Here is a 114,128-nt window from a genome sequence, read left to right as displayed (position 1 = left end):
CCCATGCCGAGCATGCGGCGGAGGTGCCGAAGATCAGGGCCTTCGTGCAGTGGATTCGCGAACGGGTGGCCGAGGGGGATTGAGATTGCCTGCACTGGCCTCTTCGCGGGCAAGCCCGCTCCCACAGCCGACGGCTAGCAGTTAACCTGTGGGAGCGGGCTTGCCCGCGAAAAGGCCAGTGCGGTCAACACAAATTCAGTCAGATCACGAATCCAGGGAATGACCGCAATCGAATAATTCGTTTGCGGAATAACCCGCCGGCACGCTTCGATAATAAGAAACTCGAACAAGGTCCGCGTGCCCCATGAATCAGGAAAGTATCAGCCAGTCCATTGCCATCGTTCACCCAATCACACTTTCCCATGGCAAGAATGCGGAAGTCTGGGACACGGACGGCAAACGTTACATCGACTTCGTCGGCGGTATCGGCGTACTCAACCTGGGGCATTGCAACCCCGCCGTGGTAGAGGCCATACAGGCCCAGGCCGCCCGCCTGACCCACTATGCCTTCAACGCCGCGCCCCATGGCCCGTACCTTGAGCTGATGGAGCGCCTCAGCCAGTTCGTCCCGGTCAGCTACCCATTGGCCGGCATGCTGACCAACAGCGGCGCGGAAGCGGCGGAAAACGCCCTGAAGGTGGCCCGTGGCGCTACCGGCAAGCGCGCCATCATCGCCTTCGACGGCGGCTTCCATGGCCGTACCCTGGCTACCCTGAACCTCAACGGCAAGGTCGCTCCGTACAAGCAACGGGTCGGCGAGTTGCCTGGCCCGGTCTACCACCTGCCCTACCCCAGCGCCGATACCGGCGTTACCTGCGAACAGGCACTCAAGGCCATGGACCGGCTGTTCAGCGTCGAGCTGGCGGTTGAAGACGTGGCGGCGTTCATCCTCGAACCGGTCCAGGGCGAAGGTGGTTTCCTCGCCCTCGACCCGGAATTCGCCCAGGCGCTGCGCCGCTTCTGTGACGAACGTGGGATTCTGATCATCATCGACGAGATCCAGTCAGGCTTTGGCCGTACCGGTCAGCGCTTTGCCTTCCCTCGCCTGGGCATCGAGCCAGACCTGCTGCTGCTGGCCAAAAGCATCGCTGGCGGTATGCCACTGGGTGCAGTGGTCGGCCGCAAGGACTTGATGGCTGCACTGCCCAAGGGCGGCCTGGGCGGGACCTACTCGGGCAACCCGATTGCCTGCGCGGCGGCGCTGGCAAGCTTGGCGCAGATGACCGATGAGAACGTCGCCACCTGGGGTGAGCGCCAGGAGCAGGCCATCGTCAACCGTGTAGAACGCTGGAAAAAGCAGCATCCATTCATCGGGCGCCTGACCGGCGTGGGCGCAATGCGCGGCATCGAGTTCGTCAATGCCGACGGCAGCCCGGCACCGGCTCACTTGGCCAAGGTCATGGAAGCGGCGCGGGCCAAAGGTTTGCTGCTGATGCCCAGCGGCAAGGCGCGGCACATCATTCGCCTGCTGGCGCCGCTGACCATCGAAGCCGAGGTGCTCGAAGAAGGGCTGGATATCCTCGAGCAGTGCCTGGCTGAAGTGAACTGAGGCTTACAGGCCCAGTTCTTCGGGGGTGAGCATGTCGGACTCGAAGGCGATCCAACCACCTTCGAGTTCGGCGTGGCCGTTGACGATCGGGCCGTAGTAGGTCAGGCCGTTTTCCAGGGTGACGCAGATGTGCGTGGCCGGCTTTTCGGGAGCTGCGAGCGTACCGACGAAATGCACCTTTTTCAGGGTTTCGGTCACCGCTTCAAGGCCCACGCGCATGCTGGGGTTTTCCGAAGCCTCGATGTCGCCCCCACGGTCTTCAGCGCTGATGGTCACGGTGGCGGTGTACGGGAACTTGCTGCTCAAGCGGGGCTACCTCAATAGGATGTCTAGGCGTTTGGGCGCGTAGAGTACGGCAGCCTTTCGCTGTTGTCTCTACTGGCGCCATACCAGCCCGCATCGTCAGATCAAAATGGCCTCCCCCGCCCCGATCTGTTAGGGTGCCCGCCGATGCACGCCACACCACACGAGGATCCCGAGTGAGCGCCGAAGAACCCCTGATCGCCGACCTGTTCGAGGTCGACAAACGCCTGTCCCTCAAGCCCGTCGTGGACTTCAACAGCTACCTGCGCAACGCGTTCGCCGAAGGCCCGTGCCAGTGCCACCGCTGCCGTGACGGCGGCGACCAGAGCAGCTACAGCCACGCGCACAACTTCACCCTCGAAGGCCGCCAGCTCAACCGCCGCTTCGCCAACACAGCAGGCAGCGACGTGCTGCTGGTGCTGAAAAAAGCCTGGCTGTCGTACCACAAGGAAGAGCTTAACCTGGTCGGCGCGTTGGACATGACCAAGCTCAAGACCTTCACCGACAGCGCCCTGCACGAGCGCTTGCTGGCCCTGCTGCCCGCCAGCGGCCTGGCCCGTGAAGTGGACGGCCAATGGACGCTGCAGGCCCAGGCCGACTGACGGCCCGGCGGTAAAGCAGGATTCTTCCGGTCTGCTAACGTGGGGGAATCCGCCCATCCGCAGGTAGTCCGCCATGGCCCGTACAACGCCCATCGAGCTGTATCGCAATATCGGCATCGTCGCCCACGTGGATGCCGGCAAGACCACCACCACCGAGCGCATCCTGTTCTACACCGGTGTCAATCACAAGATGGGCGAGGTGCACGATGGCGCCGCGACCATGGACTGGATGGCCCAGGAACAGGAGCGCGGCATCACCATCACCTCGGCAGCCACCACGGCCTTCTGGCAAGGCTCGACCAAGCAGTTTGCCGACAAGTACCGCTTCAACATTATCGATACCCCTGGCCACGTCGATTTCACCATCGAGGTAGAACGTTCGCTGCGTGTGCTCGACGGCGCAGTGGTGGTGTTCAGCGGCGCCGACGGGGTCGAGCCGCAGTCCGAGACGGTGTGGCGCCAGGCCAACAAGTACCATGTGCCGCGCCTGGCCTATATCAACAAGATGGACCGCCAGGGCGCCGACTTTTTGCGCGTGGTCAAGCAGATCGACAAGCGCCTCGGGCATCACCCGGTGCCGATCCAGCTGGCCATCGGCAGCGAAGAGCATTTCATCGGCCAGATCGACCTGGTGAAAATGAAGGCCATCTACTGGAACGATGCCGACAACGGCACCACCTACCGCGAAGAAGAGATACCCGCCGAGCTCAAGGCGCTCGCCGACGAATGGCGCGCGCACATGATCGAAGCTGCGGCAGAGGCCAACGATGAACTGACCATGAAGTTTCTCGATGGCGAAGAGCTGAGCATCGACGAGATCAAGGCCGCCCTGCGCCAGCGCACCATTGCCAACGAAATCGTGCCGACCATCCTCGGCTCGTCGTTCAAGAACAAGGGCGTGCCGCTGATGCTCGATGCTGTCATCGACTACCTGCCCGCCCCCTCTGAAATCCCGGCGATCAGAGGCACCGATCCAGACGACGAAGAAAAACACCTGGAGCGCCACGCCGACGACAAAGAACCCTTCTCGGCCCTGGCCTTCAAGATCGCCACCGACCCCTTCGTCGGCACCCTCACGTTTGCCCGGGTGTATTCCGGCGTGCTCAGCTCCGGCAATGCCGTGCTCAATTCGGTCAAGGGCAAGAAAGAACGCATCGGCCGCATGGTGCAGATGCACGCCAACCAGCGCGCCGAAATCAAGGACGTGTGCGCCGGCGATATCGCTGCGCTGATCGGCATGAAGGACGTGACCACTGGCGATACCCTGTGCGACCTCAACCACCCCATCATTCTCGAACGCATGGACTTCCCCGACCCGGTGATCTCCGTGGCCGTGGAACCCAAGACCAAGGCCGACCAGGAAAAAATGGGCATCGCCCTGGGCAAGCTGGCCCAGGAAGACCCGTCGTTCCGCGTGCGCACCGACGAGGAAACGGGCCAGACGATCATCTCCGGCATGGGTGAGTTGCACCTGGACATCATCGTCGACCGCATGCGCCGCGAGTTCAACGTCGAGGCCAACATCGGCAAGCCGCAGGTGGCCTATCGCGAGAAAATCCGCAACACCTGCGAGATCGAAGGCCGCTTCGTTCGCCAATCCGGCGGGCGCGGCCAGTATGGCCACTGCTGGATTCGCTTCGCCCCGGGCGACGAAGGCAAGGAAGGCCTGGAGTTCATCAATGAGATTGTTGGTGGCGTGGTGCCCCGCGAGTACATCCCAGCCATCCAGAAGGGTATCGAAGAGCAGATGAAGAATGGCGTGCTCGCCGGCTACCCACTGATCAACCTGAAGGCAGCGGTGTTCGACGGCTCCTACCACGACGTTGATTCCAACGAAATGGCCTACAAGATTGCCGCGTCCATGGCCACCAAGCAGCTCTCGCAAAAAGGCGGGGCGGTGCTGCTGGAGCCGGTGATGAAGGTTGAGGTGGTGACCCCCGAGGAATATCAGGGCGATATCATGGGCGACCTGAGCCGACGCCGCGGGATGATCCAGGATGGCGACGAGACACCCGCTGGCAAGGTGATTCGTGCCGAAGTGCCGCTGGGCGAGATGTTCGGTTATGCCACCTCAATGCGCTCGATGACCCAGGGGCGCGCCAGCTATACGATGGAATTCATCCGCTATGCCGAGGCACCGGCCAGCATCGCTGACGGGATCGTGAAGAAGAACCGCGGCGAGTGATTTGTGTGACCTGGACTGCCCCCAAGAAGTTGGACATCAATCCAACCCTTGGGGGATCTATGGGCAAGCCCGCTCACACAGTGGATCGCGTCGCAAAACCTTAGTGCAGTTCACCGGCCCGCTTCAGCAGCTTCTTACAGCGCTCGGAAAGATGCACCACCCGCAGTTGCTTGCCCGCCTTCGCATAGCGATCGCGCAAGGTCTTGAGCGCCGCAATCGCCGAGTAATCGACAACGCTCAGGTGCTGGCAATCCAGGGTAACTTTGGCGGGGTCGCCCGCTGCATCGAACTGGTTAAGGAACGGCGTGACCGAGGCAAAGAACAACGTGCCATGGACCTGATAACGCTTGCCGCCGCCCGCCTCCTCGTGGCTGTCGGCATACAGCTCCCGGGCATGCTGCCAGGCGAAGTTCACCGCCGCGATGACGATACCGAACAACACCGCCACGGCCAGGTCGGTGAACACGGTGACGATGGTCACCGCAATGATCGCCAGCACATCGTTCACCGGCACCTTGTGCAACACGCGCAACGAGGCCCAGGCGAAGGTCTGCTGGGCCACCACGAACATTACCCCCACCAGGGCTGCCAGCGGAATGCGCTCGATCAGCGGCGACAAGAACAACACGAACAACAGGATCATCACCCCGGCAACCACGCCCGATAGCCGGCCACGGCCGTTGGAGCTGAGGTTGATCACCGTCTGCCCGATCATCGCGCAACCACCCATGCCCCCGCACAGGCCCGAGACCATGTTGGCGGCACCCAGGGCTACGCACTCACGGTCCGGGAAGCCACGGCTTTCGGTGACCTCGTCGGTGAGGTTGAGCGTCAGCAGGGTTTCCAGCAGGCCGACCATGGCCATCAGTACCGCGTACGGGGCAACGATCTTGAGCGTCTCAAGGTTCCAAGGCACATCTGGCAGCGCCAGTTGCGGCAGGCCACCGGCGATATTCGCCATGTCGCCGAGGGTGCGTGTCGGCAGGCCCAGCAGGTACACCAGCAGGCCCACCCCCAGAATAGCCACCAGCGCGGGCGGCACGGCGCGGGTCAGCTTGGGCAGCACGTACACCACCAGCATGGTCAGCGCCACCAGGCCGATCATCAGGTACAGCGGCGAACCGCTGAGCCACTGACCGCCCTGCTTGAAGTGCTCCAACTGGGCCAGGGCGATGACGATCGCCAGGCCGTTGACGAAGCCCAGCATCACCGGGTAAGGCACCAGGCGCACCAGCTTGCCCAGGCGCAGTGCGCCAAACAGGATCATTACCACCCCGCCCAGCAGCACCGTGGCCAGCAAGTACTGCACACCGTGCTGCACCACCAGCGCGACGATCACCACCGCCATCGATCCGGCAGCGCCAGAGATCATGCCCGGCCGGCCGCCGAACAGTGCGGTCAGGGTACAGATGATGAAGGCGCCATACAGGCCCATCAGCGGGTTGAGGTGTGCCACCAGGGCAAAGGCGATGCACTCGGGCACCAGGGCGAACGAAGTGGTCAGGCCGGCGAGCAGGTCGGCGCGCAGTCGTACGGGTTTCATGAAGTTCCTGTGAGGCGGTCCAGGCGGACGGGCTGGCAATCGAGGGGCGCGATGTTACGGAATTTGTCTGCCAGCGGCCACCGCTCAAAAGTGAAGGTTCAGCCGTTGCCTTCGTCGCCCCGTTCACGTGTTAACCATTCGGCCATCGACACGTCTTCCAGTGCGTATTCGCCTCGGTTGGCCTTCCACACCAGTTCCTTGTCGCGCAGGGCGTCCAAGGCTTTCTGCACGTTCGCAGTCGTGGCATTGGCATCAGCCTGAGCCTGAGCCTGAGCCTGAGCCTGAGCCTGCTCAAGCTTGCGATTCACCTCCACGAGGGTCTGGCCGGTGAAGGGTGAAAAAGGCTGATTGGCGAGCGTACGTTCGGCCATCACCGCCAGCACCCCCTGCTGCAAGGGCGAAAGCTCGTTCCAGGCGCTTTCGTAGTCACTCCAGACCCCGGCCTGGTGGTTCAGCGCGCCGGTGCGCAGCAACTCACCCAGGTTGCCCGCCTCGCCCAGCCCCACACTCACCTCGGTGAGCAGTTTGCCCAGCATTTCTGGCCGCCGCCCGACCCGCTCAAAGGCGTACTCCAAGTCGTGCGCCTTGAACTGGTTGTCAGCGGCCAGCCGCTGATTCCAAAGGCCGGTAACGAATTCGACAAAGTCCTTCCCCAGCAAGGGAAACGGGGTAATGCTGGCGCCATAGAACGGCTGCTTGCTCTTGAGCACCAGGTTGGCCAGCTTGTCGCGGCTGGACCCAGTGAACACTAGCCGCAGCCCGTCCGGGCGATCGCCGCGGTTCAGGTGGTCGCGCGCTGCCTTGAGGGCGAACATGGCGCTGAGCCCACCTGAGCTATTGAGGGCATGCTGGGCTTCATCGACGATCAGCACCACCATTTGCCCGGACACCTGATGCAGCACCGCAAGCGCCTGGGCCAAGGTGGTGCCGGCAGGCAACTGTGGGCGAGTGAAATCCCAGCTCAGCGTACGCAACAGGTTGATCTTGTCGATACCAGCCTTCTTCGCGGTCTTGGCCAAGGTGCTTTCAAAACCGGCCAGGGCGGTACCGATGGCACCACTGATCAACTCAGCCGGGTCGGCGTCCCGATCGGACCATAGGTCGACATAGACCGGTAGCCAGCCACGCTGCACGCATTCGGGGATCAAGTCATTGTTGAGGAATGTGCTTTTACCGGTGCGCCGGGGCGCGGCGAGAAACATGCCAGAGCTGTAATCGATGAACGACTCGCCAGCAAGGTCCCGCGCCAGCGCATTTGCCAGCTGCTCACGGCGGAAGATGGGGCGGGTTGGGCTCATGGCATTATCCTCAATTATCTTCGCTACTATAATTTATAGCCTATCAGATAAATCCAGGATAAATGCCGGCCGTTGATGCGTAACCTGCACAACAGGGGCAAATTTGCCATGATGTTGATTCCACCTGCGGAGATCATGGACATGCCGCCACGCCCCCTCATCGCCTCGCTGCTGCTGGCTGCCGCCCTGAGCGCTCACGCCGCCACCGAAGTCGTGCCCTTGCAGTACCGCAGCAGCGCCGAACTGCTGCCTGCCGCGCAATCGTTCATCGGCAAGGACGGCACCGTCAGCGCCTTCGAAAACAAGCTGATCGTCAACGCCAGCCCCGAACGCATCGACGACCTGCGCAGCCTGCTGCAACAGTTGGACACCGCGCCCAAGCGCCTGCTGATCAGCGTCGACAACAACGACAGCAACTTCCAGGACAACCGTGGCAACGCCCGCGTCATCCGTTACGGCACCAGCAACCGTGAAGGCGGCATGCAGCAGATCCAGGCCAGCGAAGGCAAGGCTGCGTTGATCCAGGTTGGCCAGAGCATACCGATTACCAGTACCAGCACCGACGGTTATGGGCGCATCCAAAGCAACACCGAATACCGCAATGTGACCCAAGGCTTTTACGTTACCCCAAGCCTGAGCGGCGACACGGTTCGTCTGCAAATAAGCACTAATAATGACCGTATCAGCCAGGAACGTGCCGATGTAGTGAAAGTGCAAAGCACCGACACGACCGTCACCGGCAAGCTCGGCGAGTGGATCACCTTGGCAGGGTTCAATCAGCAGAGTCAGGCCGAGCGCAGCGCGTCAAGCCACACGTACAGCACCCAGCGCGGTGAAAACATGACTTTGCGTGTCAAAGTCGACCTTCTGGACTGATCCCAAGCAATTCAAGGCTTCGACCAATGGCCTAGAAACTGACCGCCGAGTCTCATTAGACCAAAGATGTAGTAAGTGAAAAAAGTCACTACAAAACATTTGACAGGCACTTTTTCCCAAGGGCATGATGGCCTCGCTCCCGCTAATCAGGGGCCCTGGCAAGGGCCTTCGAGGCGTGCTCCTCCCACCCCTGGAGGCGCCTCGTGTCTATACGGCCCACAAGGCGGTTCGACGGGATTGCGACTGCAACGAAGAAGTTGTCCCGAGGGACGGAAGCGCATCACCGCAGTTCTGGCAATCGCGTCGCACCGCAGCAAGGCAACCACGAGCCGACCTGCAGGGCACACCTTCGCCTAGCCTGCACCTCCTTCCCCCTTCGAGCCTTCGCGTTCGCCGCCGCACTCCCCCGGACAGGACAGCCGTCAGGCCTCTGATCTGCACCTGAGCATCAGCACAATTACCCCAAGATCGATGCGACGAGGTTTATTTCCATGGCACTGACACGCGAACAGCAAATTGCAGCCCTCGAGAAAGACTGGGCCGAAAACCCGCGCTGGAAAGGCGTGACCCGTACCTATACCGCCGCTGATGTCGTTCGCCTGCGTGGCTCCCTGCAGCCGGAGCACACCCTGGCTCGCCAGGGCGCAGAAAAACTGTGGAAGCTGGTCACCCAAGGTGCCCACCCGTCCTTCCGCCCAGAAAAAGATTTCGTCAACTGCATGGGCGCCCTGACCGGCGGCCAGGCAGTGCAGCAGGTCAAGGCCGGCATCCAGGCCATCTACCTGTCCGGCTGGCAGGTTGCCGCCGACAACAACTCGGCCGAGTCCATGTACCCCGACCAATCGCTGTACCCGGTCGACTCGGTACCGACCGTGGTCAAGCGCATCAACAACTCGTTCCGCCGCGCCGACCAGATCCAGTGGAAAGCCGGCAAGAACCCAGGCGACGAAGGCTACATCGACTACTTCGCGCCCATCGTGGCTGACGCCGAAGCCGGTTTTGGCGGCGTACTGAACGCCTACGAGCTGATGAAGAACATGATCGAAGCGGGCGCCGCCGGCGTGCACTTCGAAGACCAGTTGGCCTCGGTGAAAAAATGCGGCCACATGGGCGGCAAGGTACTGGTACCGACCCAGGAAGCTGTACAGAAGCTGGTTGCCGCACGTCTGGCAGCTGACGTCTCGGGCGTGCCGACCATCATCCTGGCCCGTACCGACGCCAACGCCGCCGACCTGCTGACCAGTGACTGCGACCCGTACGACCAACCGTTCGTGATCGGCGAGCGCACCCGTGAAGGCTTCTACAAAGTGCGCGCCGGCCTCGACCAGGCGATCTCCCGCGGCCTGGCCTACGCCCCATATGCCGACCTGATCTGGTGCGAAACCGCCAAGCCGGACCTGGACGAAGCCCGTCGCTTCGCCGAAGCGATCAAGAAGGAATACCCAGACCAGATTCTGTCGTACAACTGCTCGCCTTCCTTCAACTGGAAGAAAAACCTGGACGACGCGACCATCGCCAAGTTCCAACGCGAGCTGTCGGCGATGGGCTACAAGCACCAGTTCATCACCCTGGCCGGCATCCACAACATGTGGCACGGCATGTTCAACCTGGCGCACGACTACGCCCGCAACGACATGACCGCCTACGTGAAGCTGCAGGAGCAGGAATTCGCTGATGCCAGCAAAGGCTACACCTTCGTTGCGCACCAGCAGGAAGTGGGCACTGGCTACTTCGATGACATGACCACCGTGATTCAAGGTGGGGCTTCGTCGGTGACTGCACTGACCGGTTCGACCGAGGAGGAGCAGTTCCACTGATAGCAGTGAGCTGTTGAAGGAAGGCCCGGGACTCGCAAGCGTCTCGGGCCTTCTTTTGTCTGCACTGGCCTCTTCGCGGGGCAAGCCCGCTCCCACAGGCTGGACTGCCCCCGAGAAGTTGGACATCATTCCAACCCCTGGGGGGCAGTCCAGGTACTGCACTAGCCTCCAAAGCTGTGGAGATCCTGTGGGAGCGGGCTTGTCCCGCGAAGAGGCCGGGACAGACAAAAGCAAAACCCAGAATTCGGTCTATGCTTGAGGCAGCACAGTAGCAAGGACCGCCCATGCCTCGTCCAAGCCATCTGATCACGATCGCCATCGCAGCCGCTGCTTTCTATCTCTATTCACTGGCCAGCAACAATGCCCTGCTCGGACTGCTGGTCAAACCCGTTCCGGTATTAGCACTGATCGCCTGGCTATACCAGGGGCCCGCCACCGTATACCGCCGCTGGATCGTCATCGGCCTGGGCTTCTCTTTACTGGGTGACGTACTCCTGGCCGTGCCCGCCGACCTGTTCGTGTTCGGCCTGGCGGCCTTTCTTTGCGCTCATCTGGCCTACCTGCGCGCCTATTGCAGCAAGACCTTAAACCCTGTCCTGCCAGCCCTGCTGCTGAGCGCGGCGACAGGCTCGACCCTACTGGCCGTGCTGGCCAGCCACGGCCTTGGCCCCCTGTTGATCCCGGTGGCGCTGTATGCCCTGGCAATCAGCGCCATGCTCTGGCGCGCACTGGCCTGCGGCGGCATTGCCGCTTTCGGCGCTGGTTTGTTCGTGTTCTCCGACAGCCTGATCGGCATCGACCGTTTCGTCAGCCCGTTTGCTGCCGCGCCTTACCTGATCATCGTCGCGTACTGGCTGGGGCAGTGGGCAATCGCTTCATCGGCCCGCCACGGCTTAACCGATAAAGTATTGACCCAGAGCGGTGCGCGAGGTGTTGGAAGCTGTTAGAACGAGCCTTTTTCGCATTTGCAAGTAGCCAGGTTGCCCAGGCAACTTTGCAAGGCTCACAAGAGGAGAATTTCAACGCATCAAGTTCAATGCGATTAATTATCATTACGGAATTAGGGATTCGTTACATCGCGCAAGAAACATAATTAACAAAAACGCGCGCAATGCCCGAAACTCAAGGCTTTCAGCCAGTTACAAAAGATTTTTGTTCTTAATCCTACGAATAAATTGCCACAGAAATTTTACTTGCACCGGGTTTACCCATAAAATCAGCGCGATTGATTCAGCTGCGACATTTGGTCACTGCATGTGCGACACCAAGTCGCCGCTCTACTTATTTCAGACTGCAGAGCTGGGTCTCTGTATAAGGATCTCTAGCATGTCCGATTCGGCAGGACTCATCGCCCACAACTGGGGCTTTGCCATCTTCCTTTTGGGTGTCGTCGGCCTGTGTGCCTTCATGCTCGGTCTGTCCAGCCTGCTCGGTAGCAAGGCCTGGGGCCGCGCCAAGAACGAACCCTTCGAATCCGGCATGCTGCCCGTCGGCAGCGCCCGCCTGCGCCTGTCCGCCAAATTCTATCTGGTCGCGATGCTGTTCGTGATCTTCGATATCGAAGCCCTCTTTCTCTTTGCATGGTCTGTGTCCGTCCGCGAAAGCGGCTGGACCGGGTTCGTCGAAGCGCTCGTTTTCATAGCAATTCTGTTGGCAGGTCTTGTCTACCTATGGCGCGTCGGTGCTCTTGATTGGGCTCCCGAAGGTCGCCGCAAGCGGCAAGCGAAGCTGAAACAATGAGGCTTTGGCAATGCAATACAATCTCACCAGAATCGATCCGGATGCGCCCAACGAGCAGTACCCGGTAGGTGAACGGGAAACCGTCACCGACCAACTGCTAGAGGACCAGGTCCACAAGAACATCTACATGGGGAAACTCGAAGATGTGCTGCGTGGCGCGGTCAACTGGGGTCGCAAGAACTCCCTCTGGCCGTACAACTTCGGCCTGTCCTGCTGCTACGTGGAAATGACCACGGCCTTCACGGCGCCCCACGACATCGCCCGCTTCGGCGCCGAAGTCATCCGGGCCTCGCCGCGTCAGGCCGACTTCATGGTCATCGCCGGTACCTGCTTCATCAAGATGGCGCCGATCATTCAGCGCCTCTACGAGCAGATGCTCGAGCCTAAGTGGGTTATCTCCATGGGTTCGTGCGCCAACTCCGGTGGCATGTACGACATTTACTCGGTCGTTCAGGGGGTCGACAAGTTCCTCCCTGTGGACGTCTATGTGCCTGGCTGCCCGCCACGCCCTGAGGCTTTCCTGCAAGGCTTGATGCTGCTGCAGGAGTCGATTGGCCAAGAACGACGCCCGCTTTCCTGGGTTGTTGGTGATCAAGGTATTTACCGTGCCGAGATGCCAGCCCAGAAAGATTTGCGTCGTGAGCAGCGCATTGCCGTAACCAACCTGCGCAGCCCCGACGAAGTCTGATCCAGCGACCTGCCGCCCGCTCCCATAGGAGCCGGCGGCCTGGCTTCATTCTTAACGTTGACCCAAAGCGACCGAGACCATGACAGCGGACAACGCTATTTATATTCCGCCTTACAAGGCTGACGACCAGGATGTGGTCGTCGAATTGCACAACCGTTTTGGTGCCGACGCATTCGTCGCCCAAGAAACCCGCACCGGCATGCCGGTTCTGTGGGTGAAACGTGCACAGCTCAAAGAAGTACTCAGCTTCCTGCGCAACGTCGCCAAGCCGTACAGCATGCTGTACGACCTGCATGGCGTCGACGAACGCCTGCGCACCCAGCGCCGTGGCCTGCCAGCTGCCGATTTCAGCGTGTTCTACCACCTGCTGTCGGTCGAGCGTAACAGCGACGTGATGATCAAGGTGTCGCTCAGCGAAGGCGACCTGAACCTGCCGACCGTGACCGGCATCTGGCCAAACGCCAACTGGTACGAGCGCGAAGTCTGGGACATGTTCGGCATCGACTTTGCCGGCCACCCACACCTGAGCCGCATCATGATGCCGCCCACCTGGGAAGGTCACCCGCTGCGCAAGGACTACCCTGCCCGTGCCACCGAGTTCGATCCCTACAGCCTGACCCTGGCCAAGCAGCAGCTTGAAGAGGAATCGGCACGCTTCAACCCGGAAGCCTGGGGCATGAAACGTCAGGGCGCCAACGAGGACTACATGTTCCTCAACCTCGGCCCCAACCACCCATCCGCCCACGGTGCGTTCCGTATCGTCCTGCAGCTGGACGGTGAAGAGATCGTCGACTGCGTGCCGGATATCGGCTACCACCACCGTGGCGCCGAGAAGATGGCCGAGCGCCAGTCCTGGCACAGCTTCATCCCCTACACCGACCGTATCGACTACCTCGGCGGGGTGATGAACAACCTGCCGTACGTACTGGCGGTGGAAAAGCTGGCGGGCATCAAGGTGCCGCAGAAGGTCGACGTGATTCGCATCATGCTCGCCGAATTCTTCCGCATCACCAGCCACCTGCTGTTCCTGGGTACCTACATCCAGGACGTCGGCGCCATGACCCCGGTGTTCTTCACCTTCACCGACCGTCAGCGCGCCTACACCGTGATCGAAGCGATCACCGGTTTCCGCCTGCACCCGGCCTGGTACCGCATCGGTGGCGTCGCTCACGACCTGCCGCGCGGCTGGGAAAAGCTGGTCAAGGACTTCGTCGACTGGCTGCCCAAGCGCCTGGACGAATACACCAAGGCCGCCCTGCAGAACAGCATCCTCAAGGGCCGTACCGTTGGCGTTGCCGCGTACAACACCAAGGAAGCGCTGGAATGGGGCACCACCGGTGCCGGCCTGCGTTCCACCGGTTGCGACTTCGACCTGCGTAAAGCGCGCCCCTACTCCGGCTACGAGAACTTCGAGTTCGAAGTACCGCTGGCCCACAACGGCGATGCCTACGATCGCTGCATGGTCCGTGTCGAGGAGATGCGCCAGAGTATCCGCATCATCGACCAGTGCCTGCGCAACATGCCGGAAGGCCCGTACAAGGCGGATCACCCGCTGACCACGCCGCCACCGAAAGAGCGCACCCTGCAGCACATCGAAACCTTGATCACGCACTTCCTGCAAGTCTCGTGGGGCCCGGTCATGCCGGCCAACGAGTCGTTCCAGATGATCGAAGCGACCAAGGGCATCAACAGTTACTACCTGACGAGCGATGGCGGCACCATGAGCTACCGCACCCGGATCCGTACCCCGAGCTACCCGCACCTGCAGCAGATCCCTTCGGTGATCAAAGGCAGCATGGTCGCCGACCTCATTGCGTACCTGGGCAGTATCGACTTCGTTATGGCTGACGTGGACCGCTAAGCATGAACAGCACGCTTATCCAGACAGACCGTTTCGCCCTGAGCGAAACCGAGCGCTCGGCCATCGAGCACGAGATGCATCACTACGAGGACCCGCGCGCGGCGTCCATCGAAGCCTTGAAGATCGTCCAGAAGGAACGTGGCTGGGTGCCGGACGGCGCCATCCATGCCATCGGCGAAGTGCTGGGCATCCCTGCCAGCGACGTCGAGGGCGTGGCCACCTTCTACAGCCAGATCTTCCGCCAGCCGGTTGGCCGCCACATCATCCGTGTGTGCGACAGCATGGTCTGCTACATCGGCGGCCACGAGTCGGTGGTCAGCCAGATCCAGAGCGAACTGGGCATCGGCCTCGGCCAGACCACCGCTGACGGGCGCTTCACCCTGCTGCCGGTGTGCTGCCTGGGCAACTGCGACAAGGCCCCGGCGCTGATGATCGACGACGACACCTTTGGCGACGTGCAGCCTGCTGGCGTTACCAAACTGCTGGAGGGTTACGTATGACCATTACTTCCTTCGGCCCGGCCAACCGCATCGCGCGCTCGGCCGAAACCCACCCGCTGACCTGGCGTCTGCGTGACGACGGCGAGCCGGTCTGGCTGGCCGAGTACCAGGCCAAGAACGGCTACGCCGCTGCCCGCAAGGCACTGAGCGAGATGTCGCAAGACGACATCGTGCAGAACGTCAAGGACTCCGGCCTCAAGGGCCGTGGCGGCGCGGGCTTCCCCACTGGCGTGAAGTGGGGCCTGATGCCCAAAGACGAATCCATGAACATCCGCTACCTGCTGTGCAATGCGGATGAAATGGAGCCGAACACCTGGAAGGACCGCATGCTGATGGAGCAACAGCCCCATCTGCTGGTCGAGGGCATGCTGATCAGCGCCCGCGCCCTCAAGGCCTACCGTGGCTACATCTTCCTGCGTGGCGAATACACCACCGCGGCGAAAAACCTCAACCGCGCCATCGACGAAGCCAAGGCCGCCGGCCTCTTGGGCAAGAACATCCTGGGCTCGGGTTTTGACTTCGAGCTGTTCGTGCACACCGGTGCCGGCCGCTACATCTGCGGTGAAGAAACCGCACTGATCAACTCGCTGGAAGGCCGCCGCGCCAACCCGCGCTCCAAGCCGCCCTTCCCTGCCGCCGTTGGCGTGTGGGGCAAGCCGACCTGCGTGAACAACGTCGAGACCCTGTGCAACGTCCCGGCCATCGTCGCCAACGGCAACGACTGGTACAAATCGCTGGCCCGCGAAGGCAGCGAGGACCACGGCACCAAGCTGATGGGCTTCTCCGGCAAGGTGAAGAACCCGGGCCTGTGGGAACTGCCGTTCGGCGTCACCGCCCGTGAGTTGTTCGAAGACTACGCCGGTGGCATGCGCGACGGCTTCAAGCTCAAGTGCTGGCAGCCAGGCGGCGCCGGTACCGGCTTCCTGCTGCCCGAGCACCTCGATGCGCAGATGTACGCCGGTGGCATCGCCAAGGTCGGCACCCGGATGGGTACTGGCCTGGCCATGGCGGTAGACGACAGCATCAACATGGTCTCGCTGCTGCGCAACATGGAAGAGTTCTTCGCCCGCGAATCGTGCGGCTGGTGCACCCCATGCCGTGACGGCCTGCCGTGGAGCGTGAAGATGCTGCGCGCACTGGAAAAAGGCCAGGGCCGCGCCGAAGACATCGAGACCCTGCTGGGTCTGGTCAACTTCCTCGGCCCAGGCCGCACCTTCTGTGCTCACGCACCGGGTGCCGTCGAGCCATTGGGCAGTGCCATCAAATACTTCCGCTCCGAATTCGAGGCCGGTGTCGCCCCAGCCAGTGCTGCCGACACCCTGCGCCCGAACCTGGCCAAGCCAGTGCCGAGCGGGCCGATCGTGGTCGGCGCATAACAAGATGAGCTGCGGGTGGTCCGTGCCACCCGCCAGCCTGCAGGCCGGCCCGAATGATTCGAGGCGGGCCGCGGGCATACAGATTTCCATTAGCCACGCCCGCTCACGCGGGCCAACGAAGAACTTTGAACAATGGCCACTATCCACGTAGACGGCAAAGCGCTCGAAGTCAACGGTGCAGACAACCTGTTACAGGCCTGTCTGTCGCTCGGCCTCGACATCCCTTATTTCTGCTGGCACCCGGCGCTTGGTAGCGTTGGCGCCTGCCGGCAGTGCGCGGTCAAGCAGTACACCGACGAGAACGACACCCGTGGTCGTATCGTCATGTCCTGCATGACCCCTGCCTCCGACGGCACCTGGATCTCCATCGAAGATGACGAGTCCAAGGCGTTTCGCGCCAGCGTCGTCGAATGGCTGATGACCAACCACCCGCACGACTGCCCGGTGTGCGAGGAAGGCGGTCACTGCCACCTGCAAGACATGACGGTAATGACCGGCCACAACGAGCGCCGCTACCGTTTCACCAAGCGTACCCACCAGAACCAGGACCTCGGCCCGTTCATCGCCCACGAGATGAACCGCTGCATCGCCTGCTACCGCTGCGTGCGCTACTACAAGGACTACGCAGGCGGCACCGACCTGGGTGTCTACGGCGCCCACGACAACGTGTACTTCGGCCGCGTTGAAGACGGCGTGCTGGAAAGCGAGTTCTCCGGCAACCTGACCGAGGTCTGCCCGACCGGCGTATTCACCGACAAGACCCACTCCGAGCGCTACAACCGCAAGTGGGACATGCAGTTCGCCCCGAGCATCTGCCACGGCTGCTCCAGTGGCTGCAACATCAGCCCGGGCGAGCGCTACGGTGAACTGCGCCGCATCGAAAACCGCTTCAACGGCTCGGTCAACCAGTACTTCCTGTGCGACCGCGGCCGCTTCGGTTACGGCTACGTCAACCGCACCGACCGCCCACGTCAGCCACGCCTGGCCGACGGCACCAAGCTGAGCCTGGACGCCGCCCTGGACAAGGCCGCCGACCTGCTGCGCGGCCGCACCATCGTCGGTATCGGCTCGCCACGCGCCAGCCTCGAAAGCAACTACGGCCTGCGTGAGCTGGTCGGCGTCGACTACTTCTATTCGGGTATGGAAGCGGGCGAGCTGGCCCGTGTGCGCCTGGCCCTGAACGTGCTGAACAACAGCCCGCTGCCGGTGCCGACCCTGCGCGACATCGAAGACCACGACGCTGTGTTCGTGCTCGGTGAAGACCTGACCCAGACCGCCGCCCGCGTTGCCCTGTCCGTACGCCAAGCCACCAAAGGCAAGGCCGAGGCCATGGCCGAAGCGATGAAAGTGCAGCCTTGGCTGGACGCCGCCGTGAAGAACATCGGCCAGCATGCGCTGTACCCGCTGTTCATCGCCAGCCTGGCTGAAACCAAGCTGGATGACGTCGCTGAAGAATGCGTACACGCAGCCCCGGCAGACCTTGCCCGTATCGGTTTCGCCGTGGCCCACGCCATCGACCCGAGCGCGCCAGCAGTAGCCGGCCTGGACGATGAAGCCCTGGCCCTGGCCAAGCGCATCGCCGACGCCCTGGTCGCGGCCAAGCGCCCACTGGTCATCGCCGGTACGTCGCTGGCTGACCCTGCGCTGATCGAAGCCGCGGCCAACATCGCCAAGGCACTGAAGCTGCGCGAGAAGAACGGTTCGCTGAGCCTGGTTGTGCCTGAAGCCAACAGCCTCGGCATGGCGATGCTGGGCGGTGAGTCCGTCGATGCTGCGCTGGACGCGGTCATCAGCGGCAAGGCCGATGCCATCGTCGTGCTGGAAAACGACCTGTACACCCGCGTACCGGCCGCCAAGGTCGATGCCGCCCTGGCTGCAGCCAAGGTCGTGATCGTCGCCGATCACTCCCACACCGCGACCCTCGAACGCGCCCACCTGGTGCTGCCGGCTGCTTCGTTCGCCGAAGGCGACGGCACCCTGGTCAGCCAGGAAGGCCGTGCCCAGCGCTTCTTCCAGGTATTCGACCCGCAGTACCTGGACAGCAGCATCCTGGTCCACGAAGGCTGGCGCTGGATGCATGCCCTGCGTGCCACCCTGCTGAACAAGCCGGTCGACTGGACCCAGCTGGACCACGTCACCAGCGCCTGCGCCGAAGCCGCCCCGCAACTGGCCGGCATCGTCAACGCCGCACCAAGCGCCGCGTTCCGCATCAAGGGCATGAAGCTGGCCCGTGAGCCGCTGCGCTACTCCGGCCGCACCGCCATGCGCGCCAATATCAGCGTGCACGAGCCACGGACCCCGCAAGACAAGGACACCGCGTTCGCCTTCTCGATGGAAGGCTACTCGGGCTCCGTCGAACCGCGCCAGCAGGTGCCGTTCGCCTGGTCGCCGGGCTGGAACTCGCCGCAAGCCTGGAACAAGTTCCAGGACGAAGTCGGTGGCCACCTGCGTGCCGGCGACCCAGGCGTGCGCCTGATCGAATCGCAAGGCGACCGCCTGAACTGGTTCAACGCCATTCCGGGCGCTTTCAACCCGGCCCGTGGAACCTGGACCGCAGTACCGTTCTTCCACCTGTTCGGCAGCGAAGAAAGCTCCTCGCGCGCCGCCCCGGTGCAAGAGCGCATTCAGCCTGCCTACGTGGCCCTGGCCAAGTCCGAAGCCGACCGCCTGGGCGTCAACGAAGGCGCACTGCTGAGCCTGAACGTCGCCGGTGTGGCCCTGCGCCTGCCGCTGCGCATCAATGAAGAGCTGGGCGCTGGCCTGGTCGCGCTGCCGAAAGGCCTGGCCGGCATTCCGCCTGCCATCTTCGGTGCATCCGTCGAAGGCCTGCAGGAGGCAGCACAATGAGCTGGTTCACCCCCGAAGTGATCGATGTGATCATCCAGGTCGTAAAGGCTATCGTGGTGCTGCTGGCCGTCGTCGTCTGCGGTGCGCTGCTCAGCTTTGTCGAGCGCCGCCTGCTGGGCTGGTGGCAGGACCGCTACGGTCCTAACCGTGTCGGCCCGTTCGGCATGTTCCAGATCGCCGCCGACATGCTGAAGATGTTCTTCAAGGAAGACTGGAACCCACCCTTCGTCGACCGCATGATCTTCACCCTGGCGCCGGTCGTGGCCATGAGCGCCCTGCTGATCGGCTTTTCGATCATCCCGATCACACCGGGCTGGGGCGTCGCCGACCTGAACATCGGCCTGCTGTTCTTCTTCGCCATGGCCGGCCTGTCGGTGTACGCCGTGCTGTTCGCCGGCTGGTCGTCGAACAACAAGTACGCCCTGCTGGGCAGCCTGCGGGCTTCGGCACAGACCGTGTCGTACGAAGTGTTCCTGGGCTTGGCGCTGATGGGTGTGGTGGTACAGGTGGGCTCGTTCAACATGCGCGACATCGTTGAATACCAGGCCCAGAACCTGTGGTTCATCATTCCGCAGTTCTTCGGCTTCTGCACCTTCTTCATTGCTGGCGTCGCCGTGACTCACCGTCACCCGTTCGACCAGCCGGAAGCGGAACAGGAACTGGCCGACGGCTACCACATCGAGTATGCCGGCATGAAATGGGGCATGTTCTTCGTCGGTGAGTACATCGGCATCATCCTCATCTCGGCGCTGCTGGTGACCCTGTTCTTCGGCGGCTGGCACGGTCCGTTCGGCATCCTGCCGCAAGTACCGTTCCTGTGGTTCGCGCTGAAGACCGCGTTCTTCATCATGCTGTTCATCCTGCTGCGCGCCTCGATCCCGCGCCCGCGCTATGACCAGGTGATGGACTTCAGCTGGAAGTTCTGCCTGCCGCTGACCCTGATCAATTTGCTGGTGACCGCTGCGATCGTGCTTTACAACACGCCAGCCGTCGCGGCCCAGTGAGGATTTGACCCATGTTCAAGTATATCGGCGACATCGTTAAGGGCACCGGCACACAGCTGCGCAGCCTGGCCATGGTGTTCTCCCACGGGTTCCGCAAGCGCGACACCCTGCAGTACCCCGAAGAAGCTGTGTACCTGCCGCCGCGCTACCGCGGCCGCATCGTCCTCACCCGCGACCCCGATGGCGAGGAGCGCTGCGTAGCGTGCAACCTCTGCGCGGTGGCCTGCCCGGTTGGCTGCATCTCGCTGCAGAAAGCCGAGACCGAGGACGGGCGTTGGTACCCTGAGTTCTTCCGCATCAACTTCTCGCGCTGCATCTTCTGCGGCCTGTGCGAAGAGGCGTGCCCGACCACCGCGATCCAGCTGACTCCGGATTTCGAAATGGCCGAGTTCAAGCGTCAGGACCTGGTGTACGAGAAAGAAGATCTGCTGATCTCCGGCCCCGGCAAGAACCCTGACTACAACTTCTACCGTGTTGCGGGTATGGCAATCGCTGGCAAGCCGAAAGGCTCTGCACAGAACGAAGCCGAGCCGATCAACGTGAAGAGCTTGCTCCCATAAGGACAGAAAGATGGAATTCGCTTTCTACTTCGCATCCGGGATCGCCGTGGTCTCCACCCTTCGTGTGGTGACCGGCACCAACCCCGTGCACGCCCTGCTCTACCTGATCATTTCGCTGATTTCCGTGGCAATGATCTTCTTCGCCCTGGGCGCGCCGTTCGCCGGCGCCCTGGAAGTGATCGCCTACGCCGGCGCCATCATGGTGCTGTTCGTGTTCGTGGTGATGATGCTCAACCTCGGGCCGGCTTCGGTCGCCCAGGAGCGCGGCTGGCTGAAGCCTGGCATCTGGGCCGGGCCGGTGATCCTCGCCGCCCTGCTGCTGCTGGAGCTGCTGTACGTGCTGTTCGTCACGCCAAGTGGCGCAGCCATCAGCGGTACCACCGTGGACGCCAAGGCCGTGGGCATCAGCCTGTTCGGCCCGTACCTGCTGGTGGTCGAACTGGCTTCGATGCTGCTGCTTGCTGCAGCCGTCACCGCCTTCCACCTGGGCCGCGTTGAGGCGAAGGAGTAAATCATGGGTGCTATCCCTCTCGAGCATGGTCTGGCGGTCGCCGGCATCCTGTTCTGCTTAGGTCTGGTTGGCCTGATGGTCCGCCGCAACATCCTCTTCGTACTCATGAGCCTGGAAGTCATGATGAACGCCTCTGCCCTGGCGTTCATCGTCGCCGGTGCCCGTTGGGTCCAACCCGACGGCCAGGTGATGTTCATTCTGGTGATCAGCCTGGCAGCCGCCGAGGCCAGTATTGGCCTGGCCATCCTGCTGCAGCTGTATCGCCGCTTCCACACTCTCGACATCGATGCTGCCAGTGAGATGCGCGGATGAACCTTATCTTCCTGACTTTCGTCTTCCCCCTGATCGGCTTTTTGCTGCTGTCGTTCTCGCGCGGGCGGTTCTCGGAGAACCTGTCCGCCCTGATCGGCGTCGGCTCGGTCGGCCTCTCGGCTGCGACAGCCGCCTACGTCATCTGGCAGTTCAACGTCGCCCCGCCTGAAGGCGGCGCGTACAGCCAGCTGCTGTGGCAGTGGATGTCGGTGGACGGCTTTGCGCCGAACTTCACCCTGTACGTGGATGGCCTTTCGGTCACCATGCTCGGCGTGGTCACCGGCGTAGGCTTCCTGATCCACCTGTTCGCGTCCTGGTACATGCGTGGCGAAGCCGGTTACTCGCGCTTCTTCTCGTACACCAACTTATTCATCGCCAGCATGCTGTTCCTGGTGCTGGGCGATAACCTGCTGTTCATCTACTTCGGCTGGGAAGGCGTGGGCCTGTGCTCGTACCTGTTGATCGGTTTCTATTACAGCAACCGCAACAACGGCAACGCGGCACTCAAGGCCTTCATCGTCACCCGTATCGGCGACGTGTTCATGGCCATCGGCCTGTTCATCCTGTTCGCCCAGCTGGGTACCCTGAACGTGCAGGAACTGCTGGTGCTGGCACCGCAGAAATTCCAGGCGGGTGACACCTGGATGGTCCTGGCGACCCTGATGCTGCTGGGTGGCGCGGTCGGTAAATCGGCCCAGCTGCCGCTGCAGACCTGGCTGGCCGACGCAATGGCGGGCCCGACCCCGGTTTCGGCACTGATCCACGCCGCAACCATGGTGACCGCGGGCGTGTACCTGATTGCCCGTACCAATGGCCTGTTCCTGCTGGCGCCGGACATTCTGCACCTGGTCGGCGTGGTCGGCGGTGTGACCCTGGTGCTGGCCGGCTTTGCCGCGCTGGTACAGACCGACATCAAGCGTATCCTCGCCTACTCGACCATGAGCCAGATCGGCTACATGTTCCTGGCCCTGGGCGTCGGTGCCTGGGACGCGGCGATCTTCCACCTGATGACCCACGCCTTCTTCAAGGCCCTGCTGTTCCTTGCTTCCGGTGCGGTGATCGTTGCCTGCCACCACGAGCAGAACATCTTCAAGATGGGCGGCCTGTGGAAGAAACTGCCGCTGGCCTATGCCAGCTTCGTGGTCGGTGGCGCCGCCCTGGCTGCCCTGCCGATCGTGACCGTGGGTTTCTACTCCAAGGACGAGATCCTCTGGGAAGCCTTCGCCAGCGGCAACACCGGCTTGCTGTACGCCGGCCTGGTGGGCGCGTTCATGACCTCGCTGTACACCTTCCGCCTGATCTTCATCGCCTTCCACGGCGAAGCCAAGACCGAAGCCCACGCCGGCCACGGCATCAGCCACTGGCTGCCACTGGGCGTGCTGATCGTGCTGTCGACCTTCGTCGGCGCCTGGATCACCCCGCCGCTGGCAGGTGTGTTGCCGGAAAGCGCAGGCCACGCCGGTGGTGACGCCAAGCACTCGCTGGAGATCGCCTCGGGCGCCATCGCCATCGCTGGTATCCTGCTGTCGGCCCTGCTGTTCCTGGGCAAGCGCCGCTTCGTCAGCGCGATTGCCAACAGCGGCATCGGCCGTGTCCTGTCGGCCTGGTGGTTCGCCGCCTGGGGCTTCGACTGGATCTACGACAAGCTCTTCGTCAAACCTTACCTGCTGATCTGCCACATCCTGCGCAAGGACCCGGTTGACCGCAGCATCGGCCTGATCCCTCGGATGGCCCGTGGCGGCCACGTCGCCATGAGCAAGACCGAGACCGGCCAGCTGCGTTGGTACACCGCCTCGATCGCCGTCGGCGCCGTGCTGGTGCTCGGTGCTGTGGTAGTGGCCGCGGTATGACTATGAATCTTGCGACTTTGCCAAAGGAAACCAACCCGTCATGATTTTGCCTTGGCTGATCCTGATCCCCTTCATCGGCGGCTTCCTGTGCTGGCTGGGTGAGCGCTTCGGCGCCACCCTGCCGCGCTGGATCGCGCTGCTGACCATGTCCCTGCTGCTCGGCATCGGCCTATACCTGTGGGGCACCGGCGACTACACCCTGGCCCCTGCTCCGGGCGCCGAACCTGCCTGGGCACTCGAATACAAAGTCGAGTGGATCAAGCGCTTCGGCATCAGCATCCACCTGGCCCTCGACGGCCTGTCGCTGCTGATGATCCTGCTCACCGGCCTGCTTGGTGTGCTCTCGGTACTGTGCTCCTGGAAAGAGATCCAGCGCCACGTCGGCTTCTTCCACCTCAACCTGATGTGGATCCTCGGCGGCGTGGTCGGTGTGTTCCTGGCCCTGGACCTGTTCCTGTTCTTCTTCTTCTGGGAAATGATGCTGGTGCCGATGTATTTCCTCATCGCGCTCTGGGGTCACAGCTCCGCAGACGGCAAGAAGACCCGGATCTACGCGGCGACCAAGTTCTTCATCTTCACCCAGGCCAGCGGCCTGATCATGCTGGTGGCGATCCTTGGCCTGGTGCTGGTCAACTACAACACCACCGGCGTGCTCACCTTCAACTACAGCGACCTGCTCAAGGCCGAACTGCCGGCTGGCGTCGAATACGTGCTGATGCTGGGCTTCTTCATCGCCTTCGCGGTCAAGCTGCCGGTGGTGCCGTTCCACTCCTGGCTGCCTGATGCACACGCCCAGGCACCGACCGCAGGTTCCGTGGACCTGGCGGGCATCTTGCTGAAGACGGCGGCCTACGGCCTGCTGCGCTTCGCCCTGCCGCTGTTCCCGAACGCCTCGGCCGAGTTTGCGCCGATCGCTATGACTCTGGGCCTGATCGGTATCTTCTACGGGGCCTTCCTGGCCTTCGCGCAGTCCGATATCAAGCGCCTGATCGCCTTCTCCAGCGTTTCGCACATGGGCTTCGTGCTGATCGGTATCTACTCCGGCAGCCAGCAAGCTCTGCAAGGCGCGGTGATCCAGATGCTGGCCCACGGCCTGTCGGCTGCCGCGCTGTTCATCCTGTCCGGCCAGCTGTACGAGCGCCTGCACACCCGTGACATGCGTCAAATGGGTGGCCTGTGGCACCGCATCGCCTACCTGCCGGCGATCAGCCTGTTCTTCGCCGCCGCCTCCCTGGGCCTGCCAGGTACCGGCAACTTCGTCGGCGAGTTCCTGATCCTGATCGGCAGCTTCGCCAGCGTGCCATGGATCACCGTGATCGCCACCACCGGCCTGGTCTTCGGCTCGGTCTACTCGCTGATCATGATCCACCGCGCCTACTTCGGCCCAAGCAAGAGCGACACCGTGCTGGCCGGCATGGACGGCCGCGAGCTGATCATGGTGCTGGGCCTGGCGGTGCTGCTGATCGTGCTTGGTGTGTACCCGCAGCCGTTCCTCGACACTTCTGCCGCCACCATGAGCGGTGTGCAGCAGTGGCTTGGTTCCGCTTTCACTCAACTCGCTTCGGCCCGGTAAGAGCGCTATGGAATTCACCACTCAACACTTCATCGCATTGGCGCCGATGCTGATCACCACCATCACCACGGTGGTGGTGATGCTGGCGATCGCCTGGAAGCGCAACCACTCGCAGACCTTCCTGCTGTCCACCGTGGGCCTTAACCTGGCCCTGCTGTCGATCCTGCCGGCACTGAAGGTCGCGCCGCTGGCGGTCACCTCGCTGATCACCATCGACAAGTTCGCCTGCCTGTACATGGCGATCATCCTGGTGGCCACGCTGGCCTGCGTCACGCTCGCTCACGCCTACCTCGGCGAAGGCGCCAAGGGCTTCCCGGGCAACCGTGAAGAACTCTACCTGCTGCTGCTGATGTCGGCGCTGGGTGGCTTGGTGCTGGTCAGCGCCAACCACCTGGCCGGCCTGTTCATCGGCCTGGAGCTGCTGTCGGTACCCGTCTACGGCCTGGTGGCGTATGCCTTCTTCAACAAGCGCTCACTGGAAGCCGGCATCAAGTACATGGTGCTGTCGGCCGCAGGTTCGGCCTTCCTGCTGTTCGGCATGGCACTGCTGTACGCCGATGCCGGCAGCCTGAGCTTCGACCAGATCGGCAAAGCCCTGGCAGCCACCAACATGCCAAGCCTGTTGGCTCAACTGGGCCTGGGCATGATGCTGGTAGGCCTGGCCTTCAAGCTGTCGCTGGTGCCGTTCCACCTGTGGACCCCGGACGTGTACGAAGGCGCCCCGGCGCCGGTTGCCGCGTTCCTGGCCACCGCCAGCAAGGTCGCGGTGTTCGCCGTGGTCGTACGCCTGTTCATGCTCTCCCCTGCTGCCAGCAGCGGCGTGCTTAGCACCGTACTGGCCGTGATCGCGGTCGCCTCGATCCTGATCGGTAACCTGCTGGCGCTGACCCAGAGCAACCTCAAGCGTCTGCTCGGTTACTCGTCCATCGCCCACTTCGGCTACCTGGTCATCGCCCTGGTCGCCAGCAAGGGCCTGGCGCTGGAAGCCATGGGCGTGTACCTGGTTACCTACGTGATCACCAGCCTGGGTGCCTTCGGCGTCATCACCTTGATGTCCTCGCCTTACGGCGGCCGTGATGCCGATGCCCTGTACGAGTACCGCGGCCTGTTCTGGCGCCGCCCGTACCTGACCGCTGTGCTGACCGTAATGATGTTGTCGCTGGCCGGTATCCCGCTGACCGCAGGCTTCATCGGCAAGTTCTACATCATCGCCACCGGCGTCGAGTCGCACCTGTGGTGGCTGGTCGGTGCCCTGGTAATTGGTAGCGCCATCGGCGTGTACTACTACCTGCGCGTGATGGTCACCCTGTACCTGGTCGAACCGAACCTGCGTCGCCACGACGCCCCGCTGAAGTGGGAACAGCGCACCGGTGGCGTCATGCTGCTGGCAATTGCCATTGTTGCCTTCGTGCTGGGTGTCTACCCGCAACCGCTGCTGGAACTGGTTCAGCAGGCGGGCCTGCAACTGATCGGCTGATCAGCTCGGCAATACAAAACACCCCGCTCATGCGGGGTGTTTTTTTATCTGCGCGAAATGGCTGCTTACTCGGCCGCGTCAGGCAATGCAGCCCTGCGCAGGTCGCCATTGGCGGATGGCAGGTAGACTTCAGGGTTGGGCATCCCGCTGGGAGAAAGTTCATGGGTCATTTCAAACTCGGCTCGCACTGACCAGCCACAGGCCTCGGTGGTGCATTGCAGGTAGGCAACCCGTAGGAATATATGGCGCCCCTCACTGGTGCGTATGCGCATACGGCTGTTGCAATGCGGGCAGACCAGCTTGTACGTACTCACGGCAGGCACCTGTAACCATTGTCCAGACAGTGCTTCTGTGAGAATGATCCTTTAGTTGTGTCAGTATTAACTGCATAGGTGGATGTATTCTTCACTTCAATGCTTCTCATTGCAGAAATGCTCCTTAAAAACGCAGGGCTGTATTCATAACGAGTAGTTTAAGCCCATGGAATATCATTAAACCAGACATGGATAATTGTTATGAGTACTGGCTTGCTTGCTCCTGTGCTTGCTCGGCTGAAGCTCCTCACCGGCTGTGATACCGATGCCGAGCTATCGAGAGCGCTGTCCATCAGCCCCCAGACGTTGAGCAGTTGGAAGGTACGCGACAGCATCCCATACGCGATTTGCGTAGAGTCAGCCAAGCACTACGCCTGCTCACTCGACTGGCTGTTACTGGGTGAAGCCACCCCAAAACCAATGCCCCAGGGCCCGGAGACGTGGGAGACCGACATGCTCGAGCGGCTACGGGCGCTCTCAGTTACCGACCGCCAGGCGATTTTGTTGCTCATCCAGGACAAGCAACGCATCCAACAGCTCGAACGGCAACTGACCGAGCTTGCCAAGCGCATACCCGATGACGTCAGGGCTTAACCCCGACGGCGCCAGCGCTGGATGATTTCGCGCGGGTCCAGCGTGTCCAGCCAGACCAGCACCTTGAGGCTGATCGGTATCACCACGACTGCTGCCACGAAAGCGGCCATGCCACGGGTCAGCATCGGCGCCAGCGACGAGAGCAGGGGCTCGAACAAGTGCCCCACACCAACGGTCACACAGACCAGCAGCAGTTTTTTGCTGACTGTCAGGCGCCTGGAGGCATTGGTGATCAAGCGGTCGCGAGCCGCGCTAACCAGCAAGGCCCCAAGCAGTGCGCCGTACAGCACCCTGCCATCCATGCCCAGCAGTTCCAGAAATGCCAACAACAGGTTATCGACCAGAGGAGGTTCAAGCATCAGCCCCTCCCCTGCGCAATGCCTGTCGGCGGGTAACCGAGCGCAGGACCGCACCTTCTACAAAACGCGTGTAGCACACTAACAGCGCCCGCCCATGATCATGCCCGGACACCTCTTCGAGGCGTTTGTAACCCCGTTCACGCAGTGCCGCACGCCAGCGCGCGAACTCCCGCGCTGCATCAATAGCGGCGCAGCGTGCGGCGACCTCCAGCTGCGCTTCGCTGATCTCCCGCCGAAGTTGCAAGCGCTCGCGCAGAACCGCGAGGTCTAAGCGCGGCCAGAACGGGTCATGGCAGTCTGGAAAACGTGACTTGATCACGGCAGGCTCAAAACCAAGTGGCAACAAGTGATTCATGGCCACCCCCTCACTGTTCAGCCAGCATGCCGTAGCGAATCGCCCTGATAACGGCCGCTACACGCGTTGGCACATCGAACTTGCGCAGGATGTTGGCCACGTGGAAGTTCACCGTCGACTCCTTGCATTCCAGGATCTGGCCAATTTCCCACGAGCTCTTGCCGTAAGCGCACCACAGCAGGACTTGCCGCTCACGCGGGGTCAGGCGGATGGGTGGGTCCAACAAGGTATCGGTCGAATGTCGTGCGTTGTCGTTCATCGTTGAACTCCACGAGTGATTGAGAGAGGCATCGCTGCCGATCTGTAATCACCTTACGAAGCACGTGCCGCCCTCTCCAGCCGAACTGCTTGTAAAGAACTTGCCTACAGAACCGTCTGACGGAAGTTGCGAGAAATTCACTGAAGTTCTTCGTGCTCCGAGCGCCGTTTCGCTCGTCTCAACGCCGTTATCCATTCGCCTTTCGCCTGGAGTCGTACGATGCGTTCCGTTTTACCCCTCTCATCTTGCCTTGGTCTGCTGGCGGCCATCACTGCCACCCCGACCGCCTTGGCCGCACCCTCGGTCGAACTGGGCCAGGTGCTGATCACGGACGAGGAGCAAAGCGAACTGACGGCCGCCAGCGAGCGTCTGCGCGAAGTCCCAGGCGCCAGCAACCTGGTGGACATGCAGCGCGTGGGGCAAGGCCGGGTCGCCAGCAACCAGGATGTGCTGGCCTACCAGCCTGGCGTGTTCGCCCAGTCGGCGGGTAATGACGGCATCAAACTGTCAATCCGCGGGTCGGGCATCAACCGCGCACCGGGGGCGCACGGCTCCGGGGTGTACACGATGTTTGACGGTTTACCGCTGACCGGCCCAGGGGGGACGCCTTATGAGCTGTTCGAGCCGCTGTGGCTGAGCCGTGCCGAGGTATTGCGCGGGGCCAATGGCTTCGATCAAGGCGCCCTGGCCCTGGGGGGCGCCATCAACTACGTGACCCATACCGGCTACGATGCCGCACCATTGCAGGTGCGGTACGAGGTCGGCAGCCGCGGCTACCAGCATCGGCACATCAGCTCTGGCCAGGTGCTGGGCAACCTCGATTACTACGTGGCTCTGACCGATTCGGAATACGACGGCTATCAGGCGCACAGCAGTGGCAGCGCCAAGGGTATCGCCGCGAATGTCGGCTACCGCTTCAACCCGAACCTGGAAACGCGTTTCTACCTGCGCTACCGGGAGACCGAAAACGACCTGGCCGGGCGCCTGACCAAAGAACAGATCAAGCATGACCCGCGTGCCGCCAACGCGGCGTACCTGGCGCGCGACGACAGCCGGCCGCAACCGGGCAGCACCTGGGTGGCCAACAAGACTACCTTCTACCTTGAGGACGATGCCCGGGTGGAAGCCGGGCTGGTCTATCACGACTTCCCAATGGACCTGCGCGAAGGCCCGATGCGCCTGAAGGTCGCCTACACCGATGTCAGCGGTACCCTCAACTACTTCCGCCGCGACACCCTGCTGGGCCGCGAGAGCAAGACCACCGTAGGCTGGCGAACCACCAAACACCTGCCTAACAGTGGGGCCTCGCAGTTTGCCCGTACCAGCGGCGATAACTTCGGTGCGCGCAGCCGCGACTTCAGCTACCAGGGCTCGGACACCGTGCTGCATGTCGGCAACGATCTGGAGCTGATCCCCGACCTGTGGCTGACCACCGGCCTGGCGATGATCTACACCCGCCGTGAAAGCGACGTCACCTACCCTGCCACAGGCGGCAAGGTCAGCCAGCACGACTGGGACTACGCGCCGCGCCTGGGCCTGCGCTATGACATCAACCCGCAACTGCAGGTGTATGGCAACCTGAGCCGCTCGGTCGAGCCGCCACACCCATGGTCGCTGATCTGGAGTTCAACGGTAGCGACCCAACCGATCGAAATGCAAAACCAGACGGCCACCACGCTGGAGCTGGGCGCGCGCGGCGAGTCGATGCTGGGGCGCTGGGACCTGGCCTGGTACTACTCGCACGTACGCCACGAACTGTTGGCCGTGGAAATCGTGCAGGGCCTGCCGGCCAAAGAGTTCAATGCCAGCGCCACCGTGCACCAGGGTGTCGAGGCAGGCCTGGACAGCACCCTGTGGGAGCAAGCCGGTACGGGCAAGCTGAGCCTGCGCCAGGCCTACACCTTCAGTGACTTCCACTACCGCGACGACGACACGTTCGGCGACAACCGCTTGCCTGGCATCCCCATGCACTACTACCAGGCCGAACTGCGCTATGACTGGCCGAGTGGCTTCTATGCCGGGGTCAACACTCAAATGGCCTCGAAGGTGCAGGTTGACTATGCCAACAGTTACCACGCCGATGCCTACGCCTTGCTTGGCGCGCGCCTGGGCTGGGACTCACCGAAACAGGACTGGCAAACCTGGCTCGACCTGCGCAACCTGACCAACAAACGCTACGCCGCGACGGTAACGCCAGGCTACAACGACGCCGGGCAGGACATCGCCCGCTCGACACCGGGTGAAGGGTTTGGGGTTTATGCTGGGGTTTCTTACAGTTTCCGATAATCGACGGGGGGCCGTTATGCGGCCCCCGCGCCCGAACAGGGTTTCAGACCGCCCTGTTCAGTTTCACCCACGAAGCAAACTTGTCGACAAACCCCTGCAGAAACGGCCGCACCTTGTCGCTGAGCTTGCCAGATTCCTCGAACAGGCTCGCCGCGCCACCGAGGTAGGCCTCTGGCATCTGCATGCAAGGCATGTCGAGAAACACCAGCGACTGACGTACGGCGTGGTTGGCACCAAAGCCACCTATCGCTCCCGGCGACACACTCACCACTGCCGTCGGCTTGCCGCTCCAGGCGCTTTGACCATAAGGCCGCGAGCCCACGTCGATGGCGTTCTTCAGGCAGCCCGGCACCGAGCGGTTGTACTCTGGGGTAACGAACAGCACCGCATCGCTGCGCCGAATTTCATCGCGAAAACGCTTCCATGCCTCTGGCGGCGCTTCAGCCTCGACGTCTTCGTTATACAGGGGCAAATCCCCAATCTCGACGATCTTCAAGGCAAGGCTGGACGGCGCCAGCTCCGAAAGTGCGCGGGCTACCCTGCGGTTGTAGGATTCCTTGCGCAAGCTGCCAACGACGACCGCTACCGAATACACCTGGCTCATGGCGATTTCCATCCTTTGCTGGCTAAGAAGACGTTGTAGTTATAGATGACCGTTTCTCGGCGCTTTGGTTTTTTTTCCCGTAGGTGAAAACTTCCGGGTATCTTGTACGGTCTATGTCTGCAGACATTTCCTACGTAATTCAGAGGTTTTCACCTAAATGGCAGCAGTACTGGTCGGCCAATTCCACGCCCGTGACGCCGAAGGCCGCATCTACCCCGTCCACGAATTCCAGGAGTCCACCCTCCAGGTCGATGGCAGCACCCTGGGCGCGCCAATCACCAGCTATCGCTTGGCCATTGGTGACCGGGTCAATCACCTGGGCGAAAACCGTTTCGAACTGGTGCAGACCGGCGTCGAGATCATTCGCATTCCTTGATGCAGTCCACGGTGTAGCGACCGTTTTCGTTCTGCAGGCCATGCACGTCGGCAACGAAACCAGGGAAGCCATCGTTGAACGCCCGGGCAAACGCCAGGTAGTCGAGTATCGAGCGGGTCGCTTCGGTGAACCGCTCGCCTGGCATGATCAATGGAATGCCGGGCGGATACGGCACCAACATCACGGCCGCCACACGGCCCAGCAATGCCTCGATCGGCACCGCCTCAACTTCCCCTCGCACCATCTGGTCATACGCCCGTGCCGGGCTTACGGCCACCTGGGGCAAGCGCGTGAACAAGCGTTTGAGCTGCTTGGCCGTGGCATTGGCGCGGTAGCATTCATGCAACTGGTCACACAGATCACGCAGCCCCATCCCTTGATAGCGTGATGCATCCGCGGCCACGACACTCGGCAGGCAACTGTTCAACCGCGTGTTGCCATCATAGTGGCGCTTGAACTCCAGCAACTCTGTCAGCAAGGTGCTCCACTTGCCCTTGGTGATACCCATGGAGAACAGCACCAGAAAGCTGTACAGGCCCGTCTTCTCCACCACCAGCCCACGCTCCCAGAGAAACTTGCTGACTACCGCAGCCGGAATGCCATGCTCGCCCAGCACCCCGCCGGCGCTCAAACCTGGCATGACCAAGGTCACTTTCAGCGGGTCGAGCAGGACATAGTTGCCCGCCACCTCACCAAAGCCATGCCACTCTGCCCCAGGCTGCAGCAACCAGTCCTGTGCCGCAAGATGCTGGATACCTTCTGCCGTCGGCGGTTGCCAGATGCTGAACCACCAGTCGGCCGCAGCGATATGCGTGCGCAGATTGGCCAGCGCACGGCGAAAGCTCAGCGCCTCGTCGAACATTTCCTGTAGCAGCGAGCGCCCGGCCGGCCCCTCCATCATGGTCGAGGCCACGTCCAGCGACGCCAGGATGCTGTACTGCGGCGATGTCGAGATGTGCATCATGAACGCTTCATTGAAGCGGTCACGGTCCAGCTGGCGCCTGGCACCGTCCTGCACATGGATCATCGACGCCTGGCTGAAGGCCGCCAGCAACTTGTGCGTGGAATGGGTGCTGAACACCAGTGGGCTGTCGGCCGCGCACGCCGTACCCATGGCATAACGCCCCTCGAAAAAGTCGTGGAACGCCGCGTAGGCGAACCAGGCCTCGTCAAAGTGCAGCACCTCGACACTGGCACCCAGCGTCTGCTTGATCAGCCCTGCGTGATAGCACAGGCCGTCGTAGGTTGAGTTGGTCACCACCGCCAGTTTGATGCGCTGCCCGCGATCCCGCGCCAGGGGGTTGGCCTGGACCTTCGCCTGGATCGACTCGGGGCTGAATTCACTGAGTGGGATCGGCCCGATAATGCCCAGTTCATTACGTTCGGGGCAAAGATAGATCGGGATGGCGCCCGTCATGATGATCGCGTGGACCACCGACTTGTGGCAGTTGCGGTCCACCAGCACCAGGTCATCGCGGCCGACCATGGCGTGCCAGACGATCTTGTTGGCGGTGGAGGTGCCATTGATCACGAAGAACGTGTGGTCGGCGCCGAAGTTGCGTGCAGCCCTGGCCTCTGCCTGGGCCAGGGGGCCAGTGTGATCAAGCAGCGAACCTAGCTCGGGCACCGAAACCGACAGGTCCGAACGCAGGGTGTTCTCGCCAAAAAACTGGTGAAAGGCCTGGCCAACTGGGCTCTTGTGATAGGCCACTCCACCGCCGTGCCCCGGCGTATGCCAGGAGTAATTGGATTGCGCGGTGTGCTGCACCAGTGCTTTGAAAAACGGCGGGAGCAGGCCGTCGAGGTAACTGTGGGCAGCACGTGCCACCTGGCGTGCAAGAAACGGCACGGTGTCTTCGAACAAATAAAGAATGCCGCGCAATTGGTTCAGCTCGCTCATGACCTCGGCGGGGGCGTTTTCCAGGGTGACCTGCTCGCCCAAGGCAAAAATCGGCAGGTCTGGCGCGCGCAAACGGGCCAGGCGGATCAGCTCGGCCATGTTCTGTAGCAAATGTGTGTTTTCGCCCACGCCTTCGGCGGCAATCAGCATGCAGGCCAGGCCATGGTGGGTGGCAGCGACCAGGCGCGCTTCGGCGTGGTCCGCTGCGGCCAGAATGGCGAAACCGTCCTGGCGCAATTCCTCGGCGATGCCCCGAATGCGGTCACCGGCGACGCTGTCGGCCTTGATCGCACGATGGACAATGAGGATGGGGAACTTGAGGTCCTTGTACATCAGGCAGCTACCTCTACAGGACGGGTGTCCTTTTCAGGGTAGTTGCCAGCGCTTATCGGTGTTGCAGGATTTAACCCGCAGGTGCCTCGGTCAACGCCTGCCACATCGCGGGTGCCCCCGCCGACTTGGCAATGGCCGCCAGCCGCTCGGCATGCGCCTCCAGCTCCTCGGCAGTGGCCATGATCACCGGCCCAGGCGTACGCCCGGTAATACGGCGAATCTCGCTACCGCCACCGCCCTGCCCATCGCTGTCACCTTCAGTACCATGCCCGGCCAGCGACAGGCTGGTCTGGCCACCGGTCATTGCCAGGTAGACGTCAGCCAGCAGTTCCGAGTCGAGCAGTGCGCCGTGCAGCTCACGGCCCGAGTTGTCGATGTCGTAGCGTTTGCACAGTGCGTCGAGGCTGTTGCGCTGCCCCGGGTGACGGGAACGCGCCAGCAACAGGGTATCGAGGATGGTGCAATGCTGCGCAAGGTCGGCACGCTCGCGCTGCCCCAGCAGGGCGAACTCGTTGTTGATGAAGCCAACGTCGAACGCTGCGTTGTGGATGACCAGCGTGGCGCCCTGGATGAACTCGAAGAACTCTTCGGCGACCTCAGCGAAACGCGGCTTGCCGATCAGGAAGGTGTCGGTGATGCCGTGAACGCCAATGGCACCCTCATCACTCTCGCGATCAGGTTGCAGGTAGACGTGGAAATGCCGCCCGGTCAGGCGACGGCCAATGACCTCGACACAGCCGATCTCGATGATGCGATGGCCTTCACCGACCGGCATACCGGTGGTTTCGGTATCGAGAATGACCAGGCGTTTATCTTGCTGCTGCTCCACGCGGGGGCTCCAACTTGCTTCAAGTACAAAAGTGACAAAGCCGGGGATTGTACCCCAGCTCAGCGCGCGGCGCGCACCTCATCCACCCCACGGTTGGCCAGCTGGTCGGCGCGTTCGTTGCCTGGGTGGCCAATGTGGCCGCGTACCCACTTCCAGCTGACTTTGTGCCGGTTGACCTGCTCGTCGAGCAACTGCCAGAGGTCGGCGTTTTTCACAGGTTCTTTGGCTGCAGTCTTCCAACCGCGCTTCTTCCAGTTGACCATCCATTCGTTGATGCCCTTCATCACGTACTGCGAGTCGGTGGTCAGCACCACCTCGCATTCACGCTTGAGCGACATCAGGCCCTGGATCGCGGCCATCAGCTCCATGCGGTTGTTGGTGGTCTCGCGCTCGCCGCCCCACAGTTCCTTCTCGACGCCCTTGTAGATCATCAGGACGCCCCAGCCGCCAGGGCCAGGGTTGCCCTTGCAGGCGCCATCGGTAAACATTTCGACGCTATCGCTCATGTACCACTCTTGTTCAGTGCTTTTCAGAATCAGGATTGGCCGCCGTACGGTTGACCTTGGCCAGCGGCAGCGGCAGCAGTTTGCCCATGGGTTCGCGGCGCTCCGGGCGCAACGGCCGCAGGCCGACCACCATCTTGCGGGCCACCAGCAGGTACACGCCGCCGCCGGCAATTTGCCAGCCGCCAGCTACCCGCTCCCAGCCCGCCAGGCGTTGCTGCCAGGCAGGCCCGGCAAGCGGCGGACGATAGCACCCGAAGCGGCGTTTCTCCAGCGCGAAGCCGAGCAGGTTGAGCCAGTCGCCCACCCGCGAGGGCGAGATGCAGCGGGCCTTGCGCAGGGCGCCATGGCTGAACAGATGGCGCATGCCCCAACTGCTCCAGGGGTTGATACCGACGATCAGCAGGTGCCCACCCGGGCGAACGGCGCTGGCGGCCTCGCGCAACAGGCCATGGGGCGTCAGGCTGAAGTCCAGGCCGTGCTGCAGCACCACCACGTCGGCGGCATGCTCGCTCAACGGCCAGGCCTGCTCCTCGCAGACGATCTCCACCCCCGGCAACGGTGCCCCAAGGCGCACGTTGCGCTGCACCTGGGGCGCGCTGGGCGGCGCTTCGGCACAGGGCCCATAGTGCACGAGGTAACCGCCAAAGAAGCGCCCCAGCTCTTCTTCCAGCAGTTTTTCCTCTTCCTTGAGCATCAGTTGCCCGAGCGGGCCGTTGAACCACTCACGGGCCAGGCTGATCAGTTCGACCCAATCGGGGTCGGCCTGGGCAAAGGCTTGGTCGGTCATTGCGTTCTCCCTCGAAGGTTCTCGCGCCACGCCATCGCGGCTAAGATGCCCTCATGTCCCACGCTTGGCGATACGGATCCGCACCATGATACAGATCGATGCTCTCCCCGCTTTCTCCGACAACTACATCTGGTTGTTACAGGATACTGCCAAACGCCGTTGCGCGGTGGTCGACCCTGGCGACGCCGGCCCAGTGGAAGGGTGGCTGGCGGCACACCCTGACTGGGTATTGACCGATATTCTGGTGACCCACCACCACAACGACCATGTCGGCGGTGTCGAACGGCTCAAGCAATTGACCGATGCCAGGGTCTACGGCCCGGCCAACGAGCGCATCCCCGCCCGCGATGAAGCGCTGACGGACGGCGATGAAATCACCGTACTGGGCCTGACCTTCCAGGTCATCGGTGTACCCGGCCATACCTTGGGGCATATCGCCTTCTATGCAGCGCAACCGGCAACGCCCCTGCTGTTCAGTGGTGACACCCTGTTCGCGGCCGGCTGTGGGCGCATGTTCGAAGGCACCGCCGAACAGATGCACCCGTCCCTGCAGCGCCTAGCCGCCCTGCCCGAGCACACCCAGGTGTATTGCGCCCACGAATACACCCTGAGCAACCTGCGCTTCGCCAAGGCCGTCGAACCGCAAAACCCGCACGTTCTACAGCGCTTCGAAGAGGTTACCCGGCTGCGCGCCGAAAATCGCATCACCTTGCCATCGACGATCGGCCTCGAACGACTGACGAACCCATTTATTCGCACGACTGAAACATCCGTTAAACAAAAAGCAGACGAATGGAAGGGACATTCAAACAGCACGCATGTCGCTGTTTTTGCTGCCTTGAGGTCTTGGAAGGACACCTTCTGATAACCTCAAGATATATCGCATGTGAGGGTCAACGGTTGACCAGGCCGGTAGCGGTTTCTAGAATCGCCGAAATTTTTCGCCCGGAAACCTGTCCCAGCCGATGCCTTCCCGTAGCCGCAGAACCTCTCATTCCGTCGCCCTGACGCGCCTGGCCCAAATCAGTGCGCTGGCCCTGGCCGCCACCTTGGTGGGCTGCCAGAGCACCCGTCAGCTTGACGAATCCGATAGCGTTCGCGCGCACAACTACCAGGCGCGGATCAAGCACAAGCCTGCTCCGCTGCTGGTCAAGCCGGCCGAGCAGGCGCCACAGGACGTCTGGGAGCGCATGCGCCAGGGCTTCACCCTGCAGGACAGCATCGACGTCAACCCGCGCATCGAACAGCAGCGCCTGTGGTTCGCCAGCAACCCGCGCTACATCGAAAGCGCTGGCGAGCGCGGCAGCCTCTACCTGCACTACATCGTCGAGCGCCTCGAAGAGCGCGACATGCCGCTGGAACTGGCCCTGCTGCCCGCCATCGAAAGCGCCTACAACCCGATGGCCTACTCGCGCGCCCATGCGGCGGGCATGTGGCAGTTCATCCCGTCCACGGGGCGCCATTTCAACCTGCGCCAGACCAATTTCTACGACGGCCGTCGCGACGTTACCGCCTCGACCAACGCCGCGCTGGACTACCTGAGCCGCCTGCACGACATGTTCAACGGCGACTGGCTGCTGGCCCTGGCGGCCTACAATGCCGGTGAAGGCACGGTAAGCCGCGCCATCGAACGCAACGAAAAACTCGGCCTGCCGACCGACTACTGGAACCTGCCACTGCCACAGGAAACCCGCGACTACGTGCCCAAGCTTTTGGCCCTGTCGCAGGTGGTGTCTACGCCTGATGCCTATGGCGTCAACCTGAACCCGATTGCCAACGAACCCTACTTCGAGGCGGTGGCCATCAATGATCGCCTCGACCTTTCGCGCGTTGCAGCCTTCGCCGACATCGACGAAGACGAGCTGATACAGCTCAACCCGGCCTTCAAGAAGCGCATGACCGTGGACGGCCCCCAGCAGTTGCTGGTACCGACTGCCAAGGCGCAATTGTTGTCCGCGAGCCTGTCCAACCTCAAGCCTGAGCAACTGGTCAGCCTGCAGCCGAACAAGGCCGTGTTCGCCCGTGCCGTGGCCGAAGCCAAGGCACCCGCGACAGCCGCGCGCAGTTACCGGGTAAAAAGGGGCGATAACCTGGGCACCATCGCCAAGGCCAACCGCGTGTCGGTCAGGGACATCAAGCGTTGGAACCGTATGTCCGGCAACAGCCTGAGGGCTGGCCAGGTATTGGCACTGCGCGGCGGCAATGCGCCGAGTGCCGCAGGCAACCGGGTGGCGGCGTCCTCGCAGCGCTCGACCCAGTACAAGGTGCGCAAGGGCGACTCGCTGTACCTGGTGGCCAAGCGTTTCAATGTCGAAATGAAACACCTCAAGCGCTGGAACCCGCGCAGCGGTCATGCGCTCAAGCCAGGGCAAACGCTGACCGTCTATCTGGGGCATTGATGTAAAACGCAGCCTTGTGGGGCCAGCTGTGGGAGCGGCCTTGCGTCGCGAAAGGGCCGCAGCGCGGCCCCAGAATTTCAGCAATTGCTGGGGCCGCTTAGCGGCCCTCTCGCGACGCAAGGCCGCTCCCACAACCGCTCCCACAAGCGCAGCATCACCCGCGATCCCCCGCACCGGGCTTTCCCGCCATTACCGCCGTCATAACCTCTCTTTTTCCAACCCCAGCAAGCTGTTACTGTACCCGATCAAAGCCCAACGCCTCTGGATCGGATCTCGACTTGATACGTCCCCTCCTGCTGTCAATCAGCCTGGCCTTGAGCTTTCCCGCCGTCGCGATGGTGAGCGAAAGCCACGGATACGCGCAGTTCGGCACGCTCAAGTACCCAGCCACATTCACCCACTTCGACTGGGTCAACCCGCGAGCGCCCAAAGGCGGCACCTTGCGGGCCATGGCATTCGGTACCTTCGACACGCTCAACCCTTACACCTTCAAGGGTTCGAGCCCGATCACCACGCCAAACTTCCAGCAATACGGCATCAGCGAGCTGAACGAGCCGCTGATGATCGGCACGGGGCAGTACGACCCCTCCGGCGATGAGCCGACCTCAAGCTACGGCCTGATCGCGCGCTCGGTGGAGTACAGCGAGGACCGCAGCTGGGTGGTGTTCAACCTGCGCCCACAAGCACGCTTCCACGACGGCCGCCCGATCACCTCGGCGGACGTGGCCTTTTCCTACCGCACGCTGCTCAAGGATGGCCACCCCATCTACCGCACCAACCTGCAGGAAGTGCAGCGGGTGGACATCCTCGGCCCCCTGCGCATCCGCTTCGTCTTCAAGCGCGCCGGCAACCCACTGCTGATCCTGCGCCTGGGCGAAATGCCGGTGCTGCCCAAGCACTACTGGCAAGGCCGCGACTTCAAGGCCACCACCTTCGAGCCGCCATTGGGCAGCGGCCCCTACCGCATCACCCAGGTACAGCCCGGACGGCGCCTGGTGTTCGAGCGGGTGAAGAACTACTGGGGCAAGGACCTTGCCGTCAACCGTGGCAAGTACAACTTCAAGCGGGTCGAATACGAGTTCTACCGGGACGCCACCGTGGCGTTCGAAGCGTTCAAGGCCGGCGAGTTCGATATTTATATCGAACACCAGGCCAAGAACTGGGCCAATGGCTACAACTTCCCGGCGGTGCGCCGTGGTGAGGTGATCAAGGCACAAATCCCGCACCGCATTCCGACCCAGACCCAAGGCCTGTTCATGAACAGCCGCAGGGCCTCGTTCAGCGACCCTCGGGTGCGCCAGGCACTGGGCCTGATGCTCGACTTCGAGTGGACCAACCGCGCCCTGTTCAGCAGCGCCTACCGCCGCTCGACCAGCTATTACCCCAACAGCGAATTTGCGGCCAACGGCTTGCCCACCGGCAAGGAGTGGCTGTTGCTGGCGCCGTTCCGTGACCAACTGCCGGAAAAACTGTTCAGCGAACCCTACAAGGTCAGCCAGACCGAAGGCCGTGGCATCAACCGCCAGACCCTGCGTCAGGCCCTGGGCCTGCTCGCCGAAGCTGGCTGGAAGCTCAACGGCCAGCGCCTGGTGGACAGCAAAGGCCAGCAGCTGCGCCTGGAGCTGCTGCTGGTAAACCCCAACCTTGAACGCATCCTGCAACCTTATGTCGAAAATCTGTCCAGTATCGGCATCGATGCACGCTTGCGCACTGTGGACCGCGCCCAGTACAAACAACGCCTGGACCAGTTCGATTTCGACATGATTCTGATGACCCTGAACCAGACCTTGAGCCCCGGCCTTGAACAGTGGCTGTACTTTCACTCAAGCCAGGCCGCGACCAAGGGCAGCAAGAACTATGCTGGGGTCAAGGACCCGGTGGTCGACCACCTGCTCGACACCTTGCTCGCCGCGCGCACCCGCGACGACCAGGTCGCCGCCGCCCGCGCCCTGGACCGCGTGCTCTCATGGCAGTACTACATGATCCCCAATTGGTATCTCGACAATCACCGCCTGGCCTACCGCAATCGGTTCGCCTTTGTCACCACGCCGCCCTACACCCTCGGGCTGAACAGCTGGTGGATCAAGACTTCGGAGAAAGCCAAATGATGCCAACGCACCGCCTGCGCCAGCTGGCTGGCAGCCTGCTGCTGGCCTGCCTGAGCCTTCCGGCCCTGGCCGCGCCGCAACACGCGCTGACGCTCTACGACGAGGCGCCAAAATACCCCGCCAACTTCAAGCATTTCGACTACGTCAACCCCGACGCGCCCAAGGGCGGCACCTTCCGCCAGTCCAGCTTCGGTGGCTTCGACAGCCTCAACCCGTTCATCAACAAGGGCGTGGCGGCCGAGAACATCAGCATCATCTACGACACCCTGATGCGTCAGAGCCAGGACGAGCCGTTCACCGAATACGGCCTGGTCGCCGGCAAGATCGAAAAGGCCCCGGACAACAGTTGGGTGCGCTTCTACCTGCGCCCCGAGGCCCGCTTCCATGACGGCCACCCGATGCGCGCCGACGATGTCGTGTTCACCTTCAATGCCCTGATCAAGGACGGTGCGCCGCTGTACCGCCAGTACTACGCCGACGTCGCCGAAGTGGTGGCCGAAGACCCGCTGCGGGTGCTGTTCAAGTTCAAGCACCAGAACAACCGCGAGCTGCCGCTGATTCTGGGCCAGCTGCCGGTACTGCCCAAGCACTGGTACGAAGGCCGTGAGTTCAACCGTGGCAACCTGGAAATCCCCCTGGGCAGCGGCCCGTACAAGGTTGACGAGGTCAAGGCTGGGCGGACCATCCGCTACGAGCGGGTCAAGGACTACTGGGCCAAGGACCTGCCGATCAACCGCGGCCAGTTCAACTTCGATGCCATGACCTTCGACTCTTACCGCGACACGGCCGTAGCGCTAGAGGCATTGAAGGCCGGGGCGTTCGACTATGCGCTTGAGGTCAGTGCAAAAAACTGGGCCACCGCCTACAACGTCCCGGCGGTCCGCGATGGCCGCCTGATCAAGGAAGAGCTGCCCAACGGCAACCCCACCGGCATGCAGGGCTTCATATTCAACCTGCGCAAACCAGTGTTCCAGGACATCCGTGTGCGACAGGCGCTGAGCCTGCTGCTGGACTTCGAGTGGACCAACAAGCAGTTGTTCAACGGCGCCTACACCCGCACCGGCAGCTACTTCGAAAACTCCGACATGGCCGCCAGGGGCGTGCCCTCCCCTGACGAGTTGAAAATACTCGAACCGCTGCGCGGCAAAGTGCCCGAGCAGGTCTATAGCGAGGCCTTCCATAACCCGGTGACCGACGCCAGCGGTATGATCCGCGAACAGCAGCGCCAAGCCTACAAGCTGCTGCAGGAAGCCGGCTGGAAAATCGTCGACGACAAGATGGTCGACGCCCAGGGCAAACCGGTGTCCATCGAGTTTCTGCTGGCCCAGACCGAGTTCGAACGCATCCTGCTGCCGTTCAAGCGCAACCTTGCCGACTTAGGGATTGACCTGAACATCCGCCGGGTCGACGTTTCGCAATACATCACGCGCCTGCGCTCGCGCGACTACGACATGATCGTCGGGGGTTACCCGCAGTCCAACTCGCCGGGCAACGAGCAGCGCGAGTTCTGGTCCAGCGCCGCCGCCGACAACCCTGGCAGCCGCAACTTCATCGGCCTGCGCGACCCGGCCATCGACCAGTTGGTGGAACAGCTGATCAATGCCGAATCACGCCAGAGCCTGATCAACCACGCGCGCGCGCTCGACCGCGTACTGCTGTGGGGCTACTACGTGATCCCCAACTGGCACATCAAGACCTGGCGCGTGGCCTACTGGAACCACATCGGCCACCCGAAAGTCTCGCCCAAGTACGACATCGGCATCGACACCTGGTGGATCAAGCCCGGCGTGACCCCGGCCGTAACCGATGTCACCGTGGGCGAGGCCAACTGAGATGCTGGCCTATATCCTGCGCCGCCTGCTGCTGATCATCCCGACCCTGTTCGGCATCCTGATCATCAACTTCATCATCGTCCAGGCCGCGCCCGGCGGCCCGGTCGAGCAGATGATCGCCAAGCTCGAAGGCTTTGAAGGCGCCACCAGCCGCATCGCCGGCGGCGGCGCCGAAGTCTCGGTGGCCGGTTCCAGCTACCGCGGCGCCCAAGGCCTGGACCCGGCACTGATCGCCGAGATCGAGCGCATGTACGGCTTCGACAAATCGCCGCCCGAACGCCTGTGGATCATGGTCAAGAACTACGCCCAACTGGACTTTGGCGACAGCTTCTTCCGCGATGCCAAGGTCATCGACCTGATCATCGAGAAGATGCCGGTTTCAATCTCGCTAGGGTTGTGGAGCACACTGATCATGTACCTGGTGTCGATCCCCCTGGGGATCGCCAAGGCCGTGCGCCACGGCAGCCATTTCGATGTCTGGACCAGCTCGGCGATCATCGTCGGCTACGCCATCCCGGCGTTCCTGTTCGCCATCCTGCTGATCGTGCTGTTCGCTGGCGGCAGCTACTTCGACTGGTTCCCGCTACGCGGGCTGACCTCGAACAATTTCGACGAACTGTCTACCACCGGCAAGGTGCTGGACTACTTCTGGCACCTGGTGTTGCCGATCACCGCGCTGGTCATCGGCAACTTCGCCACCATGACCCTGCTGACCAAAAACAGCTTCCTCGACGAGATCAACAAGCAGTACGTGGTCACCGCCAAGGCCAAAGGCCTGAGCCGCTCGCGGGTGCTGTACGGGCATGTGTTCCGTAACGCCATGCTGCTGGTGATCGCCGGTTTCCCTTCGGCCTTCATCGGCATCTTCTTCACAGGCTCGCTGCTGATCGAGGTCATTTTCTCGCTCGACGGCCTGGGCCTGATGAGCTTCGAGGCGGCGATCAACCGCGACTACCCGGTGGTCTTCGGCACCCTGTTCATCTTCACCCTGCTGGGGCTGGTGGTGAAGCTGATCGGCGACCTGACTTACACCTTGGTCGATCCACGCATCGACTTCGCCAGCCGGGAGCTTTGACATGGCCTTGTCCCCTCTCAACCGCCGGCGCTTCGAGCGCTTCAAGGCCAACCGCCGAGGGTGGTGGTCGTTGTGGCTGTTCCTCATCCTGTTCGGCCTGAGCCTGGGCGCCGAGCTGATCGCCAACGACAAACCGATCGCCGTGCGTTACGACGGCGAGTGGTACTTCCCCGCGTTCAAGCGCTACCCAGAAACGACCTTTGGCGGCGAGTTCCCGCTGGAGGCCAACTACAAGAGCCCGTACATCCGCGAGCTGCTGGCCAAGAAAGACAGCTTCGTGCTGTGGGCGCCGATCCCCTTCAGCTACCAGAGCATCAACTACGACCTCAAGGTCCCGGCGCCTGCCCCGCCCTCGGCGGACAATTGGCTGGGCACCGACGACCAGGGCCGCGACGTGATGGCGCGGGTGATCTACGGCTTCCGCGTGTCGGTGCTGTTCGCGCTGACGCTGACCATCCTCAGCTCCATCGTCGGCGTCATTGCCGGTGCCTTGCAGGGCTTTTATGGCGGCTGGGTAGACCTGGCCGGCCAGCGCTTTCTGGAGATCTGGTCGGGCCTGCCGGTGCTGTACCTGCTGATCATCCTCGCAAGCTTCGTGCAGCCCAACTTCTGGTGGTTGCTGGGGATCATGCTGCTGTTCTCGTGGATGAGCCTGGTGGACGTGGTGCGCGCCGAGTTCCTGCGTGGCCGCAACCTGGAATACGTGCGCGCTGCGCGGGCCTTGGGGATGCGCAACGGCGCGATCATGTACCGGCACATCCTGCCTAACGCCATGATCTCGACCATGACCTTCATGCCGTTCATCCTCACCGGCGCCATCGGCACGCTGACCGCCCTGGACTTTCTCGGCTTCGGCCTGCCTGCCGGCTCGCCGTCGCTGGGCGAGCTGGTCGCCCAGGGCAAGTCCAACCTGCAGGCGCCATGGCTCGGCATCAGCGCTTTCGCCGTGCTAGCAGTAATGCTGAGCTTGCTGGTGTTCATCGGTGAATCCGCCCGCGATGCCTTCGACCCAAGGAAATGACATGAGCGAACACAACCTGATCGAAGTGCGTGATCTTTCGGTGGAGTTCGTCACCGGTGAGCAGGTCAACCGTGTGGTCGATGGCATCAGCTTCGACATTCGCAAGGGCGAGACCCTGGCCCTGGTCGGCGAGAGCGGCTCGGGCAAGTCGGTGACCGCCCACTCGATCCTGCGCCTGCTGCCCTACCCCCTCGCCCGCCACCCCAGCGGCAGCATCCGCTACGAGGGCAAGGACCTGCTGCTGCAGAACGAGAAGACCCTGCGGCATATCCGTGGCAACCGCATTGCGATGATCTTCCAGGAGCCGATGACCTCGCTGAACCCGCTGCACTCTATCGAGAAACAGATCAACGAAATCCTGCTGTTGCACAAAGGCTTGACCGGCAAGGAAGCCACCGCACGGACCCTGGAACTGCTGGAACTGGTCGGCATTCCCGAACCCCGCAAACGCCTCAAGGCCTTGCCCCATGAGTTGTCTGGCGGGCAACGCCAGCGAGTGATGATTGCCATGGCCCTGGCCAACGAGCCAGAGCTGCTGATTGCCGATGAACCCACCACGGCGCTCGACGTGACCGTGCAGTTGAAGATTCTCGACCTGCTCAAAGAGCTGCAGGCGCGCCTGGGGATGGCGCTGCTGTTGATCAGCCATGACCTGAACCTGGTGCGGCGCATTGCCCACCGCGTGTGCGTGATGCAGCGCGGGCAGATTGTCGAGCAGGCGGAATGCGCAACCCTGTTCAGTGCGCCGCAGCATCACTACACGCAAATGTTGATCAATGCCGAACCCAGCGGCCAGCCTGCCCACAACCCGGTCGGCGCTCCGCTGCTGGAGGTGGATGACCTCAAGGTCTGGTTCCCGATCAAGAAAGGCTTCTTGCGGCGCACGGTTGACCATGTGAAGGCGGTGGACGGCATCAACTTCAGCTTGCCCCAGGGGCAGACGCTGGGGATTGTCGGCGAGAGTGGCTCGGGTAAGTCGACGCTTGGGCTGGCCATCTTGCGGTTGATTTCAAGCCAGGGCGGTATTCGCTTTCATGGCCAGAACCTCGAAGGGCTGAACCAGCAGCAAGTGCGCCCGCTGCGGCGAGAGATGCAGGTGGTGTTCCAGGACCCGTTTGGCAGCCTGAGCCCGCGCATGTGCGTGGCGGATATCGTGGGTGAAGGGTTGCGGATTCACCGAATGGGTACGGCTGAAGAACAGGAAGCGGCGATCATTGCCGCACTGGAGGAAGTGGGGCTGGACCCGCGAACACGGCACCGGTACCCGCATGAGTTCTCTGGCGGGCAGCGGCAGCGCATTGCGATTGCGCGGGCATTGGTGTTGAAGCCGGCGTTGATTCTGCTGGATGAGCCGACCTCGGCGCTGGACCGCACGGTGCAGCGGCAGGTGGTGGAGTTACTGCGCAGCTTGCAGCAGAAGTACAACCTGACCTACCTGTTCATCAGCCATGACCTGGCGGTGGTCAAGGCGCTGAGCCATCAGTTGATGGTGATCAAGCAGGGGCAAGTGGTGGAGCAAGGGGATGCACAGGCGATCTTCCATGCGCCGCAGCATGCGTATACGCGGCAGTTGTTGGAGGCAGCGTTTTTGGAAGTTAAGACTGCGGGCTAGGTTTCGGGGCGGCTCGCTTTAAGCAAAATGGTGCCGCCAGAGACGATGAAAAATCAGATTAAACCCCTTCCTTGTAGGGCATTTCCCAAACATACTCCTGCCGCCTTTTTTCCGTTGCGGCCCCTCGGGTACGGCTCTAGTCTCGGCCTGTCGTTGCACATCAACGACACAGCTTTGACAGGCTGTGACGGTTAAAAATTGCATGCGGTCCGCTTCTATGGCGGCTGTACGTGCGGGCACGCTTGCGTGCGCCGGAACTTTTGCGATTTTTCCGCCGGTCTGTCAACCCACGTACAGCTGCCACCCTACTGTTTGACAGCAGGCAGGTGGCGGCATCGTTAACGGAAGAATCATCATGTTGAAGGTTGTCCCCGATCCACCCCACAACCACCATTCCCTCGAAGACACAATCATCCAGGCTGCGGACTATGCCCTGTGCGCGCAGACCGTGGCTCATCAGGCGATTCTTCTGCAGCCCAAGTCAACCGTGGCGATCCTGATGATGGCGACGATGCATGAGCTGGAGGCACTGCGTGTGCTGCTTGAGTCGGCTTTGATCCAAGTGCAGATACCGGCGCAGCAGCCGCGAACCCAACACTAAAGCACAAGTGATGCGTTGCCTGGGCAGGCCTCTTCGCGGGGCAAGCCCGCTCCCACAGGATCACTACAGGTTTCAAAGCTGGTGTTGTTACCTGTGGGAGCGGGCTTGCCCCGCGAAGAGGCTCGGCCAGGCAGTGAACCTTCAGGGAGATGGAACAATGACCACAGACACCGCAAAAGCCCAAACCACTGTCGGCAAGACCAAGTTCTACCAAGGTGAAAAGAAGACCCAACCGCTGTTCTGCATCGAGCCCGGCATCCCTTGCCAAGACGCCCGTGATCAGGCCTCTGAGCTGATGGGCTGCGTGCGCGACCTGACCATCGCCGGCCTGATGGACGATAACCCGCAGTTGATCTGGGCCTCGCACTACCTGAGCGCTTTGGCCAAGGCGCTGATGGATGATGCCGAACTGGGCATGACCCACTAAAGATGCAAGCGCGCTACTGGCCTTGTAGGAGCGGGCTTGCCCGCTCCCACCAGGGTTACCACCGAGTCAGCAGGCGCCTGGAACCGCTACACGCTGCTGCTTGACCGGCATCCATTGCGCCACAGCCCACACCACCTCAAGCAGCAGAACGCCCCAGATCAACCCGGACGCCCCCTGGGCCAGCGCGTACACCTGCCACGACGCGAACAACACCCGCGCTGCCGCGTCGTAGCGCCCGAACTGCTGTTGCGGGTCGCGGATCCTCAGCCATGCCCAGACACACACGATCGACCCCATGAGGTTGGCCATCAGCATCTGCAGCGGGTCAAACGCCGGGATCTGGCCTGCCAAACCGAGCGTGCCATGCAGCGCAGCCATCCAGTCATGCAGCAAGGCGAACCCCCACGGCGTCACAAAACCGATGGTGACCGCCAAATCGTAAAAACCACTCGCGCGTACCAGCTTGCGGTACTGGGCGTTGCTCCACATGTTCAATGCCTCTGAGTCAATGAAAACAGCAGGCTAAACCCTCGGGTATGCTCCAAGGTCAAGCCTCAAGCCTCAACAGGGACATTCGCGAGCGGATCTCGGCCGAACCGCACGCTATATATTTTTGTATACATCGTTGTAACCACCCGTAAACAACGCTAGGATTTGCCGCGGTTGGCAATCTGCCATCCTGTTTTAAATTTTGCGACTGCTGACTGATCACGCTCTGGGGAGGTCGGGATCAAATAAGCTCGCCTATCGCTATATAAAAAAATATATGACGTCGCCAGGCCCGCCACTGCCATGGCCGACCCAGGAGCAGTAATGAAGCCGCTAACACCGCGCACACTGATGGTTGCCGTCGCAGCCCTCGGTGCTCAATCCGCTGTTGCCGAACAGAGCAACACCTTCAGCCTCGGTGAAATCCAGATCTCCGCACCACGGGACGAAACGCTGTCCACGGGGGGTAGCGTCATCGACCTGAAAGACATTCGGCTGCACGACCGCGAGACCGTCGGCAGTGCGCTGACATTGGCCCCAGGGGTCAACCTCGGTTACATCGGTGGCCGCGCCGAGCAGGTGGTGTTTGTACGGGGTTTCGATCGCCTGCAAGTGCCGGTGTTTATCGACGGCATCCCGACTTATGTGCCTTATGACGGCAACATCGACCTGGGCCGTTTTACCACCTACGACCTGTCGCGCATTCAGGTGGACAAGGGCTTCGCCTCGCTGCTGTATGGCCCCAACACCTTGGGTGGGGCGATCAACCTGGTGACGCGTCGTCCGACCGATGCGTTCGAAGGCGAAGTGGGTGGGGGGCTGGAACTCACCGATCACGGCAACGTAAACGCCTACCGCAGTTACGCGAACCTTGGCTCCAACCAAGGCATGTGGTGGGTTCAGGGCGGGGTGTCGTATGTCGATTACGACTACACCATGCTGCCCGATGACTTCAAGCCAACCAACAACCAGCAGGGCGCAGGGCGCCGCGAGAACAGCGACCACCGCGACAGCAAGTTCAGCTTCAAACTGGGCTTCACCCCCAATGAAACCGATGAATACGTACTCGGCTACGTTCAGCAGGAAGGGAGCAAGGGCCAGCCAACCTACGCCGGCGACTTGCCGACTACCGGCCAACGCGCACGCTGGTGGGAGTGGCCGCGATCAGACAACACCAGTGTCTTTATCGCCACTAAAACCAGCTTCGGCGAGCACGCCCTGAAAACCCGCGTGTACCACGACACCTTCAAGAACTCGCTGGAAAGCTTCACGTACCGCAACGGCGTGGTCGGTGCCCTGCAGCCGGGCTTCCCAAGCAAATACGATGACGAAAGCAGCGGTTTTTCGGTGGAAGGCGATCTGGCCTTGAGCGAGGCCAACCGCCTGGGCATTGCCTATCACTTCAAGGACGATGTGCATCGCTCCCGTGATGGCTCCAACCCCCAGACCTATTTCCGCGACCAGACCCAATCGATTGCCCTGGAAGACACCCTGCGCCTGAACGACATATTCAGCGTGGTTGGGGGCATCTCTTACAACTACCGCAAGAGTCTCGACGCACAGAATTACGGCACCAACGCCAACTCGCCATCGCGGCCCATGCTGTACGACGAACCCACTGGCAGCAATGACGCGGTCAACGCGCAGCTTGGCCTCTTTGCCAATACCAACCCGCTGCTGGGCACCCACGACAACGGCCAACTGCGCCTGACGGTTGCGCGTAAAAGCCGCTTCGCGACGATCAAGGATCGCTACTCGACCCGCTTCGGCACGGTCATCCCCAGCCCTGACCTGAAGTCCGAGCGGGCGACGCACTACGAACTTGGTTACAGCGGCCAGGTTGCCCCGCAATGGAAGCTCGACGCAGCGCTGTTCGTGGCGAACATCGAAGACTCCATTCAAAACGTCACGGTACCCGCGCAGGCTAACTGCGCCGCGCCCTGTGGCCAATACCAGAACATTGCCAAGGCGCGCAATCAAGGCGTGGAACTGGGTATCAATGGCGACCTGGGCGATTGGGAATTGGCGGCAAACTACACCTTTCTTGACCGCGAGAACCTCAGCAACCGCGCTCTGCACCCTACCGACACCCCACGCCACAGCGCGTTTGGCTCGGCAGCGTGGCATCTGGGCGACTGGCAACATACCGCCAGCGTGGAGGCCGCATCGCGTCGCTACAACACGTCTGACGGCAACCAGATGGCACCAGGCTATGCCGTGTACAACCTCAAGACCGGTTATCGATTCAGTAACGATGTGTTGATCGAGGGCGGCATTCGCAACCTGTTCGACCGGCTGTATGAGTACAGCGAGGGTTACCCCGAGATGGGCCGTCAATACTTTGTGCAATTCAATGTGCCGCTGTAACCGCTGGCTGGCGAGCCTGCTGCTGACGGTCAGCACGCTGCTAAGCGCCGCCCCGCAAACCGTGGTGGTCATGACCAGCTATCCCGAAGAGGTGATGACGCGGATTGAGGATGGGTTTGCTCAAGCCCACCCGGAGTATCGCCTGCACATCCTCTGGCGACAGGGTTTCGATGCCCTGCCCTACCTGCTGCAAGCGCAGCAGGGCGGTGTCGATGTCTATTGGGCACCGTCACCGGGCAACTTCGCCCGGCTGGCGAAAGCGGGCAGTTGGCAACCCCTGGGCATCAACCTGAAGGGTTTGCCGGCACAGATTGGTGGCTTGTCATTGCGTGACCAACGGCAGCTGTACCAGGCAACCGAATTGGCGGGTTACGGCTTTGCCATAAACGCCACGTCGCTGGAAGCACTGGGGGTGCCGACGCCCAGGGATTGGCCGGACCTGCTCGATGCACGACTGCGCGGGCGCGTTGCCCTGCCGGACCCAGGCCGGGTCGGCTTTGCCCCGGTACTGCTGGATATCGTGTTGCGTGCTTATGGCTGGGAACGCGGCTGGGCCCTCTGGAGCGAGCTGGCCGGGCAGGCGCGCCTGGTGAGCCGGGGTGGCACCCTGGTCAGTGATGAAGTCACCAGCGGGCGCGCAGCGGTTGGGTTGTCGATTGATTTCTTTGTCGCCTCCGCCAAGGCCAATGGCGAACCGGTGGATTTCGTCTATCCGGCCCATGGCGGCCTCAACCCTGCGTTTATTGCGATCACCGCCCACAGCCAGGCGTTGGCCGGTGCCAGGGCGTTTGCGCAGTTCGTGCTGTCTGAGGCAGGCCAGGGGCTGCTGGCCGATGCCGACATCCGCAAGCTGCCGGTGCGCCCCAGTGTCTATCGGCAATTGCCGGCCGGCTATCATGACCCGTTCGTTGCCGCAGGCGTCGGTGCCTATGACTATGGCAACGGCAGCTCACGCGAACGCCTGGCATTGATCAGCGCCTTGTTCACCCAATGGTTGGGCATGCCCCATGAAGCTTTGGGCGAACTCTGGGCTCGGCTGCACGCTGCCGAAGCGGCTGGGCTGGACGTTGGCGCAATACGCCAACAGTTGACCGCGCCGCCCCTGGATGCCGGGCAAGCCGAGGCGAAACCCTTGCTGGCACTGTTCGCGGCGCGCCAGGACAAGGGCATGACGCAAGCACCGGCAAGCGACGAGGACGAACTCGGCCGCAGGGAAATCAGCTGGCAGTTCCAGGCCGCGCTCCACCGGGCAGAGGCTGCCCGTTTGCTCGAAGGCTTGGGGTATTGACCGCCGTGCGTGCAGCCTGGTTATCGGTCGGTTTGCTGACGAGCCTGCTCGCCAGCGCCGAGACCACGCACACCGCAGCAAACCGGGAGGCCTATTCCCAGCCATTATCCGGGCTCGACGAAGGCCAACTGGAACGCTTCTTCCGCGGGCGCAGCCTGTTCCGTCAGGCCTGGGTGGTTGCCCCCTCGCGCGACGACGCGGTGGATGGCCTTGGGCCGCTGTACAACCGGGTTTCGTGCATCGCCTGCCACCCCAAGAACGGCCGTGGCCAGGCGCCTGAACACGGGCAGCCGATGCGCAGCATGTTGTTGCGCTTGTCCCTGCCGGGGCACGATGGCCACGGAGGGCCGAAGCCACACCCCGTCTATGGCGACCAGCTTAACGAACTGGGCGTGCCTGGCGTGCCGGGTGAGGGGCGCGCCCATGTCTACTGGCAGGAGCACGCGGTGCAACTGGGCGATGGCGAAACCGTCATGCTACGCAAGCCACGTGTCGACCTGCGTGAGCTGGCCTACGGGCCGCTGGATGCGGTGTTAACCTCGGCAAGGGTGGGCTCGCCGGTAATCGGCCTCGGTTTGCTGGAGGCTATCGATGCGAGCACCCTGCAGGCCATGGCCTCTGAAGCCAAACCAGACGGCGTGACCGGGCACGTCAACCAGGTGTGGAGCGTCGAGCGCCAGCGCACCGAGGCAGGCCGTTTTGGCCTCAAGGCCAACCAGCCGGACCTGCGCCAACAGATCGCCCACGCCATGCTTGGCGATCTTGGCATTACCTCTACGCTCGCCCCCGTGCAGAACTGCACGCCCACTCAACAGGCCTGCGCCCAGGCGCCGCACGGCGGCGAGCCAGAGCTGGACGCCCTGCAGCTCGGCGACGTGCATTTCTACCTCGCTCACCTGGCCGTGCCGGCCCGTCGACAACAGGCCGATCCTGCGGTCATTGAGGGCGAAAAACTGTTCGCTGCCAGTGGCTGCACCGCCTGCCACCGCCCTGAGCTGATCACCGACACACATCCGCTTTATCCGGCGCTGACCCAGCAGCGCATCGCGCCCTACACCGACCTGTTGCTGCACGACATGGGCGCTGGCCTGGCGGATGGCCGTGAAGACTATCTCGCCAACGGCCGGCAATGGCGCACGCCTGCGCTGTGGGGGCTTGGCCTCAGCGAACGGATCACCCCCGGCAGTGGCTATCTGCACGACGGCCGAGCGCGCACCTTGGAAGAAGCCATTGTCTGGCATGGCGGTGAGGCAGAAGTTGCCCGGCAACGCTATGTGGCGCTTGGCAAGCAGGCGCGGCAGGCGATTCTTGTGTTTCTTGAATCTTTGTAGCTATTGCAAAAAAACTACGGGGCGCACGACAATAAGATTCATTACCACTCGCGAACTATTCCACCATCATGCCCGCCAATGATCTATCCCTGCGTAGCGCCGTCAATGACCTGTACTGCGATCATCACGGCTGGCTCAATGGCTGGCTGCGCAAACGCCTGGGCAATGCGTTCGATGCCGCCGACTTGACGCAAGACACCTTCGTGCGGGTGATCAAGGCACGCACCGCGCTGGAGATTCGCGAGCCGCGCCCCTACCTGTCGAGAATCGCCAAGGGCTTGCTGATCGACCTGATCCGCCGGCGCTCACTGGAGCAAGCCTACCTGGACGCCTTGGCTACCCTGCCGGGAGCCCTGCAGCCGTCGCTGGAGGAACAGGCGATCCTGTTGCAGGCACTGGTGGAAATCGACCGCCTGCTGCAGGGGCTTGGCCCCAAGGTCAAGCAGGTGTTCATGTTGTCGCAGTTCGATGGCCTGACCTACCCGCAGATTGCCGAGCGCTTGAACATCAGCGTGCGCAGCGTCAACAACCACATGGCCAAGGCCATGGAGCATTGCTGTTTGATGCAGTTGCAACTGGCATGAGCCTTTCGCCCGCCGAGTTACAAGCCATCAGCGCCGCCGCCCGCTGGTACGCGAGGCTTCAGTCCGGCACTGCAACCGATGCAGACCGCAGCGCCTGGAACGCCTGGCTGGTTGCCGACCCTGCCCATCATCAAGCCTGGCAGCGCATGGCCGCCGTGGGCGAACAGATGACCCGCGTGCCCGGCGCCCTGGCGGCACCTGCCTTGCGCGGTGCCGAGCGTTCTCGGCGCCAGCTGTTGCGCAGCGTCGTGATACTGGTGCCAGCCACGTCGCTGGGCTGGCTGGGTTGGCGCAGCGATGCCTCCCAGCAGCTGTTTGCCGACTACCGCACTGCTGTAGGTGAACGCCGCGCATTTCGGTTGCCAGATGGCAGCTCGCTGCTGCTGAACACCGACACGTCGGTGAACCTCAAGTACGACGGCCAGCAACGGGTGCTGGAACTGCTGCGGGGTGAGGTACTGGTGGCCACGGCTGTCGACCCTGCACAACGGCCGTTCACGGTGCGTACCCCGCATGGCCAGGTACGCGCGCTGGGCACGCGCTTTATCGTTCGCGCCCAATCCCTGGGCGGCGAGGTGGCAGTCCTCGAAAAGGCGGTGGAAGTCAGGGCATCCAGCGGTGCGTTGGCAGTGCGTGTGGAGGCGGGGCAATCCATTGCTTTTTCTGACCGTTCGGTGGGGGCACTACGGCGCAATGACGCGTCTGTAGGGGCCTGGCAACAAGGCAGCATCATCGCCCTCGATCGCCCCTTGGCCGAACTGCTGGCGGACCTGTCGCGCTATCGCCCCGGCGTGCTGCGCTGCGACCCGCGTATTGCCCAGTTGAAGGTATCTGGCGCATTCCCCATCGATGACACCGACCGGGCGCTTGCGTCACTGGAAAGCGGCTTTTCGTTACGCGTCACGCGCTACAGCCGTTTCTGGGTCAACGTGTCACCGCCTGCCAGCCCGCAGCCACGCTGAGCTGAAAAAACTTTCGGGGCTTTTGCACTTTTTTTTCGCATCGTTCGGCTTATCCCCCAATGGGATTCATTGATCGTTTTCAGGGGGAGGATTGGCATGTCTGCAGAGTTCAAGCGTGGTCGTCTGGCGATTGCGGTAAACGTCGGGCTGTTGGCGGCAACCACCGTCGGTGCCTGGCCCATGGTGACGTTTGCGGCGCCCGCGTCGGTGCAGCATAGCGGCCTAAGGTCGTTCGACATTGCCGGGGGAAGCCTTGCCGAAGTCCTCAGCCGTTTTGCCAGCGCGGCGGGCGCGGCGTTGTCGTTCGATGCAAAGCAAACAGACGGTTTGCACAGCGCAGGGCTCAAAGGTGCGTTCGGTATTAGCGAGGGCTTTAGCCAGATTCTGGCAGGCAGCGGCCTGCAAGCCGAGCCGCAGGCCAACGGCACTTATGTGCTGCGGGCCGTGCCGTCCTCAGGCTCGGCGCTGGAGCTGGGTGCCACCAACATCACCAGCCAGGTGCTGGGGGCGACCACGGAAAACAGCGGCTCGTACACCACGGGCGCCGTGACCATCGGCAAAGGTGAGCATTCGCTCAAGGAAACGCCGCAATCGGTCACGGTGATGACGCGCAAGATAATGGACGACCAGAACCTGTACACCATTGATCAGGTCATGGAGAAGACACCCGGCATCACCGTGTACGACTCGACCATGGGTGGCAAATACTTCTATTCGCGCGGGTTCCGCATGTCGGGCCAGTACCAGTACGACGGCGTGCCGCTGGACATGGGCAATCTTTATGTCCAGGCCGACAGCTTCAGCAGTGACATGGCGTACTACGACCGGGTGGAGGTGTTGCGCGGCGCAGCCGGGATGATGAAAGGGTCGGGCGGCACTGCTGGCGGGGTGAACTTCGTGCGCAAGCGTGGCCTGGCGGCTGCGCATACCGACATCACCCTGTCCGGTGGCAGTTGGGACAACTACCGCGGGCAACTCGACACCGGTGGCCCGCTGAACGCGGCCGGCACCCTGCGTGGCCGGGCGGTGGTGGCCGAGCAGAGCCGGCACTACTTTGTCGACGACGCCAACCGCAAGGACCAGGTGTACTACGGCGCGCTCGACTTCGATGTGAGCCCCGACACGACGCTGGGGCTGGGGGTTGCTTACGAAGATGTGGACGCCAACCCGTGCTGGGGTGGCCTGCCGCGCTACCGGGACCGCAGCGACCTGAAACTCAGCCGCTCGACCTGCCTCGACCCTTCGTGGAATACCTGGCGCAGCCAGCGCACCACCGTGTTCAGTGATCTGACTCATCAGCTCAACGAAGACTGGAAGCTCAAGGTGGCCAGTGTTTATACAAAGAACACCCAGGACATCAAGTACGCCTTCGCCTCCGGTGCGGTGACCCCCGGCACCGATACCACTGGCATGCTAGGCAGCATGTATGACTACGACCAGGTCGATTACGGCCTGGACGCCTACGTGGATGGCAAGTTCGACGCGTTCGGCCAGCAACATGAACTGGTGCTGGGCATGAACGCCAGCCGCTCGAAGAAAGATGACTTCTACTCGGTAGCGTTTCTGCCGCAACGGCAGAATGTGTTCAACCCCGACAAGTTCATCCCCGAGCCGGATGACAGCTACTTCATCGAGCACTCATCGCGCGGTGGCCCGGTCAAGTCTGTGACCACCCAAAAAGGCCTCTACTCGACCCTGCGCCTGAAACTGGCCGACCCTTTGACCCTGGTGGTGGGCGGCCGGGTGAGCTGGTACAACGCCGAGACCGATACCGTCTTCATCGATACCGGTACGCCGCCGCAGCACGCCAACACCCGCGAGACCGGGCAGGTCACGCCCTTTGCCGGCGTGCTGCTGGACTTGAACGAAAACCTGACGGCCTACGCCAGCTACTCGGACATCTTCACGCCGCAAGGCAGCTACCGGGACGAAGCCGGTTCAGCGCTCAAACCGCTGGTGGGCCAGAGCTATGAGCTGGGCATCAAGGGGGCCTGGTTCGACGGGCGCTTGAACGGTGCCTTCAACCTGTTCCGCACCCTTCAGAAGGACCAGGCGCAGACTGACTACAACTCGTCGTGCCCCTCCTCCGATGGCTACTGCTACGTGAACGCCGGCAAGGTCCGCGCCCAGGGTTTCGAGGCCGAGATCAGTGGCGAAGTCATCGAGCGCCTGCAACTGCTTGCGGGGTACACCTACACCCAGACCAAGACACTCGACGACATCGACACCAACCTGAACGGCGCGGCGTTCAACAGCTACGTGCCTCGGCATGTGCTGCGCCTGTGGGGCGAGTACACCCTCGGTGGCGCCTTCGAGCGGTTCAGCCTGGGGGCCGGGGTCAATGCGCAAAGCGACAATTTCCGGGTTTCGCCTGCCAGTGGCGAGAAAATCAGCCAGGCGGGGTATGCGGTCTGGAATGGTCGGATCGGTTATCGCATCGATGACACCTGGTCGGTGGCGCTCAACGGCAACAACCTGTTTGACAAGCGGTACTACGCCAGTATCGGGACGGAGACGTTTGGTAACTATTACGGGGAGCCGCGTAATTTCATGGTGTCGGTCAAGGCCAGTTTTTGATGTGAGCTGGGCTCTGCCGGGAGATTGAGGCGGGGCCGCCTGGTGCATGTCGATAGATTTGCGGCTCCGCAAAACTCAAGACATGCACCCATAGCCCCACCCAATCATCAAAAATTCTGACAACAATCGTCTTCCATCATCAGCCAGAATGGGCATAGATTCTCTACCGTCAACTCCCAGCGCCAACGGTAGAGCCCAATGCCCAGCCAACAACAAAAGCCCCTCGACCTCCTGATCCAGCGCTGCGCCCTACCCAGCCCAGCACTCAGCGAGGCCCAAGCACACGCCCTGCTGCAGGCCCACTACGGCCTGACTGGCAGCCTGTCATCGCTGGGCAGCCAGCAGGACCTGAACGTGCGCGTGGATACCCCCCAGGCCCGCTTCGTCCTCAAGGCCTGCCACGGCAGCTATGCCCAGGTCGAACTGGAGGCGCAGCACGCCGCGCTGGCCTATCTGCGTGAACAGGGCTTGCCGGTACCCGCTGTGCGCCCGGCACACAACGGGCAAACGTTGCTGGCACTGAACATCGACGGCCAACCGCTGCGTGTGCGCCTGCTCGACTACATCGACGGCCAGCCGCTGACCCGCCTCAAACACATGGCACCGCGCCTGATGGCCGAACTGGGCGGGCTCTGCGCGAAGCTGGACAAGGCCTTAGCCGATTTTGACCACCCGGGCTTGAGCCGCACCCTGCAATGGGACCCGCAACATGCGCAAGCGCTGATCCAGCACCTGCTGCCGGTGCTGCAGGACGCAGGCCAACGCGCCCGTGTCGAGCAGGCCACCCAACTCGCCGCTGCGCACCTGGCGCCACTGGCCGAACAGTTGCCAAGCCAGGCCGTGCACCTGGACGTCACCGACGACAACGCCGTGTGGGCCCGCGATGGCGAGCGCCAATGGCAGTTGCAGGGTGTCATCGACTTCGGTGACCTGCTGCGCACCTGGCGCATTGCCGACCTCTCGGTGACCTGCGCGGCGCTGTTGCACCATGCCGAAGGCGACCCGCTGCGCATTCTGCCGGCGGTGCAGGCCTACCAGGCACTCAACCCGCTGAGCGAGGCCGAACTGCGCGCCCTGTGGCCGCTGGTGCTCAACCGCGCCGCAGTGCTGGTGCTGAGCAGCGAGCAACAACTGGCCGTAGACCCAGGCAACCAGTACATTCGCAACAACATCGCCCATGAATGGGAAATCTTCGACACGGCTACCGCCGTGCCTTTCGCGCTGATGCAGGCGGCCATTGTGCAGGCCGCCGGGCTTCAACCCGGCAGGCCCGACCTGGCCAGTTGCGCCCCCCTGCTGCCCGAACTGACCGGCCAGCCGGTTGCACGCATTGATCTGGGCGTACTCAGCCCGCACTGCGAAGCGGGCAACTGGGAACAGCCAGGTTTCGATCAACGCCTGCTGGCTGCCAAGCCAGGCCCAGCGAGCACGCTGCATGGCCAGTATCGCCTCTCACAGACCCACATCGACCGCCCCGAAGAGCCTGCCACCTGCGCGCTGGGGGTCGAATTGCATGTGCCCGACGGCTGCAGGGTGCAGGCACCGCAAGCCGGCACATGGCAGCGTCACGGCGATGGCCGCGGCTGCCTGCGTACACCACACTGGGCGTTGTGGCTGCAGGGGCTGGAGGATGCCCCGGCAGATGGCCAGACCATGGCAAAGGGGCAATCCCTGGGCAGCAGCTGTGGCTTTCTCAGCGTTCAGCTGTGCCTGGATAACGCCATCCGCCCCCCGTTCTTCGCCACCCCGTTCCATGCCGCTGCCTGGCTCGCACTGTGCCCGTCGCCTGCCGCGCTGCTGGGCTTTGACTGCGACGCCGAACCGCTGGCCGACGCGCAGGCGCTGCTGGCACGCCGCGACGCCAGCTTCGCCCGCTCGCAGAAGCACTACTACGCGCAACCACCCCATATCGAGCGCGGCTGGCGCAACTACCTGATCGACATGCAGGGCCGCTCCTACCTGGACATGCTCAACAACGTGGCCGTACTGGGCCATGGCCATCCACGCATGGTGGCCGAGTCAGCGCGCCAGTGGTCGCTGCTCAACACCAACTCGCGCTTCCATTACGCGGCCATCGCCGAGTTCTCCGAACGCCTGCTGAAGCTGGCGCCAGAAGGCTTCGACCGGGTGTTTCTGGTCAACAGCGGCACCGAGGCCAACGACCTGGCCATCCGCCTGGCCTGGGCCTTCAGCGGCGGGCGCGACCTGCTTAGCGTGCTGGAGGCCTACCACGGCTGGTCGGTGGCCACCGACGCCATATCCACCTCTATCGCCGACAACCCGCAGGCCCTGGAGACCCGGCCAGACTGGGTACACCCGGTCGAAGCACCGAACACCTTCCGTGGGCGTTTGCGCGGTGCCGACAGCGCCGCCGGCTACCTGCGTGACGTCGATGCCAAGCTGGCCGACCTCGATGCCCGTGGCCGTCAGCTGGCCGGGATCATCTGCGAGCCGGTGTACGGCAACGCGGGGGGCATCTCGCTACCCGCCGGTTACCTTCACGCCGCCTACGCCAAGGTGCGCGCCCGGGGCGGCGTGTGCATCGCCGACGAGGTGCAGGTGGGTTATGGCCGGCTGGGCGAGTACTTCTGGGGCTTCGAGGAACAAGGGGTGGTGCCCGACATCATCACCATGGCCAAGGGCATGGGCAATGGCCAGCCGCTGGGTGTGGTGATCACCCGGCGCGAGATCGCCGAGGCGCTGGAAGCGCAGGGCTACTTCTTCTCGTCGGCGGGGGGCAGCCCGGTCAGTTGCCGCATCGGCATGGCGGTGCTGGACGTGATGCAGGAAGAAGGGCTGTGGGACAATGCCCGCGACACCGGGCGCTATTTCAAGGCACGCTTGCAGGCGCTGGTTGACAAGCACCCGCTGGCCGGCGCGGCGCATGGCTCTGGCTTCTACCTGGGGCTTGAGCTGGTACGTGACCGGCAGACGCTGGAGCCGGCGACCGAGGAAACCCTGCAGTTGTGCGACCGCTTGCGTGACCTGGGCATCTTCATGCAGCCGACCGGCGACTACCTGAACATCCTCAAGATCAAGCCGCCGATGTGCACCACACGGACGAGCGTGGACTACTTCGTCGACAGCGTGGACCGTATCCTCTCGGAAGATCTATAGCCCACAAAGAAGGGATTCTGACCATGGCCTTTACCAGCGACTCACTTGCGGTTTTTCTCGCCGTACTGGAGGCAGGGTCGTTTTCTGCAGCCGCACGCAAGCTGGGCCGTGTGCCTTCGGCCGTGAGCATGGCCATTGCCCAGCTGGAAGCGGAGCTGGACTTGGCCCTGTTCGACCGGGCCACGCGCAAAGCCTTGCCCACCAGCGCCGCCTTGGCCCTCGAACCGCAGGCCAGGCAGGTGATCTGCCAGCTCAACCTGCTGGATGCCCAAGCACTGCAACTGCACAAGGGGCTGGAAAAGCGCCTGACCATCGCCATGGCCCCCGAGCTGCAAACCGGCCGCTGGAGCCAACCCCTGGAAACCCTCGCGCAGGAGTTTCCGAGCCTTGAGATCGAAGTGCGTTCAGCCACGCAAGCCGAAGCCATTCGCTTGCTGCACGATGGCAGCGTGCAATTGGCGCTGGTGTTCGAACGGCCGGGGATCGATGAGCGTGAGTCGTTTCTTGAAGCCGGCAGCCAACTGCTGGTCGCCGTCGCTTCGCCCCGCCACCCCGCTGGGCGTAACAGCGGCACGCCGCTGCCCGAAGAAGCGTTCGCCGAGCAACGGCAAATCATCGTGGCCTCGGGCAAAGCCACCGGCTCCGACCCGCGCATGGTGCTGTCGCGGCGAATCTGGCTGACCGACAGTTATCTGGCTACGCTGGATCTGGTGCAATCCGGCCTGGGTTGGGCCTACCTGCCGCAGCCGCTGGTTGAGCCGCTGATTGCCTCGGGTGCATTGGCCGAGGTGCGCTTCGACAACATGGCCAGCCGGCTACGGCTGTGGGTGGACATCATCTGGGTCAAACCGCGCCCCTTGGGCCTGGGCGCGCGGCGCTATCTGGAAGTCATGCGGCAACTGTTCGAAAAGGAGCCGCCAAGGGCCTGACCACGCTCAACGGCCAGCCGGCCGACAACCCGCGGGCACGCCCGCAAGCGAGGCAAACATGCGTCCCTTCATCAGAGCGTTCTACCTGCTGTCGCTGTTCACCTTCGCCAGCCTTGCCCAGGCTGCCGAAAGCCCCAGGCAGATCGTCGATGCCTACATGGCAGCCTGGAATGCCCACGACGCCGAAAAAGCGGCCAGTTACCTGGCCAAGGACGCCGAGTACTTCGACGTCACCGTCGGCACCCCACAAAAGGGCCGCGAAGCTGCCCGCGACAACGTGATCAAGGTATTCGTGGGGGCCGTGCCAGACTTGAAATGGACGATCAACGGCACGCCGATCGTGGACAAGGACGGCATCGCCTTCCAATGGACCTTCAGCGGCACCAACACCGGCGCCTGGGACGCACAAACGCCAGCCACCAATAAAGCGCTGTCGTTCGATGGCGTGAGCTATGTGAAGGTCAAAGGCGGCAAGATCGTCTACCAAGGGGATTACTACGACGCCTTGGGCTTGCACAAGCAGTTGGGCTGGTAACAGCGGCTTGCATCATCAGGCGGGCGCTACCAACCGGTAGCCCACGCCCGCCTCGGTAATGATGAACCGCGGCGCCATGGGGTCATCCCCAAGCTTCTGGCGCAGGTGCCCGACCACGATCCGCAGGTAGTGGGTGTCGTCCACATGGGTCGGCCCCCAGATGTCTTTGAGCAACTGCTGCTGGGTAATCACCCGGCCCGGGTGCCCGGCCAGCTGGGCCAGCAACGCATATTCCTTGCGGGTCAGCGCCACCTCCACGCCCTGAAGGGTCACACGGCGGAAGGCGAAGTCCACGGTCAACGGCCCGAAACTGGCCGCCACCTCGCCTCCACCGGCCTGTGGCACTTGGCGCAACAGGGCGCGCACCCGCGCAAGGAACTCCTGAATGCCAAACGGTTTGGTCACGTAGTCATTCGCCCCTCCGTCCAGCGCATCGACCTTCTGCACCTCACTGGCGCGAACCGACAGCACCAGCACCGGCACCGCGCTCCATTCGCGCAACTCTCGCAGCACCTGCTGGCCGTCCATGTCCGGCAAGCCGAGGTCGAGCACCACCAAATCGGGTTTGCCCAGAGCGGCCTGCGCCAGGCCCTCGCTGCCGGTGGCGGCCTCGATCACCTTGTAACCCTGGGACGTCAGGCTGATGCGCAAGAACTTGCGGATCTGCGGTTCGTCGTCGATGACCAGGAGGGTGGCGGACTGGCTCATGGGGCTTCGCTTTCGGCTTCAGGTTGAGGGGGCAGCGGCAAGCATAGAGTGATGCCGGTGCCCTGGCCATCGATGCCTTCACCCACCAGAATCTGCCCGCCATGGGCACCGATCATGCCCTGGCAGATCGCCAGGCCCAGGCCGGTGCCCTGCCCGCCCCGATCACCGCGGGCGGCGGTGTAGAACATGTCGAAGATCTTCTCCCGCTCCGCCACGGGAATGCCAGGCCCCTGGTCGCTGACAGCGATGCGCAGTTGCTCATCCTGCACCCACACCTGCAGCGCCAGCCGGCCGTGGGCCGGTGAGAAGCGTGCAGCGTTCTCCAGCACATTGACCAGGGCCTGCTCGATCAGCGCCGCATGAACGAACAGCAACGGCAGTTCGGCCGGCACGTCGGTGTGCACGCGCAGGGGGGCGAGTACCACCCGCAGGCGGTTGAGCGCGCTGCCGACAATGTCCGCCGGGGCTACCCAGTCACGGGCCAGCTTGAGCCCGCCGTGGCCCAGGCGGGTCATGTCGAGCAGGTTCTGGATGTAGCGGTCCAGGCGCTCGGCCTCGTTGCGCGTACCTTCGAGCAGTTCGCGCCGGTCTTCTTCGGGTATTGCCTCGCCCAGCGCCAGCAAGCTGTCGATACTGCCGCGCATGGCAGTCAGGGGCGTGCGCAGGTCGTGGGACACTGAAGCAAGCAAGGCGCTGCGCAGTTGCTCGGTTTCGCCGTGCAGGCGCGCGGCCTCCAGCTGTTCGGCCAGCCGAGCGCGGGCCAGGGCCTGGGCCAGCGGTTGGCCAAGGGCCGTGAGCAGGCGGCGACGCGGGTCGCTCAGCGGTTGGCCGCTGCGCGGGCGTACGCCGAGCAGCGCCAGCGGTTGCTCATCCACCGCCAAGGGCCACCACCACCAGCGGCCATTGGGCAGGGTATCGCTGCCATGCCCCGCTGCCTGGCCGTGCTGCCAGGCCCATTCGGCAGCGGCGCGTTCGTTGTCGCTCAGCGCATCGGCTTCGCCGCTGGCCAGGCGCAACAGGCCCTCGCCATCACGTTCGAGCAGGCACACTTGCAGGTCATGCCAGCCGTCGAGGTGCTGGCCGGCCGCGTTGAACACGGCCTGGCGGTCGGTGGCGACGGTCAACCGACGCGACAGGTCGAGCAGTTGACTGGTCTGCGCCTGGGTTTCGCGCAGGGCCTGCAACTGGCGGCGCTGACGGGCCGCCAGGTTACCCGTGAGGGCGGCCATGAGCAGGAAGAACACCAGGGTCAGCACGTCTTCTTCGCGCTGGATGCTGAAAGAGAAGTTCGGCGGGATGAACAGGAAGTCGTAAGTCAGAAACGACAACGCCGCACACGCCAGCGCCGGCCCCAGGCTACTGCGCACCGCCACCAGCAACACCGCGGCGAGAAACACCAACGAAATGTTCGGCAACGCCAGCACGCTCGACACCGCCCAGGCCAGGCCTGCCGCCATAACGGTGGCCAGCAAGGCCAGCAGATAGTGCCGCCAGACCCACACGCGCTTGACCGCCGCGCGTGCCGGTTGTGGCTGCACGTCGCGGTCGAGCACGTTGATTTCCAGCCCATGGCTTTCGCGCAACAACCGCGCCGCAACCCCGGCACCCAACACACGCCGGCGCAGGCGATCACGCGATTGCCCCACCAGCACCAGGCTGGCCCGGCGCTCGACGGCATGCTGAATCAAGGTGCGCGCCACCTCGCCGGCACGCAACAGCACCACTTCACCGCCCAGGCGTTCAGCCAACTGCTGCGCGGCCTGCAAGCGCTGACGTGCAACTTCGTCGCGCAAACGGCCGTTGTCCACGTGCACCAGGCTCCAGGGCAAATGACGGCGCTGGGCCACCCGGCTGGCATGGCGTACCAGGCGTTCGGCCTGGTCGTCACCGTCGACCCCGACCAACAGGCGCCCACGCAAGGCCGGAGCCTCTTGGCCACGTTGGCGATAGCCGTGGGCCAGGTCGGCATCGACCTGGGCGGCGGCGGTCTGCATGGCCAGTTCACGCAACGCGGTGAGGTTGGTCTGGGAAAAATAAGCCTCGATGGCCGCCCGCGCCTGCTCCGGCACGTACACCTTGCCTTCGCGCAGGCGCTCCAGCAATTCACGGGGCGGCAGGTCGATCAGCACCAGTTCGAAGGCTTCTTGCAACACCCAGTCCGGCAAGGTTTCGCGCACCTGTACGCCGGTGATATCGCGGACTTTGTCGTTGAGGCTTTCCAGGTGCTGGACGTTGACCGTGGTGTAGACGTCGATGCCGGCGGCCAGCAGTTCCTGAACGTCCTGCCAGCGCTTGGCATGGCGGCTGCCGGGGGCATTGGTGTGGGCCAGTTCGTCGACCAGGGCCAGGGCCGGAGCGGCTTTGAGCAGGCCGTCCAGGTCCATTTCCTCAAGCGTGACACCGCGATAATCGCTGCGCAGCAGGGGCTGCTGGAGCAGGCCGCCGAGCAGCGCTTCGGTCTCGGCGCGGCCGTGGGTCTCGACCACTCCGGCCAGTACCCGCACGCCCTGGCGTTGCTGGGTGTGGGCGGCCTGCAGCATGGCGTAGGTCTTGCCCACCCCTGGTGCGGCACCGAGGAATACCTTCAGCCTGCCGCGGCCAGTTCGCGGCAGGTTGGCCAACAGCGCGTCTGCGCGGGCTGCGTCACTCATGTTTGATCCTTCGATTGTGCGGCGATCGGTAAATCTGGGCCTGCTTTGCAGGCCTTCGCGGGCAAGCCCGCTTGTGTCTTGGAGAGGGAATAGAATCTGAAGTGAGAGCGGTGAATGGCAAGCTGATAGCCCGAGGTGCCCAGAGCACGTGTGGGAGCAAAAGCTGCCATTCACCGTTCCACTTTGGCGAGAGCCCGAACAGTTGGATGAGGGGCGTAATCTCGAATCACAAGCGTGGGCCAAGCCAAAGCGCTCTCACTCCTTGAGTTTAAGAGGGTTTGGCCATGTCTTCCTCTGTCGGCATCGATGTTTCCAGTGCCACACTTGCTGTTCACATCCGCCCTGAGGGGGTGAACTTCAGTGTTTCCAATGACTTGAAGGGATTCCAACTGCTCGTCGAAAAGCTTGGCGGGTATGCAGTTTCAATGGTCTTGCTCGAAGCTACCGGTGGCTACGAGTGCAATGTCCTCAAAGCGCTGCAGGATGCCGATTTTCCGGTTTGCCGGATCAATCCCAGTCGTGCCCGGGACTTTGCCAAGTCGATGGGTAAACGCGCCAAGACCGATCCCATTGACGCAGCTGTTTTGGCTCACCTGGCTGAAGTTATGCCCCCACGGCCTTGCCAGGTGATGACACCCGAGCGGGCCTTGCTGCGCGAACTGCTTATGCAGCGGGATCGCTTCGTCCAACAGCGCGACGATGACAAGCGGCGCCTGAAGCAGGCGCGGGCTCCCAGTGTTTGTTTGCGGTTGGAACAACACATCGCCTATCTGAAGGGTGAAATTCGAGCGCTGGAACAAGAGATCGCACAGCAGGCAGCAGCTTTGCCTGATGACCGGGTTAAACAGCTCACTCAAGTCAAAGGAATTGGTCTGATTACTGCCGGAAAGCTGATGGCCTTGCTGCCAGAGCTGGGCCAGGTGGATAAGAAGGAAATTGCCGCCTTGGTCGGTGTTGCGCCGTTCAACCAGGACAGCGGCAAGCAGTCGGGCAAGCGTTCAATCTGGGGGGGGCGCTCACAAGTCAGGCGGGCGCTCTATATGGCCTGCTGGGTGGTGATACGGCACAACAAGGACTTCTGCGAGCGCTACAAAGCACTGCGAGCCCAGGGGAAGTGCGCGAAAGTATCGGTGGTGGCGTGTATGCGAGTATTGATAGTGAGGCTAAATGCGGTGCTCAAGACCGGAACGCCCTGGAAGGAGCAAATAGCTCATTCGTAGGAGCAAGCCTTGCTGGCGATGCCCGGCACAGCCGGGCCTGGGGCGCTACGCGCCCCATCGCCGGCAAGGCCAGCTTCCACAAGAAGACAGTTGCTCCCACACGTTCATCCCTGTGGGAGCGGGCTTGCCCGCGAAGGGCCGCAAAGCGGCCCCACTATCAGTTCCCCAAACGCTCCAAGGCCTGGTTCAGGGCCAGGACATTGACCACAGGCGGCCCGATCAATGGGTGGAGGGTGGCCTCTTCCACCAGGGCTTGCAAGCGCTCAACGGGCACCTTGCGAGCCTCTGCCACACGCGATACCTGATAAGCCACCGCCTCCGGCGGCAACTGCGGGTCCAGGCCACTGCCGGAGGTGGTCAGCAAGGCTTGAGGCACCGGGCCTTGCTCAGCCCGATACAGCTTCGCAGCATCGCTGCCTACCCGTTCGGCCAGCGCCGGGTTGCTCGGCGACAGATTGCTGGCACTGCTGGACACGGTGGCATAAGCCCCTGCCGAAGGTCGCGAATGGAACCAGCCATCGCCTTGGAAATCCTGAGCGATCAGGGCCGAGCCGCGCACCTCGCCGCGTTCATCACGCACCAAGCTGCCATTGGCCTGTTCAGGGAAGGCGACCTGGGCAATGCCGGTCACCGCCAACGGATACAACGCGCCAGTGACCAACGTCATCAGCAAGGCCAGGCTCAGCGCCGGGCGTACATAAGTGTTCATGGCGGCCTCCTCAGACCAGGTGCAGAGCATTGAGCAGCAGGTCGATCAGCTTGATCCCGGCGAACGGCACGATGAGCCCGCCCAAGCCGTAGATCAGCAGGTTGCGCCGTAACAGGTGGGCCGCACTCGCCGCCTGCACCCGTACACCGCGCAGCGCCAGCGGGATCAGCACGATGATGATCAGCGCGTTGAACACGATCGCCGACAAGATCGCACTCTGCGGGCTGGCCAGGTGCATCAGGTTGAGCACGCCCAGCTGCGGGTAAATGGCGGCGAACAACGCCGGCAGGATGGCGAAGTACTTGGCCACATCGTTGGCGATGGAGAAGGTGGTCAAGGCGCCACGGGTCACCAGCAGTTCCTTGCCCACCTGGACCACGTCCAGCAACTTGGTCGGGTCGCTGTCCAGATCAACCATGTTGGCCGCCTCACGGGCTGCCTGGGTGCCGTCGTTCATGGCCATGCCCACGTCGGCCTGGGCCAGCGCCGGGGCGTCGTTGGCGCCATCGCCACACATGGCGACCAGGCGGCCGTCATTCTGCTCCTGGCGGATGCGCGCCAGCTTCTTCTCTGGGGTGGCCTCGGCCAGCACATCATCGACCCCGGCCTCGGCGGCAATGGCTGCGGCAGTCAGCGGGTTGTCCCCGGTCACCATCACGGTGCGGATGCCCAGCTTGCGCAGTTCGGCAAAGCGCTCGCGAATACCGGGCTTGACCACATCCTTGAGGTGGATCACCCCAAGCAGGCGCTTGTCGACACACACCAGCAGCGGCGTGCCACCACTCTGGGCGATACGCTCGACCTCGCGGCCCAGTGCCGGCGGTATTTCGAGCCGTTGCAGGCCGACAAAGGCCAGTACCGCATCGACAGCGCCCTTGCGGTAGCGGCGCTGCTGGAAGTCGACCCCCGACAACCGGGTCTCGGCGCTGAAGGCAATAGGTTCGAGCTGCTCCCCGGACGGTTCGACGAAGTCGTGCAACTGGCGCAGGTACTCGACAATCGACTTGCCCTCGGCCGTGTCGTCGGCCAGCGAGGCAAACAGGGCGCCCTCCCCCAGTTCCTTGGCCGTGATGCCCGGTGCCGCATGCAGCGCGCTGCAGCGGCGGTTGCCGAAGGTGATGGTGCCGGTCTTGTCGAGCATCAGGGTGTGCACGTCGCCCGCCGCCTCCACCGCGCGGCCGGAGCGGGCGATGACATTGAGCCGGACCAGGCGGTCCATGCCGGCAATGCCAATGGCCGACAGCAGGCCGCCAATGGTGGTGGGGATCAACGTCACCAGCAGTGCGGCCAGGAAGATCAACGGCAGGCTACCGCCGGCGAAGTGGGCGAACGGCTGCAAGGTCACCACCACGACCAGGAAGATCAGGGTCAGGCCGATCAGCAGGATATCCAGGGCTATCTCGTTGGGCGTCTTCTGCCGTTTGGCCCCTTCGACCAGCGCGATCATGCGGTCCAGGGTCGATTCGCCAGGGTTGCTGGTGATGCGAATCAGCAGCCAGTCGGACACCAGCCGCGTGTTGCCGGTCACCGCCGACCGGTCGCCGCCGGACTCGCGGATCACCGGCGCGGACTCACCGGTGATCGCCGCCTCGTTGACTGCGGCAATGCCTTCGAGCACTTCACCATCGCCCGGGATCAACTCACCCGCGATCACCTTAACCACATCGCCCTTGCGCAGCTCGCTGGCGACGACCGTCTCGAATGCGCCAGCGCTGTTGCGCCGCTGGGCAGTCAGCCCCTGGCTCCCCGCCTTGAGGCTGTCGGCGCGGGCCTTGCCACGGCCTTCGGCCAGGGCTTCGGCAAAGTTGGCGAACAGCACGGTGAACCACAGCCACAGGGCAATCTGCACTGCAACAGCGGTGCTCACGCCGCTGCCTGGGGCAACGCACAGGATGGTGGTGAGCACGGCGGTCAGGGCAACCACGAGCATCACCGGCGAGCGCTTGAGCTGCCGCGGGTCCAGCTTGACGAAGGCCTGTACCAGGGCCGGGCGCCAGAGCGCGGCGAAGCGCGTCTGGTCCTTGGCGCTGTGGAGGGCTTTTACTTCAGGAATGGGCATATTCATGTTGGTTTCCTCAGAAGCCCAGGCTCAGGTATTCGGCGATTGGCCCAAGGGCCAAGGTCGGCAGGAAGGTCAGGCCACCCACCAACAAAATGGTCACCAGCAACAGGCCGGTGAACAGTGGGCCGTGAGTGGGGAAGCTGTTGAGCCCTTGGGGCGCGCTTTTTTTCGCCGCCAGGCTGCCGGCCAGCGCCAGTATCGGCAGGATGTAGCCGAAGCGGCCGATCAGCATGGCCAGGCCGATCATCAGGTTGTGGTACACCGTGTTGGCACCGAAACCGGCAAAGGCCGAACCGTTGTTGGCGGTGCCGGAGGTGTAGGCGTACAGCAGTTGGCTGAAGCCATGGGCACCAGGGTTGCTCACCGCACCCGCCGGGCCCGGCAGGCTGGCGGCGATGGCGCCCAGCACCAGCACGCCAACCGGCATCACCAGCAAGGTCGCCACCAGCAGTTGCACCTCACGCGCCTGCAGTTTCTTGCCCAGGTATTCCGGCGTACGGCCAATCATCAAGCCGGCCAGGAACACGGCGATCAGCACGAACAACAGCATGCCGTAGAGCCCCGCGCCAACGCCGCCGAAGATCACCTCACCGACCATCATGTTGACCATCGCGACCATGCCGGTCAGCGGGTTGAGGCTGTCGTGCATGGCATTGACCGAGCCGTTGGATGCCGCTGTGGTGGTCACCGTCCACAGCACCGAGCCGGTGGTGCCAAAGCGGCTTTCCTTGCCCTCCATGGGGGCGCTCTGCTGAACCTGGGGGCTCTGCAGTGCCGGGTTGGGCTGGTGTTCGGACCACAACGCGGTAGCCCCGCCGATGAGGAACAGGCTCAGCATGCAGGCGAGAATCGCCCGGCTCTGGCGCAGGTCCTTCACGTAGTGGCCGAAGGTGAACACCAGCGCCACCGGGATGAGGATGATCGACGCCACCTCGAACAGGTTGCTCCAGGCGGTGGGGTTTTCGAACGGGTGCGCCGAGTTGACGCCGAAGAAGCCGCCGCCATTGGTGCCCAACTGCTTGATGGCGATCTGGCTGGCCGCAGGGCCGAGCGGGATGGTCTGGTCACTGCCTTGCAGGGTCAGCGCGTGAGCGTAGTCGGCAAAGGTCTGTGGCACGCCCTGCCAGACCAGCAGCAGCGCCAGCACCAGGCACAGGGGCAGCAGCCCATAGAGCGTGGCGCGGGTCATGTCGACCCAGAAGTTGCCCAGGGTGGTGGTCGAGCGGCGGGCAATGCCACGACACAGGGCCACGAGCACCGCCAACCCAGTGGCGGCGCTGACGAAGTTCTGCACGGTCAAGCCGAGCATCTGGCTCAGGTAGCTGACCGATGCCTCGCCGCTGTACCCCTGCCAGTTGGTGTTGGTGACGAAGCTTACGGCGGTGTTGAACGCCAGCGACCACTCCTGGCCGGGAAGGTGCTGTGGGTTGAGCGGCAGATAGCCCTGCAGCAACAGCACGGCAAACAGCAGTAGGAACCCGGCCAGGTTGAAGGCCAACAAGGCCAGTGTGTATTGCTTCCAGTTCTGCTCCTGGTCGGCGCGAACGCCCGCCAGCCGATAGCTGGCCTGTTCTACCGGGCCCAATACAGGTGTCAGCCAAGTGCGCTGGCCTTCCATCACCTTGTAGAAGAACCGCCCGAGCCAAGGTGCCGGTAGCAGCACGATGAGGAAAAACGCCAGTAACAAGGCAAAGTCGTAACTGTGCATGGCCACTCCCTAGCTGCGATTGGCGCGCAGCAGCGCCACCAGCAGGTAAATAGCCAATGCCACTGCCAGCAGCAGTGACAGCCCGTCGAGCATGTTCATGTGTGGAGCTCCCCGTGGTGCGGCTTAGGCCGCTTTGGGGAAATTGTCCGAGGAAGGGGCGTAAAGGGGCGAGATCAAGGGGTAAGCGGGGGCATAAAGAATGCGTAAAAATACGCTCCTACAGGGTCTGCTGCCCGGCGTTGCGGCTCCAGTCCAGCAGCAGGCTGTACCCCACCGCCAGCAAGGTCGGCCCGATGAACAGGCCAATGAAACCAAAGGCGATCAAGCCACCGAACACGCCCAGCAACACGATGACCAGCGGCAAGTTGCCGCCACGGCTGATCAGGTACGGCTTGAGCACGTTGTCCACGCCGCTGATAACGAAAGTACCCCAGATGCCCAGGAACACCGCCATGCCGTATTCGCCTTGCCACGCCAACCAGGCAGTAGCGGGGATCCACGCCAGCGGCGGGCCCATGGGGATCAGGCTGAGCATGAAGGTCACCAGGCCCAGCACGATGGCCCCTGGTACCCCGGCTATCAGGAAACCGATCAGCGCCAGCAGGGCCTGGGCCGCTGCCGTGCCGATCACGCCGTTGACCACCCGCTGCACGGTGCCGGCCACCAGTTCCAAGTAGTAATCGGCGCGATCCCCCGTCAAGCGCTGCAGCAGGCGCAGCACGAACGCCGACAAACGCGGGCCGTCCCGGTAGAAGAAGAACACGAAGACCAGACTCAGGCTCAGTTCGAGCATTCCGCTCCCGATCTGCGCGCTGCGTGCGAGCAACCAGTTGCCCACCTGACCCAGGTAAGGCTTGATCGAAGCGATCAAGGCCGCACCTTGCTGGTCGAGCGATTGCCACCAATTGACCATGCGCTCACCCACCAGGGGAATGCTGCCCAGCCAGGCCGGTGCATCGGGCAGGCCGTCCACCTGCACGTCACGGACAAACGCCGTGGCATCACGGATATGATCGGCCAGGTTGAAACCCAGCCAGACCAGCGGCAATGCCACGATGAGGATCCAGGCTGCGGTCAGCAAACTTGCGGCCAGCGTTTCGCGGCCGCCCAGCACGCGCGTCAGCAAGCGCATCAACGGCCAGCTGGCAAAGGCCAGAATGGCCCCCCACAGCAGCGCCGAGATGAACGGTGCCATGACCCACAGGGCAGCGCCGAGCAACGCCAGCAGGACGATCTGGATCAGCAGGCGGTCGTTATTGGCCATGGTGACGCTCATTCAACGGATCAGTTCCAAGTGCAGGCCATCGGTGGAGGCCGTACCGACTTCAAGGCGGCTGCTGCGCACGCCTGCAGTGACCAAGGCCTCTCGCCAGGCCTCGGCGTTAGCACCACTGAGGCTGGCCCGCAGGGTGCTGTCCAGGTTCAGGCTGCGCCCAAGCAGGGCCACCCAGGCGGGTTGCGGCGTGCTCAGGTCAGGGTAGTCGAGTTTGCCGGTGTCGCGCATTTCGCGCAGCACCGTAGCAGCGGTGGGCAGCAGTTCGCCAAGCGGGCTGGCGGCAACGAATTCTTCGACGTGCAGGTAGGCACGGCGGTTGCCACGGGTGACGCTGTACAGTGCGACCAGGGTATCGGCCTGTTCGGCCGAGCGGCGCAGCAGGATGAACGCTTGTTGCTCATCACCCCCATTGAGCCGGGCGTTGGCGAACACGTCGTTGGCCCACAGGCTGGCCTCGCCGCAATCACGGCCCTGGCACCAGAACAGCGGGTAGCCGCCGTCGTGCTGCAGTGCTTCACGGGCACTGGTAAACGCTTCGCGGGCCGAGCGTTCAACGGGCAGTTCATAGGTGACCGAACTCACCTGGCCACGGCTTTCGACCTTGTCCTCGACCCGCAGGCGGCCGCTGATCTTGCGCAGGGGGCCCATGGGGTACACGCGCTCCTGCTCCACCGCAGGGCGTTGATCGACCACCTTGGCATCCACCGGTACGGGCAGGCTGTCGGCCCACAACAAGGGGCTGGCGAGCACGAGGCAGGCGGCGAGCGTGGTGCGGAGGGTAACGGGCGCGCTCATCGGCAGCCCAGTCGGCGCGTGGCACCGAAGTTAAGGTCCAGCGTGTCTGGCATTTGCATGGTTGTCTCCCTGTTCAACCCGCCAAGCCTCGGCACTTGTCCGGTGCAAGTCAAGCAAAGCCAAAGAAGCGATTGAAACAGTCTGCGACAAGGGCCGCGCCCTGCTCATCGTTCAGGTGCAGATGATGACCACCTGGCAGCTTCACTTGCTCAAAGGGTAGCTGCTCCAGCAACTCAGTGTGGCGCGCCAGCATGCCATCGGCGGCCACCACCAGGCAGGCCGGGCAGCTCACCCGCCTGACGTAGGCCATGGCTTGGGCGTGGCTCAAGCGCACGGGGGACGGCAGGGTCAGGCGGCTGTCGCTGCGCCAGCTGTAGCCACCCGGCACCGGCATCAGCCCGCGCTGGGCCAACAGCTCGGCCGCTTCACGGCTGACCGCGACCATGCCCTTCATGCGCGCCTGCACGCCCTCCTCCAGCGCCGGGTAGATGGACTTGCGTTTGCCGTCCAGGCGTAGCTGCGCCTGCAGCGCCATGCCCAGGCGTTCACCGGCGTCCTGCTCGGCGCCCGTGGGCGGGATGACGCCATCGATCAGCGCCAGGTGGCTGACCCGCTCCGGCAAGGCGCCTGCCAGTTGCACCGAAATGATCGCACCCAGCGAATGGCCAAGCAGGGCAAACCGCTGCCAGCCCAGTTGCTCGGCAGCCCGCAGTACGTCGTGGGCATAGTCGGGCAAGGCATAGCTTGCGCCTGGCGGGCGATGTTCCGAGTAGCCATGCCCGGCCAGGTCCAGGGCGACGATGCGCAGGCCCTGCAGCCGCGGCGCCAGCCGGGCGAAGCTGTTGGCGTTGTCCAGCCAACCATGCAGGGCGATCACCGGCAGCCCGTCTTCGGGGCCGAACAGGTGCGCGGCCAGCTCGATATGGCCCAGGCTCAGGCGGATTTCTTCCATGTGCGCGCTCATGCCTGGCTCCAGCGGTCGAACAGGCCCTTGATCAGGCTGGCGGTGTCCGTCGGGCGCTCCAGGGGGAACATGTGCCCGCCCGGCACGCTGTGGTACTCACCCTTGGCCATGTCGCGCACGGCCGACGTGTGGTGACGGCGAATCACATTGCTGCGCTCGCCACAGATCATCGCCAGAGGCACCAGCAACTGCCGGGCAGGCGCGGGGCTGGCGTGGGGGATACTGCGGTAGATACTGATTTCCGTAGCCGGGTCGAAACGCAGGCGTAGCCCATCCTGCGCAGGCTCCAGGCCATGCTCCAGGTAGGCTTCGAGGCAGTCGGGGTCAAAGTGGCGGAACAAGCTTTTGCGGGCGAAGTAGTCCCGTGCGCTGTCGCGGTCGGCGAACGCCTCGCGGCGCCCCAGGGTACGCCCTGCCGGGGTGATGCGGTCGATGAAGCCAAAACGCTTGGCGGTACGCAGCAACCATTGATCGGCGCGGGTCAGCACCGGCGAGTCGAGCATGACCACCCCGCGGTAATACTCGGGGCAACGCAAGGCGGCATGCAGGTGCAGCACCCCGCCCAGCGAATGGCCAACCCCCCAGACCGGCGCATCCTGCTGGGCCAGATGGTGCAGCAGCTCATCGACCAGGTTCTGCCAGTTTTCATTCACCGGGAAGCGCGGGTCGTGGGCATGCTGGGCCAGGTGGCGGACCTGGTAGTCCGGCGCCAGCGCGGCAAACAGCTTGCCGTAGGTGGCAGACGGGAAACCATTGGCGTGAGCGAAGAAGATGTGCTGCGACATGGCGCCGGGTCCGGACGGGGGATGAGGGCCCATTGTCTGCATCGCAAGGCCGCTCGGCAATGTCCGGAAAGGTCATCGGCGAGGGCAATCAGGTCATGGGGTGCGATCGAAACTGCCCAGTGAACGCTGCAGACAAGCCTGCATGTAGGCCACCTGGCTCTCAAGCACCTCGCGGGCGAGGCATTGGTCGTGGTGGTCGAGCTGCAGCCTGCGCAATGCCAGGCAGCTGGTCTGCAACAAGTGAGACACCCGCAGACAGGCCGCCTGTAGGGCAAATAAATCGGTCTCGCCTTGCTGCATGACGCTGGGTTGCAGCCCGCCGTGGCTGCGCACTTTGCCCATCAGCTGATAAAGCTTGGCGTCGGCCGAATCGCGCAGCAGGCTGTACTGGGCAAAGTCCAGCACCTCGCCTTCCTGCACCTTGTCCACGGTGGGCTGCAAGTCCATGGAGCGTAACTGCGCTTGCCTCTGCCCTTTCATGATCGTGCCCTGCCTGTCCACGCGCCCAATGTGGGGCAACGCTAGCAAGCAGCCAAGCGAAGCGGCAACTGACAAAAATGCCAGTTGCCAGGCGTCAGGCCGGCGAATTAAGCGCGCGTAAGGTCATCAGCCCTGCCAACGGCCAGTCACCCTCAAGCTCCGCCAGGCTGGCGGTACTCATGGCTGCCGATTGCTGCAAATGACCGTGTTCCAGGGCACCGACCAGCGTCCCCACCAGCGGTTGGTGGCTGACCAGCAGCACATGCTCCAGGCCCAGCCGTTCGATTTCGCCGATCACTCGCTGCACATCGCTTTCCGGCGTCAGCCAGGGCACGGTGTGCACAGGCTCGGCAAAGCCCAAGGTGTCGTGCACCAGCGCTGCAGTCTGCTGGGCACGGACATAAGGGCTGGCGATGATCGCCTGCAACGGCTGCCCGAGCAGGCGCGCGGCGCTGTGCAGCACCTGCTCGCGGCCATGGCTGGTCAGGCGCCGCTCGGCGTCGGTATTGGCCCGAGGCTCCGCCTCACCGTGGCGCAGCACCCACAGCTTCACAGCTTGGGCTCTTCGTCACGCACGGGGTGCGGCGCCGGAGCCACGGCGTGCGGGGCCTCGCCTTCTGGCGCACGAGGGGCGGGCCAGTCGGCGAATGGCCAGGGTTTCTGGTCGCTGTGGAAGCTGCCGAAGCGGCCGATCTGCGCCAGGTACTGGCTGAGGCTGTCGCCAAAGTTCATCAGGCTGGCGCTGGGGGCACCGTAGATCAGGCGGTAGATCAGCTGCACCAGCACCAGGCCGCCCAGCAGCAGTTCGGCCACTTGCCAGACCAGCAGGAACACCAGCATCCACAGTACCCGCAGGAGGATCGACTCACGCTGGGCGCGTTCGGGCGTATCGTTCATGTCTTACTCCTTGTTCTGGTCAAAGCCGCTGTCGGCTCAGTTGAAACCGCTGATGGAAATGAAATCGACGTCGGTCTTGGGCTCTGCACGCATCAGGTGCTCGATCACCTGGTTCAAGGTACGGCCCTCGAACAAGATGGCGTGCAGGCCCGCTACCAGCGGCATGTATACCTGCACTTCCTGGGCCTTGGCCTTGAGCACCTTGAGGGTGTTGACCCCTTCAGCGACCTCGCCCAGGCGATTGACTGCCTCATCCAGGCTCAAGCCCTGGCCCAGCGCGTGACCCACCTGGTAGTTGCGGCTCTTGGGCGAGGAGCAGGTGACGATCAGGTCACCGACACCGGCCAGGCCAAGGAAGGTCATCGGGTTGGCGCCCTGGCTCACGGCAAAGCGGGTCATCTCGGCCAGGGCACGGGTGATCAGCATGCTCTTGGTGTTCTCGCCCATGCCCAGCGCCACGGCCATGCCGGCAATGATGGCGTAGACGTTCTTCAGGGCGCCGCCCAGTTCGACCCCGAAGCGGTCGGCGCTTGCGTAGACGCGGAAGGTACGCCCATGCAGCACGGCCTGCACTCGCTGGCAGAGCTGTTCGTCTTCGCTCGCGACCACCGTGGCGGTCAGCGCGTGCTCGGCGATCTCGCGGGCAAGGTTAGGCCCCGACAGCACACCGATGCGGGCTTGGGGGGCGATTTCTTCGAGGATCTGGCTCATCAGCTTGAAGCTCTGCGCCTCGATGCCCTTGGTCAGGCTGACCAGGCCCTTGCCGCGCAACAGCTCGGCATGGGGCGCCAGTACGCTGCGCAAGGCGCTCGACGGCAAGGCGACGAAGACCAGGTCGCAGGCCTGCAGGGTAGCCAGCAGGTCGTTGACCGGCTCGACACCATCGTGCAGGCGAATGCCTTTGAGGTAGCGTGGATTCTCGCGGTTGACGCGCATGGCCTCGGCCTGCTCCGGGTCGCGCATCCATTGGCGCACCGGCACACCGTTTTCCGCCAGCAGGTTCGCCACGGCGGTGCCGAAGCTGCCGCCGCCCAGAACTGCAACAGGTTGCTGTTCAGTCATATCCAATCCGTTAAAGCCAAAAGTTAAGTGGCGACCGGGGCATTATACGATGCATAGGCGACAGGGCCAGTGGCAGCGCCCGGGAAAGGGCCGCTATGGAAGGCCTGATCGCTGGCAAAACACCCAAGGTCAGTTAACATGCCTGTTTCATCCCTGAAACAAGGTCGTACCGTGGTGCCTGGCACGCCCCCCTACCCGCGTCTTCTACTACTGACCGCCTTGCTCGGCGGCCCGGCCATGGCCGACGATCTGTTCATCGACAACGCCGACCTGCCGCAGGTTCTGACCGCCACCCGCCTCAAACAATCCCCGGCAGCGGTCCCAGGCAGCATGACCGTGCTCGACAGCGAACTGATCCGCGCCAGCGGTGCCCGCGACATCCCCGAACTGCTGCGCCTGGTGCCTGGCATGATGATCGGCTACGGCGCCGGCAATCAGCCGACGGTCAACTACCATGGCAGCAACGTCAACGACGCACGGCGCATGCAGGTGCTGATCGATGGCCGCTCGGTATACCGCGCAGGCCTTGCGACAGTGGACTGGAGCGACATCCCCCTGGCCATGGAGGACGTCGAGCGCATCGAGGTGTTCCGTGGCCCCAACACGGTCAGCTATGGCGCCAATGCGCTGATGGCGGTGGTCAACATCCTCACCCGCAACCCTGCCGACAGCCATGGCACGCGCCTCAAGGTCACCCGCGGCCAGGGCGGCATCAACGATTTCTACGCAAGCCACGGCTTTGGCTGGAACAGCGGCGACATGCGCCTGTCGGTGTCGGGCCTGCAGGACGATGGCTTCGACCAGGACCAGTACGGCCGCGACTACCGCGACAGCCGCCGCCTCACCCGCTTCAACCTCAGCGCCAGCCACAGCCTGGCCCCCGACCAGACCCTGGAATGGCAGTTGGCGGCCAAGGAAGGCAGCAACCAGCGCCCCTACACCTACCAGCCTGTATTCCCCTACGTCACCCAGCAGGGAGACAGCGCCGACGTCAATGCCAAGGATTACGCAGGTTCGGTACGCTGGAACATTGACCTCAACCCCGAGCACAGCCTGTATGTCCAGGGCTCGGCCCAGCACTTCGACCGCCAGCAGGTCTGGCGCGCTTGTGATGCGGCCCTGTCGTTCAGCCCGGAGCTGACCCGGCTGTGGCAGATGAACCCGAACTATGCCGAGCTGGTGGCTCGTGGGGCCAACAATCCGCCGCGCAGCAGCAACCCCGAGGAACAGGCACTGGTCGATGCCATCATGAACCAGTGGAACAACCAGGGCGGTCGCAATGTGGTGTGCGGTGATGTCGACCAAAGCACCCGCGAGACCCGCTACGACCTGGAAATCCAGGACACCCTGAGCCTGACCGACAACCTGCGCCTGCTCAGCGGCATGAACTACCGCTATGATCGTGCCGACTCGCAGACCTACTTCAACGGCAGCCTCGACGACCAGACCTGGCGCCTGTTCGGCCAGCTGGAGTGGCGCGCCGACGAGCACTGGATCATCCAGGGCGGCGCGATGTTCGAGGACTCGCGCCTGTCCGGCAACTCGCTGACCCCACGCGTGGCGGTCAACTACCTGATCACCCCACGCCATGGCCTGCGTGCGGTGTATTCCGAGGCGGTACGCTCGCCCGACATGTTCGAGAACAACGTCAACTGGAGCTACACGGTCAAAAGCCTGAGCCCCAATGCCTTTGGCCAGCAGCACGGCGAGTATTTCGTCAAGACCCGCGGCCCGGGCGACCTCGACCAGGAACGCATGCGCTCGCGCGAACTGGGCTACAACGGCTATTTCAGCGACATCGACCTGAGCATGGACGTGAAGCTGTTCTACGACGAAATCACTGGAATGATCAGCGAGCCCCTCAAGAACAACCAGTACATCGCCAGCAATGCCAACAAGGCACGCTTTACCGGCAGCGAGGCGCAACTGGACTGGCACCCCACCTTGCGCGACCGCCTACGCGTGACCTACGCCTACGTCGACGCCTGGGCCAGCAACCCCGACGACCGCCGCCTCAGCGCCCGCAACAGCGGCTCGGCAGGCTGGCTACGCGAGTGGGGCGATGGTTGGTCGAGCGCGCTGTTCTATTATGGTGACGATGCACTCAACCAGTACCGCTACGAGCGCCTGGACCTGCGCCTGGCCAAGCGCTTGCGGGTGCTGGGCAGCAACCTTGAGCTGGCAGCGCTGTGGCAGCAACGTCTGGACGATGAGCCGACTACCGCACTGCAAAACCGCTACGACAGCCGCCAGCGCCTGAGCGTCAGCGCGGAGCTGGAATTCTGATGGCCCGTCTGCTGCGCCTGCTGCTGCTTTGCCTGTGGCCCCTGGGGCCGCTGTCCGCCGGTGAAATCCTGCTGGTGGGTGGCGAAGATCAGCCCGGCATTCGCAGCTTCGTCGCAGCGTTCGAAAGCCATCGCCCGCATGACCAAGTACGTTTCCAGACCACTGCCGACCTGCCCCGCCCAAGCCGGCTCAAGGCCGATCAACGCCTGGTGCTGCTCGACAGTGCCGCACTGGAATGGCGCCTGAGTGAAAGTGCCGGACCGCCAGCGCTGGCCATGCGGGTAAGCCGGGTACAGGCTGAACAGCGCCTGGGAAAGTCCCGCCCCGCCTTCCTTACGCTGCTGTGGAGCGACCCACCCCTGGCCCGACAGCTGCGCCTGGCGCGCTACCTGCTGCCACAGGCGCAACGCATCGGTGTGCTTTACGGTGAGCACAGCGTCTTCCTGCTCGATGAGCTGCGCCATGCCGCACGCCCCCTGGGCCTGGAGATCATTGCCCAGGACTGGCCCGACCCGCGTGACAGCCGGCCCCTGCAGCAGTTGCTGGGCAACAGCGACGTGCTGCTAGGCCTCGATGACCCTGCCCTGTACAACCCAAAGACCGCGAAAAACCTGCTGCTCAGCAGCTACGGCCGGCAAATGGCGCTGATCGGCCCGAACGCAGGTTTTGTGCGCGCAGGCGCCCTTGCCAGCACCTACAGCGACCAGGACGACTGGTTGGCGGTGCTCGACCAATTGCTCGACCAGCCGCCGACACGCTGGCCGCGAAGCCTTTATCCGGCGCGCTACGGCGTCAGTGGCAACCAGCAGGTGGCACGCGCCCTGGGCCTTGAACCTATCGATCCGAACGCCGCCGCCAAGGCCTTGGCCGAAGGAGAATCCACCCCATGAGCAGACGTCTGAGCTGGGACATCCACACCCGCACCCAGATCATCAGCCTCGGCCCCGCCCTGCTGCTGACCTTGCTGCTGATCAGCTTCTTCACCTTCGTACGTATCCAGGACCTGCGCCAGGAGCTCAACCACACCGGCCAGCTGATCGCCAACCAGCTGGCGCCGGCCTCCGAATACGGGGTGATCTCGGGCAACAACGAAGTGCTGGAAGGCCTGATGCGTGCCACGCTGAGCATTCCGCACGTGCGCTTTCTGGAGGTGCAGGACAGCCGCAACCACATCCTGGTCTACGTCGAGCAGTCTGACGAAAGCGCCAACCGGGCGCAGCGGGTGGAAGTGTTCCAGGCCCCGATCCGCCTGCAGCAGATCCGCCTGGACACCGACTTCCTGCAACCGGGCAAGGTCTCCGTACCCGCCATCGGTGACGACTACCTGGGGCGGGTGATCGTCGGCATGTCCGACGATGCCTTCAGCCAGCGCCAGCAGGAAATCGTGATCAAGGCGGGCATCCTGGCCCTGTTCGCGCTGCTGTTCACCTTCCTGCTCGCTCGCCGGCTGGCCCTCAGCCTGGCCAAGCCAATCAGCGACATGGGCCACGCCGTGAAGGCCATACAACAAGGCGAGTACAACACCCCGCTGCCGGTGGTCGATGACAGCGAGCTGGGCCATCTGGCGCGCCACATCAACAACCTCGCCACCGCGCTGGAGCAAGCCAGTGCCGAGCAGAAGCAAGCCATTGCCCAGTTGACCCAGGCGCGCGAGGAAGCCGAACAGGCCAACCGGGCCAAGTCGGACTTCCTGGCGATGATGAGCCACGAGTTGCGCACCCCCATGAATGGCGTGCTGGGCATGCTACAACTGCTCGAAACCACCCCACTGACCAGCGAACAGGCCGACTACACCGCCGTTGCCAGTGAGTCCACCGGGCACCTGCTGAAGGTCATCAACGACATTCTCGACTTCTCGCGGATCGAGCGCACGGCGCTGGAGCTGGAGCGCATCGACTTCAACCTGGGCGAACTGATTGCCAGCAGCGTTCAGTCGTTCCAGCACAGCGCGCAGCAACGCGGCCTTGGCCTGCATCTGCAAATGGCCGAAGGCATCGAGCACCTGACCGTGAACGGCGACCCGACACGTATCCGGCAGATCTTGCTGAACCTGGTGGGGAATGCACTGAAATTCACCGAGCGTGGCCAGGTGCACGTTGAAGCGCGCTGCCAGCTGCTGGACCGACAACTGATCTGGTTTACCTGCAGCGTGCGCGACACGGGCATCGGCATCGACAGCGGCCGCATGGAAATGATGTTCGTCGCCTTCCAGCAGGCCGACAGCTCGATTTCCCGACGCTACGGCGGCACCGGCCTGGGGCTGTCGATCGCGCGCACCTTGGCCGAACGCATGGGCGGCAAGCTGCGCGGCGAGAGCCGCGAGGGCCTGGGCTCGACCTTCACCCTGGAAATGCCGCTGGCACTGGCCGCGCCCGCACAGGCGAAACTGCCCGGGGCCGTTCGCGAACAACGACCGCTCGCCGGTAGCGAGCGGATACTGTTGGTGGAGGACAACCCGGTCAATCAGAACGTCATCGAGGCCATGTTGCGCAGCCTGGGGCTTGAGGTCAGCGTGGCGGCAGACGGCATCCAGGCAGTCGATCAGGTCAGCCAGCAACGGTTCGACGCCATTCTGATGGACTGCCGCCTGCCGAACCTGGATGGCTATGAAGCCACCCAGCGCATCCGCCTGCTGCCAAACGGCATGCACCTGCCGATCATCGCCTTGACCGCAAACGCGTTGGAAGGTGATCGTGAGCGCTGCATGGCCGCCGGTATGGACGATTACCTGACTAAACCCTTGCGCCGCACCGACCTGCAGCGCGTGCTGCAACGCTGGTTACCCGGTCAGACAACCGCGACTGGCGATAAATGCTAAAGTGCGGCAGTCTTAAGGACTGGACAGGATCTTCTTCGGACCTGAAAATAGACGTTTCAGTGCACACCTGTACTTCTTTCGTCTGGTGCACTGTGACTTTCACCACAACGCAATAGTCTACCTGTAGGCTGCCGCCCCGGAGTCATCGCTTTTCGGGCCGGCCGGGAAGATTCGTCCCCTGCCGCAGGGGGTTATTGAGGAGCTCGCATGACCAAACAACACGCCTTTACTCGGGAAGACCTGCTGCGCTGCAGTCGCGGTGAGCTGTTCGGCCCAGGTAATGCGCAACTGCCCGCGCCGAACATGCTGATGGTCGATCGCATCACCCATATCAGCGAAGAAGGCGGCAAGTACGGCAAAGGTGAATTGGTCGCCGAGCTGGATATCAATCCGGACCTGTGGTTCTTCGCCTGCCACTTCGAAGGCGATCCGGTGATGCCGGGCTGCCTGGGCCTGGACGCCATGTGGCAGCTGGTCGGCTTCTTCCTCGGCTGGCAGGGCCTGCCGGGCCGCGGCCGTGCGCTGGGCTCGGGCGAAGTGAAGTTCTTCGGCCAGGTACTGCCTACCGCCAAGAAGGTCACCTACAACATTCACATCAAGCGCGTCCTGAAGGGCAAGCTGAACATGGCCATCGCCGATGGCTCGGTCAGCGTCGACGGCCGCGAGATCTACACGGCCGAAGCCCTGCGGGTCGGCGTGTTCACCTCCACTGACAATTTCTAAGGGTTATTCGCATGCGCCGCGTCGTTATCACTGGTCTGGGCATCGTATCGTGCCTGGGCAATGACAAAGAGACCGTCACCGAAAACCTGCGTAAAAGCCGTCCGGGTATCCGTTTCAACCCGGAATACAAGGAAATGGGGCTGCGCAGCCAGGTTTCCGGGTCCATCGACCTCAACCTCGAAGAACTGATCGACCGCAAGGTCTACCGTTTTGTCGGCCACGCCGCGGCCTATGCCTACCTGGCGATGCAGGATGCAATCAAGGACGCTGGCCTGACCGAAGAGCAGGTTTCCAACCCGCGTACCGGCCTGGTTGCCGGCTCCGGCGGCGCCTCGACCCTGAACCAGATGGAAGCGCTGGACACCCTGCGCGAGAAAGGCGTCAAGCGCGTTGGCCCATACCGCGTCACCCGCACCATGGGCAGCACCGTTTCGGCGTGCCTGGCCACCCCGTTCAAGATCAAGGGCCTGAACTACTCGATCTCGTCGGCCTGCGCCACTTCGGCACACTGCATCGGCACCGCACTGGAGCAGATCCAGTGGGGCAAGCAGGACATCGTCTTCGCCGGCGGCGGTGAAGAAGAGCACTGGAGCCAGTCGTTCCTGTTCGATGCCATGGGCGCCCTGTCGACCAAGCGCAACGAAACCCCGGAACTGGCCTCGCGCGCTTACGACGCTGACCGTGATGGCTTCGTCATCGCAGGCGGCGGCGGCATGGTGGTAGTCGAGGAGCTGGAGCACGCTCTGGCCCGTGGCGCCAAGATCTACGCCGAAATCGTCGGCTACGGCGCGACTTCCGACGGTTACGACATGGTCGCCCCAAGCGGTGAAGGCGCCATCCGCTGCATGCAGCAGGCGCTGGCCACCGTCGACACCCCGATCGACTACCTGAACACCCACGGCACCTCGACCCCGGTCGGTGACGTTGCCGAGATCAAGGGTGTTCGCGCCGTGTTCGGCGACAAGGCACCGAAGATCAGCTCGACCAAGAGCCTGTCGGGCCACTCGCTGGGCGCCGCTGGCGTGCACGAGGCGATCTACTGCCTGCTGATGATGGAAAACAACTTCATCGCCGGCTCCGCCAACATCGACGAGCTGGATCCGGAAGTTGCTGACCTGCCGATTCAGCGCGAAACCTTGGAAAACGCCAAGATCGACACGGTCATGAGCAACAGCTTCGGCTTCGGCGGCACCAACGCTACCCTGGTGCTCAAGCGCTGGGCTGGCAAGTAAGGCCGTGATGCAGTAAAGAAAAACGCCCCGACTGGTTCGGGGCGTTTTCTTTTGTGTTGCCTGTACGGGCCTCCTCGCGGGCAAGCCCGCTCCCACAGGGTTTCGTGCATAGCCTGAGCCTTGCACAATACCTGCGGGCTTGCCCGCGAAGAGGCCCGTACAGGTTTGTTACCTAGCCTTGGGCAACACAGCCAAAAAATTATCCCTGGCTACCTTCTGCGCCACCGCCTCCGGCAACGCATCCAGAAACGGCTTGAACCCGTGCATCTGCTCGCCAAGGCTCGCAAACTTGCCCACCACATCCGACCCGAGCATGAACCGCTCAGGGAAGCGCTCTACCAACGCCAGCCAAGCCTTGCGTGGCACGCCCTTGTCATCCAGCAGATAAGGCTCCAGCACGCTCCACGACAAGTCGACAAACAGGTTCGGGTAATCCTCCAACAAACGTGCCAGCACCGGCAGCAGAAAATCCATCTGCGTCTGGTGACGATGAATTTCCATGCTGCTGCCGGCATGCGCCCAGATGAAACGCGTGTGCGGGTGATTACGCAGCGGCTCTTCGATCTCGGCCAGGTACAGCGGGTTGCGCTCACGCTTGGAGGTGATGTTGCTGTGCAGCAGCACCGGGAGGTCTCGCTCGGCCGCAAGGTGATAAATGCGGGTCATGGCCTCGTTGTTGGCGCGCGGTGTGTCACCGCTGGTCAGCGCGGTCAGGTCGTCGTGGCGGGTGAAAACCTCACCAATACCCTGCCAAAGCCCTGGGTAGAGATCGAGCATGCGCTCGATATGGCTGACGGCATTCTTGTCCACCGGATTGAAGCCGGTCAGGAACGGATGAAAGCGCTTGCGCTGTTCGGCAGGCAGCTTCTGCAGCGCTGCGGCCACATAGGTATCGGTCGCGCTGTACCAATAGGCATCGGCGTCGTCCCCTGCGTAGTAGCGCGGGCGCTTAGGTTCGTCCTCGTGCCATTTTTTGGCCACCGGAATGCCGGAGATCATCGACTGCTCGATGCCCGCTTGATCCATGGCCTTGATCAACGCAGGCATGCCCTCTGTCTCCTGGAAAAAGTCGACGTAGTGCAAGTGGGCGTCACTGTAGCGGTAATCGCGCGCCTGCGCCGACAGGCACAGCCAACCAGACAACACCGCACAAGCCAGCGCTCTGGCGATCATGGGCAGCTTCCTTCTCCAGGTACGAACAGGGTAGACCGACCGGCAAGCGTGGCAGTTCAGCCTGGCCCGGCAAACCGCTATGCTTGGAGCACTTGCAACTTGCCCGGAGCCCATCATGAGCATCCCCCTGGTCATCCGCCCACGTGCGGAGTCGGTCGAGGGCCAGCCGATCCTGCGCCCGCTGCCTTCGGCCCAGTGCCGCAGCGTCGGCCCGTTCGTGTTTTTCGACCACATGCTCGAAACGGACTACGCCCCAGGCCGTGGCATGGATATCCGTCAGCACCCACATATCGGCTTGTCGACGCTGACCTACCTGTTCGAAGGCGAAATCCTGCACAAGGACAGCCTCGGGTCCGAGCAGCATGTGAAGCCAGGCGATGTCAGCTGGATGACGGCAGGCAGTGGCGTGGCGCATGTCGAGCGCACACCTGCCGATGTGCTTGCCAGCGGTTCGCGCCTGCATGGCTTGCAGGTCTGGCTGGCGTCACCCCGTGCGCTCGAACAAGGCACGCCGCGCTACAGCCACCACCCGGCGGCAAGCCTGCCGGTCAGTGACAACCTGGGGGTGCGCATTTGCATGATTGCGGGCAGTGGCTTCTGCCTGGAATCGCCGGTACCGGTGCTCTCCCCTACCCTGTACGCACACGTGCGGATGCAGCCCGCCACCACGCTTAGCGTGCCTGATGAGCACGCGCAGCGGGCGCTCTATCTGCTTGATGGCGAGCTGATGCTGAACGACGAGGAGGTAGAGCCATGCAGTTTGGTGGTGCTGCCAGAGGGCGAAGCGGCCACCTTGTATGCGGAAGGTGAATGCCAATTGGTAGTGATCGGCGGGGCGCCGCTGGATGGGCCGCGGCGGATGAACTGGAACTTCGTGGCGAGTGACCCGGCATTGATTGAACAGGCCAGGGCGAGGTGGGCTGCGGGGGATTGGCCTACGGTACCGGGGGAGACTTCGCGGATCGAGTTGCCTCGTTGACCGGGGCCGCTTGGCGGCCCTTCGCGGGCAAGCCCGCTCCCACAGGGATAGCGCCACTGCCAGTGCTCAGCGGTTTATTCGCGGGAGCAACTGCCTTGCTCAATTTCTAAAAATTGACGCATTTCCTGTGGGAGCGGGCTTGCCCGCGAAGGGCTGCGCAGCAGCCCCAAAGCACTATCAGCGCTGGAACACTTCAGCCAGCAGATTGTGCATCGAGCGGAACGCCCGCTCCGAGGTCTTGCGGTCATACTGCATTTTGCCCGGCACATTGGCATTCGGGTCAGTGAACGAATGCACCGCGCCACCGTAGCTAAGCAACTGCCAATCGACCTTGGCCGCGTTCATCTCTTCCTCGAACGCCGGCAGTTGCGCCTTCGGCACCAGCGGGTCGGATGCACCGTGCAATACCAGCACCGAGCCTTTGATACGCTTGGCATCCTCGGGGTTTGGGGTATCCAGCGTGCCATGGAACGACACCGCCGCCTTCAGGTCGGCACCCGTGCGCGCCAGCTCCAAGGCACAACAACCGCCAAAGCAGAAGCCGAACGTGGCCACTTTGCCAGGCTCCAGCAATGCCTTCGACTGCGCCAGCAACTGCGACAGCGCCTCATTCATGCGCTTGCGCAACTCTGCCCGGTCGTTCTTCAACGGCATCATCGCCGCCCCTGCCTCATCGGCATTGGACGGCCGCACTGACTGCCCATAAAGGTCGGCAATCAGTACCACGTAGCCCTTTTCGGCCACTTCCCTGGCAATGCGCTCGGCACCTTCGCCAATACCCATCCAGTTCGGCGCCATCACCAGGCCCGGCTTCGGCAGCGCGCCCGGCTCATGGACCAGGCGGCTCTCATAGGTCTTGCCAGCCAGGTGATAAACCAACGATTCGACGATTACCTTGCTCATCAAGCACTCCTTAGGCACCCATCATGAAAAAAGCCCGCCGAAGCGGGCTTTCCTTTGCATCAACTCAAGCAGATAGCTCGACCAGCAGCTTGTTCAGGCGACGAACGTAGGCCGCCGGATCCTTCAAGCTATCACCGGCCGCCAGGGCCGCCTGATCGAACAGGATGTGCGACAACTCGGCGAAGCGGTCTTCGCTCTGCTCGTTGTCCAGCTTCTCGATCAGCGGGTGGGTCGGGTTGAATTCGAAGATCGGCTTGGAATCCGGCACCTTCTGCCCGCTGGCTTCAAGAATCTGACGCATCTGCAGGCCCAGGTCCTGTTCGCCGATGGCGAGGATCGCCGGCGAGTCGGTCAGGCGATGCGAAACGCGAACCTCGGCAACGCTGTCACCCAACGCGCCTTTGAGGCGCTCGACCAGGCCTTCTTTGTCCTTGGCGACTTCTTCCTGGGCTTTCTTGTCTTCCTCGGAGTCCAGCTTGCCCAGGTCCAGGTCGCCACGGGCAACGTCGACAAAGCTCTTGCCGTCGAACTCGTTGAGGTAGCTCATCAGCCACTCGTCGATACGGTCGGTCAGCAGCAGGACCTCGATGCCTTTCTTGCGGAAGACTTCCAGGTGCGGGCTGTTCTTGACCTGCGCATAGGTCTCACCGGTGAGGAAGTAGATCTTGTCCTGGCCTTCCTTGGCGCGCGCCAGGTAATCGGCCAGGGCGACGCTCTGCTCACCGCTGTCGTCATGGGTGGAGGCGAAGCGCAAGAGGCCCGCGATCTTCTCCTTGTTGGCGAAGTCTTCGGCCGGGCCTTCCTTCAGCACCTGGCCGAAGTTCTTCCAGAAGCCCTTGTACTGCTCAGGCTCGTTCTTCGCCAGCTTCTCCAGCATGTCCAGCACACGCTTGGTGAGCGCGGTCTTCATCGAATCGATGATCGGGTCTTTCTGCAGGATCTCGCGAGACACGTTCAGCGACAGGTCGTTGGAATCGACCACGCCTTTGATGAAGCGCAGGTACAACGGCAGGAACGACTCGGCCTGGTCCATGATGAACACGCGCTGCACATACAGTTTCAGGCCACGCGGTGCTTCACGCTGGTACAGGTCGAATGGCGCGCGGGCCGGGACATACAGCAGCGAGTTGTACTCAAGCTTGCCTTCGACCTTGTTGTGGCTCCAGGCCAGCGGGTTTTCAAAGTCATGGCCAATATGCTTGTAGAACTCCTGGTATTCCTCGTCCTTGATCTCGGTACGCGGACGGGTCCACAGGGCGCTGGCGCGGTTGACGGTTTCCCATTCCTCGGCTGGCGGCTCTTCGCCTTCAGCAGCCGCCTGCTCTTTGGGCAACTGGATCGGCAAGGCGATGTGGTCGGAGTATTTCTTGACCAGGTTGCGCAGGCGCCAACCATCGGCGAACTCCTGCTCGTCCTTCTTCAGGTGCAGGACGATGCGGGTGCCGCGCTCTGGCTTGTCGACGGTGGCGACTTCAAACTCGCCCTCGCCTTTCGAGGACCAATGCACACCTTCAGCCGCTGGCTGGCCTGCGCGACGGCTGTAAACGTCGACCTTGTCGGCAACAATGAAGGCCGAATAGAAGCCCACACCGAACTGACCAATCAGGTGCGAGTCCTTCTTCTGGTCACCGGTGAGGTTCTTCATGAAGTCGGCGGTGCCGGACTTGGCGATGGTACCCAGGTGGGTGATGACGTCTTCGCGGCTCATGCCAATGCCGTTGTCGTCGAGCGTGATCGTGCCGGCGTCCTTGTCGAAGCTCAGCCGAATGCGCAGATCCGCACCGCCCTCAAGCAGCTCCGGCTTGGCCAGGGCCTCGAAGCGCAGCTTGTCAGCAGCGTCGGAGGCATTGGAAACCAGCTCACGCAGGAAGATTTCCTTGTTTGAATACAGCGAATGAATCATGAGGTGCAGCAGCTGCTTCACCTCGGTCTGGAAGCCCAGGGTTTCCTTTTGTGTTTCCACACTCATGGTCTTCAAAACTCCGATCTGATGGCAGTGGGCGCCCGGCAGCCGATTCGGCCTGCGTTAACGGCGGATGTCATGCAGATGGGGGCTGCCCAGACGATTTCAAGGGCTTTTCCGGTTCGACCTTGAAATGCGCCCGGGCGGTGGCGATCGGTGACTGCCGATCACCCTGCCAGGCGGTGATGGCGACATTGGTGACCCGCCGCCCCTGGCGCCACAGCTGGCACTGGGCGTAGGTATCGCGAAAATGCCCGGCGCGCAGGTAGTCGATGGAAAAGTCGATGACCTTCGGGATGCTGGCGCTCTCGCTATAGATCAGCAGGTACAAGGCCGCAGACAGCTCCATGAAACCCGCAATTACCCCACCGTGAATCGCTGGCAGCAAAGGGTTACCAATGTTGTCCGGGCTGGCGGGCAGGCGAAACAGCAGATCCTCACCCTGGCGTTCGCATTCGATGCCGATCAGGCCGGCGTAGGGGATCAATGCCAGCAGCGGCCGATAGTCGCCGAGCGCATGGGCCGCGTTCAGCTGCTGACGCACCTCGTGCGGGATCATGCGCCACCCTCCTTGAGGCTGTTGCCAAAGCGAATGCCGCCCTTGATCTGCGGCCCCAGGCGCATGAATGTACCCACCACCTGGCAGATCGGCTGGCTGGGATCGTCCTGGTAGGCCGTGCCGCGGGTGAAGATCACATCGCGCGTGACCCGATAGCACTGGGCATGGCCGTGGATGTCCTTACCGGCCTCGGCCGTGTGCATGTAGTCGATGCGCAGGTCCAGGGTCGGGCACACCTCGAACTGTGGCAGCGCACACAAAGTGGCCATGCCACAAGTGGTGTCCATCAACGTGGTCAGCGCACCGCCATGTACCGCACCGGTCTGCGGGTTGCCCACGATTGCAGGCGACCATGGCAGGATCAACGTCATGCCGTCGGCATCGGCATGCGCCACGCGCATCTGCAACAACTGACAATGCTTCAAGGCCGAAAGAAAACGCTCGGCCATGGCCATCAAGGTTGAATCACTCATCGGCAAGTTCCAGGGCCGCTGACGCAACGGCATAAAAACGTTAAAAAGTCTATATAGAACGGGGTGTTATATATCTGTAACCTGCGCGGAACTTATTCCGCGTAGTTGCACTCGAAGGAACAAGTCACTTATTCCACCAAGGAGAAACACACCCATGCGTAAACCTTTTGCTTTTGCTCTGATGCTGGCTGCTACCCTGGGCCTGGCCGCTTGCGATAAAGCGAGCGAAGACAAAGCCCAGGACGCACAGCAACACGCCGAGCAAGCCCAGGAAAAAATGGGCGAAGCTCAGGATAAGATGAACGAAGCCGCCAAGGAAAACGCCGAAGCCGCCAAAGCTCAGGCCGAAGCGCAGCAGAAGGCCGCCGAAGAAGCCGCTCCGGCAACTCCGGCTCCGGAAGCCGCCCCGGCCACTCCAGCGCCAGAAGCTGCACCTGCTACTCCGGCCGAACCTGCCAAGCAGTAATCGGTCTGTACAAAAAAACCCGACATTGTCGGGTTTTTTTGTACCTGCGGTTTAAAGATTAAACGTTTCAGGTGCCAGAAACGGAACTGTCTTTCGGGTTATCCACCGGCGCACTTTCCGTGGGTGTGAACACCATCACATCCAGCACATCAGAATGGAACTCCCGGCGGTAGAGAATCAGCACTACGCCGACACTCATGGCCATGAACAACCACGGGCTAATAAACCAGCTCAACAGGGCCATACCGAAATAATACGAACGCAGCCCAAAGTTGAACTGGTTGGCCGCAAGCGACAGCACCCGCGCTGCGCGCGAGGCGAATGCCTTGCGCTCCAGTTCATTGACCAGCCGCTCACCAATCATCGGCGCGGACCCCACCAGCACCGACGCGAAGTTGTACTGGCGCATGCACCAACTGAAGGTGAAAAAGGCATACACGAAGACTGTCGCCAGGCACAGCAACTTGATTTCGGACATACCCTGGGACGTCTGTTGCACCAGTGGTAGGTCGGCCAGCAGCGACAAGGCCCGGTCCGAGGCGCCGAGCACGGTAAGAATGCCGGCCAGGATAATCAGGGTACTGGACGCGAAAAACGAGGCGTTACGCTCCAGGTTGCCGATCACGCTGGCATCGGCGATGCGGTTGTCGCGCAACAGCATCCGCCGCATCCAGTCTTCGCGGTACAAGTGCAGCACGCTGGCCAGGCAAGCGGTGTCGCGGCCCTTCCAGATGGCATAGCGGGTGTAGCCGCCCCAGCAGGCTGCGAACCAGCAGATTGCCAGCAGGTTGTTGAGATTGCTTTGAATGAAGTTCATGCAGGGTTCCCGAAGGCCAGGTGCACAAAGAATAGAGACCGGATTTCGACGTCTGCAATCGGCAAAAGGCACACCACCCCCACGATTTGTGCCGCGTCGCGAACCTGCTCGCCAAACAGGCAACAAAAAACCCCGTATCCATTGGAATACGGGGTTTCAGGTGTAAACCTCTGGCGGGCACCCTACGGCTTGTGGCCGGTGCAGCCCTCGGGCCTCAACCTATCAAGCCAGCGCCTCGCGCGGCTTGCCCAACATGCGGTCGTACACCACGGCAGCGCCAAGGGTTACCACCGAAGGCACCAGCCAGGCCAGGCCCTGATCACTCAACGGCAAGTGCGCCAGGAAGTCCGGCAACACGTTGGCAATGCTGCTGCCCTTGATCGCATCGACCATACCGAACACCAGCGACACCAGCATGACCGGCGCGAGAATGCGCGTTGGCGAGTTCCACAGATCCTTCACGAAGCTCAAGCCCACCACCACGATGCAGGGTGGATAGATCGCCGTAAGCACCGGGATCGAGAACATGATCAGCTTGGTCAGGCCCAGGTTGGAGATCACCAGCGAGAACCCAGCCAGGATCACCACCAGTGCACGATACGACAGCGGCAGAACCTGGCTGAAGTACTCGGCGCACGCGCAGGTCAGGCCTACCGCAGTCACCAGGCAGGCCAGCGCGATCAGCACGGCCAGGAAGCCACTGCCCAGCGAACCGAAGGTGTGCTGCACATAGGCATGCAGTACCGCCGCACCGTTGGTGGCGTCAGCCGCGATATCGTGGCTGCCGGCACCCAGACGGAACAGGCTGATGTACACCAGCGCCAGGCCCACACCGGCGATAAGGCCGGCGATGATGGCGTAGCGGGTGATCAGCTTAGGCGATTCGACACCCCGCGAGCGGATGGCATTGACGATGACGATACCGAAGACCAGCGCACCCAGGGTGTCCATGGTCAGGTAGCCATCGGAAAAGCCCTTGGAAAACGCAGCAGCCGCATAGGCAGGTTGCGCTTCACCAATGGTGCCGGCAGGCAGCGCGAACGCGGCGATACCGAGCACGGCCAGGGCGATGATCTTCAGCGGCGCGAGGAAGCGCCCCACGGTATCGAGCAGCTTGCCCGGATACATGGACACCGCCAGCACCACGATGAAGTACACCAGGCTGTAGATGAACAGTGCCAGCGGGCTTTCACCGGTCAACGGCGCCACACCCACTTCGAACGACACGGTCGCGGTACGCGGCGTGGCGAACAGCGGGCCGACCGACAGGTAGCACACGGCCGCCAGCAGGCCACCGAAGAACTTGCCGATTGGGCTGCTCAAGGCATCCATGCCACCACCGACCTTGGCCAGTGCGACCACGGTGATGACCGGCAGGCCCACCGCAGTCACCAGGAAGCCTAGGGCAGCCATCCACACGTGCGGGCCAGACTGCAGACCGACGATAGGCGGGAAGATGATATTGCCGGCGCCCACGAAAAGCGCAAACGTCATAAAGCCAAGTGCCAGGATATCCTGGCCTTTTAAAACTTTCATTTGAGGTAGTACCACACTGCTGAAATCGGGATTCGAGAGGGGATTTCCCTATGGATGAGGGAAATGCTGCCCGGCTTGGTGAGCCAGACCCGTTTAGCGTGTCGTTCCCTTTTGGGGGACGGGCACAGAGTGAACGCGTAGATTAACTGTTTTGACAGTTAAACGCACTGGCACAGTGCTGCTTGTCCGATGTGCGTATGTGTTTGTCGTCTGTGTGACCGGGGACGGGGTAATTATCGCAGGGGTATGGAAAGTGTCTGTGTGAAAAGCCCTATCATAGCTATCGAACATTCTTTGTTGCCTGTACTGGCCTCTTCGCGGGGCAAGCCCGCTCCCACCGGGAAAGACGCTGAACCTGTGGGAGCGGGCTTGCCCCGCGAAGAGGCCAGCACAGCAGAAACACAATCCCAACAACGACAAAGGCCACCCGAAGGTGGCCTTTGTGCGCGTGGGGGGGTAAAGCGTATTACTTCTTGGCTTCCCAGCCAGTCAGCTCGGCCAGGGCCTTGCCGATGTCAGCCAGCGAACGCACGGTTTTCACACCCGCGTCCTGCAGCGCAGCGAACTTCTCGTCCGCAGTGCCTTTGCCGCCAGAGATGATGGCGCCGGCGTGGCCCATGCGCTTGCCCGCAGGTGCAGTCACACCGGCGATGTAGGAAACGACAGGCTTGGTAACGTGGGCCTTGATGTAGGCCGCGGCTTCTTCTTCAGCCGAACCGCCGATCTCACCGATCATGACGATCGCTTCGGTCTTCGGGTCTTCCTGGAACAGCTTCAGGATATCGATGAAGTTGGAGCCTGGGATCGGGTCACCGCCGATGCCGACGCAGGTCGACTGGCCGAAGCCGGCGTCGGTGGTCTGCTTGACCGCTTCATAGGTCAGGGTGCCGGAACGCGACACGATACCGACCTTGCCTGGCAAGTGGATGTGACCTGGCATGATGCCGATCTTGCACTCGCCCGGGGTGATGACGCCTGGGCAGTTAGGGCCGATCAGGGTAACGCCCAGCTCGTCGCACTTGACCTTGGCATCCAGCATGTCCAGGGTAGGAATGCCTTCGGTGATGCAGACGATCAGCTTGATGCCGCCGAAGGCCGCTTCCAGGATCGAGTCTTTGCAGAACGGAGCCGGAACGTAGATGACCGAAGCGTCAGCGCCGGTCACTTCCACAGCTTCCTTGACGGTGTTGAACACCGGCAGGCCCAGGTGGGTGGTGCCACCCTTGCCTGGGGTGACGCCGCCGACCATCTTGGTGCCGTAGGCGATGGCTTGTTCGGAGTGGAAAGTACCCTGCGAGCCGGTGAAGCCCTGGCAGATAACTTTGGTGTCTTTATTGATCAGGACGCTCATTACTTGCCCTCCGCAGCTTTGACAACTTGTTGAGCAGCGTCGGTCAGGCTGGTTGCCGCAATGATGTTCAAACCGCTTTCTGCCAGTACTTTAGCGCCCAGTTCGGCGTTGTTGCCTTCGAGGCGAACAACAACTGGAACTTTAACGCCGACTTCTTTCACTGCACCGATGATGCCTTCGGCAATCATGTCGCAGCGAACGATGCCGCCGAAGATGTTGACCAGAACGGCCGCGACATTGCTGTCGGACAGAATGATCTTGAAGGCTTCGGTAACGCGCTCTTTGGTAGCACCACCACCTACGTCGAGGAAGTTGGCTGGCTTGCCGCCGTGCAGGTTGACGATGTCCATGGTACCCATGGCCAGGCCGGCACCGTTGACCATGCAGCCGATGTTGCCTTCCAGGGCCACGTAGTTCAGCTCGAAGCTGGCAGCGTGGGCTTCACGAGGATCGTCCTGGGACGGGTCGTGGAAGGTTTTCAGCTTAGGCTGACGGTACATGGCGTTTGCGTCGATGTTGATCTTCGCATCCAGGCAGTGCAGGTCGCCGTCGGCCTTGATGACCAGCGGGTTGACTTCCAGCAGGGCCAGGTCGTGTTCTTTGAACAGCTTGGCCAGGCCTACGAAAATCTTGGCGAACTGAGCAACTTGCTTGCCTTCCAGACCCAGCTGGAATGCCAGTTCACGACCCTGGAACGGCTGAGCGCCGACCAGCGGATCGATAGTAGCCTTGATGATCTTCTCAGGAGTTTCGTGAGCAACTTTCTCGATGTCCACGCCACCTTCGGTGGAGGCCATGAACACGATGCGGCGGCTCGAGCGATCGACTACAGCGCCCAGGTACAGCTCTTTGGCGATGTCAGTGCAGGATTCGACCAGGATCTTTGTCACTGGCTGACCGTTGGCGTCGGTCTGGTAGGTTACCAGACGCTTGCCCAACCATTGCGCAGCGAACGCCTTGGCGTCTTCCTTGCTGCGAACCAGCTTGACGCCGCCCGCTTTACCGCGACCACCTGCGTGAACCTGGGCTTTTACAACCCACTCGGAACCGCCGATCTTGTCGCAAGCTTCTGCTGCAGCTTCAGGGGTGTCGACTGCGAAACCCTTGGAAACTGGCAGGCCGTATTCAGCGAACAGCTGCTTACCCTGATACTCGTGAAGATTCATGCTTTTTACCGTCTTCGTTAGGTACTGCGCTTCGGCGCTGCGCCATTGCTGGCGCCGCACCACCTGTGACCGTTAACCCCGGGTTTTCCCGTGTAGTTCGATCCGGCGAACTTTCCGCGGTGAGTCATGCACGCAAGACTCACGACGGGCAGCCCGCCGTGGTTTCTTATAATTAACGCTTCTTACGGTTGGCCACGTGAATGGCGCCGCCATTCACTGCCAGCGCTGCTTCATGCAACGCTTCGGACAGGGTTGGATGGCTGAAGACCATCATGCCCAGGTCCTCGGCACTGGTGCCGAATTCCATTGCGATTGCGCCCTGCTGTACCAGCTCGGCAGCCGATGGGCCAATCACGTGCACACCCAGTACGCGGTCGGTCTTGGCATCGGCGATGACCTTGACGAAACCACCGGTGTCGTTGGCCGCCATCGCACGGCCGCTGGCCGCGAACGGGAAGGTGCCTACGTTAACCTCAACACCCTCTGCCTTCAAGGCTTGTTCGGTCTTGCCGACCCACGCGATTTCCGGGTGGGTGTAGATAACCGAAGGGATCAGGTCGTAGTTCATCTGGGCTTTGTGGCCCTTGATGCGCTCGACAACCATGATGCCCTCTTCCGAGGCCTTGTGGGCCAGCATCATGCCGCGTACCACGTCACCGATGGCGAACACGCCCGGAACGCTGGTAGCGCAGTGATCGTCGACGAAAATGTAGCCACGTTCGTCGATGGTCACGCCGCTGTCGGAGGCCAGCAGGTCAGTGGTTACCGGACGACGGCCGACCGCGACGATCAGCTTGTCGAAGGTGATCTTCTGTTCGCCTTCGGCGTTGGTGTAGGTGACTTCGACTTCGTTGCCGTTGACTTTCGAGCCGGTGACGCGAGCGCCCAGCTTGATGTCCAGGCCTTGCTTGGTTAGGGTCTTCTGGGCTTCTTTCGAGACAGCGGCGTCGGCAGCCATCAGGAAGGTGTCCAGGGCTTCCAGGACGGTGACTTCAGCACCCAGGCGAGCCCATACCGAACCCAGCTCCAGGCCGATCACGCCAGCACCGATCACACCCAGACGCTTAGGAACCGCTTGGAATTCCAGGGCGCCGGTGGAGTCGACGATGACGTTCTGGTCGACCGGAGCCGGCGGAATGTCGATCGGACGCGAGCCGGAGGCCAGAATCACGTTGTCGGCTTCGATGATTTCGGTGGTGCCGTCAGCCTTGGTGACTTCGACTTTCTTGCCAGCCAGCAGTTTGCCGTGGCCCTGGATCGAAGTAACGCCGTTGGCCTTGAACAGGGTGGCAACGCCACCGGTCAGGTTCTTGACGATGCCGGCCTTGCGGCCAACCATCGCGGCGACGTCCATCTTCACTTCGCCAGTGGAGATACCGTGGACGTTGAAGCTCTCTTTGGCTTCCTTGTACTTCCAGGAGCTGTCCAGCAGCGCCTTGGATGGGATGCAACCTACGTTCAGGCAGGTGCCGCCCAGGGCCAGTTTGCCCTCGGCGTCGGTGTATTTCTCGATACAGGCAGTCTTCAGACCAAGTTGGGCAGCCTTGATGGCAGCCACATAGCCGCCAGGACCTGCACCAATCACCACTACGTCGAATTTCTGGGTCATAAAAGATTCCTTATCAGCTACAAGCTACAAGCCGCGAACCGCGCGGCCCCGCCTCTTTCGAGGCCAGGCGCCGAACGGTACGCAGCCAGAGGGTTAGATGTCCAGCAGCAGGCGAGACGGATCTTCCAGCAGGTTCTTGATGGTGACCAGGAAGGTTACCGCTTCCTTGCCGTCGATCAGGCGGTGATCGTACGACAGCGCCAGGTACATCATCGGGCGGATGACCACTTGGCCGTTGATGGCCATCGGACGCTGGATGATGTTGTGCATGCCGAGAATGGCAGCCTGCGGCGGGTTGACGATCGGGGTCGACATCATCGAACCGAAGGTACCACCGTTGGTGATGGTGAAGGTGCCGCCGGTCATTTCTTCGATCGACAGTTTGCCGTCACGGGCCTTCTTGCCGAAGGTAGCGATGCCGTTCTCGATTTCAGCCAGGCTCATCGACTCGGCGTTACGCAGTACCGGAACCACCAGGCCACGGTCGCTGGAGACAGCAACACCGACGTCAGCGAAGCCGTGGTAGACGATGTCGTTGCCGTCGATCGAGGCGTTGACAGCCGGGAAACGCTTCAGCGCTTCGGTGGCGGCCTTGACGAAGAACGACATGAAGCCCAGGCGTACGCCGTTGTGGGTCTTCTCGAACAGGTCCTTGTACTTCGAACGCAGGGCCATGACTTCGGTCATGTCGACTTCGTTGAAGGTGGTCAGCATCGCCATGTTGGACTGGGCTTCGACCAGGCGCTCAGCGATCTTGGCACGCAGACGGGTCATCGGCACGCGCTTCTCGGTGCGATCGCCAGCGGCGGTCACAACCGGGGCAGCGGCAGCGGCAGGCTTGGCAGCCGGTGCAGCAGCAGGTGCGGACTTCTTGTTGGCAACTGCAGCCACCACGTCTTCCTTGGTGACGCGACCGCCTTTGCCAGTGCCGGCAACGGTAGCCAGGTCGATACCGTTCTCTTCAGCCAGCTTGCGTGCGGCTGGAGCAGCAACCGGGTCGTCTTCGCCAGCGTCGGCAGCAGCGGCAGCCGGGGCAGCAGCGGCCGGAGCAGCAGCAGGTGCAGCGGCAGCGCCACCTTCAACGATCGAACCCAGTACTTCGTCGGACAGGACGGTGTCGCCCTCGCCTTTGACGATGTCGCCCATCACGCCATCGGCGGTGGCCAAGACTTCCAGGACGACTTTGTCGGTCTCGATGTCGACGATCAGCTCGTCACGCTTGACGGCTTCGCCCGGCTTCTTGTGCCAGGTGGCAACGGTGCCGTCGGCAACCGATTCCGGGAAGGTTGGGGCTTTGATCTCGATAGCCATTATCAGTGTTTCCTTAAATTCGGTTTCAAGTGCGCGAAGGCGTTAAACAGTGAAGGCGTCTTGCAGCAGTTTTTCCTGCTGTTCGGCGTGCTTCGAAGCGTAACCACAGGCTGGCGCGGCAGACGCGTCGCGGCCGGCGTATTCCAGGACCAGCGCCTTGTTGTGGCGGCCCAGGATACGGCGCATGTGGTGCTGGCTGCTGTACCAGGCGCCCTGGTTCATGGGCTCTTCCTGACACCAGACGGCATGCTTGAGGTTGGTGTACGGCGCCAGGATTTCGACCAGGTCGTCTTCCGGGAACGGGTACAGCTGCTCAATACGCACGATGGCGATGTCTTCACGGCCTTCGGCACGGCGTTTTTCCAGCAGGTCGTAGTAGACCTTGCCGCTGCACAGCACCAGGCGTTCAACCTTGGCCGGATCCAGGGTGTCGATTTCCGGGATCACGGTCTGGAACGAGCCTTCTGCCAGGTCTTCCAGGGTCGAGATGGCCAGCTTGTGGCGCAGCAGCGACTTAGGCGTCAGGACGATCAGCGGCTTGCGCAGCGGACGGATGACCTGGCGACGCAGCAGGTGGTAGATCTGTGCCGGGGTGGTCGGTACGCAGACCTGGATGTTGTGCTCGGCGCACAGCTGCAGGTAACGCTCCAGACGCGCGGAGGAGTGCTCCGGGCCCTGCCCTTCGTAGCCGTGTGGCAGCAGCATGGTCAGACCGCACAGACGGCCCCACTTGTGCTCGCCGCTGGTGATGAACTGGTCGATCACCACTTGCGCACCGTTGGCGAAGTCGCCGAACTGAGCTTCCCAGATCACCAGCGCGTTCGGCGTGGTGGTCGAGTAGCCGTATTCGAAGGCCAGTACGGCTTCTTCCGACAGGAAGGAGTCGTACAGGTCGAAGCGCGGCTGGCCTGGGAACAGGTTCTGCAGCGGTACGTAGGTGCTGGCGTCCTTCTGGTTGTGCAACACCGCGTGACGGTGCGAGAAGGTGCCACGGCCGATGTCCTGGCCGGTCATGCGGATCGGGTGACCCTCGAACTGCAGGGTGGCGTAGGCCATGGTCTCTGCATAACCCCAGTTGATCGGCAAGCCACCGGCCTGCATCTTCTGGCGATCTTCGTAGATCTTCGAAACCTGGCGCTGAACGACGAAGCCTTCTGGCAGCTCCAGCAGCTTGGCCGACAGGTCCTGCAGGGTCTTGAGGTCGAAACGGGTGTCGTGACGCGCGGTCCAGGCGTGGCCCAGGTACGGACGCCAGTCGACGAACAGCTCGCGGTTCGGCTCCTTGACCAGGCTCTTGACCACGTGCAGGCCGTTGTCCAGGGCGTTGCGGTACTCGTCGATCTTGGCCTGAGCGCGCTCGGCGTCGATGCGACCGGCCTGGATCAGTGCCTCGGCATACAGCTCACGGGTGGTGCGCTGCTTGCTGATCTGCTGATACATCAGCGGCTGGGTACCGTTCGGCTCGTCGGCCTCGTTGTGGCCGCGACGACGGTAGCAGACCAGGTCGACGACCACGTCACGCTTGAACTGCATGCGGTAATCGATGGCCAGCTGGGTCACGAACAGCACGGCTTCCGGGTCATCACCGTTGACGTGCAGGATCGGCGCCTGAATCATCTTGGCGACGTCGGTGGCGTACTCGGTGGAACGCGCGTCCAGCGGGTTGCTGATGGTGAAACCAACCTGGTTGTTGATCACGATGTGCACGGTACCGCCGGTCTTGAAACCGCGGGTCTGCGACATCTGGAAGGTTTCCAGCACCACGCCTTGGCCGGCAAATGCAGCGTCACCGTGGATCGAGATCGGCAGCACCTTGTCGCCGACGGTGTCGTTGCGACGGTCCTGACGGGCGCGCACCGAACCTTCAACCACTGGCGAGACGATTTCCAGGTGGGACGGGTTGAACGCCATGGCCAGGTGAACTTCGCCACCGGTGGTCATCACGTTCGAGGAGAAGCCCTGGTGATACTTCACGTCACCGGAGCCCAGCTCGTTCATCTTCTTGCCTTCGAACTCGTCGAACAGCTCGCGCGGGTTCTTGCCGAAGGTGTTGACCAGCACGTTCAGACGGCCGCGGTGGGCCATGCCGATCACGACTTCTTTAGTGCCGTAGGAGCCGGAGCGCTGGATCATTTCGTCCAGCATCGGGATCAGGCTTTCGCCGCCCTCCAGGCCGAAACGCTTGGTGCCTGGGTACTTGGTGCCCAGGTACTTCTCAAGGCCCTCACCGGCTGTGACGCGCTCAAGCAGGTGAGCCTGCACGTCTGCGGAAAACTCCGGACGGCCGCGCACGCTTTCGAGGCGCTGCTGGAACCAGCTGCGCTGCTCGGAATCGACGATGTGAGTGAACTCGGCGCCAATGGTGCGACAATATGTCTTCTGGAGCGCCTCGAAGATCTCGCGTAGGCTCGCTTCCTCTTTGCCGATGAACAGGTCGCCGGCACGGAAGGTCGTATCAAGATCGGCATTGGTCAAGCCGTAGTGATTGATCGACAGGTCTACGGGCGCTGGGCGCTGCCACAACCCCAACGGGTCGAGCTTGGCAGCCTGATGGCCGCGCATACGATAGGCCTGGATCAGTCGCAGAACTTCAACCTGCTTCTTCTCGTGTTCACTGCTCACGCTCCCGGCGGATACCGGTTGGGCGCGGCGCTGGTTCTTTGCCAGCAGTACGAAATGGTCGCGGATTGTCGAGTGCGATACATCAGTAGCGGTGCTGCCGTCGGCTGGCAACTTCTGGAAGTAAGTGCGCCACTCTTCTGGCACAGCGTTAGGGTCGTGCAGGTAGAGCTCGTAGAGCTCTTCCACATATGCAGCGTTACCACCTGAAAGGTGGGCGCTTTCCCACATGCGCTGCATCACGCTTTCTTGCATGCTTGGTCACCCTCGGTTAGGGGACTGATCGGCGAGAGCCACAGCAAACCTGGAAAAGTCCGAACACAGCGACTGAACCACGCCACTTGGATCTTGCTGATTTTCCGGGTACCAGCCCGGAAAGCCCCTGCTGGTCTCATATCTTCATAGGTATCGAGCGCGGGCTTTGTGGGCCCTTGCTCAGGTTTACCTCAGTGCGGGCTCACCACCCGCACCTCGGCTTACTGCAGTTACAACGCTTTGGATCAGGTGCCGCTTTGCAGCAGCATGTTACGTACGTGACCGATTGCCTTGGTCGGGTTCAGACCCTTCGGGCAAACGTTGACGCAGTTCATGATCCCGCGGCAGCGGAATACGCTGAACGGGTCATCCAGGGACGCCAGACGCTCCTGGGTCTTGGTGTCACGGCTGTCGGCCAGGAAGCGATAGGCCTGCAGCAGGGCCGCTGGGCCCAGGAACTTGTCTGGGTTCCACCAGAACGATGGGCAGGAGGTCGAGCAGCAAGCGCACAGGATGCACTCGTACAGACCGTCCAGCTTGTCACGCTCTTCTGGCGACTGCAGACGCTCGATGGCCGGGGCCGGCGTGTCGTTCTGCAGGAACGGCTTCACCTTCTCGTACTGCTTGTAGAAGATGCTCATGTCGACGACCAGGTCACGAATGACCGGCAGGCCCGGCAGCGGGCGCAGTACCAGCTTGTTGCCCTTGACCACGCCCGACAGCGGGGTGATGCAGGCCAGGCCGTTCTTGCCGTTCATGTTCATGCCATCGGAACCGCACACGCCTTCACGGCAGGAGCGACGGTACGAGAAGCCCTCGTCCTTTTCCTTGATCAGCGCCAGCACGTCCAGAACCATCAGGTCCTTGCCGCCGGTATCGACGTCGAACGACTCCATCTTGGGCGCCGAGTCGGTGTCGGGGTTGTAACGATAAACTTCGACTTTCAACATAGCAGCCACCCTTAGTAAGTCCGGATTTTTGGCTCGAAGGCCGGTACGGTCTTCGGCGCAAAGTTGACGCCACGCTTGGCAACGCGCTTCTCACCCGGGTAGTACAGGGTGTGGCACAGCCAGTTCTCGTCGTCACGGTCTTCGAAGTCTTCACGGGCGTGAGCGCCGCGCGACTCTTTACGGGCTTCGGCCGCAATGGCGGTAGCTTCGGCAACTTCCAGCAGGTTCTGCAGCTCCAGCGCTTCGATACGCGCGGTGTTGAAGGCCTGGGACTTGTCGTTGATCTTCACGTTGGCGATGCGGTCACGCAGGCCAGCCAGCTGCTCGATACCCTTCTGCATGTATTCGCCAGTACGGAATACACCGAAGTAGTTCTGCATGCAGCTTTGCAGCTCGCGCTTCAGGCTTGCCACGTCTTCGCCAGTGGTGCGCTCGTTGAGCTTGTTCAGGCGGTTCAGGGCAACGTCGACATCGGTGTCGCTGGCATCGCGGTACTCGACGCCTTCGGTCAGCGCCTTTTCCAGGTGCAGGCCGGCAGCACGGCCGAACACCACCAGGTCGAGCAGCGAGTTACCGCCCAGGCGGTTGGCGCCGTGGACCGATACGCACGCCACTTCACCTACGGCGAACAGGCCTGGGATGATGTGGTCCTTGCCTTCGGCGTCCATGGTGATGGCCTGGCCATGAATGTTGGTGGCAACACCACCCATCATGTAGTGGCAGGTTGGCACGACCGGCACCGGCGCGACCACTGGGTCGACGTGGGCGAAGGTCTTGGACAGCTCGCAGATACCTGGCAGGCGGCTGTGCAGCACTTCCTCGCCCAGGTGGTCCAGCTTCAGCAGTACGTGGTCCTTGTTCGGGCCCACGCCATTGCCGGCGATGATCTCTTTGACCATGGAGCGGGCAACCACGTCGCGGCCGGCCAGGTCTTTCGCGTTCGGCGCGTAACGCTCCATGAAGCGCTCGCCGTGGGCGTTGATCAGGTAGCCACCTTCACCGCGGCAACCCTCGGTGACCAGTACACCGGCGCCGGCAATGCCAGTTGGGTGGAACTGCCACATTTCGATGTCCTGCACCGGTACACCGGCACGCAGGGCCATGCCGACACCGTCACCGGTGTTGATCAGGGCGTTGGTGGTCGAGGCGTAGATACGGCCCGCACCGCCAGTGGCCAGAACGGTGGCCTTGGACTTGATGTACAGGGTTTCGCCGGTTTCGATGCAGATTGCGATCACACCAACGAAAGCGCCGTCCTGGTTCTTCACCAGGTCAACGGCGTAGTACTCGTTGAGGAAGGTGGTGCCGGCTTTCAGGTTGCCCTGGTACAGGGTGTGCAGCAGCGCGTGACCGGTACGGTCGGAGGCGGCGCAGGTACGGGCAGCCTGGCCACCCTTGCCGAAGTCCTTGGACTGGCCACCGAACGGACGCTGGTAGATACGGCCGGTTTCGGTACGCGAGAACGGCAGGCCCATGTGGTCCAGCTCGAAGACCGCAGCCGGGCCTTCCTGACACATGTATTCGATAGCGTCCTGGTCACCGATGTAGTCGGAACCTTTGACGGTATCGTACATGTGCCAGCGCCAGTCATCGTTCGGGTCGGCCGAAGCGATGGCGCAGGTGATGCCGCCCTGGGCGGATACAGTGTGCGAACGGGTCGGGAAGACCTTGGTGACTACGGCAGTCTTGTGACCACCTTGAGCCAGCTGCAGCGCTGCGCGCATGCCGGCACCGCCGCCACCAATAATGATGGCGTCGAAGGAAATAGTTGGAATGCTAGCCATGGATCAGATACCCCAGAGAATCTGCACACCCCAGACGAAGTAAGCGAACATCGCAACGCCGCATACCGCCTGGAACAGGAAACGAATCGCAGTTGCCGACTTGCCGAACGCCATCGGCGTCAGGTAGTCGGTGGCAATGGTCCACATGCCGACCCAGGCGTGAGCGCCCAGGGCAACGAGGGCCAGCAGACTGAAGATCCGCATCGCGTTGTTGGAGAACAGACCGTGCCACTGGGCATAGTCGATACCTGGGTGGGCTACCACGTAACCGATCAGGAAGAGGAAGTAAGCCGCGAGAACGACCGCAGAGACGCGCTGTGCCATCCAGTCATAGAGGCCCGAACGCGACAGGTTCGTGACATTGGTTACCATACCCAAACTCCCACCAGAACGATCACCACCACGGAGATGACAATCACGATTTTCGAGCCCAGTTTGCCGCCTTCCAGCGTCTCACCGATGCCCATGTCCATGATCAGGTGGCGAACACCTGCCACCAGGTGATACAGCAGGGCGGACAGCAGGGCCCAGGTCACCAGTTTGGCCAGCGGACTGGTCAGACACGCCTTCACCTCACCGAAGCCTTCCTCGGAACCCAGGGACTTGCCCAATGCATAAAGCATGATGGCCAGGCCGAGGAACAGGATGACGCCGGAGATACGGTGCAGAATGGACGTGTACGCGGTGATCGGGAGCTTGATGGTCCTTAGGTCTAGGTTTACAGGTCGTTGGCTTTTCACGGCTTTTTTCACACTGAAGAGCCCCTAGCGAACAGGGCAAAGTTGTTGGTAAGTGTACTGGTCAGGTACCCACCACCCAGGGAACGGCGACCCCCAGCAGTTCGGGCTTGCAAGCCCCTGGCGGTCGGGTGCCGAGTATAGACAGTTAGGCTGCTTATGACAACGTGATGGGGTAGCCCAAATAGCGCATTGCCTTTAGCCCGCAAAAGGCGTAAATGGGCGAGAATTTCGAGAAAAATCAGGCCTCAGAGCCCGTTTCAACCAGCCTTTAGGCAAATTGACATCTGAATTTATCCCTCTATAGTGGTGCGGGCCCTGCGTGGGGGGTCTGTCTGATGATTTCAAGCATTAATAGGAGGCCACATGGCTGACAAAAAAGCGCAGTTGGTCATCGAGGGCGCTGCCCCCGTCGAGCTGCCCATTTTAACCGGCACCGTTGGTCCTGATGTAATCGACGTCCGCGGGTTGGGGGCCACAGGTCACTTCACCTTCGACCCTGGTTTCATGGCGACCGCCTCGTGCGAGTCGAAGATCACCTACATCGACGGCGACAAGGGTATTCTGCTGCACCGCGGCTACCCGATCGAACAGCTCGCCGAGCAATCGGACTACCTCGAAACCTGCTACCTGCTGCTCAACGGCGAACTGCCGAATGCCGAGCAGAAGGCCCAGTTCGTCAGCACCGTGAAAAACCACACCATGGTTCACGAGCAGCTGAAGTCCTTCTTCAACGGCTTCCGCCGCGACGCTCACCCAATGGCGGTGATGTGCGGTGTGGTCGGCGCCCTGTCGGCGTTCTATCACGACTCCCTGGACATCAATAACCCGCAACACCGCGAAATTTCCGCGGTGCGCCTGGTCGCCAAGATGCCGACCCTGGCCGCGATGGTTTACAAGTACTCCATGGGCCAGCCGATGATGTACCCGCGCAACGACCTGTCGTACGCGGAAAACTTCCTGCACATGATGTTCAACACCCCGTGCGAGATCAAACCGATCAGCCCGGTGCTGGCCAAGGCAATGGACCGGATCTTCATCCTCCACGCCGACCACGAGCAGAACGCCTCCACCTCTACCGTGCGCCTGGCGGGCTCCTCGGGTGCCAACCCGTTCGCTTGTATCGCCGCCGGTATCGCCGCACTGTGGGGCCCTGCCCACGGTGGTGCGAACGAAGCCGTACTGACCATGCTCGATGAAATCGGCGATGTCTCGAACATCGACACCTTCATCGCCAAGGCCAAGGACAAAAACGATCCGTTCAAGCTCATGGGCTTCGGTCACCGCGTTTACAAAAACCGCGACCCGCGCGCCACCGTGATGAAGCAGACCTGCGACGAAGTCCTGCGCGAGCTGGGCATCAAGAACGACCCGCAGCTGGAACTGGCCATGCGCCTGGAAGAGATCGCCCTGACCGATCCGTACTTCATCGAGCGCTCGCTGTACCCGAACGTCGACTTCTACTCGGGGATCATCCTCAAGGCGATCGGCATTCCGACCAGCATGTTCACCGTAATCTTCGCCCTGGCACGTACCGTGGGCTGGATCTCGCACTGGAAAGAAATGCTCTCCAGCCCGTACAAGATTGGCCGCCCGCGCCAGCTGTACACCGGCGAGCAGAAGCGCGACATCGTCTCGCTGAAGGACCGCAAGTAAGCTCATCGAGCCGAACGCAAAAAGGCTGCCCTCGGGCAGCCTTTTTTATTGCCTTTTTCCTGTACCGGCCTCTTCGCGGGCAAACCCGCCCCCACAGAGGTACCGAAGATCGTGAGGCACTTGTGGGAGCGTGCTTGCCCGCGAAGAGGCCAGAACAAGCAGCACGAAACCTCAGTTTTTCTCAGCCCGCTCACGCAAGGCTTTCAGGGTATTGAACGGCGCATCGACCACGAACTTGTTGGCCACCATCGCCGGCACACTGCCACCCGGCTCGGTGTGCACCTGATAGGTCACTTCTGTAGTGTCGCCCTTGGGCACCAACTTCCAGAAGCCCTCGACTTTCGCCACCCGCACAAACCCCTTCTCGTCCGGGATATAGGCCGGCTCTTCCTTCAGGTTGCGCGTCAGACTGCCATCCGCGTCCTTTACCGTGGTGACACGCAGCACCGAATCGCGCGGCGTCACTGGCCATGGCGTGTTGAACTGGGTGTAGGTCCAGCTCTGGTCGCCTTCACGCTTGAGCAGTTTCTGCAATTTGCACTCGTGGACCCAGGCACAAGCCCCGACCACATCCTCTTGCAGCGCCTGGACCTTGGCCAGTGGCGCCTTGATCACAGTGACACCGCGGTAAGCCTTGTACTTGGAGCCCGCTACCTCACTGAGGGAAACCTTGATCCCATCCTCGTCCTTGGCCACCTGCCAGTTCTCGGCCCAGGCCGCGGGCGCCAGCAACACCCCCATGCCACACAGCAGTGCAATACGCTTGAACGATCTCATCATCTTTATCCTTGTTGTCGAAGATCCAGCCTGTCACGCCGCCGTCATCTGCTCCCACCAGCCGAGAATCCTGATTGCCTCATCGCGATCACTGCCGCACACCTCGACATCCGCCTTGAAACCGCCGCACACCGCCGGGCGCTCGGGCTTGCCGAACAGGTCGCAGAGGTTGTCGACAGTCAGGTGCAGGCAGCGCTCACCCGCCGGCTTGCCATGAGGCATGCGCGGCATTGCAGAGCTGATGGACGGGGCGATGCAGCAAGCACCGCAACCCTCACGGCAATTCATGGCTATTCACCAAAATCAGGTCCCCCTGGAGCAAAACGGGACGAACGTCCCCGGATAGTAACCGCTCAAACGTGCGTTTGAAATTACTGGCCCGATGAAATCTGCCGTGACCCGGCAGTCAGTTCATTGGCTACTGACGGTACTCGAATTCGATCGCCGCCCCTTCCACATCGTGGCGGCTCTCGTTGCGCAATTGCAGCTGCATTTCGTTGCTGATCAATCGGCCGTTGAGCTGGAACGGGCTTTCATTAGTTGGCGGCTTTTCGGTGAACATGGCGGGCAGCAAAGGTTTGCGCCGCGTGGTCGAATTGCCCACATTAGGCTCAAGGTCATTGACCATTTCGACAGGCAGGCTCAGGTCCAGCTTAGGTTTGGGCAACGGCTTGGCTACCGCCTTACTGACCTGTTTGCTGGCCGGCTTGCGCACAGGCTTTGCCTTGGCCTTGCTGGCAGCCTGCTTGGTCACAGGCTTGGCTGCGGCCTTCTGCACAGGCTTGGTTTGGGGAGCACGCGCCTCTGCAGCAAGCTGTGCAGCCTGGGCCACATTGCTGAAGTGGCAGAGCGGTGCGAGGCAAAAGCTCAGGGCGATACAGCGCAACAGTTTCATGGACATCGACAGTCAGGCTGGGAAAATGCGTATGCTCCCTGTTCCGTCAGCGCCTGGCAAGCCTACAAAAGCGAACCCGTAGTCTCCCTGCACAATTGCTGAGCCAACAGGCCAAGGGTAATCACCGCCCTCTCGGCTTCTTTATTCCACGGAATCCCGCAGTTAAGCCGGATGCAGTGGTTGAACTGTTCGGTGTTACTGAAGATCAACCCTGGCGCAATACTGATGCCCTGCTCCAGCGCCCGCACATGCAGATCCTGGGTATTGACGCGCCCCGGCAGGCTCACCCACAGAATGAACCCCCCCGTTGGGCGAGTCATCTGAGTGCCTTCGGGGAAGTGCTGCTGCACCGCCAGCTGGTAGGCGCTGAGGTTTTTGCGGTATTCCTGGCGGATGTAGCGCAGATGGCGGTCATAGCCGCCGTTCTCCAGGTAAGCAGCCACCCCCATCTGCGTCACACTGCATGCCGAATGGGTGGTGAACGTCTGCAGGCGCTGGATTTCCTCCTGGTAGCGCCCCGCCACCATCCAGCCGACACGCACACCCGGCGACAGCGTCTTGGAAAAGCTTGAGCAGTAGATCACTCGATCCAGTCGATCGAATGCCTTGAGCGCCTTGGTCTTGCCCTGCTCGAACATCAGCTCGCCATAGATGTCGTCTTCGATGATCTGAATATCGAAGTCCGAAGCCAGACGCAGCAACTGCTTCTGCCGCTCCTCGGGGATAGTGCCGCCCAACGGGTTGCTCAGGCGCGCCGTCAGCACCAGCGCCTTGATCGACCACTGGTTGGCCGCCAGCTGCAAGGCCTCAAGGCTGACGCCGGTGGACGGATCGCTGGGGATCTCGATGACTTTCAGGCCCAGCAAATCGGCCAACTGCAGCAAACCGTAATAGGTCGGCGATTCGGCAGCGATCAGATCCCCCGGGCGGGTCAGCACCCGCAGGGACATCTGCAACGCATCGACACAACCATGGGTCACGATGACTTCACGCGGGTCAACCAGCACCCCCGCATCGCGCATGCGAATGGCGATCTGCCGGCGCAGCGGCTCGAAGCCTGGGCTGAACATGTAGCTGAAAGCGCGCGGGCTATGGAAGCGGGTCACCTTGGCAATCTGCTGGTGCAGGGCACGCACCGGCAGGTAGTCCACATGGGGAACCGCCGCACCGAACGGGAACACGCCATCGCGGCGGGCCTCGGTCAATACCTGCTGGATGATGCTGGCCCGGGTCACCAGGCCAGGGCGCTCCACACGGGCGATGTCCGGCGTCTGCGCAGTCAGGGCCGGGGTTTGGTGAACGTAATACCCCGACTGCGGACGCGCACGGATCAGCCCCTGGTCTTCGAGATTGGCATAGGCCTGCAGCACCGTGGCATGGCTGACGTTGAGCTGGGCGCTCATCTTACGCACGGAGGGTACGCGCTCGCCTGGCTGGTAGACACCGCGACGGATGTCCTCGGCCAGTTGCTGGGCGATACGCTGGTATAGCAGCAGGTTGGTCATGGCGATATCTCGACGCGCGGACGGGCTCGTTATTCTTGTGCGACACACTGACGGCAGAGAATACCGTAACAGTTGCGAAGTGTACTGGGACAGATTGCAGAATAGCCAACAATACAATGCCAGGACAGCATCCAGACAAGCGAGCCGGCCCACTCACCGACAACTGGCAGGCAACAGAGGGGACTGGAGAGTGGGTTAACCTGTGGGAGCGGGCTTGCCCCATTCGCGGGGCACGCCCGCTCCCACAATGATCAGGTTCAATCACCTGCAAGGAGAACCAACCGCCAGCGAGATCAGCGCGCCGGCGCGAGCTTGCCCTTGTCGTCAGAGAAGACGATTTCTACCCGACGATTCTGCGCCCTGCCCCGCTCCGAGGCATTGGCCTCGATCGGGTACTGGTCCCCGTAACCTTCAACCTGCAGACGCTTTTCGTCGATACCCAGGTCGACCAGCATATCGGCCACTGCCTGCGCCCGATCACGCGAGAGCTTGAGGTTGTCTTCCGAGGCACCGGTGCTGTCGGTGTAACCCTCGATACGTACGATCCGGCGCGGATTGAGCTGAAGGAACTGCACCAGCTTGAGCACGGTACGGCTGGCCGAGTTCTTGAGGTCAGCACGCCCGGTGTCGAACAGCACATCGCCCAGGGTCATCACCAGGCCACGGTCGGTCTGCTCCGAGGCCAACGCGGCGATCTGCGATTCGACCCACTTGCCTTGCTGCTGCACGCTGGCCAGCTTGGCCTCACGCAGCGCCAATTGCAGGCGTTGACGCTCAAGGTCGAGCTTGGCCTGGCGCTCCTGGTTAAGCGCGAGCTTGGCGTGCTCGCTGGCAATTTCGCTGTAGCGCTGGCTCAGGTAGGCGTAATGGCGCACATCGGTGCCGGTGCCGATGTAACTGGACAGGCGCTCGGCCCGTGCCAGCGACTCACCCGCGCGGATCACGTCGCGCGGCGCGCTGCGCAGCACGTCGGAGTCGTCCTTGACCTTTTGGAAGGTGGCGCTGGCTTCATCCAGTGCCGCCTCGCTGCGTTGGCTGGCGCAGCCCTGCAACCCCGCCGTCAACGCCAGCAACACCAGCGCGGCCATTGGTGTGGAGCGCATCATGGCTGCACCTCCAGCTGTTTGCGCAGGCGCTTGACCCGCGACTGCAGCAGTTGCAGCTGCTCTTCACTCTTCTGGTTCAACACCTGGGCCTCGGCCAGGCGTGCATCCAGCTCGGCCTGCTCGGCACGCATGCGCGCATCGCGATAATCTTCGGTGAGCATGTTGGTCTTGGCCCGGGCGAGCTTGTCTTCGGCCAGCTTCAGCGCTTCGACCTGCTCGGTGGCGCCGACCGCCTTGGCCTGCTCCAGCGCCTGCTCGGAAATGCGCAGTTGCTCGTTCGGCGCCGGGTCGTTGGCGCAACCCGCCAGGCCGAGCATGGCCAGAGCAAGGATTAGTGGTTGGATTCTCACGCAATCTTCCTAGTGTTTGGGGGCGTCCAGCGGCACCTGCATCTGCGCCTTCCAGCGCTCGACATTACGTTGCAGCACAGCCTCGGACGCACCGGAGATCGGCAATTCTGTCAGTTTTTTCGCCAGTTGCCCACGCAGCCAGCTGTCATTGCACGCCGAGTTGTGCGACACGGCCAGGTACAGCCCAGGGCGATCGACCGGCAGACCGCGGGCAATCAGGTTGTTGCCCATACCCAGGCTCTGGGTCATGGCCATGCCCGAGTAGCGCCCGGCGAGCACATAATCCACCTGCCCTAACACCAGCTTCTGGAATGCCTGGGTCAGGTTTTGCGCCGGCTGCAACTTCAGATGGGCTTTGGCAAAGGCTTCAAAGGCAGGGGTCAGGCGTGCGCGCTCGGACACGCCGCCCTGATACTTGGCCAGGTCCGCCGGGCCGTCGAACGCCAGTTCGGCGTCGTGACGCGTCCAGACCAGGTATTCGTTCAACTGCAAGGGTGGGTGGATATAGTCCAGCGCGGTCAGTTGCCCAACCTGCAGAGGGGTATCGAGCAGCAGGTCCATGCGGCCGCTGCGCACCTCCTCCAGGGCCTGATCGCGGCGCCCGGCACTCAGCACCTCAACCTTGACACCCAATTCGCTGGCCACCTGTTGCAACAGATCGACATTGGCCCCGATCAGGTGTTTGGGGTCCTTTGGATCCTGCCAGGAATAGGGCGGTGCATCGGGGCTGCCGGTCGCGATCAGACGCTCGCACTTGCCTGCCGCCATCGCGACCGGCGACAGCAACGCCGCCATGCATGCCAGTACTCCGCCCGCTTTGCAAAACCTCATGCTCACTCCTAGCCGTGACACCCTGAAATCCATAAAAAAACCCGGCCCTCAGTACGAGGGCCGGGCTTCTTTATAAGTGAAGCAGGCGGATCAGACCAGCTTTTCCAGCTCCGGAACCGCTTCGAACAGGTCGGCAACCAGGCCGTAGTCGGCGACCTGGAAGATCGGCGCTTCTTCGTCCTTGTTGATCGCAACGATCACTTTGGAGTCTTTCATGCCGGCCAGGTGCTGGATCGCGCCCGAGATACCGACGGCGATGTACAACTGCGGCGCAACGATCTTGCCGGTCTGGCCGACCTGCATGTCGTTGGGCACGAAGCCTGCGTCGACCGCGGCGCGCGAGGCACCCACGGCGGCGCCGAGCTTGTCGGCCAGGCTGTACAGGTGCTTGAAGTTGTCACCGTTGCCCATGCCACGGCCGCCGGAAACGACGATCTTGGCAGCGGTCAGCTCTGGGCGATCGGACTTGGCCAGCTCTTCGCCAACGAAGGACGACTTGCCAGCGTCATGGGCGGCAGCAACGGCTTCAACCGAGGCGGAACCACCTTCGGCAGCGACTGCGTCGAAACCGGTGGTACGCACGGTGATGACCTTGACCGCAGCGCTCGATTGCACGGTGGCAATGGCGTTACCGGCGTAGATCGGGCGCTTGAAGGTGTCAGACGATTCGACCGAGATGATCTCGGAAATCTGGTCGACGTCCAGCAGAGCGGCGACGCGCGGCAGGATGTTCTTGCCGTTGGTGGTGGCCGGGGCCAGCACGTGGCTGTAGCCCTTGGCCAGCTCGACGATCAGCGGCGCGGCGTTTTCCGGCAGCAGATGGGCGTAGGCTGCGTTGTCAGCAACCAGTACCTTGGCAACACCGGCGATCTTGGCAGCGGATTCGGCAACACCGCCGACGTTCTGGCCAGCGACCAGCACATGCACATCACCACCGATCTTGGCGGCTGCGGCGACAGTGTTCAGGGTGGACGGGGCTACAGCACCGTTCTCGTATTCAGCGACAACCAGGATAGTCATTTAGATTACCTTCGCTTCGTTCTTCAGCTTCTCGACCAGTTCGGCCACCGACTTGACCTTGATACCCGCGCTGCGTGCAGCTGGCGCTTCGACTTTCAGGGTCTTGTTGGTGGAAGCGAGCGATACGCCCAGCGCGTCTGGCGTTACGGTCTCCAGCGGCTTTTTCTTGGCCTTCATGATGTTCGGCAGCGACGCGTAGCGCGGCTCGTTCAGGCGCAGGTCGGTGGTGACGATAGCAGGCAGGCTCAGCGATACGGTCTGCAGGCCGCCATCGATTTCACGGGTGACGTTCAGCTTGTCGCCAGCGACTTCCACCTTGGAGGCGAAGGTACCTTGGGCGTAGCCGGTCAGCGCGGCCAGCATCTGGCCGGTCTGGTTGTTGTCGCTGTCGATCGCTTGCTTGCCGAGGATGACCAGCTGTGGCTGCTCTTTGTCGACAACGGCCTTGAGCGCCTTGGCCACGGCCAGGGAGTTCAGTTCATCAGCGGCTTCTACCAGGATGGCGCGGTCGGCACCCAGGGCCAGGGCGGTACGCAGTTGCTCCTGGGCAGTGGTCGGGCCGACGGAAACCACGACGATCTCGGTCGCAACGCCCTTCTCTTTCAGGCGTACGGCTTCCTCAACGGCGATTTCGCAGAAGGGGTTCATGGACATCTTGACGTTTGCAAGGTCGACGCCGGAGTTGTCCGCTTTGACGCGAACCTTGACGTTGTAGTCGACCACTCGTTTGACAGCTACAAGAACCTTCATGGATTCCTCGTTACTCTCCGGTGAATAGAAAGTCGCCTGGGGACATGCCCGGCGATGCGCGTGGGTACAAGGGCACCTCTAAAAACGTACCGGGAGGCGCAAACTTCATGGTGACCGAGCAGTCTTTTCGAGACGCTTGCGGTAAATACCCGCGGGTCATTTTCTGTGGTGGCGTGTAAACTCCACTACAAACCGTGAATTGGCCCGAAAGCCCTACCCCACACCTGGTCTTTAGAGGTGTACCTGCGCCCGGCGGCAAGCCTACGGCGAACGTAAAACCGCTCGTATCTTGACCGCAACACCCAATCCGGTCAATACGGCAAATCGGTCACCCTCCAGCCGCACTCCTGTGATTTTATTGGCCTGCGGCAAATTCAAACAAACGTTTGTATTGGACCCGCCAAGTGGTGTAGATATAATGCGCGGCCAAGACAAAACGGTGTAGTCCATCCTCTGCGCTGCTACAGCTCCGCTCCCGTGAAGCGTGGTGCGCATGATCACCCCACACCCATAAGACAAAGCAACAGCACGAGCCTTGATGAGTAGGAGAGAACCAGTGGAACGCGAATACATGGAATTCGACGTGGTCATCGTCGGCGCCGGCCCGGCGGGGCTGTCCGCCGCCTGCCGCCTGAAGCAGAAGGCCGCCGAAGCCGGTAGCGAGATCAGCGTCTGCGTGGTCGAAAAAGGCTCTGAAGTCGGTGCACACATCCTCTCCGGCGCGGTGTTCGAGCCGCGCGCCCTGAACGAACTGTTCCCTGACTGGAAGGAACTGGGCGCGCCGCTGAACACCGAGGTCAAGCGCGACGATATCTATGTGCTCAAGGACGCTGGCAGCTCGGTCAAAGTCCCTGACCTGTTCGTGCCCAAGACCATGCACAACCAGGGCAACTACATCATCTCCCTGGGCAACCTGTGCCGCTGGCTGGCCCAGCAGGCCGAGAACCTGGGCGTGGAAATCTACCCAGGCTTCGCTGCCCAGG

General features: G+C 62.5%; 103 protein-coding genes (2 of these 103 running past the window's edge). 51 read left to right on the top strand and 52 right to left on the bottom strand.

Going from position 1 to position 114,128, the window contains the following annotated elements; translation table 11 throughout:
- Both gcvA and OGV19_RS04975 read left to right on the top strand, forming a co-directional pair.
- Positions 1 to 83, top strand: partial view of a transcriptional regulator GcvA gene (gene gcvA / locus OGV19_RS04980; protein WP_264312392.1) — the end only. The gene continues 814 nt to the left of window position 1, outside the view; 83 of the gene's 897 nt are visible here — the last part of the coding sequence; its start codon lies beyond the left edge, outside the window; the stop codon is at positions 81 to 83.
- Positions 84 to 304: 221 nt separating this feature from the next.
- The gene (locus OGV19_RS04975; protein WP_264312391.1) at positions 305 to 1,549 is read left to right on the top strand and encodes a 2-aminoadipate transaminase; all 1,245 of its coding nucleotides are present in this window, start codon (positions 305 to 307) and stop codon (positions 1,547 to 1,549) included.
- Between the two features lie 3 nt (positions 1,550 to 1,552).
- Here the strand turns inward: OGV19_RS04975 and OGV19_RS04970 are convergent, their stop codons facing one another.
- Positions 1,553 to 1,855 (bottom strand): hypothetical protein, encoded by a 303-nt coding sequence (locus tag OGV19_RS04970; protein ID WP_027592804.1) that lies wholly within the window; start codon positions 1,853 to 1,855, stop codon positions 1,553 to 1,555.
- A gap of 173 nt (positions 1,856 to 2,028) precedes the next feature.
- Here OGV19_RS04970 and OGV19_RS04965 point away from each other — a divergent pair, with 173 nt between their 5' ends.
- Positions 2,029 to 2,454, top strand: a complete 426-nt coding sequence (locus OGV19_RS04965) for a hypothetical protein (protein WP_264312390.1) — start codon at positions 2,029 to 2,031, stop codon at positions 2,452 to 2,454.
- A 73-nt stretch (positions 2,455 to 2,527) separates the two neighbouring features.
- On the top strand, positions 2,528 to 4,639 hold the full coding sequence (fusA, locus tag OGV19_RS04960) for an elongation factor G (protein ID WP_264312389.1): 2,112 nt from the start codon (positions 2,528 to 2,530) through the stop codon (positions 4,637 to 4,639).
- Between the two features lie 100 nt (positions 4,640 to 4,739).
- Here fusA and OGV19_RS04955 read toward each other — a convergent pair whose 3' ends face one another.
- Positions 4,740 to 6,182 carry a SulP family inorganic anion transporter gene (locus OGV19_RS04955; RefSeq protein ID WP_264312388.1) on the bottom strand — a complete coding sequence of 481 codons (1,443 nt, stop codon included), beginning with the start codon at positions 6,180 to 6,182 and terminating at the stop codon, positions 4,740 to 4,742.
- A gap of 98 nt (positions 6,183 to 6,280) precedes the next feature.
- Positions 6,281 to 7,480 carry an ATP-binding protein gene (locus OGV19_RS04950; protein ID WP_264312387.1) on the bottom strand — a complete coding sequence of 400 codons (1,200 nt, stop codon included), beginning with the start codon at positions 7,478 to 7,480 and terminating at the stop codon, positions 6,281 to 6,283.
- Positions 7,481 to 7,591: 111 nt separating this feature from the next.
- Here OGV19_RS04950 and OGV19_RS04945 point away from each other — a divergent pair, with 111 nt between their 5' ends.
- The 16 genes from OGV19_RS04945 (at position 7,592) to nuoN (ending at position 26,472) form a co-directional block, all read left to right on the top strand.
- Entirely contained in the window at positions 7,592 to 8,356 is a 765-nt protein-coding gene (locus OGV19_RS04945; RefSeq protein WP_264313888.1) for a secretin N-terminal domain-containing protein, read from the top strand.
- Positions 8,357 to 8,847: 491 nt separating this feature from the next.
- Positions 8,848 to 10,173, top strand: a complete 1,326-nt coding sequence (gene aceA, locus OGV19_RS04940; protein ID WP_012273289.1) for an isocitrate lyase — start codon at positions 8,848 to 8,850, stop codon at positions 10,171 to 10,173.
- Positions 10,174 to 10,457: 284 nt separating this feature from the next.
- Complete coding sequence (locus OGV19_RS04935) at positions 10,458 to 11,120, top strand: lysoplasmalogenase (RefSeq protein ID WP_264312386.1); 663 nt, start codon at positions 10,458 to 10,460, stop codon at positions 11,118 to 11,120.
- A 379-nt stretch (positions 11,121 to 11,499) separates the two neighbouring features.
- Complete coding sequence (locus OGV19_RS04930) at positions 11,500 to 11,913, top strand: NADH-quinone oxidoreductase subunit A (protein ID WP_003251427.1); 414 nt, start codon at positions 11,500 to 11,502, stop codon at positions 11,911 to 11,913.
- A 10-nt stretch (positions 11,914 to 11,923) separates the two neighbouring features.
- Positions 11,924 to 12,601 (top strand): NuoB/complex I 20 kDa subunit family protein, encoded by a 678-nt coding sequence (locus OGV19_RS04925; RefSeq protein WP_012313769.1) that lies wholly within the window; start codon positions 11,924 to 11,926, stop codon positions 12,599 to 12,601.
- A gap of 79 nt (positions 12,602 to 12,680) precedes the next feature.
- Positions 12,681 to 14,462, top strand: coding sequence for an NADH-quinone oxidoreductase subunit C/D (nuoC, locus tag OGV19_RS04920; RefSeq protein WP_264312385.1), 1,782 nt, complete (start codon positions 12,681 to 12,683; stop codon positions 14,460 to 14,462).
- Between the two features lie 2 nt (positions 14,463 to 14,464).
- Positions 14,465 to 14,962 carry an NADH-quinone oxidoreductase subunit NuoE gene (nuoE, locus tag OGV19_RS04915; RefSeq protein WP_012273294.1) on the top strand — a complete coding sequence of 166 codons (498 nt, stop codon included), beginning with the start codon at positions 14,465 to 14,467 and terminating at the stop codon, positions 14,960 to 14,962.
- Positions 14,959 to 16,338, top strand: coding sequence for an NADH-quinone oxidoreductase subunit NuoF (gene nuoF / locus OGV19_RS04910; RefSeq protein WP_264312384.1), 1,380 nt, complete (start codon positions 14,959 to 14,961; stop codon positions 16,336 to 16,338). Before nuoE ends, nuoF begins: the two co-directional genes overlap by 4 nt.
- Positions 16,339 to 16,470: 132 nt before the next feature.
- The gene (gene nuoG / locus OGV19_RS04905) at positions 16,471 to 19,185 is read left to right on the top strand and encodes an NADH-quinone oxidoreductase subunit NuoG (RefSeq protein ID WP_264312383.1); all 2,715 of its coding nucleotides are present in this window, start codon (positions 16,471 to 16,473) and stop codon (positions 19,183 to 19,185) included.
- Complete coding sequence (nuoH, locus tag OGV19_RS04900) at positions 19,182 to 20,189, top strand: NADH-quinone oxidoreductase subunit NuoH (RefSeq protein ID WP_264312382.1); 1,008 nt, start codon at positions 19,182 to 19,184, stop codon at positions 20,187 to 20,189. The genes nuoG and nuoH overlap by 4 nt, the downstream gene beginning before the upstream one ends.
- An 11-nt stretch (positions 20,190 to 20,200) precedes the next feature.
- Positions 20,201 to 20,749: an NADH-quinone oxidoreductase subunit NuoI gene (gene nuoI / locus OGV19_RS04895; protein WP_027592814.1), complete on the top strand. Its 549-nt coding sequence runs from the start codon at positions 20,201 to 20,203 to the stop codon at positions 20,747 to 20,749.
- Between the two features lie 10 nt (positions 20,750 to 20,759).
- Positions 20,760 to 21,260, top strand: a complete 501-nt coding sequence (gene nuoJ / locus OGV19_RS04890; RefSeq protein WP_186680785.1) for an NADH-quinone oxidoreductase subunit J — start codon at positions 20,760 to 20,762, stop codon at positions 21,258 to 21,260.
- Between the two features lie 3 nt (positions 21,261 to 21,263).
- Entirely contained in the window at positions 21,264 to 21,572 is a 309-nt protein-coding gene (gene nuoK, locus OGV19_RS04885) for an NADH-quinone oxidoreductase subunit NuoK (RefSeq protein ID WP_008096201.1), read from the top strand.
- Complete coding sequence (gene nuoL, locus OGV19_RS04880; protein WP_264312381.1) at positions 21,569 to 23,422, top strand: NADH-quinone oxidoreductase subunit L; 1,854 nt, start codon at positions 21,569 to 21,571, stop codon at positions 23,420 to 23,422. Before nuoK ends, nuoL begins: the two co-directional genes overlap by 4 nt.
- 40 nt (positions 23,423 to 23,462) lie before the next feature.
- Positions 23,463 to 24,995, top strand: a complete 1,533-nt coding sequence (gene nuoM / locus OGV19_RS04875) for an NADH-quinone oxidoreductase subunit M (protein WP_264312380.1) — start codon at positions 23,463 to 23,465, stop codon at positions 24,993 to 24,995.
- Between the two features lie 7 nt (positions 24,996 to 25,002).
- Positions 25,003 to 26,472, top strand: a complete 1,470-nt coding sequence (gene nuoN / locus OGV19_RS04870; RefSeq protein ID WP_264312379.1) for an NADH-quinone oxidoreductase subunit NuoN — start codon at positions 25,003 to 25,005, stop codon at positions 26,470 to 26,472.
- Between the two features lie 65 nt (positions 26,473 to 26,537).
- Here the strand turns inward: nuoN and OGV19_RS04865 are convergent, their stop codons facing one another.
- A complete protein-coding gene (locus OGV19_RS04865) occupies positions 26,538 to 26,786 on the bottom strand; it encodes an Ogr/Delta-like zinc finger protein (RefSeq protein ID WP_264312378.1) in 249 nt (82 codons plus the stop codon).
- A gap of 201 nt (positions 26,787 to 26,987) precedes the next feature.
- Between OGV19_RS04865 and OGV19_RS04860 the strand changes: the two genes are divergently transcribed.
- Positions 26,988 to 27,380, top strand: coding sequence for a helix-turn-helix domain-containing protein (locus tag OGV19_RS04860; protein WP_264312377.1), 393 nt, complete (start codon positions 26,988 to 26,990; stop codon positions 27,378 to 27,380).
- On the opposite strand, the gene OGV19_RS04855 is transcribed toward OGV19_RS04860, so the two are convergent.
- From OGV19_RS04855 to OGV19_RS04845, 3 genes are read right to left on the bottom strand one after another with little or no spacing between them, the layout of a single operon-like run.
- Positions 27,377 to 27,739: a hypothetical protein gene (locus OGV19_RS04855; protein ID WP_264312376.1), complete on the bottom strand. Its 363-nt coding sequence runs from the start codon at positions 27,737 to 27,739 to the stop codon at positions 27,377 to 27,379. The two genes, OGV19_RS04860 and OGV19_RS04855, sit on opposite strands and share 4 nt — an antisense overlap.
- Entirely contained in the window at positions 27,732 to 28,094 is a 363-nt protein-coding gene (locus OGV19_RS04850) for a head completion/stabilization protein (protein ID WP_264312375.1), read from the bottom strand. The genes OGV19_RS04855 and OGV19_RS04850 overlap by 8 nt, the downstream gene beginning before the upstream one ends.
- A gap of 10 nt (positions 28,095 to 28,104) precedes the next feature.
- Complete coding sequence (locus OGV19_RS04845) at positions 28,105 to 28,353, bottom strand: helix-turn-helix domain-containing protein (RefSeq protein WP_264312374.1); 249 nt, start codon at positions 28,351 to 28,353, stop codon at positions 28,105 to 28,107.
- Between the two features lie 219 nt (positions 28,354 to 28,572).
- Here OGV19_RS04845 and OGV19_RS04840 point away from each other — a divergent pair, with 219 nt between their 5' ends.
- Positions 28,573 to 30,639, top strand: a complete 2,067-nt coding sequence (locus tag OGV19_RS04840) for a TonB-dependent receptor family protein (RefSeq protein WP_264312373.1) — start codon at positions 28,573 to 28,575, stop codon at positions 30,637 to 30,639.
- 43 nt (positions 30,640 to 30,682) lie between these two features.
- Here the strand turns inward: OGV19_RS04840 and chrR are convergent, their stop codons facing one another.
- Positions 30,683 to 31,243, bottom strand: a complete 561-nt coding sequence (chrR, locus tag OGV19_RS04835) for a class I chromate reductase ChrR (RefSeq protein WP_264312372.1) — start codon at positions 31,241 to 31,243, stop codon at positions 30,683 to 30,685.
- Positions 31,244 to 31,400: 157 nt separating this feature from the next.
- Here chrR and OGV19_RS04830 point away from each other — a divergent pair, with 157 nt between their 5' ends.
- Positions 31,401 to 31,619 (top strand): hypothetical protein, encoded by a 219-nt coding sequence (locus tag OGV19_RS04830; RefSeq protein ID WP_264312371.1) that lies wholly within the window; start codon positions 31,401 to 31,403, stop codon positions 31,617 to 31,619.
- Here the strand turns inward: OGV19_RS04830 and OGV19_RS04825 are convergent.
- The 4 genes from OGV19_RS04825 to OGV19_RS04810 form a co-directional block, all read right to left on the bottom strand.
- Positions 31,603 to 33,852: a lysine-specific pyridoxal 5'-phosphate-dependent carboxylase LdcA gene (locus OGV19_RS04825; RefSeq protein ID WP_264312370.1), complete on the bottom strand. Its 2,250-nt coding sequence runs from the start codon at positions 33,850 to 33,852 to the stop codon at positions 31,603 to 31,605. The genes OGV19_RS04830 and OGV19_RS04825 overlap by 17 nt on opposite strands.
- A 70-nt stretch (positions 33,853 to 33,922) precedes the next feature.
- Complete coding sequence (dnaQ, locus tag OGV19_RS04820) at positions 33,923 to 34,681, bottom strand: DNA polymerase III subunit epsilon (protein ID WP_264312369.1); 759 nt, start codon at positions 34,679 to 34,681, stop codon at positions 33,923 to 33,925.
- Positions 34,682 to 34,740: 59 nt separating this feature from the next.
- Entirely contained in the window at positions 34,741 to 35,187 is a 447-nt protein-coding gene (gene rnhA / locus OGV19_RS04815; protein ID WP_027592827.1) for a ribonuclease HI, read from the bottom strand.
- Positions 35,188 to 35,200: 13 nt separating this feature from the next.
- A complete protein-coding gene (locus tag OGV19_RS04810) occupies positions 35,201 to 35,974 on the bottom strand; it encodes a class I SAM-dependent methyltransferase (protein WP_264312368.1) in 774 nt (257 codons plus the stop codon).
- Positions 35,975 to 36,059: 85 nt separating this feature from the next.
- Between OGV19_RS04810 and gloB the strand changes: the two genes are divergently transcribed.
- From gloB to OGV19_RS04765, 9 genes are all read left to right on the top strand, one after another.
- Entirely contained in the window at positions 36,060 to 36,839 is a 780-nt protein-coding gene (gene gloB / locus OGV19_RS04805; protein WP_264312367.1) for a hydroxyacylglutathione hydrolase, read from the top strand.
- 100 nt (positions 36,840 to 36,939) lie between these two features.
- Positions 36,940 to 38,373 carry a lytic transglycosylase domain-containing protein gene (locus OGV19_RS04800; protein WP_264312366.1) on the top strand — a complete coding sequence of 478 codons (1,434 nt, stop codon included), beginning with the start codon at positions 36,940 to 36,942 and terminating at the stop codon, positions 38,371 to 38,373.
- A 278-nt stretch (positions 38,374 to 38,651) separates the two neighbouring features.
- Positions 38,652 to 40,481 (top strand): extracellular solute-binding protein, encoded by a 1,830-nt coding sequence (locus OGV19_RS04795; protein WP_264312365.1) that lies wholly within the window; start codon positions 38,652 to 38,654, stop codon positions 40,479 to 40,481.
- Positions 40,478 to 42,313, top strand: a complete 1,836-nt coding sequence (locus tag OGV19_RS04790) for an extracellular solute-binding protein (protein ID WP_264312364.1) — start codon at positions 40,478 to 40,480, stop codon at positions 42,311 to 42,313. The genes OGV19_RS04795 and OGV19_RS04790 overlap by 4 nt, the downstream gene beginning before the upstream one ends.
- A 1-nt stretch (position 42,314) precedes the next feature.
- Positions 42,315 to 43,388 carry a microcin C ABC transporter permease YejB gene (locus tag OGV19_RS04785; RefSeq protein WP_264312363.1) on the top strand — a complete coding sequence of 358 codons (1,074 nt, stop codon included), beginning with the start codon at positions 42,315 to 42,317 and terminating at the stop codon, positions 43,386 to 43,388.
- Position 43,389: 1 nt separating this feature from the next.
- On the top strand, positions 43,390 to 44,409 hold the full coding sequence (locus tag OGV19_RS04780; protein WP_027592834.1) for an ABC transporter permease: 1,020 nt from the start codon (positions 43,390 to 43,392) through the stop codon (positions 44,407 to 44,409).
- Position 44,410: 1 nt separating this feature from the next.
- Positions 44,411 to 46,021 (top strand): ABC transporter ATP-binding protein, encoded by a 1,611-nt coding sequence (locus OGV19_RS04775; protein ID WP_264312362.1) that lies wholly within the window; start codon positions 44,411 to 44,413, stop codon positions 46,019 to 46,021.
- A 355-nt stretch (positions 46,022 to 46,376) separates the two neighbouring features.
- Entirely contained in the window at positions 46,377 to 46,622 is a 246-nt protein-coding gene (locus tag OGV19_RS04770; protein ID WP_264312361.1) for a hypothetical protein, read from the top strand.
- Between the two features lie 157 nt (positions 46,623 to 46,779).
- Positions 46,780 to 47,049, top strand: coding sequence for a DUF3077 domain-containing protein (locus tag OGV19_RS04765; RefSeq protein ID WP_264312360.1), 270 nt, complete (start codon positions 46,780 to 46,782; stop codon positions 47,047 to 47,049).
- Positions 47,050 to 47,115: 66 nt separating this feature from the next.
- Here OGV19_RS04765 and OGV19_RS04760 read toward each other — a convergent pair whose 3' ends face one another.
- Positions 47,116 to 47,538 carry a hypothetical protein gene (locus OGV19_RS04760; RefSeq protein WP_264312359.1) on the bottom strand — a complete coding sequence of 141 codons (423 nt, stop codon included), beginning with the start codon at positions 47,536 to 47,538 and terminating at the stop codon, positions 47,116 to 47,118.
- A gap of 324 nt (positions 47,539 to 47,862) precedes the next feature.
- Here OGV19_RS04760 and OGV19_RS04755 point away from each other — a divergent pair, with 324 nt between their 5' ends.
- The 9 genes from OGV19_RS04755 to OGV19_RS04715 all read left to right on the top strand — a co-directional run bounded on the left by OGV19_RS04755 (position 47,863) and on the right by OGV19_RS04715 (position 61,228).
- Positions 47,863 to 49,905: a TonB-dependent receptor plug domain-containing protein gene (locus tag OGV19_RS04755; protein ID WP_264312358.1), complete on the top strand. Its 2,043-nt coding sequence runs from the start codon at positions 47,863 to 47,865 to the stop codon at positions 49,903 to 49,905.
- Positions 49,892 to 51,193, top strand: coding sequence for an ABC transporter substrate-binding protein (locus OGV19_RS04750; RefSeq protein WP_264312357.1), 1,302 nt, complete (start codon positions 49,892 to 49,894; stop codon positions 51,191 to 51,193). The genes OGV19_RS04755 and OGV19_RS04750 overlap by 14 nt, the downstream gene beginning before the upstream one ends.
- 5 nt (positions 51,194 to 51,198) lie before the next feature.
- Positions 51,199 to 52,524 (top strand): di-heme oxidoreductase family protein, encoded by a 1,326-nt coding sequence (locus OGV19_RS04745; RefSeq protein WP_264313887.1) that lies wholly within the window; start codon positions 51,199 to 51,201, stop codon positions 52,522 to 52,524.
- A 68-nt stretch (positions 52,525 to 52,592) separates the two neighbouring features.
- Complete coding sequence (locus OGV19_RS04740; protein ID WP_264312356.1) at positions 52,593 to 53,108, top strand: sigma-70 family RNA polymerase sigma factor; 516 nt, start codon at positions 52,593 to 52,595, stop codon at positions 53,106 to 53,108.
- Complete coding sequence (locus tag OGV19_RS04735) at positions 53,105 to 54,070, top strand: FecR domain-containing protein (RefSeq protein ID WP_264312355.1); 966 nt, start codon at positions 53,105 to 53,107, stop codon at positions 54,068 to 54,070. Before OGV19_RS04740 ends, OGV19_RS04735 begins: the two co-directional genes overlap by 4 nt.
- A gap of 96 nt (positions 54,071 to 54,166) precedes the next feature.
- Positions 54,167 to 56,647, top strand: coding sequence for a TonB-dependent siderophore receptor (locus OGV19_RS04730; protein WP_264312354.1), 2,481 nt, complete (start codon positions 54,167 to 54,169; stop codon positions 56,645 to 56,647).
- A gap of 198 nt (positions 56,648 to 56,845) precedes the next feature.
- On the top strand, positions 56,846 to 59,764 hold the full coding sequence (locus tag OGV19_RS04725) for an aminotransferase (RefSeq protein WP_264312353.1): 2,919 nt from the start codon (positions 56,846 to 56,848) through the stop codon (positions 59,762 to 59,764).
- Between the two features lie 23 nt (positions 59,765 to 59,787).
- Complete coding sequence (locus tag OGV19_RS04720) at positions 59,788 to 60,693, top strand: LysR family transcriptional regulator (protein ID WP_264312352.1); 906 nt, start codon at positions 59,788 to 59,790, stop codon at positions 60,691 to 60,693.
- A 58-nt stretch (positions 60,694 to 60,751) separates the two neighbouring features.
- Entirely contained in the window at positions 60,752 to 61,228 is a 477-nt protein-coding gene (locus OGV19_RS04715; RefSeq protein WP_264312351.1) for an ester cyclase, read from the top strand.
- 15 nt (positions 61,229 to 61,243) lie between these two features.
- Here OGV19_RS04715 and OGV19_RS04710 read toward each other — a convergent pair whose 3' ends face one another.
- Both OGV19_RS04710 and OGV19_RS04705 read right to left on the bottom strand, forming a co-directional pair.
- Positions 61,244 to 61,936: a response regulator gene (locus tag OGV19_RS04710; RefSeq protein ID WP_264312350.1), complete on the bottom strand. Its 693-nt coding sequence runs from the start codon at positions 61,934 to 61,936 to the stop codon at positions 61,244 to 61,246.
- Complete coding sequence (locus OGV19_RS04705) at positions 61,933 to 64,587, bottom strand: DUF4118 domain-containing protein (protein WP_264312349.1); 2,655 nt, start codon at positions 64,585 to 64,587, stop codon at positions 61,933 to 61,935. Before OGV19_RS04705 ends, OGV19_RS04710 begins: the two co-directional genes overlap by 4 nt.
- Before the next feature lie 284 nt (positions 64,588 to 64,871).
- Between OGV19_RS04705 and OGV19_RS04700 the strand changes: the two genes are divergently transcribed.
- Complete coding sequence (locus tag OGV19_RS04700; RefSeq protein ID WP_264312348.1) at positions 64,872 to 65,807, top strand: IS110 family transposase; 936 nt, start codon at positions 64,872 to 64,874, stop codon at positions 65,805 to 65,807.
- Positions 65,808 to 65,964: 157 nt separating this feature from the next.
- Here the strand turns inward: OGV19_RS04700 and kdpC are convergent, their stop codons facing one another.
- The 12 genes from kdpC to OGV19_RS04640 form a co-directional block, all read right to left on the bottom strand.
- Positions 65,965 to 66,516 (bottom strand): potassium-transporting ATPase subunit KdpC, encoded by a 552-nt coding sequence (gene kdpC, locus OGV19_RS04695; protein WP_264312347.1) that lies wholly within the window; start codon positions 66,514 to 66,516, stop codon positions 65,965 to 65,967.
- Positions 66,517 to 66,526: 10 nt separating this feature from the next.
- Positions 66,527 to 68,581: a potassium-transporting ATPase subunit KdpB gene (gene kdpB / locus OGV19_RS04690; protein ID WP_264312346.1), complete on the bottom strand. Its 2,055-nt coding sequence runs from the start codon at positions 68,579 to 68,581 to the stop codon at positions 66,527 to 66,529.
- Positions 68,582 to 68,591: 10 nt separating this feature from the next.
- Positions 68,592 to 70,286 (bottom strand): potassium-transporting ATPase subunit KdpA, encoded by a 1,695-nt coding sequence (gene kdpA, locus OGV19_RS04685; RefSeq protein WP_264312345.1) that lies wholly within the window; start codon positions 70,284 to 70,286, stop codon positions 68,592 to 68,594.
- A 9-nt stretch (positions 70,287 to 70,295) separates the two neighbouring features.
- Entirely contained in the window at positions 70,296 to 70,385 is a 90-nt protein-coding gene (kdpF, locus tag OGV19_RS04680) for a K(+)-transporting ATPase subunit F (protein WP_264312344.1), read from the bottom strand.
- Between the two features lie 118 nt (positions 70,386 to 70,503).
- Positions 70,504 to 71,550, bottom strand: coding sequence for an AI-2E family transporter (locus OGV19_RS04675; RefSeq protein ID WP_264312343.1), 1,047 nt, complete (start codon positions 71,548 to 71,550; stop codon positions 70,504 to 70,506).
- A 12-nt stretch (positions 71,551 to 71,562) separates the two neighbouring features.
- Positions 71,563 to 72,357, bottom strand: a complete 795-nt coding sequence (locus OGV19_RS04670) for a DUF4892 domain-containing protein (RefSeq protein ID WP_264312342.1) — start codon at positions 72,355 to 72,357, stop codon at positions 71,563 to 71,565.
- Positions 72,358 to 72,466: 109 nt separating this feature from the next.
- The gene (locus tag OGV19_RS04665) at positions 72,467 to 73,321 is read right to left on the bottom strand and encodes an alpha/beta hydrolase (RefSeq protein WP_264312341.1); all 855 of its coding nucleotides are present in this window, start codon (positions 73,319 to 73,321) and stop codon (positions 72,467 to 72,469) included.
- Positions 73,318 to 74,106, bottom strand: coding sequence for an alpha/beta fold hydrolase (locus OGV19_RS04660; protein ID WP_264312340.1), 789 nt, complete (start codon positions 74,104 to 74,106; stop codon positions 73,318 to 73,320). The genes OGV19_RS04665 and OGV19_RS04660 overlap by 4 nt, the downstream gene beginning before the upstream one ends.
- A gap of 93 nt (positions 74,107 to 74,199) precedes the next feature.
- Positions 74,200 to 74,586 (bottom strand): hypothetical protein, encoded by a 387-nt coding sequence (locus tag OGV19_RS04655; protein WP_264312339.1) that lies wholly within the window; start codon positions 74,584 to 74,586, stop codon positions 74,200 to 74,202.
- A 94-nt stretch (positions 74,587 to 74,680) separates the two neighbouring features.
- A complete protein-coding gene (gene sixA, locus OGV19_RS04650) occupies positions 74,681 to 75,139 on the bottom strand; it encodes a phosphohistidine phosphatase SixA (protein ID WP_264312338.1) in 459 nt (152 codons plus the stop codon).
- Complete coding sequence (locus OGV19_RS04645) at positions 75,136 to 75,483, bottom strand: DUF4389 domain-containing protein (RefSeq protein WP_264312337.1); 348 nt, start codon at positions 75,481 to 75,483, stop codon at positions 75,136 to 75,138. Before OGV19_RS04645 ends, sixA begins: the two co-directional genes overlap by 4 nt.
- A 36-nt stretch (positions 75,484 to 75,519) precedes the next feature.
- Entirely contained in the window at positions 75,520 to 76,545 is a 1,026-nt protein-coding gene (locus OGV19_RS04640; protein WP_264312336.1) for an NAD(P)H-dependent glycerol-3-phosphate dehydrogenase, read from the bottom strand.
- 138 nt (positions 76,546 to 76,683) lie between these two features.
- Here OGV19_RS04640 and OGV19_RS04635 point away from each other — a divergent pair, with 138 nt between their 5' ends.
- From OGV19_RS04635 to fabB, 5 genes are all read left to right on the top strand, one after another.
- Complete coding sequence (locus OGV19_RS04635) at positions 76,684 to 78,831, top strand: TonB-dependent receptor plug domain-containing protein (RefSeq protein ID WP_264312335.1); 2,148 nt, start codon at positions 76,684 to 76,686, stop codon at positions 78,829 to 78,831.
- Complete coding sequence (locus OGV19_RS04630) at positions 78,831 to 79,721, top strand: ABC transporter substrate-binding protein (RefSeq protein WP_264312334.1); 891 nt, start codon at positions 78,831 to 78,833, stop codon at positions 79,719 to 79,721. Before OGV19_RS04635 ends, OGV19_RS04630 begins: the two co-directional genes overlap by 1 nt.
- Positions 79,718 to 81,649: a response regulator gene (locus tag OGV19_RS04625; RefSeq protein ID WP_264312333.1), complete on the top strand. Its 1,932-nt coding sequence runs from the start codon at positions 79,718 to 79,720 to the stop codon at positions 81,647 to 81,649. The genes OGV19_RS04630 and OGV19_RS04625 overlap by 4 nt, the downstream gene beginning before the upstream one ends.
- Positions 81,650 to 81,856: 207 nt before the next feature.
- Positions 81,857 to 82,372, top strand: a complete 516-nt coding sequence (gene fabA / locus OGV19_RS04620; RefSeq protein ID WP_027592861.1) for a 3-hydroxyacyl-[acyl-carrier-protein] dehydratase FabA — start codon at positions 81,857 to 81,859, stop codon at positions 82,370 to 82,372.
- Positions 82,373 to 82,383: 11 nt separating this feature from the next.
- A complete protein-coding gene (gene fabB / locus OGV19_RS04615) occupies positions 82,384 to 83,604 on the top strand; it encodes a beta-ketoacyl-ACP synthase I (protein ID WP_264312332.1) in 1,221 nt (406 codons plus the stop codon).
- A gap of 168 nt (positions 83,605 to 83,772) precedes the next feature.
- Here the strand turns inward: fabB and OGV19_RS04610 are convergent, their stop codons facing one another.
- Positions 83,773 to 84,777, bottom strand: coding sequence for an amidohydrolase family protein (locus tag OGV19_RS04610; RefSeq protein ID WP_264312331.1), 1,005 nt, complete (start codon positions 84,775 to 84,777; stop codon positions 83,773 to 83,775).
- Positions 84,778 to 84,892: 115 nt separating this feature from the next.
- Here OGV19_RS04610 and OGV19_RS04605 point away from each other — a divergent pair, with 115 nt between their 5' ends.
- Positions 84,893 to 85,756 carry a pirin family protein gene (locus OGV19_RS04605; protein ID WP_264312330.1) on the top strand — a complete coding sequence of 288 codons (864 nt, stop codon included), beginning with the start codon at positions 84,893 to 84,895 and terminating at the stop codon, positions 85,754 to 85,756.
- A 177-nt stretch (positions 85,757 to 85,933) separates the two neighbouring features.
- On the opposite strand, the gene OGV19_RS04600 is transcribed toward OGV19_RS04605, so the two are convergent.
- The 4 genes from OGV19_RS04600 to OGV19_RS04585 form a co-directional block, all read right to left on the bottom strand.
- Complete coding sequence (locus OGV19_RS04600) at positions 85,934 to 86,659, bottom strand: dienelactone hydrolase family protein (RefSeq protein ID WP_264312329.1); 726 nt, start codon at positions 86,657 to 86,659, stop codon at positions 85,934 to 85,936.
- 64 nt (positions 86,660 to 86,723) lie between these two features.
- Positions 86,724 to 88,628 (bottom strand): molecular chaperone HtpG, encoded by a 1,905-nt coding sequence (htpG, locus tag OGV19_RS04595; protein ID WP_264312328.1) that lies wholly within the window; start codon positions 88,626 to 88,628, stop codon positions 86,724 to 86,726.
- A 70-nt stretch (positions 88,629 to 88,698) separates the two neighbouring features.
- The gene (locus OGV19_RS04590) at positions 88,699 to 89,181 is read right to left on the bottom strand and encodes a PaaI family thioesterase (RefSeq protein ID WP_264312327.1); all 483 of its coding nucleotides are present in this window, start codon (positions 89,179 to 89,181) and stop codon (positions 88,699 to 88,701) included.
- Positions 89,178 to 89,654 (bottom strand): PaaI family thioesterase, encoded by a 477-nt coding sequence (locus OGV19_RS04585; protein WP_264312326.1) that lies wholly within the window; start codon positions 89,652 to 89,654, stop codon positions 89,178 to 89,180. The genes OGV19_RS04590 and OGV19_RS04585 overlap by 4 nt, the downstream gene beginning before the upstream one ends.
- Positions 89,655 to 89,808: 154 nt before the next feature.
- Here OGV19_RS04585 and OGV19_RS04580 point away from each other — a divergent pair, with 154 nt between their 5' ends.
- The gene (locus tag OGV19_RS04580) at positions 89,809 to 90,120 is read left to right on the top strand and encodes a hypothetical protein (protein ID WP_264312325.1); all 312 of its coding nucleotides are present in this window, start codon (positions 89,809 to 89,811) and stop codon (positions 90,118 to 90,120) included.
- Between the two features lie 67 nt (positions 90,121 to 90,187).
- On the opposite strand, the gene OGV19_RS04575 is transcribed toward OGV19_RS04580, so the two are convergent.
- The 11 genes from OGV19_RS04575 to sdhC all read right to left on the bottom strand — a co-directional run bounded on the left by OGV19_RS04575 (position 90,188) and on the right by sdhC (position 104,270).
- On the bottom strand, positions 90,188 to 90,937 hold the full coding sequence (locus OGV19_RS04575; RefSeq protein WP_264312324.1) for a DUF599 domain-containing protein: 750 nt from the start codon (positions 90,935 to 90,937) through the stop codon (positions 90,188 to 90,190).
- 222 nt (positions 90,938 to 91,159) lie between these two features.
- A complete protein-coding gene (gene brnQ, locus OGV19_RS04570) occupies positions 91,160 to 92,473 on the bottom strand; it encodes a branched-chain amino acid transport system II carrier protein (RefSeq protein WP_264312323.1) in 1,314 nt (437 codons plus the stop codon).
- A 466-nt stretch (positions 92,474 to 92,939) separates the two neighbouring features.
- The gene (gene sucD, locus OGV19_RS04565; RefSeq protein ID WP_264312322.1) at positions 92,940 to 93,824 is read right to left on the bottom strand and encodes a succinate--CoA ligase subunit alpha; all 885 of its coding nucleotides are present in this window, start codon (positions 93,822 to 93,824) and stop codon (positions 92,940 to 92,942) included.
- Positions 93,824 to 94,990, bottom strand: a complete 1,167-nt coding sequence (gene sucC, locus OGV19_RS04560; RefSeq protein ID WP_008091914.1) for an ADP-forming succinate--CoA ligase subunit beta — start codon at positions 94,988 to 94,990, stop codon at positions 93,824 to 93,826. Before sucC ends, sucD begins: the two co-directional genes overlap by 1 nt.
- Before the next feature lie 172 nt (positions 94,991 to 95,162).
- On the bottom strand, positions 95,163 to 96,599 hold the full coding sequence (lpdA, locus tag OGV19_RS04555) for a dihydrolipoyl dehydrogenase (protein WP_264312321.1): 1,437 nt from the start codon (positions 96,597 to 96,599) through the stop codon (positions 95,163 to 95,165).
- Between the two features lie 93 nt (positions 96,600 to 96,692).
- A complete protein-coding gene (odhB, locus tag OGV19_RS04550; protein ID WP_264312320.1) occupies positions 96,693 to 97,910 on the bottom strand; it encodes a 2-oxoglutarate dehydrogenase complex dihydrolipoyllysine-residue succinyltransferase in 1,218 nt (405 codons plus the stop codon).
- A 42-nt stretch (positions 97,911 to 97,952) separates the two neighbouring features.
- Entirely contained in the window at positions 97,953 to 100,784 is a 2,832-nt protein-coding gene (locus OGV19_RS04545) for a 2-oxoglutarate dehydrogenase E1 component (protein ID WP_264312319.1), read from the bottom strand.
- Between the two features lie 245 nt (positions 100,785 to 101,029).
- Positions 101,030 to 101,734: a succinate dehydrogenase iron-sulfur subunit gene (locus tag OGV19_RS04540; RefSeq protein WP_008091906.1), complete on the bottom strand. Its 705-nt coding sequence runs from the start codon at positions 101,732 to 101,734 to the stop codon at positions 101,030 to 101,032.
- Between the two features lie 11 nt (positions 101,735 to 101,745).
- Positions 101,746 to 103,518, bottom strand: coding sequence for a succinate dehydrogenase flavoprotein subunit (gene sdhA / locus OGV19_RS04535; protein ID WP_027592875.1), 1,773 nt, complete (start codon positions 103,516 to 103,518; stop codon positions 101,746 to 101,748).
- A 3-nt stretch (positions 103,519 to 103,521) separates the two neighbouring features.
- Positions 103,522 to 103,890 carry a succinate dehydrogenase, hydrophobic membrane anchor protein gene (sdhD, locus tag OGV19_RS04530; RefSeq protein WP_027592876.1) on the bottom strand — a complete coding sequence of 123 codons (369 nt, stop codon included), beginning with the start codon at positions 103,888 to 103,890 and terminating at the stop codon, positions 103,522 to 103,524.
- Positions 103,884 to 104,270, bottom strand: a complete 387-nt coding sequence (sdhC, locus tag OGV19_RS04525; protein WP_077068487.1) for a succinate dehydrogenase, cytochrome b556 subunit — start codon at positions 104,268 to 104,270, stop codon at positions 103,884 to 103,886. The genes sdhD and sdhC overlap by 7 nt, the downstream gene beginning before the upstream one ends.
- Positions 104,271 to 104,621: 351 nt before the next feature.
- Between sdhC and gltA the strand changes: the two genes are divergently transcribed.
- On the top strand, positions 104,622 to 105,911 hold the full coding sequence (gene gltA, locus OGV19_RS04520) for a citrate synthase (RefSeq protein ID WP_264312318.1): 1,290 nt from the start codon (positions 104,622 to 104,624) through the stop codon (positions 105,909 to 105,911).
- A gap of 171 nt (positions 105,912 to 106,082) precedes the next feature.
- Here the strand turns inward: gltA and OGV19_RS04515 are convergent, their stop codons facing one another.
- The 9 genes from OGV19_RS04515 to OGV19_RS04475 form a co-directional block, all read right to left on the bottom strand.
- On the bottom strand, positions 106,083 to 106,688 hold the full coding sequence (locus OGV19_RS04515) for an START domain-containing protein (protein ID WP_264313886.1): 606 nt from the start codon (positions 106,686 to 106,688) through the stop codon (positions 106,083 to 106,085).
- 33 nt (positions 106,689 to 106,721) lie between these two features.
- Entirely contained in the window at positions 106,722 to 106,976 is a 255-nt protein-coding gene (locus OGV19_RS04510; protein WP_033699278.1) for a YkgJ family cysteine cluster protein, read from the bottom strand.
- A 130-nt stretch (positions 106,977 to 107,106) separates the two neighbouring features.
- The gene (locus OGV19_RS04505) at positions 107,107 to 107,583 is read right to left on the bottom strand and encodes a hypothetical protein (protein WP_264313885.1); all 477 of its coding nucleotides are present in this window, start codon (positions 107,581 to 107,583) and stop codon (positions 107,107 to 107,109) included.
- Positions 107,584 to 107,645: 62 nt separating this feature from the next.
- Complete coding sequence (locus OGV19_RS04500) at positions 107,646 to 109,088, bottom strand: aminotransferase-like domain-containing protein (protein ID WP_264312317.1); 1,443 nt, start codon at positions 109,086 to 109,088, stop codon at positions 107,646 to 107,648.
- Positions 109,089 to 109,381: 293 nt separating this feature from the next.
- Positions 109,382 to 110,194, bottom strand: coding sequence for an OmpA family protein (locus OGV19_RS04495; protein ID WP_264312316.1), 813 nt, complete (start codon positions 110,192 to 110,194; stop codon positions 109,382 to 109,384).
- Complete coding sequence (locus OGV19_RS04490; RefSeq protein ID WP_264312315.1) at positions 110,191 to 110,544, bottom strand: DUF4398 domain-containing protein; 354 nt, start codon at positions 110,542 to 110,544, stop codon at positions 110,191 to 110,193. Before OGV19_RS04490 ends, OGV19_RS04495 begins: the two co-directional genes overlap by 4 nt.
- A gap of 9 nt (positions 110,545 to 110,553) precedes the next feature.
- Entirely contained in the window at positions 110,554 to 111,375 is an 822-nt protein-coding gene (locus tag OGV19_RS04485; RefSeq protein ID WP_264312314.1) for a substrate-binding periplasmic protein, read from the bottom strand.
- A 90-nt stretch (positions 111,376 to 111,465) separates the two neighbouring features.
- Positions 111,466 to 112,395 carry an electron transfer flavoprotein subunit alpha/FixB family protein gene (locus OGV19_RS04480; protein ID WP_264312313.1) on the bottom strand — a complete coding sequence of 310 codons (930 nt, stop codon included), beginning with the start codon at positions 112,393 to 112,395 and terminating at the stop codon, positions 111,466 to 111,468.
- On the bottom strand, positions 112,396 to 113,145 hold the full coding sequence (locus OGV19_RS04475; protein WP_027592887.1) for an electron transfer flavoprotein subunit beta/FixA family protein: 750 nt from the start codon (positions 113,143 to 113,145) through the stop codon (positions 112,396 to 112,398).
- A gap of 538 nt (positions 113,146 to 113,683) precedes the next feature.
- Here OGV19_RS04475 and OGV19_RS04470 point away from each other — a divergent pair.
- Positions 113,684 to 114,128: the beginning of an electron transfer flavoprotein-ubiquinone oxidoreductase gene (locus OGV19_RS04470; RefSeq protein ID WP_264312312.1), read on the top strand. Its footprint extends 1,238 nt past the window's final position; only the first 445 of its 1,683 coding nucleotides appear in the window; the start codon lies at positions 113,684 to 113,686; its stop codon lies beyond the right edge, outside the window.

The organism is Pseudomonas putida, assembly GCF_025905425.1.
Classification (GTDB): Bacteria; Pseudomonadota; Gammaproteobacteria; order Pseudomonadales; family Pseudomonadaceae; genus Aquipseudomonas; species Aquipseudomonas putida_AF.
The sequence above is the reverse complement of the archived record's forward strand: the minus strand, read 5'-3'. Positions and strand labels throughout refer to the sequence as shown.

What these genes read in the sequence shown, in the direction of transcription:
- OGV19_RS04975 (WP_264312391.1), top strand. Translation starts at nt 305, where the DNA reads ATGAATCAGGAAAGTATCAGCCAGTCCATTGCCATCGTTCACCCAATC.
- fusA (WP_264312389.1), top strand. Translation starts at nt 2,528, where the DNA reads ATGGCCCGTACAACGCCCATCGAGCTGTATCGCAATATCGGCATCGTC.
- OGV19_RS04955 (WP_264312388.1), bottom strand. Translation starts at nt 6,182, where the DNA reads ATGAAACCCGTACGACTGCGCGCCGACCTGCTCGCCGGCCTGACCACT.
- OGV19_RS04950 (WP_264312387.1), bottom strand. Translation starts at nt 7,480, where the DNA reads ATGAGCCCAACCCGCCCCATCTTCCGCCGTGAGCAGCTGGCAAATGCG.
- OGV19_RS04945 (WP_264313888.1), top strand. Translation starts at nt 7,592, where the DNA reads ATGTTGATTCCACCTGCGGAGATCATGGACATGCCGCCACGCCCCCTC.
- aceA (WP_012273289.1), top strand. Translation starts at nt 8,848, where the DNA reads ATGGCACTGACACGCGAACAGCAAATTGCAGCCCTCGAGAAAGACTGG.
- OGV19_RS04935 (WP_264312386.1), top strand. Translation starts at nt 10,458, where the DNA reads ATGCCTCGTCCAAGCCATCTGATCACGATCGCCATCGCAGCCGCTGCT.
- OGV19_RS04930 (WP_003251427.1), top strand. Translation starts at nt 11,500, where the DNA reads ATGTCCGATTCGGCAGGACTCATCGCCCACAACTGGGGCTTTGCCATC.
- OGV19_RS04925 (WP_012313769.1), top strand. Translation starts at nt 11,924, where the DNA reads ATGCAATACAATCTCACCAGAATCGATCCGGATGCGCCCAACGAGCAG.
- nuoC (WP_264312385.1), top strand. Translation starts at nt 12,681, where the DNA reads ATGACAGCGGACAACGCTATTTATATTCCGCCTTACAAGGCTGACGAC.
- nuoE (WP_012273294.1), top strand. Translation starts at nt 14,465, where the DNA reads ATGAACAGCACGCTTATCCAGACAGACCGTTTCGCCCTGAGCGAAACC.
- nuoF (WP_264312384.1), top strand. Translation starts at nt 14,959, where the DNA reads ATGACCATTACTTCCTTCGGCCCGGCCAACCGCATCGCGCGCTCGGCC.
- nuoG (WP_264312383.1), top strand. Translation starts at nt 16,471, where the DNA reads ATGGCCACTATCCACGTAGACGGCAAAGCGCTCGAAGTCAACGGTGCA.
- nuoH (WP_264312382.1), top strand. Translation starts at nt 19,182, where the DNA reads ATGAGCTGGTTCACCCCCGAAGTGATCGATGTGATCATCCAGGTCGTA.
- nuoI (WP_027592814.1), top strand. Translation starts at nt 20,201, where the DNA reads ATGTTCAAGTATATCGGCGACATCGTTAAGGGCACCGGCACACAGCTG.
- nuoJ (WP_186680785.1), top strand. Translation starts at nt 20,760, where the DNA reads ATGGAATTCGCTTTCTACTTCGCATCCGGGATCGCCGTGGTCTCCACC.
- nuoK (WP_008096201.1), top strand. Translation starts at nt 21,264, where the DNA reads ATGGGTGCTATCCCTCTCGAGCATGGTCTGGCGGTCGCCGGCATCCTG.
- nuoL (WP_264312381.1), top strand. Translation starts at nt 21,569, where the DNA reads ATGAACCTTATCTTCCTGACTTTCGTCTTCCCCCTGATCGGCTTTTTG.
- nuoM (WP_264312380.1), top strand. Translation starts at nt 23,463, where the DNA reads ATGATTTTGCCTTGGCTGATCCTGATCCCCTTCATCGGCGGCTTCCTG.
- nuoN (WP_264312379.1), top strand. Translation starts at nt 25,003, where the DNA reads ATGGAATTCACCACTCAACACTTCATCGCATTGGCGCCGATGCTGATC.
- OGV19_RS04860 (WP_264312377.1), top strand. Translation starts at nt 26,988, where the DNA reads ATGAGTACTGGCTTGCTTGCTCCTGTGCTTGCTCGGCTGAAGCTCCTC.
- OGV19_RS04855 (WP_264312376.1), bottom strand. Translation starts at nt 27,739, where the DNA reads ATGCTTGAACCTCCTCTGGTCGATAACCTGTTGTTGGCATTTCTGGAA.
- OGV19_RS04850 (WP_264312375.1), bottom strand. Translation starts at nt 28,094, where the DNA reads ATGAATCACTTGTTGCCACTTGGTTTTGAGCCTGCCGTGATCAAGTCA.
- OGV19_RS04845 (WP_264312374.1), bottom strand. Translation starts at nt 28,353, where the DNA reads ATGAACGACAACGCACGACATTCGACCGATACCTTGTTGGACCCACCC.
- OGV19_RS04840 (WP_264312373.1), top strand. Translation starts at nt 28,573, where the DNA reads ATGCGTTCCGTTTTACCCCTCTCATCTTGCCTTGGTCTGCTGGCGGCC.
- chrR (WP_264312372.1), bottom strand. Translation starts at nt 31,243, where the DNA reads ATGAGCCAGGTGTATTCGGTAGCGGTCGTCGTTGGCAGCTTGCGCAAG.
- OGV19_RS04830 (WP_264312371.1), top strand. Translation starts at nt 31,401, where the DNA reads ATGGCAGCAGTACTGGTCGGCCAATTCCACGCCCGTGACGCCGAAGGC.
- OGV19_RS04825 (WP_264312370.1), bottom strand. Translation starts at nt 33,852, where the DNA reads ATGTACAAGGACCTCAAGTTCCCCATCCTCATTGTCCATCGTGCGATC.
- rnhA (WP_027592827.1), bottom strand. Translation starts at nt 35,187, where the DNA reads ATGAGCGATAGCGTCGAAATGTTTACCGATGGCGCCTGCAAGGGCAAC.
- OGV19_RS04810 (WP_264312368.1), bottom strand. Translation starts at nt 35,974, where the DNA reads ATGACCGACCAAGCCTTTGCCCAGGCCGACCCCGATTGGGTCGAACTG.
- gloB (WP_264312367.1), top strand. Translation starts at nt 36,060, where the DNA reads ATGATACAGATCGATGCTCTCCCCGCTTTCTCCGACAACTACATCTGG.
- OGV19_RS04800 (WP_264312366.1), top strand. Translation starts at nt 36,940, where the DNA reads ATGCCTTCCCGTAGCCGCAGAACCTCTCATTCCGTCGCCCTGACGCGC.
- OGV19_RS04790 (WP_264312364.1), top strand. Translation starts at nt 40,478, where the DNA reads ATGATGCCAACGCACCGCCTGCGCCAGCTGGCTGGCAGCCTGCTGCTG.
- OGV19_RS04785 (WP_264312363.1), top strand. Translation starts at nt 42,315, where the DNA reads ATGCTGGCCTATATCCTGCGCCGCCTGCTGCTGATCATCCCGACCCTG.
- OGV19_RS04780 (WP_027592834.1), top strand. Translation starts at nt 43,390, where the DNA reads ATGGCCTTGTCCCCTCTCAACCGCCGGCGCTTCGAGCGCTTCAAGGCC.
- OGV19_RS04775 (WP_264312362.1), top strand. Translation starts at nt 44,411, where the DNA reads ATGAGCGAACACAACCTGATCGAAGTGCGTGATCTTTCGGTGGAGTTC.
- OGV19_RS04770 (WP_264312361.1), top strand. Translation starts at nt 46,377, where the DNA reads ATGTTGAAGGTTGTCCCCGATCCACCCCACAACCACCATTCCCTCGAA.
- OGV19_RS04765 (WP_264312360.1), top strand. Translation starts at nt 46,780, where the DNA reads ATGACCACAGACACCGCAAAAGCCCAAACCACTGTCGGCAAGACCAAG.
- OGV19_RS04760 (WP_264312359.1), bottom strand. Translation starts at nt 47,538, where the DNA reads ATGTGGAGCAACGCCCAGTACCGCAAGCTGGTACGCGCGAGTGGTTTT.
- OGV19_RS04755 (WP_264312358.1), top strand. Translation starts at nt 47,863, where the DNA reads ATGAAGCCGCTAACACCGCGCACACTGATGGTTGCCGTCGCAGCCCTC.
- OGV19_RS04750 (WP_264312357.1), top strand. Translation starts at nt 49,892, where the DNA reads ATGTGCCGCTGTAACCGCTGGCTGGCGAGCCTGCTGCTGACGGTCAGC.
- OGV19_RS04740 (WP_264312356.1), top strand. Translation starts at nt 52,593, where the DNA reads ATGCCCGCCAATGATCTATCCCTGCGTAGCGCCGTCAATGACCTGTAC.
- OGV19_RS04735 (WP_264312355.1), top strand. Translation starts at nt 53,105, where the DNA reads ATGAGCCTTTCGCCCGCCGAGTTACAAGCCATCAGCGCCGCCGCCCGC.
- OGV19_RS04730 (WP_264312354.1), top strand. Translation starts at nt 54,167, where the DNA reads ATGTCTGCAGAGTTCAAGCGTGGTCGTCTGGCGATTGCGGTAAACGTC.
- OGV19_RS04725 (WP_264312353.1), top strand. Translation starts at nt 56,846, where the DNA reads ATGCCCAGCCAACAACAAAAGCCCCTCGACCTCCTGATCCAGCGCTGC.
- OGV19_RS04720 (WP_264312352.1), top strand. Translation starts at nt 59,788, where the DNA reads ATGGCCTTTACCAGCGACTCACTTGCGGTTTTTCTCGCCGTACTGGAG.
- OGV19_RS04715 (WP_264312351.1), top strand. Translation starts at nt 60,752, where the DNA reads ATGCGTCCCTTCATCAGAGCGTTCTACCTGCTGTCGCTGTTCACCTTC.
- OGV19_RS04710 (WP_264312350.1), bottom strand. Translation starts at nt 61,936, where the DNA reads ATGAGCCAGTCCGCCACCCTCCTGGTCATCGACGACGAACCGCAGATC.
- OGV19_RS04705 (WP_264312349.1), bottom strand. Translation starts at nt 64,587, where the DNA reads ATGAGTGACGCAGCCCGCGCAGACGCGCTGTTGGCCAACCTGCCGCGA.
- OGV19_RS04700 (WP_264312348.1), top strand. Translation starts at nt 64,872, where the DNA reads ATGTCTTCCTCTGTCGGCATCGATGTTTCCAGTGCCACACTTGCTGTT.
- kdpC (WP_264312347.1), bottom strand. Translation starts at nt 66,516, where the DNA reads ATGAACACTTATGTACGCCCGGCGCTGAGCCTGGCCTTGCTGATGACG.
- kdpB (WP_264312346.1), bottom strand. Translation starts at nt 68,581, where the DNA reads ATGAATATGCCCATTCCTGAAGTAAAAGCCCTCCACAGCGCCAAGGAC.
- kdpA (WP_264312345.1), bottom strand. Translation starts at nt 70,286, where the DNA reads ATGCACAGTTACGACTTTGCCTTGTTACTGGCGTTTTTCCTCATCGTG.
- kdpF (WP_264312344.1), bottom strand. Translation starts at nt 70,385, where the DNA reads ATGAACATGCTCGACGGGCTGTCACTGCTGCTGGCAGTGGCATTGGCT.
- OGV19_RS04675 (WP_264312343.1), bottom strand. Translation starts at nt 71,550, where the DNA reads ATGGCCAATAACGACCGCCTGCTGATCCAGATCGTCCTGCTGGCGTTG.
- OGV19_RS04670 (WP_264312342.1), bottom strand. Translation starts at nt 72,357, where the DNA reads ATGAGCGCGCCCGTTACCCTCCGCACCACGCTCGCCGCCTGCCTCGTG.
- OGV19_RS04665 (WP_264312341.1), bottom strand. Translation starts at nt 73,321, where the DNA reads ATGAGCGCGCACATGGAAGAAATCCGCCTGAGCCTGGGCCATATCGAG.
- OGV19_RS04660 (WP_264312340.1), bottom strand. Translation starts at nt 74,106, where the DNA reads ATGTCGCAGCACATCTTCTTCGCTCACGCCAATGGTTTCCCGTCTGCC.
- OGV19_RS04655 (WP_264312339.1), bottom strand. Translation starts at nt 74,586, where the DNA reads ATGAAAGGGCAGAGGCAAGCGCAGTTACGCTCCATGGACTTGCAGCCC.
- OGV19_RS04645 (WP_264312337.1), bottom strand. Translation starts at nt 75,483, where the DNA reads ATGAACGATACGCCCGAACGCGCCCAGCGTGAGTCGATCCTCCTGCGG.
- OGV19_RS04640 (WP_264312336.1), bottom strand. Translation starts at nt 76,545, where the DNA reads ATGACTGAACAGCAACCTGTTGCAGTTCTGGGCGGCGGCAGCTTCGGC.
- OGV19_RS04635 (WP_264312335.1), top strand. Translation starts at nt 76,684, where the DNA reads ATGCCTGTTTCATCCCTGAAACAAGGTCGTACCGTGGTGCCTGGCACG.
- OGV19_RS04630 (WP_264312334.1), top strand. Translation starts at nt 78,831, where the DNA reads ATGGCCCGTCTGCTGCGCCTGCTGCTGCTTTGCCTGTGGCCCCTGGGG.
- OGV19_RS04625 (WP_264312333.1), top strand. Translation starts at nt 79,718, where the DNA reads ATGAGCAGACGTCTGAGCTGGGACATCCACACCCGCACCCAGATCATC.
- fabA (WP_027592861.1), top strand. Translation starts at nt 81,857, where the DNA reads ATGACCAAACAACACGCCTTTACTCGGGAAGACCTGCTGCGCTGCAGT.
- fabB (WP_264312332.1), top strand. Translation starts at nt 82,384, where the DNA reads ATGCGCCGCGTCGTTATCACTGGTCTGGGCATCGTATCGTGCCTGGGC.
- OGV19_RS04610 (WP_264312331.1), bottom strand. Translation starts at nt 84,777, where the DNA reads ATGATCGCCAGAGCGCTGGCTTGTGCGGTGTTGTCTGGTTGGCTGTGC.
- OGV19_RS04605 (WP_264312330.1), top strand. Translation starts at nt 84,893, where the DNA reads ATGAGCATCCCCCTGGTCATCCGCCCACGTGCGGAGTCGGTCGAGGGC.
- OGV19_RS04600 (WP_264312329.1), bottom strand. Translation starts at nt 86,659, where the DNA reads ATGAGCAAGGTAATCGTCGAATCGTTGGTTTATCACCTGGCTGGCAAG.
- htpG (WP_264312328.1), bottom strand. Translation starts at nt 88,628, where the DNA reads ATGAGTGTGGAAACACAAAAGGAAACCCTGGGCTTCCAGACCGAGGTG.
- OGV19_RS04590 (WP_264312327.1), bottom strand. Translation starts at nt 89,181, where the DNA reads ATGATCCCGCACGAGGTGCGTCAGCAGCTGAACGCGGCCCATGCGCTC.
- OGV19_RS04585 (WP_264312326.1), bottom strand. Translation starts at nt 89,654, where the DNA reads ATGAGTGATTCAACCTTGATGGCCATGGCCGAGCGTTTTCTTTCGGCC.
- OGV19_RS04580 (WP_264312325.1), top strand. Translation starts at nt 89,809, where the DNA reads ATGCGTAAACCTTTTGCTTTTGCTCTGATGCTGGCTGCTACCCTGGGC.
- OGV19_RS04575 (WP_264312324.1), bottom strand. Translation starts at nt 90,937, where the DNA reads ATGAACTTCATTCAAAGCAATCTCAACAACCTGCTGGCAATCTGCTGG.
- brnQ (WP_264312323.1), bottom strand. Translation starts at nt 92,473, where the DNA reads ATGAAAGTTTTAAAAGGCCAGGATATCCTGGCACTTGGCTTTATGACG.
- sucD (WP_264312322.1), bottom strand. Translation starts at nt 93,824, where the DNA reads ATGAGCGTCCTGATCAATAAAGACACCAAAGTTATCTGCCAGGGCTTC.
- sucC (WP_008091914.1), bottom strand. Translation starts at nt 94,990, where the DNA reads ATGAATCTTCACGAGTATCAGGGTAAGCAGCTGTTCGCTGAATACGGC.
- lpdA (WP_264312321.1), bottom strand. Translation starts at nt 96,599, where the DNA reads ATGACCCAGAAATTCGACGTAGTGGTGATTGGTGCAGGTCCTGGCGGC.
- odhB (WP_264312320.1), bottom strand. Translation starts at nt 97,910, where the DNA reads ATGGCTATCGAGATCAAAGCCCCAACCTTCCCGGAATCGGTTGCCGAC.
- OGV19_RS04545 (WP_264312319.1), bottom strand. Translation starts at nt 100,784, where the DNA reads ATGCAAGAAAGCGTGATGCAGCGCATGTGGGAAAGCGCCCACCTTTCA.
- OGV19_RS04540 (WP_008091906.1), bottom strand. Translation starts at nt 101,734, where the DNA reads ATGTTGAAAGTCGAAGTTTATCGTTACAACCCCGACACCGACTCGGCG.
- sdhA (WP_027592875.1), bottom strand. Translation starts at nt 103,518, where the DNA reads ATGGCTAGCATTCCAACTATTTCCTTCGACGCCATCATTATTGGTGGC.
- sdhD (WP_027592876.1), bottom strand. Translation starts at nt 103,890, where the DNA reads ATGGTAACCAATGTCACGAACCTGTCGCGTTCGGGCCTCTATGACTGG.
- gltA (WP_264312318.1), top strand. Translation starts at nt 104,622, where the DNA reads ATGGCTGACAAAAAAGCGCAGTTGGTCATCGAGGGCGCTGCCCCCGTC.
- OGV19_RS04515 (WP_264313886.1), bottom strand. Translation starts at nt 106,688, where the DNA reads ATGAGATCGTTCAAGCGTATTGCACTGCTGTGTGGCATGGGGGTGTTG.
- OGV19_RS04510 (WP_033699278.1), bottom strand. Translation starts at nt 106,976, where the DNA reads ATGAATTGCCGTGAGGGTTGCGGTGCTTGCTGCATCGCCCCGTCCATC.
- OGV19_RS04505 (WP_264313885.1), bottom strand. Translation starts at nt 107,583, where the DNA reads ATGAAACTGTTGCGCTGTATCGCCCTGAGCTTTTGCCTCGCACCGCTC.
- OGV19_RS04500 (WP_264312317.1), bottom strand. Translation starts at nt 109,088, where the DNA reads ATGACCAACCTGCTGCTATACCAGCGTATCGCCCAGCAACTGGCCGAG.
- OGV19_RS04495 (WP_264312316.1), bottom strand. Translation starts at nt 110,194, where the DNA reads ATGATGCGCTCCACACCAATGGCCGCGCTGGTGTTGCTGGCGTTGACG.
- OGV19_RS04485 (WP_264312314.1), bottom strand. Translation starts at nt 111,375, where the DNA reads ATGAGGTTTTGCAAAGCGGGCGGAGTACTGGCATGCATGGCGGCGTTG.
- OGV19_RS04480 (WP_264312313.1), bottom strand. Translation starts at nt 112,395, where the DNA reads ATGACTATCCTGGTTGTCGCTGAATACGAGAACGGTGCTGTAGCCCCG.
- OGV19_RS04475 (WP_027592887.1), bottom strand. Translation starts at nt 113,145, where the DNA reads ATGAAGGTTCTTGTAGCTGTCAAACGAGTGGTCGACTACAACGTCAAG.